This is a genomic window from Sporomusa aerivorans (assembly GCF_041428895.1).
GTDB lineage: Bacteria > Bacillota > Negativicutes > Sporomusales > Sporomusaceae > Sporomusa > Sporomusa aerivorans.
The window spans coordinates 6,033,362-6,148,704 of sequence record NZ_CP156926.1 but is presented as its reverse complement, the minus strand read 5'-3'; the positions used below and the strand labels follow the sequence as shown (position 1 = coordinate 6,148,704).

103 protein-coding genes, 2 tRNA genes, 1 other RNA gene and 2 riboswitches (2 of these 108 running past the window's edge) are annotated in these 115,343 nt (G+C 49.0%); of the genes, 81 read left to right on the top strand and 25 right to left on the bottom strand.

All coding sequences use genetic code 11. The features are described 5' to 3' along the window. The 23 genes from SATMO3_RS29275 to SATMO3_RS29165 form a co-directional block, all read left to right on the top strand. A protein-coding gene (locus SATMO3_RS29275; protein WP_371374808.1) for an FAD-dependent oxidoreductase crosses the window boundary here: on the top strand, positions 1–701 show its 3' portion. Its footprint begins 595 nt before the window's first position; only the last 701 of its 1,296 coding nucleotides appear in the window; its start codon lies off the left edge, out of view; it ends in the stop codon at positions 699–701. Next, on the top strand, positions 698–979 hold the full coding sequence (locus SATMO3_RS29270; protein WP_371374805.1) for a ferredoxin family protein: 282 nt from the start codon (positions 698–700) through the stop codon (positions 977–979). Before SATMO3_RS29275 ends, SATMO3_RS29270 begins: the two co-directional genes overlap by 4 nt. Positions 980–1,006: 27 nt before the next feature. Beyond that, entirely contained in the window at positions 1,007–2,188 is a 1,182-nt protein-coding gene (locus tag SATMO3_RS29265; RefSeq protein ID WP_371374802.1) for an MFS transporter, read from the top strand. Between the two features lie 29 nt (positions 2,189–2,217). After that, positions 2,218–3,069, top strand: a complete 852-nt coding sequence (locus SATMO3_RS29260; RefSeq protein ID WP_371374799.1) for a methyl-accepting chemotaxis protein — start codon at positions 2,218–2,220, stop codon at positions 3,067–3,069. Positions 3,070–3,221: 152 nt separating this feature from the next. Beyond that, positions 3,222–4,610, top strand: a complete 1,389-nt coding sequence (locus SATMO3_RS29255; RefSeq protein ID WP_371374795.1) for an S-layer homology domain-containing protein — start codon at positions 3,222–3,224, stop codon at positions 4,608–4,610. A gap of 63 nt (positions 4,611–4,673) precedes the next feature. Continuing rightward, positions 4,674–5,783 carry a uroporphyrinogen decarboxylase family protein gene (locus SATMO3_RS29250; protein WP_371374792.1) on the top strand — a complete coding sequence of 370 codons (1,110 nt, stop codon included), beginning with the start codon at positions 4,674–4,676 and terminating at the stop codon, positions 5,781–5,783. 458 nt (positions 5,784–6,241) lie between these two features. Further along, positions 6,242–6,349: a Spo0E family sporulation regulatory protein-aspartic acid phosphatase gene (locus SATMO3_RS29245; protein ID WP_371374789.1), complete on the top strand. Its 108-nt coding sequence runs from the start codon at positions 6,242–6,244 to the stop codon at positions 6,347–6,349. Between the two features lie 199 nt (positions 6,350–6,548). Then, the gene (locus SATMO3_RS29240) at positions 6,549–6,728 is read left to right on the top strand and encodes a hypothetical protein (RefSeq protein ID WP_371374786.1); all 180 of its coding nucleotides are present in this window, start codon (positions 6,549–6,551) and stop codon (positions 6,726–6,728) included. 465 nt (positions 6,729–7,193) lie between these two features. After that, positions 7,194–7,616 (top strand): hypothetical protein, encoded by a 423-nt coding sequence (locus SATMO3_RS29235; RefSeq protein ID WP_371374784.1) that lies wholly within the window; start codon positions 7,194–7,196, stop codon positions 7,614–7,616. A 506-nt stretch (positions 7,617–8,122) separates the two neighbouring features. Beyond that, positions 8,123–8,212, top strand: a tRNA-Ser gene (locus SATMO3_RS29230). A 14-nt stretch (positions 8,213–8,226) separates the two neighbouring features. Continuing rightward, positions 8,227–8,409, top strand: an RNA gene (ffs, locus tag SATMO3_RS29225) — signal recognition particle sRNA large type. Between the two features lie 211 nt (positions 8,410–8,620). After that, positions 8,621–11,677 (top strand): EAL domain-containing protein, encoded by a 3,057-nt coding sequence (locus SATMO3_RS29220; RefSeq protein WP_371374781.1) that lies wholly within the window; start codon positions 8,621–8,623, stop codon positions 11,675–11,677. 29 nt (positions 11,678–11,706) lie between these two features. After that, positions 11,707–12,738 (top strand): TRAP transporter substrate-binding protein, encoded by a 1,032-nt coding sequence (locus SATMO3_RS29215; RefSeq protein WP_371374778.1) that lies wholly within the window; start codon positions 11,707–11,709, stop codon positions 12,736–12,738. Positions 12,739–12,934: 196 nt separating this feature from the next. Further along, complete coding sequence (gene dnaX / locus SATMO3_RS29210; RefSeq protein ID WP_371374775.1) at positions 12,935–14,701, top strand: DNA polymerase III subunit gamma/tau; 1,767 nt, start codon at positions 12,935–12,937, stop codon at positions 14,699–14,701. A 23-nt stretch (positions 14,702–14,724) separates the two neighbouring features. Continuing rightward, entirely contained in the window at positions 14,725–15,051 is a 327-nt protein-coding gene (locus SATMO3_RS29205) for a YbaB/EbfC family nucleoid-associated protein (RefSeq protein WP_371374773.1), read from the top strand. Positions 15,052–15,053: 2 nt separating this feature from the next. Continuing rightward, entirely contained in the window at positions 15,054–15,647 is a 594-nt protein-coding gene (gene recR / locus SATMO3_RS29200; protein ID WP_371374770.1) for a recombination mediator RecR, read from the top strand. Positions 15,648–15,700: 53 nt separating this feature from the next. Continuing rightward, positions 15,701–15,940, top strand: a complete 240-nt coding sequence (locus tag SATMO3_RS29195; RefSeq protein WP_371374768.1) for a YaaL family protein — start codon at positions 15,701–15,703, stop codon at positions 15,938–15,940. 119 nt (positions 15,941–16,059) lie between these two features. Then, positions 16,060–16,356 (top strand): DUF2508 family protein, encoded by a 297-nt coding sequence (locus SATMO3_RS29190; RefSeq protein ID WP_371374766.1) that lies wholly within the window; start codon positions 16,060–16,062, stop codon positions 16,354–16,356. Between the two features lie 41 nt (positions 16,357–16,397). Continuing rightward, positions 16,398–16,685, top strand: a complete 288-nt coding sequence (locus tag SATMO3_RS29185; RefSeq protein WP_371374763.1) for a pro-sigmaK processing inhibitor BofA family protein — start codon at positions 16,398–16,400, stop codon at positions 16,683–16,685. 52 nt (positions 16,686–16,737) lie between these two features. Beyond that, positions 16,738–17,427 carry a hypothetical protein gene (locus SATMO3_RS29180; protein ID WP_371374760.1) on the top strand — a complete coding sequence of 230 codons (690 nt, stop codon included), beginning with the start codon at positions 16,738–16,740 and terminating at the stop codon, positions 17,425–17,427. A gap of 122 nt (positions 17,428–17,549) precedes the next feature. Further along, on the top strand, positions 17,550–17,783 hold the full coding sequence (locus SATMO3_RS29175) for a hypothetical protein (protein WP_371374757.1): 234 nt from the start codon (positions 17,550–17,552) through the stop codon (positions 17,781–17,783). Between the two features lie 80 nt (positions 17,784–17,863). Continuing rightward, positions 17,864–18,019, top strand: a complete 156-nt coding sequence (locus SATMO3_RS29170; RefSeq protein ID WP_371374754.1) for a hypothetical protein — start codon at positions 17,864–17,866, stop codon at positions 18,017–18,019. Between the two features lie 174 nt (positions 18,020–18,193). After that, entirely contained in the window at positions 18,194–18,454 is a 261-nt protein-coding gene (locus SATMO3_RS29165; protein ID WP_371374752.1) for a hypothetical protein, read from the top strand. A gap of 26 nt (positions 18,455–18,480) precedes the next feature. Here SATMO3_RS29165 and SATMO3_RS29160 read toward each other — a convergent pair whose 3' ends face one another. The 7 genes from SATMO3_RS29160 to pruA all read right to left on the bottom strand — a co-directional run bounded on the left by SATMO3_RS29160 (position 18,481) and on the right by pruA (position 28,040). Next, a complete protein-coding gene (locus tag SATMO3_RS29160) occupies positions 18,481–19,080 on the bottom strand; it encodes a TetR/AcrR family transcriptional regulator (RefSeq protein WP_371374749.1) in 600 nt (199 codons plus the stop codon). 131 nt (positions 19,081–19,211) lie between these two features. Then, the gene (locus SATMO3_RS29155) at positions 19,212–20,300 is read right to left on the bottom strand and encodes an ABC transporter substrate-binding protein (RefSeq protein ID WP_371374747.1); all 1,089 of its coding nucleotides are present in this window, start codon (positions 20,298–20,300) and stop codon (positions 19,212–19,214) included. Then, positions 20,209–20,985, bottom strand: a complete 777-nt coding sequence (locus SATMO3_RS29150) for an ABC transporter ATP-binding protein (protein WP_371374744.1) — start codon at positions 20,983–20,985, stop codon at positions 20,209–20,211. The genes SATMO3_RS29155 and SATMO3_RS29150 overlap by 92 nt, the downstream gene beginning before the upstream one ends. 11 nt (positions 20,986–20,996) lie before the next feature. Next, positions 20,997–22,094 carry a FecCD family ABC transporter permease gene (locus tag SATMO3_RS29145; protein WP_371374742.1) on the bottom strand — a complete coding sequence of 366 codons (1,098 nt, stop codon included), beginning with the start codon at positions 22,092–22,094 and terminating at the stop codon, positions 20,997–20,999. A gap of 39 nt (positions 22,095–22,133) precedes the next feature. After that, the gene (locus SATMO3_RS29140) at positions 22,134–23,861 is read right to left on the bottom strand and encodes an ABC transporter ATP-binding protein (protein ID WP_371374739.1); all 1,728 of its coding nucleotides are present in this window, start codon (positions 23,859–23,861) and stop codon (positions 22,134–22,136) included. A gap of 160 nt (positions 23,862–24,021) precedes the next feature. After that, positions 24,022–25,944, bottom strand: coding sequence for a TonB-dependent receptor plug domain-containing protein (locus SATMO3_RS29135; RefSeq protein ID WP_371374736.1), 1,923 nt, complete (start codon positions 25,942–25,944; stop codon positions 24,022–24,024). Positions 25,945–26,408: 464 nt separating this feature from the next. Beyond that, complete coding sequence (gene pruA / locus SATMO3_RS29130) at positions 26,409–28,040, bottom strand: L-glutamate gamma-semialdehyde dehydrogenase (protein WP_371374733.1); 1,632 nt, start codon at positions 28,038–28,040, stop codon at positions 26,409–26,411. A 406-nt stretch (positions 28,041–28,446) separates the two neighbouring features. Here pruA and SATMO3_RS29125 point away from each other — a divergent pair, with 406 nt between their 5' ends. From SATMO3_RS29125 to SATMO3_RS29095, 7 genes are all read left to right on the top strand, one after another. Beyond that, positions 28,447–29,877 (top strand): sigma-54 interaction domain-containing protein, encoded by a 1,431-nt coding sequence (locus tag SATMO3_RS29125; RefSeq protein WP_371374730.1) that lies wholly within the window; start codon positions 28,447–28,449, stop codon positions 29,875–29,877. 378 nt (positions 29,878–30,255) lie between these two features. Next, positions 30,256–31,458, top strand: a complete 1,203-nt coding sequence (locus SATMO3_RS29120; protein ID WP_371374727.1) for an amidohydrolase family protein — start codon at positions 30,256–30,258, stop codon at positions 31,456–31,458. 21 nt (positions 31,459–31,479) lie between these two features. Next, positions 31,480–32,544 (top strand): M24 family metallopeptidase, encoded by a 1,065-nt coding sequence (locus tag SATMO3_RS29115; protein WP_371374724.1) that lies wholly within the window; start codon positions 31,480–31,482, stop codon positions 32,542–32,544. A 133-nt stretch (positions 32,545–32,677) separates the two neighbouring features. Then, positions 32,678–34,180: an oligopeptide:H+ symporter gene (locus tag SATMO3_RS29110; protein ID WP_371374722.1), complete on the top strand. Its 1,503-nt coding sequence runs from the start codon at positions 32,678–32,680 to the stop codon at positions 34,178–34,180. 403 nt (positions 34,181–34,583) lie between these two features. Then, positions 34,584–35,486 carry a trans-4-hydroxy-L-proline dehydratase activase gene (locus tag SATMO3_RS29105; protein ID WP_371374719.1) on the top strand — a complete coding sequence of 301 codons (903 nt, stop codon included), beginning with the start codon at positions 34,584–34,586 and terminating at the stop codon, positions 35,484–35,486. Between the two features lie 6 nt (positions 35,487–35,492). Next, complete coding sequence (hypD, locus tag SATMO3_RS29100) at positions 35,493–37,871, top strand: trans-4-hydroxy-L-proline dehydratase (protein ID WP_371374716.1); 2,379 nt, start codon at positions 35,493–35,495, stop codon at positions 37,869–37,871. Between the two features lie 1,060 nt (positions 37,872–38,931). Next, on the top strand, positions 38,932–40,470 hold the full coding sequence (locus SATMO3_RS29095) for an alanine/glycine:cation symporter family protein (RefSeq protein ID WP_371374713.1): 1,539 nt from the start codon (positions 38,932–38,934) through the stop codon (positions 40,468–40,470). A gap of 336 nt (positions 40,471–40,806) precedes the next feature. Here SATMO3_RS29095 and SATMO3_RS29090 read toward each other — a convergent pair whose 3' ends face one another. The 3 genes from SATMO3_RS29090 to SATMO3_RS29080 all read right to left on the bottom strand — a co-directional run bounded on the left by SATMO3_RS29090 (position 40,807) and on the right by SATMO3_RS29080 (position 43,031). Then, the gene (locus SATMO3_RS29090; RefSeq protein WP_371374709.1) at positions 40,807–41,697 is read right to left on the bottom strand and encodes a LysR family transcriptional regulator; all 891 of its coding nucleotides are present in this window, start codon (positions 41,695–41,697) and stop codon (positions 40,807–40,809) included. Positions 41,698–41,835: 138 nt separating this feature from the next. Next, on the bottom strand, positions 41,836–42,510 hold the full coding sequence (locus SATMO3_RS29085; RefSeq protein WP_371374707.1) for a C40 family peptidase: 675 nt from the start codon (positions 42,508–42,510) through the stop codon (positions 41,836–41,838). A 146-nt stretch (positions 42,511–42,656) separates the two neighbouring features. Beyond that, positions 42,657–43,031 (bottom strand): methylglyoxal synthase, encoded by a 375-nt coding sequence (locus tag SATMO3_RS29080; protein WP_371374704.1) that lies wholly within the window; start codon positions 43,029–43,031, stop codon positions 42,657–42,659. Positions 43,032–43,500: 469 nt separating this feature from the next. Here SATMO3_RS29080 and SATMO3_RS29075 point away from each other — a divergent pair, with 469 nt between their 5' ends. The 12 genes from SATMO3_RS29075 (at position 43,501) to SATMO3_RS29020 (ending at position 56,404) form a co-directional block, all read left to right on the top strand. Then, positions 43,501–44,805 carry a phenylacetate--CoA ligase family protein gene (locus SATMO3_RS29075; protein ID WP_371374701.1) on the top strand — a complete coding sequence of 435 codons (1,305 nt, stop codon included), beginning with the start codon at positions 43,501–43,503 and terminating at the stop codon, positions 44,803–44,805. A gap of 11 nt (positions 44,806–44,816) precedes the next feature. Beyond that, positions 44,817–45,266 carry an ACT domain-containing protein gene (locus tag SATMO3_RS29070; RefSeq protein WP_371374698.1) on the top strand — a complete coding sequence of 150 codons (450 nt, stop codon included), beginning with the start codon at positions 44,817–44,819 and terminating at the stop codon, positions 45,264–45,266. Positions 45,267–45,391: 125 nt separating this feature from the next. After that, the gene (locus tag SATMO3_RS29065; protein WP_371374695.1) at positions 45,392–46,342 is read left to right on the top strand and encodes a sugar kinase; all 951 of its coding nucleotides are present in this window, start codon (positions 45,392–45,394) and stop codon (positions 46,340–46,342) included. Between the two features lie 570 nt (positions 46,343–46,912). Then, complete coding sequence (ilvN, locus tag SATMO3_RS29060) at positions 46,913–47,440, top strand: acetolactate synthase small subunit (RefSeq protein WP_371374692.1); 528 nt, start codon at positions 46,913–46,915, stop codon at positions 47,438–47,440. Further along, entirely contained in the window at positions 47,421–48,413 is a 993-nt protein-coding gene (ilvC, locus tag SATMO3_RS29055; RefSeq protein ID WP_371374690.1) for a ketol-acid reductoisomerase, read from the top strand. Before ilvN ends, ilvC begins: the two co-directional genes overlap by 20 nt. Before the next feature lie 38 nt (positions 48,414–48,451). After that, positions 48,452–49,996, top strand: coding sequence for a 2-isopropylmalate synthase (locus SATMO3_RS29050; protein ID WP_371374688.1), 1,545 nt, complete (start codon positions 48,452–48,454; stop codon positions 49,994–49,996). Between the two features lie 6 nt (positions 49,997–50,002). After that, complete coding sequence (gene leuC / locus SATMO3_RS29045) at positions 50,003–51,268, top strand: 3-isopropylmalate dehydratase large subunit (RefSeq protein ID WP_371374686.1); 1,266 nt, start codon at positions 50,003–50,005, stop codon at positions 51,266–51,268. Further along, positions 51,268–51,762: a 3-isopropylmalate dehydratase small subunit gene (locus SATMO3_RS29040; RefSeq protein WP_371374684.1), complete on the top strand. Its 495-nt coding sequence runs from the start codon at positions 51,268–51,270 to the stop codon at positions 51,760–51,762. The genes leuC and SATMO3_RS29040 overlap by 1 nt, the downstream gene beginning before the upstream one ends. Before the next feature lie 109 nt (positions 51,763–51,871). Continuing rightward, the gene (gene leuB, locus SATMO3_RS29035; protein WP_371374681.1) at positions 51,872–52,942 is read left to right on the top strand and encodes a 3-isopropylmalate dehydrogenase; all 1,071 of its coding nucleotides are present in this window, start codon (positions 51,872–51,874) and stop codon (positions 52,940–52,942) included. A 12-nt stretch (positions 52,943–52,954) separates the two neighbouring features. Then, positions 52,955–54,616, top strand: coding sequence for a biosynthetic-type acetolactate synthase large subunit (gene ilvB, locus SATMO3_RS29030; protein ID WP_371381818.1), 1,662 nt, complete (start codon positions 52,955–52,957; stop codon positions 54,614–54,616). Positions 54,617–54,724: 108 nt separating this feature from the next. Next, complete coding sequence (locus tag SATMO3_RS29025; protein ID WP_371374678.1) at positions 54,725–55,654, top strand: ABC transporter ATP-binding protein; 930 nt, start codon at positions 54,725–54,727, stop codon at positions 55,652–55,654. Then, positions 55,655–56,404, top strand: a complete 750-nt coding sequence (locus SATMO3_RS29020; protein WP_371374675.1) for an ABC transporter permease — start codon at positions 55,655–55,657, stop codon at positions 56,402–56,404. Positions 56,405–56,426: 22 nt separating this feature from the next. On the opposite strand, the gene SATMO3_RS29015 is transcribed toward SATMO3_RS29020, so the two are convergent. After that, positions 56,427–56,600: a hypothetical protein gene (locus SATMO3_RS29015; protein WP_371374672.1), complete on the bottom strand. Its 174-nt coding sequence runs from the start codon at positions 56,598–56,600 to the stop codon at positions 56,427–56,429. A 349-nt stretch (positions 56,601–56,949) separates the two neighbouring features. Here SATMO3_RS29015 and SATMO3_RS29010 point away from each other — a divergent pair, with 349 nt between their 5' ends. Continuing rightward, entirely contained in the window at positions 56,950–58,188 is a 1,239-nt protein-coding gene (locus SATMO3_RS29010; protein ID WP_371374670.1) for a DUF445 domain-containing protein, read from the top strand. Then, positions 58,185–59,447 (top strand): DUF445 family protein, encoded by a 1,263-nt coding sequence (locus SATMO3_RS29005; RefSeq protein ID WP_371374667.1) that lies wholly within the window; start codon positions 58,185–58,187, stop codon positions 59,445–59,447. Before SATMO3_RS29010 ends, SATMO3_RS29005 begins: the two co-directional genes overlap by 4 nt. A 47-nt stretch (positions 59,448–59,494) precedes the next feature. Here the strand turns inward: SATMO3_RS29005 and SATMO3_RS29000 are convergent, their stop codons facing one another. Continuing rightward, a complete protein-coding gene (locus SATMO3_RS29000) occupies positions 59,495–60,880 on the bottom strand; it encodes a PhoH family protein (RefSeq protein WP_371374664.1) in 1,386 nt (461 codons plus the stop codon). Between the two features lie 346 nt (positions 60,881–61,226). On the opposite strand from SATMO3_RS29000, the gene SATMO3_RS28995 reads away from it, so the two are divergent. Then, positions 61,227–61,937, top strand: a complete 711-nt coding sequence (locus tag SATMO3_RS28995; protein WP_371374661.1) for an NAD(P)-binding domain-containing protein — start codon at positions 61,227–61,229, stop codon at positions 61,935–61,937. Positions 61,938–62,056: 119 nt separating this feature from the next. Here SATMO3_RS28995 and SATMO3_RS28990 read toward each other — a convergent pair whose 3' ends face one another. Then, positions 62,057–63,421 carry an NAD(P)-dependent oxidoreductase gene (locus SATMO3_RS28990; protein ID WP_371374658.1) on the bottom strand — a complete coding sequence of 455 codons (1,365 nt, stop codon included), beginning with the start codon at positions 63,419–63,421 and terminating at the stop codon, positions 62,057–62,059. Between the two features lie 274 nt (positions 63,422–63,695). Then, a complete protein-coding gene (locus SATMO3_RS28985) occupies positions 63,696–64,631 on the bottom strand; it encodes a DMT family transporter (RefSeq protein WP_371374655.1) in 936 nt (311 codons plus the stop codon). A gap of 330 nt (positions 64,632–64,961) precedes the next feature. Here SATMO3_RS28985 and SATMO3_RS28980 point away from each other — a divergent pair, with 330 nt between their 5' ends. The 10 genes from SATMO3_RS28980 to SATMO3_RS28935 all read left to right on the top strand — a co-directional run bounded on the left by SATMO3_RS28980 (position 64,962) and on the right by SATMO3_RS28935 (position 77,802). Next, positions 64,962–66,443 (top strand): tagaturonate reductase, encoded by a 1,482-nt coding sequence (locus SATMO3_RS28980; protein ID WP_371374652.1) that lies wholly within the window; start codon positions 64,962–64,964, stop codon positions 66,441–66,443. An 11-nt stretch (positions 66,444–66,454) separates the two neighbouring features. Continuing rightward, a complete protein-coding gene (locus tag SATMO3_RS28975; protein WP_371374650.1) occupies positions 66,455–67,900 on the top strand; it encodes a UxaA family hydrolase in 1,446 nt (481 codons plus the stop codon). 121 nt (positions 67,901–68,021) lie between these two features. Next, on the top strand, positions 68,022–68,543 hold the full coding sequence (locus tag SATMO3_RS28970) for a TRAP transporter small permease (protein ID WP_371374646.1): 522 nt from the start codon (positions 68,022–68,024) through the stop codon (positions 68,541–68,543). Then, positions 68,543–69,835: a TRAP transporter large permease gene (locus tag SATMO3_RS28965; RefSeq protein ID WP_371374643.1), complete on the top strand. Its 1,293-nt coding sequence runs from the start codon at positions 68,543–68,545 to the stop codon at positions 69,833–69,835. Before SATMO3_RS28970 ends, SATMO3_RS28965 begins: the two co-directional genes overlap by 1 nt. Positions 69,836–69,891: 56 nt before the next feature. Continuing rightward, positions 69,892–70,911, top strand: coding sequence for a TRAP transporter substrate-binding protein (locus SATMO3_RS28960; RefSeq protein ID WP_371374640.1), 1,020 nt, complete (start codon positions 69,892–69,894; stop codon positions 70,909–70,911). 144 nt (positions 70,912–71,055) lie between these two features. Then, the gene (locus SATMO3_RS28955) at positions 71,056–72,924 is read left to right on the top strand and encodes a histidine kinase (protein WP_371374638.1); all 1,869 of its coding nucleotides are present in this window, start codon (positions 71,056–71,058) and stop codon (positions 72,922–72,924) included. After that, entirely contained in the window at positions 72,899–73,648 is a 750-nt protein-coding gene (locus SATMO3_RS28950) for a response regulator (RefSeq protein ID WP_371374635.1), read from the top strand. The genes SATMO3_RS28955 and SATMO3_RS28950 overlap by 26 nt, the downstream gene beginning before the upstream one ends. A gap of 199 nt (positions 73,649–73,847) precedes the next feature. After that, entirely contained in the window at positions 73,848–75,110 is a 1,263-nt protein-coding gene (locus SATMO3_RS28945; protein WP_371374632.1) for an MFS transporter, read from the top strand. Between the two features lie 106 nt (positions 75,111–75,216). After that, a complete protein-coding gene (locus SATMO3_RS28940; protein WP_371374628.1) occupies positions 75,217–77,181 on the top strand; it encodes a methyl-accepting chemotaxis protein in 1,965 nt (654 codons plus the stop codon). A gap of 357 nt (positions 77,182–77,538) precedes the next feature. Further along, entirely contained in the window at positions 77,539–77,802 is a 264-nt protein-coding gene (locus SATMO3_RS28935; protein ID WP_371374625.1) for a hypothetical protein, read from the top strand. A gap of 136 nt (positions 77,803–77,938) precedes the next feature. Here SATMO3_RS28935 and SATMO3_RS28930 read toward each other — a convergent pair whose 3' ends face one another. Further along, positions 77,939–79,651 (bottom strand): EAL domain-containing protein, encoded by a 1,713-nt coding sequence (locus SATMO3_RS28930; RefSeq protein WP_371374623.1) that lies wholly within the window; start codon positions 79,649–79,651, stop codon positions 77,939–77,941. A 161-nt stretch (positions 79,652–79,812) separates the two neighbouring features. Here SATMO3_RS28930 and SATMO3_RS28925 point away from each other — a divergent pair, with 161 nt between their 5' ends. The 8 genes from SATMO3_RS28925 to SATMO3_RS28890 all read left to right on the top strand — a co-directional run bounded on the left by SATMO3_RS28925 (position 79,813) and on the right by SATMO3_RS28890 (position 87,551). Then, positions 79,813–80,652, top strand: a complete 840-nt coding sequence (locus SATMO3_RS28925) for an ABC transporter ATP-binding protein (RefSeq protein WP_371374620.1) — start codon at positions 79,813–79,815, stop codon at positions 80,650–80,652. 10 nt (positions 80,653–80,662) lie between these two features. Beyond that, positions 80,663–82,087: a CCA tRNA nucleotidyltransferase gene (locus tag SATMO3_RS28920; protein ID WP_371374617.1), complete on the top strand. Its 1,425-nt coding sequence runs from the start codon at positions 80,663–80,665 to the stop codon at positions 82,085–82,087. An 89-nt stretch (positions 82,088–82,176) separates the two neighbouring features. Next, a complete protein-coding gene (locus SATMO3_RS28915; protein WP_371374615.1) occupies positions 82,177–82,458 on the top strand; it encodes a hypothetical protein in 282 nt (93 codons plus the stop codon). A 41-nt stretch (positions 82,459–82,499) separates the two neighbouring features. Beyond that, on the top strand, positions 82,500–83,597 hold the full coding sequence (gene serC, locus SATMO3_RS28910; RefSeq protein WP_371374611.1) for a 3-phosphoserine/phosphohydroxythreonine transaminase: 1,098 nt from the start codon (positions 82,500–82,502) through the stop codon (positions 83,595–83,597). 109 nt (positions 83,598–83,706) lie between these two features. Then, complete coding sequence (locus tag SATMO3_RS28905) at positions 83,707–84,357, top strand: histidine phosphatase family protein (protein WP_371374609.1); 651 nt, start codon at positions 83,707–83,709, stop codon at positions 84,355–84,357. 208 nt (positions 84,358–84,565) lie between these two features. Next, positions 84,566–85,648, top strand: a complete 1,083-nt coding sequence (locus tag SATMO3_RS28900) for a tetratricopeptide repeat protein (protein WP_371374606.1) — start codon at positions 84,566–84,568, stop codon at positions 85,646–85,648. Between the two features lie 14 nt (positions 85,649–85,662). Beyond that, complete coding sequence (locus SATMO3_RS28895; protein WP_371374604.1) at positions 85,663–86,670, top strand: aldo/keto reductase; 1,008 nt, start codon at positions 85,663–85,665, stop codon at positions 86,668–86,670. A gap of 17 nt (positions 86,671–86,687) precedes the next feature. Continuing rightward, complete coding sequence (locus SATMO3_RS28890) at positions 86,688–87,551, top strand: NAD(P)/FAD-dependent oxidoreductase (protein ID WP_371374601.1); 864 nt, start codon at positions 86,688–86,690, stop codon at positions 87,549–87,551. Between the two features lie 263 nt (positions 87,552–87,814). Here the strand turns inward: SATMO3_RS28890 and SATMO3_RS28885 are convergent, their stop codons facing one another. Both SATMO3_RS28885 and SATMO3_RS28880 read right to left on the bottom strand, forming a co-directional pair. Next, complete coding sequence (locus SATMO3_RS28885; protein ID WP_371374598.1) at positions 87,815–89,311, bottom strand: DASS family sodium-coupled anion symporter; 1,497 nt, start codon at positions 89,309–89,311, stop codon at positions 87,815–87,817. A 125-nt stretch (positions 89,312–89,436) separates the two neighbouring features. Then, the gene (locus SATMO3_RS28880; protein WP_371374595.1) at positions 89,437–90,102 is read right to left on the bottom strand and encodes a uracil-DNA glycosylase; all 666 of its coding nucleotides are present in this window, start codon (positions 90,100–90,102) and stop codon (positions 89,437–89,439) included. A 228-nt stretch (positions 90,103–90,330) separates the two neighbouring features. Between SATMO3_RS28880 and SATMO3_RS28875 the strand changes: the two genes are divergently transcribed. The 10 genes from SATMO3_RS28875 (at position 90,331) to lpdA (ending at position 101,291) form a co-directional block, all read left to right on the top strand. Next, a complete protein-coding gene (locus SATMO3_RS28875; RefSeq protein ID WP_371374591.1) occupies positions 90,331–90,897 on the top strand; it encodes an HD-GYP domain-containing protein in 567 nt (188 codons plus the stop codon). A gap of 355 nt (positions 90,898–91,252) precedes the next feature. Further along, positions 91,253–92,521 (top strand): serine--tRNA ligase, encoded by a 1,269-nt coding sequence (gene serS, locus SATMO3_RS28870; RefSeq protein WP_371374588.1) that lies wholly within the window; start codon positions 91,253–91,255, stop codon positions 92,519–92,521. 68 nt (positions 92,522–92,589) lie between these two features. Then, a riboswitch (glycine riboswitch) is annotated at positions 92,590–92,679 on the top strand. A 197-nt stretch (positions 92,680–92,876) separates the two neighbouring features. Then, entirely contained in the window at positions 92,877–93,977 is a 1,101-nt protein-coding gene (gcvT, locus tag SATMO3_RS28865) for a glycine cleavage system aminomethyltransferase GcvT (protein WP_371374585.1), read from the top strand. A gap of 2 nt (positions 93,978–93,979) precedes the next feature. Continuing rightward, positions 93,980–94,369, top strand: a complete 390-nt coding sequence (gene gcvH / locus SATMO3_RS28860; RefSeq protein WP_371374582.1) for a glycine cleavage system protein GcvH — start codon at positions 93,980–93,982, stop codon at positions 94,367–94,369. 1 nt (position 94,370) lies between these two features. After that, positions 94,371–95,717 (top strand): aminomethyl-transferring glycine dehydrogenase subunit GcvPA, encoded by a 1,347-nt coding sequence (gcvPA, locus tag SATMO3_RS28855; RefSeq protein WP_371374580.1) that lies wholly within the window; start codon positions 94,371–94,373, stop codon positions 95,715–95,717. A 2-nt stretch (positions 95,718–95,719) separates the two neighbouring features. Next, positions 95,720–97,171, top strand: a complete 1,452-nt coding sequence (gene gcvPB, locus SATMO3_RS28850; protein WP_371381817.1) for an aminomethyl-transferring glycine dehydrogenase subunit GcvPB — start codon at positions 95,720–95,722, stop codon at positions 97,169–97,171. Further along, positions 97,159–97,992, top strand: a complete 834-nt coding sequence (locus tag SATMO3_RS28845; protein ID WP_371374577.1) for a radical SAM protein — start codon at positions 97,159–97,161, stop codon at positions 97,990–97,992. Before gcvPB ends, SATMO3_RS28845 begins: the two co-directional genes overlap by 13 nt. Then, on the top strand, positions 97,989–98,945 hold the full coding sequence (locus SATMO3_RS28840; protein ID WP_371374575.1) for a radical SAM protein: 957 nt from the start codon (positions 97,989–97,991) through the stop codon (positions 98,943–98,945). The genes SATMO3_RS28845 and SATMO3_RS28840 overlap by 4 nt, the downstream gene beginning before the upstream one ends. Before the next feature lie 31 nt (positions 98,946–98,976). Then, on the top strand, positions 98,977–99,801 hold the full coding sequence (locus SATMO3_RS28835) for a biotin/lipoate A/B protein ligase family protein (protein ID WP_371374573.1): 825 nt from the start codon (positions 98,977–98,979) through the stop codon (positions 99,799–99,801). An 89-nt stretch (positions 99,802–99,890) separates the two neighbouring features. Continuing rightward, positions 99,891–101,291: a dihydrolipoyl dehydrogenase gene (gene lpdA / locus SATMO3_RS28830; protein ID WP_371374570.1), complete on the top strand. Its 1,401-nt coding sequence runs from the start codon at positions 99,891–99,893 to the stop codon at positions 101,289–101,291. A gap of 71 nt (positions 101,292–101,362) precedes the next feature. Here lpdA and SATMO3_RS28825 read toward each other — a convergent pair whose 3' ends face one another. Then, a complete protein-coding gene (locus tag SATMO3_RS28825; protein WP_371374567.1) occupies positions 101,363–102,307 on the bottom strand; it encodes a magnesium transporter CorA family protein in 945 nt (314 codons plus the stop codon). Positions 102,308–102,316: 9 nt separating this feature from the next. Then, positions 102,317–102,619, bottom strand: coding sequence for a EutN/CcmL family microcompartment protein (locus tag SATMO3_RS28820; RefSeq protein ID WP_371374565.1), 303 nt, complete (start codon positions 102,617–102,619; stop codon positions 102,317–102,319). Positions 102,620–102,906: 287 nt separating this feature from the next. Further along, a riboswitch (cobalamin riboswitch) is annotated at positions 102,907–103,091 on the top strand. A gap of 110 nt (positions 103,092–103,201) precedes the next feature. On the opposite strand from SATMO3_RS28820, the gene cobI reads away from it, so the two are divergent. From cobI to feoB, 6 genes are all read left to right on the top strand, one after another. Next, complete coding sequence (gene cobI, locus SATMO3_RS28815) at positions 103,202–103,924, top strand: precorrin-2 C(20)-methyltransferase (RefSeq protein WP_371374563.1); 723 nt, start codon at positions 103,202–103,204, stop codon at positions 103,922–103,924. Further along, on the top strand, positions 103,921–104,976 hold the full coding sequence (locus SATMO3_RS28810) for a FecCD family ABC transporter permease (RefSeq protein ID WP_371374561.1): 1,056 nt from the start codon (positions 103,921–103,923) through the stop codon (positions 104,974–104,976). The genes cobI and SATMO3_RS28810 overlap by 4 nt, the downstream gene beginning before the upstream one ends. A gap of 10 nt (positions 104,977–104,986) precedes the next feature. Continuing rightward, positions 104,987–105,748, top strand: a complete 762-nt coding sequence (locus SATMO3_RS28805; protein ID WP_371374559.1) for an ABC transporter ATP-binding protein — start codon at positions 104,987–104,989, stop codon at positions 105,746–105,748. Between the two features lie 214 nt (positions 105,749–105,962). Next, positions 105,963–106,865, top strand: a complete 903-nt coding sequence (locus SATMO3_RS28800; RefSeq protein ID WP_371374556.1) for an ABC transporter substrate-binding protein — start codon at positions 105,963–105,965, stop codon at positions 106,863–106,865. A 139-nt stretch (positions 106,866–107,004) separates the two neighbouring features. After that, positions 107,005–107,223, top strand: a complete 219-nt coding sequence (locus tag SATMO3_RS28795) for a ferrous iron transport protein A (RefSeq protein ID WP_371374553.1) — start codon at positions 107,005–107,007, stop codon at positions 107,221–107,223. A gap of 69 nt (positions 107,224–107,292) precedes the next feature. Further along, entirely contained in the window at positions 107,293–109,140 is a 1,848-nt protein-coding gene (gene feoB / locus SATMO3_RS28790; protein WP_371374550.1) for a ferrous iron transport protein B, read from the top strand. 210 nt (positions 109,141–109,350) lie between these two features. Here feoB and SATMO3_RS28785 read toward each other — a convergent pair whose 3' ends face one another. The 3 genes from SATMO3_RS28785 to SATMO3_RS28775 all read right to left on the bottom strand — a co-directional run bounded on the left by SATMO3_RS28785 (position 109,351) and on the right by SATMO3_RS28775 (position 111,802). After that, on the bottom strand, positions 109,351–109,722 hold the full coding sequence (locus SATMO3_RS28785) for a P-II family nitrogen regulator (RefSeq protein ID WP_371374548.1): 372 nt from the start codon (positions 109,720–109,722) through the stop codon (positions 109,351–109,353). A gap of 246 nt (positions 109,723–109,968) precedes the next feature. Then, complete coding sequence (locus tag SATMO3_RS28780) at positions 109,969–110,343, bottom strand: P-II family nitrogen regulator (protein WP_371374546.1); 375 nt, start codon at positions 110,341–110,343, stop codon at positions 109,969–109,971. 43 nt (positions 110,344–110,386) lie between these two features. Then, a complete protein-coding gene (locus tag SATMO3_RS28775) occupies positions 110,387–111,802 on the bottom strand; it encodes an ammonium transporter (protein ID WP_371374543.1) in 1,416 nt (471 codons plus the stop codon). Between the two features lie 388 nt (positions 111,803–112,190). Between SATMO3_RS28775 and SATMO3_RS28770 the strand changes: the two genes are divergently transcribed. Continuing rightward, positions 112,191–112,287, top strand: a tRNA-Sec gene (locus SATMO3_RS28770). Positions 112,288–112,403: 116 nt separating this feature from the next. On the opposite strand, the gene xerC is transcribed toward SATMO3_RS28770, so the two are convergent. Genes xerC through SATMO3_RS28755 form a run of 3 tightly spaced genes read right to left on the bottom strand, consistent with a single transcriptional unit; the run spans position 112,404 to position 115,075 of the window. Further along, the gene (gene xerC / locus SATMO3_RS28765) at positions 112,404–113,630 is read right to left on the bottom strand and encodes a tyrosine recombinase XerC (protein WP_371374541.1); all 1,227 of its coding nucleotides are present in this window, start codon (positions 113,628–113,630) and stop codon (positions 112,404–112,406) included. A gap of 18 nt (positions 113,631–113,648) precedes the next feature. Then, positions 113,649–114,710: an ImmA/IrrE family metallo-endopeptidase gene (locus tag SATMO3_RS28760; protein WP_371374538.1), complete on the bottom strand. Its 1,062-nt coding sequence runs from the start codon at positions 114,708–114,710 to the stop codon at positions 113,649–113,651. Positions 114,711–114,712: 2 nt separating this feature from the next. Then, positions 114,713–115,075: a helix-turn-helix domain-containing protein gene (locus SATMO3_RS28755; protein ID WP_371374536.1), complete on the bottom strand. Its 363-nt coding sequence runs from the start codon at positions 115,073–115,075 to the stop codon at positions 114,713–114,715. 163 nt (positions 115,076–115,238) lie between these two features. Between SATMO3_RS28755 and SATMO3_RS28750 the strand changes: the two genes are divergently transcribed. Then, a protein-coding gene (locus SATMO3_RS28750; RefSeq protein ID WP_371374532.1) for a helix-turn-helix domain-containing protein crosses the window boundary here: on the top strand, positions 115,239–115,343 show its 5' end (the start). It continues 150 nt past the right edge of the window; the window shows 105 of its 255 coding nt (coding positions 1–105); it begins with the start codon at positions 115,239–115,241; the stop codon falls past the right edge of the window.

Here is a 115,343-nt window from a genome sequence, read left to right as displayed (position 1 = left end):
GGTTCCGGCTCAAGGGAAAGGAAGGCGCCGCGTATGCCATTGTCGGCGCAGCCAGCCGCGGGGTGGCCGGCGGCGCTTTTCTGTACACCAACCTGGCCAGCATCTCCGTAGGAGTGGTGTTGCGTCTGGACGATTTGGTCAGGCAGGCGGTCCAGCCGGCCGATGTTTTGGATGAACTGCTGGCACATCCGTTGGTTGCGCCGCTGGTTAAAGACGGAAAAATGGTAGAATATGGCGCTCATCTCACCGGGGAAGGCGGCCTGAACATGGTGCCGTCCAGGCTTTATGCCGCTGGCCTGCTGATTGCCGGTGACGCCGCTGGCTTTACAATCAACAACGGTTTGGTTATCCGGGGGATGGATCTGGCCATCGCTTCCGGGTTGGCCGCAGCCGATACCGTAATTCAGGCTAAAGCCGGCAATGACTTTAGTGAGAACGCTTTAAGCGGTTACCTGCAAAATCTTGATCAGCTGGTTATGCGGGATATGAAGCTTTATGCCCGGATGCCGGCGTTTATGGACAACCGGCGCCTGTACACCCAATATGCGCCGCTTATTACAGATGTCCTTGGCAAAGCCTACCGGCATAACCTGGCGCCGAGGGAGCATTTATGCACCATTGCCGGAAAATCACTGCGCGCCAGCGGCATTTCCCTGCTGAATGTAATCAAAGACGGAATAAAGGGGGCGCGGGCTCTATGAACCGGCTGAGTCTGGCAGATAAGCTGGCTTTGGACAAATTTGCGGTAGATGAGGGCAAGCCCCATATCAGTATCAATAATGAGCTTTGTCAAACCTGTACGGACAGGGCCTGTCTGCGGGTTTGTCCGGCAGGCCTTTACAGTGAACAGGATAACGGGATTATTGTCGAGTGGGCCGGGTGTTTGGAATGCGGTACGTGCCGGGTGGTCTGCAGTCCGGGGGCGATTACCTGGCATTATCCCCGGGGCGGCTTTGGCATTGTTTACCGCCAGGGCTAGAATAGCAGCCGGGAGAGGAAAGAGGACATGAAGGAAAGTGAATTAAAAACCAAAGCCGCTGTATTGTCGGTCGCCTTGCTCTTGTATACCGCCAGTCTGACAACACCGGCCATTGGCGCCATTGCCCGGGCTTTTCCCGGCGTGAGCCCGGAACTGGTCAAGCAAATTGCGGCTTTACCGCCGCTAATGACCATTTTAGGGGCGCTGATTACCGGGCAGTTAGAGCGGTTTGTCAGAAAGAAGACTATTCTGTATTTGGCGATTACCATTGAGTTTCTGTTCGGTGGCATCATCCCGGCTTTATACGGCGACATGACTTTCATTCTAATTTGCCGTGCCATTTTTGGCTTGGGTTATGGTCTTATTTTCCCGTTGGCGTCCTCGCTTGTCGCCGATTTGTATGAAGGGCGGGAGCGGGATAGCATGATGGGCCTGAAAAGCGCCGTCGGGGCCGCGGCCGGTATTGTATTTCAGATGATCGGCGGTTATCTGGCGGTGATTTCCTGGCGCTATGCATTTTGGGGATTTTTATTGCTTATACCCATATTTATCGTGATTGCCCTGGTGCTGCCTGAACCGGTCAGGAAACCTAAACCGGCGGCCAGCGACTCGGCTTTCTGCGGACTGACACCGGGCACCTGGTACCTGTCCGGCCTGAATTTGTTATATAACATTATGATTTTCTCGTTTATGACCAATGTGGCTATTGTAATGGCCGAGGGAAAAATCGGCAATGCCGCCCAGGCAGGGCTGGTGCTTACCGCCTTTACAACCGGTGCCTTTGCGGCCGGTTTGTTCTATGGGAGAATAGCCCGGATTGCCGGCCGCTATACTGCGGCGCTGGCAGTCGGGCTGGTTGGCCTGGCCTTTCTGCTGCTTATCCGGGTACATACCTATCCGTTGTTTGTCCTGGCCGGCATTATTTTTGGCCTGGGCTTCGGCATTTACAATCCGGCGCTTACGTTGCTGGTGGTCGGCAGTGCCCATCCCTCGACAGCTACCCTGGCCGTATCCGTATACATTGCTTTTCAGGGCATCGGCCAGTTTTTATCGCCCATTGTGCTGCTCTATATCACCACGGCGCTTGGACTGCACGGCCCGCTGGCGGCCTGGACGGTTGCCGGTCCGGCGCTGCTTGCCGCCAGTATGGTTATTATCCTGCTGACGGCCTTGCTCAAGCCTAAACACAGGCCGGTGATTCCCGGATAGTGCCTCATGCTTAGAAAGAAGGTGAATGTATGAGACAATCCCGGCTGGAATGCCTGCAAACCGTTCTGCCGTTACTGCCGCTGCTGTTTGTGGAGCCGGTCAGCATTTCCTTAATTGACCTGGAAACGTTAGTGGTTATTGACAAGGTGGAGCATCCCAGCCTGCAAAACTTGACAACCCAACTGCCGCCAAGCTTTCGCGAGACGAAATCTTATAAGGCATTAACAGCCGGACGTCAGGTCGTGGTCCGTATTCCCAAAGGTGTTCACGGCAGTCTGGTCGCTAATGTTACCATCGGTGTACCGGTTTTTGATGATGATAACAAACAGGTGGTGGCCTACATCGGTGTGGTCTGTTCCACCGAAAAGTATGATGAGCTTATTAATTCCGGACAGGAGATCCTAGCCGCTGTCGAAGAACTGGCTGCTTCCACCGAGAGCCTGGATCTTAGCGGCCGGCAGCTCGCAGCCATGGCGAAAAAAATGAACGCCGATACAAAGCAGGTAAAGGAAGATGCGCTTGCTGTCGGCAGTATATCCAATGAAATAAAAAAAATCTCTGTTTCGACCAATATTCTGGGGATAAATGCCGCGATTGAGTCGGCGCGGGCGGGAGAACTGGGGCGGGGGTTTAACGTTGTCGCCACAGAGGTGCGGCAATTAGCGGAGAATACCAAGAACTCGGTTATTGATATTGAAGCCAAAATTAAGCATGTACATCAGTCGATTACCGGACTTACCGGCTCCATTAAAGCCATGAGCGATTACTGTGAAACACAGGCTGCAGGGATTGGAGAACTAAAACTGGCATTAGCCCAGATTGCGCGGATGGCGGAAAACCTTGTCAAGCTGGGCACTGTCGATATGGCTGATAAAGGTTGACTACGGGTAGATTTTCTCTGCTTTGCAATCGCTAAGCTCTGGCGGGCTGCCATTGCACCAATACATGCTTATTGACCAGGGAAGGAGGGGCAGCAGACCGATAGCACGGGGGTCCTACAAGCAAATTTATAAATGTAAAGGTGGGGGAGAACATGAAAAAAAGTATCATGGCATTACTTATAGTGGCTATCATTTGTATTGCCGGGGTGGCGCTGGCAGCTGCCAATCCCTTCGATGACGTGCCGGAGAACCACTGGGCGTATGCGGCCGTGAATAAGCTGGCGAAAGACGGGGTGATTGACGGCAGCGGTTACCGCATTTTCGGAGGTGACAGGCCTATGACCCGTTATGAGATGGCGCTGGTGGTTGGCAAAGCAATCTCAAATGCCGCCAAAGCAGACGCCGAGAATAAGGTGCTTATCGACAAGCTGAGCAATGAGTTTCAGACAGAGCTTGAGAATCTTGGTGTACGTGTCAAGGCATTAGAGAAAAAGAGTGAAAAACTAACCGTTTCCGGTTTCCTGCATCTCTCAGAACAGGTATGGCGCAACTCCGGTGTTTATGAGGGCAGTTATTTCGCCGCCGGCAAAAATCCCGGTTACGGGTCGGAAAGCCCCCATGCGGATGACGGGCAATGGCTGGCCCTGGGAGTCGATCTGTTTACCAAATACAAAGTCAATGACAAATGGCAGCTGGTTATTCATGACGATCTTACCCGGGATGCGCAGAGCGGCAGTTTCGCTGTCAATTCAAGCGCCTCCGACGGCCTGCTTTCCGGGCAGCAACGCGGTTGTGAAATATATGCGCTGGGTACTACCGGCGTTACTAATGTCAAGGTTGGTAAATTTGATTATGTACCGGTCTATGGCATGTTTTTATGGCCTGATAACAAAGCCGTTGTCGGAGCCCAGTTCTCGGTGGGTAATCCTCAGGCCCTGAAGGCAACGGCAACCTATGGCTATTTGCGGAAAAGCTGGTCAGGCACCACGGTTAACCCGCGCATTCTGTCCGGCACTACCGATAACCGCTATGCCGCCCTGGAACTCACGGCAGCCATTGCCAAGGACGCCAATATCAAAGCGGCCTATCATATGGTTAGAAACGACGGCAACTATACGAATTCTTTAAGCGGGGCCACTGATGTGGTCAAGCCCTATGCCACTGACATGCGATTCTGGGAATTAGGCGCAGACAAGATGCTTACCCCGAAACTGAAACTATACGGAGAAATTGAACGCTCCAATGCCGACTCCGAGAACAAAGCGTTTATTGTCGGCCTTACTTACGGCAAAGCCGATATTAATACTCCCGGGTCATTCTCCATTACCGGCCGCTATGTTCACTGGGATGTTAACTCCTCTGTAAACCATGGTACCTGGATGGCTGGCCAGGCTCACGGGGCAAAAGGTCCGGAACTCGCCTCGAATTTTATTATTGATAAAAATATTGGAATTATGACCTGGATTAACTACATGTCACCCACCGACGGAACTTCCGGTAAAATCAGAACCATAAAAACTGAACTGGATTTTTATTTTTAACACATAGCGGCTTATAGGCTGCTGACAGCAGTGAGTAAAGAAAAAGAACAGGAGCGAGGAAGAATGAAACCTACGCAAGCTTTGCTTGAAGAGCGTACGGCGCGGGTCAGAAAGGCCATTAACCTGGAAAAGCCTGACCGGACCCCGCTGCTCCTTACAGCCGATGCCTTTTGCGCCAACCATTTGGGTGTTAAAATGTCTGATTTTGTGTTTGATGTAGAACTTTCGTCAGCAACCATTTTTAACTCTCTACAAAGGCTGGGCGATGTGGATGGTACCGGCGGCGCCTTTTGCGGCGCGCGTCTATTTCCCCTGATGGCCTATGCCAAAATGAAATTGCCGGGCGTGGAACTGCCGGACAACGCATTTTGGCAGGTTGACGAACAAGAGATAATGACAGAAGCTGATTATGACACTATTTTGGAAAAGGGCTGGAATGCTTTTAGTCAGGAACTGCTGGTAAACAGGCTGAAACTGCCGGTGGCGGACTTAATTGCCGCAACGGCCAAGCTGCCTAAGCTTCGGCAAAATTTTGTTGACGCCGGCTATGTGGTTTATATCGGGGCCGGTGCATCTATTACGGTTAACGAATATCTCAGCGCGGCCCGTACATTTCCCAAATTCCTGCGGGATTGCTTTAAAATGCCGGATAAAGTAGAGGCGGTACTGGATGTAATATTGGCAGAAACGCTGGAGAAAATCCGGAGCCAGATCCGTAATGCAAACTCGCTGGTGGTATTTGTGTCGCCTTCGCGGGGAGCCAGTCAATTCTACTCGCCTAAATTATGGGAACGATTTATCTGGAAATACCTCAAAGCCACTGTTGACGCTATTATTGCCGAGGGGGCTATCGCCAATATTCATATTGACGGTAACTGGGAACGTGATTTGGCGTATTTCAAAGCCTTCCCTAAAGCCAAGGCGGTATTTGAAACCGACGGCGCCACTGACATATATAAGATCAAAGAGGTATTGGGAGACCGGATGTGCATTAAGGGGGATGTCCCGGCCGCCCTGCTTACGGTCGGCAGCCCGGAGCAAGTCTATGACTACTGTGTGAAACTGATCAGGGATATGGGGCCGGGATTCATTCTGGCCACCGGCTGCACCGTACCGCCGAATGCCAAGGTGGAGAATGTAAAAGCCATGGTGGCGGCCGCCACCGGCAAGTAAAGATATAGAGCTACCGGTGCAGTAGCGCCGGTAGGCAGGTCTTAAAGATAATTGCATACTAGGGCAGTTAGTGAATGTTACAGCCCTCGGTGCATGGCGCCGAGGGCTGTAACATTCATAGTATGAGCAGATATTCCAGCCTACTTTGGTAGAACAAATGCGGGGTGACGACTGCATAACCTTGAACAAAGGCGGCGCACCTAAACCGATATTTCTGGTGCAGGGTATATAATGTAGAAACAGGGGGATGAAATAGAAGACATTTATGGGATATATTGGAGAGTAGTTACAAGTAGATAAGCTACCGGTCAAGTAAGGGCTAAAAAAAAGCTTGGGTAACGGCCTACAGACCTTACGTTACGGGAAGGCTGCCAGTTATGTTATGGATTCCTTTTAGTGAATGAAAGACCTGCGGGTTATTATGTATAGTATCCGGGAACATTATCTAGGGTGATAATATGGATCAAATTGCAGAGATTGAGGCCATAATTGAAAAATTGCGGATTCGTTTGCACGATACGGCCCGAGGTAAGTGTTTTACCGATCCGGAAGTAGTAAGGAGTTGAATAAACTACTCAATGAGTATGAGCGCTTAATCAGCAAGAAGTGTAGATAATTTGACGGTAGATGCCAGTGTACTTTACCCCTGTATGTGTTACAGGTACTAAAGAATATGAATTATAATTACGTATTGACAATTATTATTTTTTACGTTATATTTATTCCAAGGAAACATTTTCATATTGTTTCAGGGAGATGATTACAATGGCAAACGTCTATTGCTATAAAGGATATTGTGATGATAGCCGCGAGGAAGGAAAATTAGCAGCTTCAGATAAATTTTTAATCATAGGCGGATATGTTTTAGTATTGGCGGCGCTTATAGGTATCACATTATATGGAGTATCGCAGGGAATCTACGTAGATCCAGTATTGCTGCCGTAGTTAAAAGCCCCGGTCAAAGGTTTATTTGATCGGGGCTTTGCCTTGTCAAACGTGCAGAAAAAATGGTTCTCTGTAAGCTGCAACCCGGCGGCAAGAGAGCCATTGCCATATTCTGAGTAATTACTTGCCCGGTAGTTGAGGCTTGTCCGGGGTATTTTTCTCTTTTGCGCTTTCGCGATTGGCGTTATACTTTGGATCGCCGAAAGTAACTTTTTTTGATTTATCTTTTATGTCTTGCTTGAATAGAGAAATAACAATCACCTCCTGCTGTTAGTTTGTCCTGAATTACCAAATTTAAACTAGAGTCAAAAATGCATTGTGACGTAAGCTGCTGCAGACAGGTGCATTCTCTCATAAACTATTTTTTTGTCTAAAACAGGGACAAAAGTAGTGCAAATTTAGGACTTTGTTCCTAAAATGTGTTATAGTTTTCGTATAGGAAGTATTTTGGAGGTAAGTATTCTTATGCGAATAGCAGTATTTGACGATTTAATTAATAAGAAAAATGCCGTAGACAGCCCGGAACCTTTACAGGCTGAAGCTGCAAAAGATATGAATTTTAGCAATTGTATAAACTGCCCCGGACTCTGTCTAAAGTGTATAAAGCATCTATTTGACACGATTAATGTTAATTTTAGCGAAAATAGCTGCCGCCTAGTCTATGTTTTGAGCGGTAAGATAAGACTTGTTTTTCCCAATGCACAAATGGAAAAACAGCTTGACGCCAATGGCATAATGTTGATATCTAATGAGACGAAAGTAATAATTGAGAATGAAGATGATGTCCTGGCAAACTTCGTAGTTAAGTGCCTGGATGTAGTAAAGGCAAAAATATCGGAAAACATAGATCCCTTAAACTGTAGTATGGGAAGAATGATATCAACCTGATTGAACAATTTCAAACTATCCTAAACGAGGAGTGAAGTGGCGTGTTTTTAGCTCGCGAATTGGCTAAGCAGCAGTTGCCCCGGCGACGAAATCCCTGGCTTGTGCGAAGCTGCATAGTGGGAATCCTTCTGCTGGCATATACAGTTGTCGTCTTAGGTTTTCGTTAATTTTTAATGCTGGCAGGTTTAACTGCATTCTTCATAATGCGTAGTTTTCTTGGTCTGATGTTATTTACTGGAACGGAGTTTTTTCGGCGTAAACGGCAGAATGAATAATGCAGATTCTACCTGCTAAAATGGAAATAAAATGTCTCTGGACAAGATAGAACGCCTGATATATAATAAAAAACGTTGCTGCTGTACTTTTCCCGGGCCGGCAAGTTGACAACCGCCCTGGTAATAGATATAATAAGACGGTAACTGATAAAAAAACTGTGTAGATTCCAGTTTTTACAGCTTGCAATGTTTGGACAAATAAGATATAATAATATCCTGTTGAGAGCACCTGGAGAGATGTCCGAGTGGTTGAAGGAGCACGCCTGGAAAGCGTGTGTATTCGAAAGGGTACCGAGGGTTCGAATCCCTCTCTCTCCGCCATAAATACCAAACAATCGGGCCGGCATCGGCTTTTTGTTTTCTAGGCCGGGCTATAGTAATGCCGGGTCTTACGCAATAGGAACTCATGAACCGCGTCAGGTCCGGAAGGAAGCAGCGCTAAGTGACCATTCTTATGTGCCGTAAGGGCGCCTGGTGGTTGCTATGGTCCGTCGTGGAAAGCAAGGCCGACGGCCCGGATTTTGAATAATGACTGATGAAAGCAGCCTAAAATAACGGCTGCTTTTTTATTTTTTCAATTCATTTTAGGCAGTTGATTACTATGACAAATTATTTGCTAAATTTTGTTATTTCAACAATGTTCGACATACAGGACAATGATAAAAAGGAAAGAATATTACAATACAGGATTTATATTATCAGTAATGGATTGCCAAGCAGGAGGCCACTATGATTCGCCAAAAAACGACGCTGTTGTTTAGCTGGATTATCGGCTTGAGCTTACTGGCGTTCGCATTCTTTAATATCGGCAACTACTATCTATTATCGAAAGATTATTATGAGCGAATTATAGTAGAAAATCGGATGCACACCGCGACTGTAGCTTTTGGTGTATCTTCTTTTTTTGATACTACCTACCGTGTTGTGGGGGAAATGGCTCAGGCCCTGGAGCTTCGTAATATGGAACCGGCGCAGCAACAGGGATTCATTGAAGAGCGTTTCTCGCAGCACGGTTTTTTTGATAATATTATTGTTCAACGTGTGCCGGACGGTATTCAGACGGCGCGGATCAAAGGCGACCTGATTTTTCAGCCCGAGAACTGGTGGTTTAAAAAAACGGTACAAGAGCAAAAACCTTTTGTCAGTTCTTCCTTTTATTCCTCCGGTTTTGATTTTAATCGGCCTGTCATTACCAATAGCGTCTGTTTTCCGGTTAGGCAAGGCGATACTATGGTTGCGGTTTTGGCCGGTATGCTGCGTACTGATGAACTGCAGGAATACGTTGGCCGCTATTACCGGGGTGATGATCGCTTTACCTATATACTGGATGATGAGGGAAAAGTCATCGTTCATCTGGAAAATGAAAATACCAGGGCGATACATAATTATAAAACGGGTAAAAAAGAACTGGTAGCTTATGATACAAGCGGCGTTCCGGCACTATACGGGAACGACTATCAATTGGAGCAGCAGGATTTTGCTGTTCCTGCCGGTTTTCAGAATGCGGTTTTGCAAGCCCTAAATGGTATTACCGGTGAACTGGAATATCAGGATGCTAAGGGAAACGTATTTATATGCAGTTTTGCGCCGGTGAGGATGCCCGGTTATTCGGCGTCCTGGGCAGCCGTCACTGTTCAGAGTAAAGACCGGGCGCTGGCTGCGCTGCGCGAAGCCGCAATGGCCAATGGTATGCTTTCCTTCGTAATATTTGCCGGGCTAACTTTTTTACTGCTGCGTCAAGGCCGGGAGATCGAGCAGGGGGTTTATAAGCTGGCGGAGAATAACATCGCGCTGGCAGCTGAAGTGATTGATCGCGTTCGGGTCGAAGCCGAGCTAACCGCAGCTAACGAGGAACTAACGGCTATGAATGGTGAACTGACGGTAGTTACCGGGCAGTTACAATATACTAACGAACAAATGATGCGCGAAATCGAAGTCCGGCAGAGTGCAGAGGGACAACTACGCCTTCGTGAGTGTCAATACCGGGCCATGGTGCAATTGTTGACAGACACCAATGCGGAATTAGATACCCAGATGCAAACAATACTGGATAGTGCGCTGCAATTGGCAAGTGCAGCGGATGGCTCAATTGCACTATTTGAGAATGAAGTTGCCATCATACGTTATGTGAGAGGAATACACACTCCGTTATTAGATACAAATCTGCCAATACAGGAAGGACTATTTCCCCGGGTCCTGCGGACCGGCCGCCTGCATTATGTCCGGGAATACCAGCGTTTCCCCGAGCGCAAACAGGGAGAACTGTGGAGAAATCTGCGTACAGCTGTAATGGTGCCATTACGGGATGAACAGAAAGTGACCGGATGTTTAATGCTTAGCTGGTCGGACACAATTCGCGAGATGGAAGCAGATGAACTGGAACTGCTGCAGCAGTATGCCGATTTAGCTTCACTCGCTTTATATGGCGCCCGCTTCCGGGAAAATTTGCGTCAGGAACTGGTGGAACGGAAGCTGTTGCATGAGAAGATAAGCTATATGGCTTTTCACGATACCTTGACCGGCCTACCCAACAGGGCCAGTCTGATGAACCGGCTGGAACTGGAATTGACGGCAAATGAAAAAGTTTTGCCGGCGGGTATGGTGATGTTTATTGATCTGGATGACCTGAAAAGTATTAATGATAACTTCGGTCATTCCGGCGGAGATCAGGTAATTGTAGATACCGGACGACAAATACGGGAATGTTTGGGCCATGATGTGTATATTGCCCGTCTGGGCAGTGACGGGTTTATCGTTTTGTTGCCGGAATATCAGGAGACAGCCGGCATTGCCCGGCTGGCGGAAAGACTTACAAGTCATTTACGCAGGGACTATTCCATCGGTGCTATTACCATACAGTTATCCTCAAGTATCGGTATTGCCAGATATCCGCAGGATGGTACTACTGTGGAAGAATTACTGAAAAAAGCAGATATGGCCATGTATGCTGCAAAAGCAGCCGGCAGAAGCTGCTGGCGCTTTTTTGATCCGGTAATGCTCAAAGATGCTCAGGAAAAACTGCTGTTGACCAACAGTCTGCGCCGGGCGGTGGAAAACCGGGAATTTACCCTTGTATATCAGCCTCAGGTTGAAATTGCCAGCGGCAAAGTGACTGGCTTTGAGGTGCTATTACGCTGGCATAGTCCCGAACATGGGAACGTTTCACCGGCAAAGTTCATTCCGCTTGCTGAAGAAAGCCGGTTGATTTTTTCCATCGGCGAGTGGATTTTGGGCAAAGCTTGTCAATTTATTGCCAAACTTACGCAGCTGGGGTATCCTAAACTGCGAGTGTCGGTCAATCTTTCGACTAAACAATTGGCAGATAAAGAATTGGTCAATATTATCCGCAGGCTGATTGCCCATGCCGGTTTTACGCCGCAGCAACTGGAACTGGAGATTACGGAAAGCGCGTTATTGACATCGCTGGAGGAGGGCGTAAGTACACTGCGGCAATTGGAAGGATTGGGACTCCGGATGGCACTGGATGATTTCGGCACAGGCTACTCTTCCCTTACCCACTTGCGGCTGTTTCCTGTAGAAACATTAAAAATCGATAAATCGTTTATCGATACAATTCCAGGCCCGGATGCCGTCCTGGTAAAGTCACTTGTGAAATTTGCCCAGGAATTAAATATGATTGTAGTGGCCGAAGGCGTGGAGCGTCAGGAACAGCTGGCTTATTTGGCAGACTGCGGCTGTAATATAATTCAGGGATATTTGATGAGCCGGCCGCTGCCGGAAAAAGAAGCATTGGAGTTTTTATTCGCTCGTAACTCAATTCGGTAATTTGTTGAATGAACTTGGGAGGAAGAGCAGTGCATAGGTTGCTTGCGTCTTTTATGATAGTATTGGCGGGAGCCTTCGTTATGGTGAGCGGGGTACTGACCGGTTGCTCACCTGCGGGGGGACGCGGTGATACAGCGTCCGGTTCAAAAGTTATTTTGAAACTTGGTACTGAAACGGCTGTTGGCTCGCCGGAAACCAGAGGAGCGCAGAAGCTAGCCGAATTAGTCAGGAAAAATTCAAACGGAACTTTGGAAATAGAAGTTTACGAGGATGCCAAACTGGGTACAATGAGGGAACGCAATGAGGGTATGCGGAGCGGCGCCATAGACATGGGAACCTCATCGGTAGGATTTCTGGCTAGCTATGAGCCTGTTGCCGGTATATTTGATCTACCTTATCTTTATACCGGCAAGGCGCATGAGATGCGGGTTTTTGACGGGGAGATCGGCAGGGAAATCGACCGCAGACTGCGGGAACACGGCCTCAGGGTTCTGTGCTATTTTGATGCCGGTACTCGCCAGATTACCAATAACATCCGGCCGATAAACACTCTGAATGATCTTAAGGGAATGCGGCTCAGAGTACCGCAGAGCGAGGCTAGTATTGAAGGTTTTAAAATACTTGGTGCAACGCCTACGCCTATGCCGTTTGGCGAAGTATATATGGGCTTGAACAAGAATGTGGTTTCCGGACAGGAGAATCCGGTTTCCTTAATCCTGTCCAATAATTTTTATAAGGTCCAGAAATATTTGTCGTTAACCAATCATCAATTGTTTATGCAGGTTTTACTTGTTAGCGAGAAATCCTGGCGAAAGCTATCAGCGGAACAACAGGCAATATTACTGACAGCGTCATGGGAGGCAGAAGTCTATGAACGGGAAATTGTCGCCCGGGAAGAGGTGGAATTGCTGAGCATACTTAAGGAAAAAGGAATACAGGTTAATGAGGTGGCTAATCAGGGCGAGTTTGCCGCCCGGGCAAAATCATTACAGGAAATATATATTAAACGACTAGGACAGCCTGCCAAAGATTTGTTTGAGAAAATTGATGCTTTACGCTAATAGTAAGCTCGTTTCGGCAAGCTGAAACGAGCTTACGTTACGAAAAAAAGTATGGTCAGCAGTTTCCGGTGAATATTCTATATATCAGGATGAACAAATAGATAAATTATTTTCCCGAAAAAGGGAATTATTTTAGTGGTGTTGAATATAAACCATCTAGCATAGCTGGAGTCTTTTCGGGTGAGGAGGTGGTAGGATGGCCTATGTAGCGTTGTATCGCAAATGGCGCCCCCAGGATTTTGATAATTTGGTTGGTCAGGAGCATATTAGTGTTACACTGAAAAATGCCATTGCTACCGGTAAAATTGCCCATGCCTATTTGTTTTCCGGGCCGCGTGGCACAGGCAAGACCAGTACTGCCAAGATTCTGGCCAAATCATTAAATTGTGAGCAGGGGCCAACATCCACCCCCTGTAATCACTGTGCCAACTGTGAAAAAATTAATGCCGGCTCATCAATGGATGTATTCGAGGTAGACGCTGCCTCCAACCGGGGGATTGACGAGATTCGGGACCTGCGGGAAACGGTTAAGTTTGCGCCGGTGGACGGTCGATATAAGGTATACATAATTGATGAAGTGCATATGCTGACAACCGAGGCCTTCAATGCGCTCTTAAAAACGTTGGAGGAACCGCCAGCCCATGTGGTTTTTGTACTGGCGACAACTGAGCCGCATAAAATCCCGGCGACCATTCACTCACGCTGTCAGCGTTATGACTTTAGACGGATCAGCGTTAGGGAGATTGAACAGCGTTTGGCGGCGGTAGCCGGGCAGAGCGGGATAGAGGCGGATGCCGAGTCGCTCAGACTTATTGCTGCTCAGGCTGACGGCGGTATGCGGGACGCGCTTAGCATTTTGGACCAGTGCGCTACTCTTGAAAAAGCTGCTGTCATAACAGCGGCGCATGTTCGCCAGCTCTTGGGCTTAATCGGGCATGAGTGGGTATGGCAGTTAACCGATGCCGTGGCAGCGCGGGACGCGCACAATGTTCTGGTAAAGCTTGACGAACTTATCAATATGGGCAAGGATGTGCGGCAATTGCTTGTTGAGATGGCGCTGCACGCCCGCAGTCTGATGTTGTATAAAGCAGCTCCGTCGATCGAAAATATTGAGGTATACAGTGATGATAAAGCTGTGCTTGCAGCCCAGAGTGCCAAGTTCAGCCATCAGGAACTTGTGACCATGCTTGATATACTGCACAACGCTGCCAACGAATCGAAATGGGCCAGCGAGCCGCGTATTGCTGTAGAGATGGCGCTGCTTACCCTGTGCCGGCGGTCTGAAGACAGCGACCTTGCCGCGCTGATGGAGCGGGTGGCGGCATTGGAAGCTAGATTAGCCGGCAGTCCGGCAACGGTGACAGAACGAGCCAGTGTTGGTATTGCCAGCCAGCGGCCTGTCGTCCCGCCGCGTGAGCAGCAAGCGCCGATTCCGGTGCAAGCGCCGGATGTTTCCCTTAGACAACAACAACCGCCGCCGCAAGCATCTGTTGCACCTGCTAAGGCGCCGGAGCCTGCGCCGGTGGAACCACCGGCAGGCAGCAATGTTGATAGCGGTAACCTGAAAGAGGTGTGGTCAGCCGTTCTAAAGGATCTTATGACCAGCGGCAAACGGTCGGTTCATGCTTGTGTCATGCAAGGGCAATTAGTTGGACTTAACGATACCCAGGCCATGGTGCGGTTTGCGGCTACATTTCCCAAGGAGCGTACCGAGAAGGACGATTACCGGGCGATTGTAGAGAAAACCCTGACGCAGGTTACCGGGCATCCGGTAAAACTAATCTGCTCGCTGGGGGTTGACATGCCGGCAGCCAAGCCAACCGTACCTGCGCCACAGGCGCCGCCCGGGCAGGCGACTCAGGCCGTTCAGTCAGCCGGTGAACATGATCCGGGTATGGACCACCCGGCCGTCAAGCAGGCGCAAATGATGTTTGGCGGCAAGGTAATTAAAATAGAAGAATAAAATTAGCTTAGGAGGCTGATACCATGTTTGGAAATATGGGAAATATGGCGGGAATGATGAAGAAGGTGCAGAAACTTCAGGCCGATATGGCTAAGCTGCAGGAAGAGCTAAAAGCCAGGACTATTGAGGTTTCTACCGGTGGTGGAGCAGTGAAAGTCACTGTGACCGGTGAAAAAAAGATCCAGGCAATTAAAATAGCCCCTTCTGCCGTTGATCCGGAGGACGTGGAAATGCTGGAAGACTTAGTGGCTGCTGCTGTTAATGAAGCCATGTCTAAAGTCGACGATATGATGTCGCAGGAAATGGGCAAATTAACCGGTGGTCTTAATCTGCCGCCGGGAATGTTTTAATAGTGAGCTATATTGCCCCCATTGCCAGGCTTGTGGAGCACTTTCGCCGCCTGCCCGGCATTGGGCCGAAATCGGCTGCCAGGCTGGCTTATCATGTACTTAAGATGGATAAAGCTCAGGCGACAGCGCTGGCGGAAGCCATACTGACTGCCAAAGAACGGGTAGGGTATTGCTCGGTTTGTTTTGACTTAACCGATACCGATCCTTGCCAGATTTGCCGCGCCGAAGTCCGGGATAAATCCGTTGTCTGTGTGGTCGAGGACCCCAAAGACGTTACTGCCATGGAACGCACCCGTGAGTTTAAGGGTTTGTATCATGTGCTGCATGGTTCACTTTCGCCGTTAGAAGGCATAGGGCCTGAGGATATTAAGATTAAGGAACTGCTGGCCAGGATCGGCGGCGGGGTTCAGGAGGTCATCATGGCTACCAATCCCAATGTTGAGGGTGAAGCAACCGCCATGTATATCGCCAAGCTTTTAAAGCCGCTCGGTGTTAAGGTTACCCGCATTGCTCATGGCTTGCCGGTAGGCGGTGACTTAGAATACGCCGATGAGGTCACCCTGTCTAAGGCGCTGGAAAATCGGCGCGAAATGTAGGCATGTTTATACCTGCCTGTTTATGGGAATACTATAAACAGGGGGAGATGTGCATGAAATCAGTAATCATGAATTTAGTTGGCGGCCTATTACCGCAACCTGCGCCTGTTTGCAAATGCCAACCCTTGGCGGAGCAGCTCGAACAGGCCCGGCAGGAGTGGCTTAGCGCCCTGAACTATTATAATGATGTTTCCGATGCCGACTTGGTGGATTATGCCGCCTATCTCATTCAGGCTGCAGAAAAAAAATATACATATCTGCTCAAACGCGCCCGCCAGGAAGGGATTCATTAACCACCGGCAGATCGTTTATACAAAATACCGGATTTTGTCCGGTATTTTTCATTTTTAAGGACTGGCCAACATATAGTGTGATAAGTAAACATTATAAGAATTATGTTGGAGGGATCAGGATGATGGTATGGCGTAGACTGCTGGGGCTGTGGAATAATGAGCGACCCGACTCGAGGGAGTCGGTTAATATGGCGGCCGTTGTCGATCAGGCCCGGAGAGACTGGCTGTATGCCCAAAATTACTACAAGACAGTTACCGACCCGGACTTGGTGGATTATGCAGCTTTTCTCATCAAGGCTTATGAAAGAAGATATATTTACCTATTAAAGAAAGCGCGTCAGGAAGGTTTTTATTACCCGAACGGCATGGCTTTGTCGGGGATAATGGATGCCGGAACTGTACGCCAGGTGCCCTGACGTGATAAAATATAAGCAAACTTTGCTTGAAAGGGGAACTCATGATGCATTTTTTACCGGCTGGCTTGGAATTTAACGTTATTGTCGCCTATGCATTTGGGATTATATTAATATATCTTATTGGCCGTATGTTTTTAATGCCGTTAAAACTGGTATTTAAGCTCATATACAACGGGTTAGTTGGGGGCGTAATGCTCTGGGCTGTTAACTTTGTCGGCGCCTATATCGGCTTTACGATTGGCATTAATCCGATCACTGCACTTATTGCAGGCTTCTTGGGGTTACCAGGAGTTGTTTTGCTTATTTTGTTTAAAATATTTATTAACTAGCAAGGCGGCAGACCTGGTGTAAGCCTATTGAATGGACAAGGAGTGTTGGCGATTGAATATTGTAAATAACACACAGCAGCCGGAGCCAATCATTGAAGCCTATGTTGGCGAGTATGCCAGCGGCAAAAGTGAAAACGCGGTAAACCGGGCCATTTACCTGAGAAAGCAAGGCTTACCGGTGACCATTGTGGATTTGGATACAGTAGAACCATGTTACACACTCCGGCCTATCAAAAAGGAAATGGAAGAACTGGGTATAGATGTTGTGGCCTGGGAAACCCGGGATACTACCGGTCTGGGTGAAGCGGGCAATGTAATTAAAGGGTCTATGCGCTGGGTGCTCAGGCGTAAAGGCAATATTATTATGGATGTGGGCTATGGTGTTCACGGCGCCAGGATCTTCAACCTGGTCGAAGGGGCCTTGGATAACCCCTATTTAAAAATTATTGCTGTACTTAATATGTCGCGTCCATTTACGTCCACGGTTGATAATATCCTGGATTACGTTGCGACGTTGGGACGAGTGGATGCTGTACTGAATAATACGCACATGGCGGAAGAAACCACTGTTGAAATTGTGCAGCGGGGTGCTGAAGGTGTAACCGAAGCAGCCAGGCTCTTAGGTGTGCCGGTGGTAGCCACCGCGGCGGTTACAGAAATTGCTGAACAGATTGGTCCCGCAGACTGTATGGGCAATCCGGTGTGGCAACTGGAACGTATTATGCCCAGAACATTCTGGTAGGGGAAAGATATACAACTTAAACAGGATTTTGTATGGGTAGTGTATGAATAGGTGCAGAAATCACTGGGCAAAATAGCCATTATCCATTTCTAAGCAAAGGTTAGTGACAGAAGGGGGATACTATGGCCACTATTGCCCAATTAGACGAAAAAATCAATAAAATTTACCGGGATATACAACAGGCGGTTGACCTGACAATTGAGATCAGAGCGCAATCACCTGAGCATAAAAATAATGCTGCTCAGCTTTGGGAAAGATTCCTTGGACAGTTTTTTAGTTATCTCAAACTGAGAAGCAGAGAGTCCAAAGACAATCTGTTAGCCGGAATATCCTGGACTCGCCTTAAACTTTTCTGAAAGTTGGCAGACAGTACATTTGACCATCGGATAGAATTCAGCTCCCTGTGGGCACTATAGGCAATAAGGGGGTGTTAAAAATGTACTGGATGCTCATGCGACCGGTGATCGGCTGGGGTGCTTTCCTGTTAGTCCATGCCATTGGAATTCCTCTTGTTTATAGTCTGGGTAAAGCGGTGGGGAAAGAACAAGCTGAGCCGGCCTATGCCGGTGAGCGCGGCTGCGACGATATGTAGCGGTTATTTGATTTGTCCGGATTGGTTTGACGATTTACAACACAGCGTAGCAGCAGCCTGCACTCTATTTAGAGAGTGCAGGCTGCTTTTTTTACAAAAAGAATTTATTTTATGCTCATTCGCCGATAGTGCTTCATATAATAGGGGTAATAGAATCCGAGGAGGGGTCGTACGGTGCTAAAACCGGATTTCCAGGACCTTTTAGTGAACTTTATTTATATTAATCTGCCCGCTCTCATGAACCCGGAAAGCACGGTTGTAATTGTTGACGTGCCTACGGAGACGGCGCCCAGCACAACCACAATTGAGTTTACACCTGAAGTTTTAGCAGCGCTTAAGACCTATGTCTTCAATAATTTTGATGCTTTGGGGCTGCCTCCTGATATTCAGACAATAGTAAGTCAGTTTTTTGCTATAAACAACTCGATAAGTTAGCAAAATACATCACGTATTTCAGGACTTTAGCAATTTTGCGCTTCTTCCAAGTGAATACAGCCGGGAGGGGCGCCGAATAACGTTTCGATGAGCTTGGCCGCAATAATTCGCTTATTATTTATAACTTCCGGGTTTGATTCGTGACCGAATTCCGTGGGAGAACTTGCCTCCAGCAGGGCGGCCATAATCCCGGCAAAGAATGCGAGTGATTCTTCAATATGCCGGACGTGAAGCACACCCTCCTGATTGCCCTGTTCCAGAATACCGGTAAAGAGCGGTGCGGCTATCAGTTGCATCTGCCGCCAGAGCCTGTTGATTAATTCTCCTTGCTTTTCTTTATATAACATTCTGGCAATCAGGCCTGACTCATCATATTGGCACAACCCGTAAAAATTATTGATGAGCAATTGCAGTCGTTTCAACACCGGGATATCTTTCAGATGAGCAGACTGAGCCCTGCCCAGCATAGTCCTGACATGACGGGCAAAGATGGCTTCCATTACGGCTTCTTTTGATGAAAAATAGTAGTAAAATGTGCCCTGGGCCACATTGACTTTTTTCACAATGTCCTGAATGGTTGTTTTTTCATAGCCGGTAGTCAGAAATAATTCTAAGGCGGTATCCATTAATTCGGCCTGGCGAACTTCAGGATCCTTTGTGATTCTGGGAATAGGAAACACCTCACTTCAGTACTGACTGACGTCAGTTTAAATTGTAAAGTAAAATTATACTACTGTCAATGAGGGTTTGGGCAACGTTAGTTAACCGCTTCCGGATATAACCGGCGGGCAATTTTTTCGACTGCGTCAACTGTACGGACACCGCCATTGTTTACCGTAAAAAAAGGTAAGTTGATTATACTGCCGCTTAAAATGGCGCGCATATTTGTCAGCTCATCCAGTTGCCGCAGGTGGGCTACCGCTTCGGCATCGGTGAGTTCTTCGGTACTGCTTTTGCTAAAAGAGACAAATATTATAAAATCCGGATCATAGGCCAGTACTGTTTCTGCGCCGGCAGCTGAAAGGACGTTATCGGCGATATGTTTTCCGCCGGCAAGTGTAATCATAGTACTGATAAGGTAGCTGTTGTCATAGAGAATAAACTGGCCGTTGCCCTGATCCTGCAGGACCATGACGGTTTTCTTGCCGGCAATGCCCCGAACAGACTGCTCAACCCGGGCAATCCGGGCCTGATAGTCCTTTATCAGCCTGGTAGTTTTGTCTTCTACTGCAAAAATCCTGCCGATATCCGCCAGCAGGGAGTAGACGGTATTATCAAGAGTTGGTTTGGTCTTCACAAGGGAACTGGGCATGATAAATGTTGCAATACCCCGTTCATGCCAGGTTCTTACATCCCCCAGGGAGCCGTCACTAAAATGATGAGCCCAGCCGATAATCATATCAGGCTGCATTTTCAATAGTTCCTCCGGTGTCGGCGCATATCTGGCCGGCATGATGGCAAGCCTGGAATATTTTTCGGCCACTGTCCTGAGGGGAGGTCCATACGGCGCTACGGTTGCCAGCACATGATTCTCAAGCCCGAGTTCCAGCAGCAGTTCGGTTGCACCAGGGTGAGTGATTGTCACCCGCAACGGTGAGCGGTAGTAGGTATAGGTCAGCGGATTTTCTGCCGTGTCATAATTGGTAATGGTTACTGGGAAAGCCGCGGAATGGGCCGCGGTAGCGGCCGGTGGCGGTGCACTTGGCTGGCCGCAGCCGGCCAGAGCCAGGGAAAAAATAAACAGGAAAAGAATGCTAAGCATACCGGCAGGCTGGATAATAAGAAATGGACAGGCAGCCGGTAGCCGCATTTTTCTGTATGGCGCAATCAATCTCATATACTTCATGAATCAGCTCCGGGGTTATAATTTTGTTAGGTTGTCCGCAGGCCACGATTTTTCCGTCTTTCATTACATAGAGCTTGTCGCAGTACATGGCAGCCAGGCTGAGATCATGCAGTGCAGCCAGTACGCCGATACCCAGGGACTTTACGATGGAGAGCAGCTGAAGCTGGTATTTAATATCCAGATGATTTGTCGGCTCATCCAAAATTAGCAACCGCGGCTGCTGGGCCAGCGCCCTGGCCAGAAGAATACGCTGCTTCTCGCCGCCGGAAAGTGTGGTAAAATTGCGATCTGTATAGTTCTCCATCCCTACTTTGCGAATGGCGCTTAGGGCCAGTTCATAATCCTCGGCAGTATCTGCCGCCAGCAGACTTTTATGCGGCGACCGTCCCATCAGGACCAGTTCCAGGACGGTAAGATCAAAATCTAAATGGTTAAACTGGCCAACCACGCCCACTTTTTTGGCAGAATCGGAAAGCCGGATATCTTTTAGATCCTTGCCGTCGAAAAGGATGGCGCCGGTGTTCGGTTTAATGACCCGGTAAATAGTGCGCAGCAGTGTGGACTTACCGCAGCCGTTAGGGCCGATGAGACCGATGAACTCGCCTTTGCCGGACTCCAGGGAGATTTCCCGGATAATATCTTTGTTACCCAGGGTTACCTTGATTTTCTGTACTGACAGGTGCATAACCAACCCTCCTATTTACTGGTAAAGCCGAATGAGCTTTTGCAAAGAATATACAAAAAGAAAGGGGCGCCGCTGAGGGCTGTGATAATACCAATCGGCAACTCCCCGCTTGCTAACACAGACCGGGCCAGAACATCGGCCCAGGTCAGAAACAAAGCGCCGACCAGTATGGAGGCCGGGAGCAAGCGGCGGTGGTCTGAGCCGACAAAACCACGGACAATATGTGGAATAATCAGGCCTACGAACCCGATTACCCCGCAGGCAGCCACAATCAGGCCGGTTATCAGGGCGGTTACTATCAAATTTCTCCGGCGAACTTTAGCTAAATCAATACCTAAGGTGGTGGCGGCCTCTTCGCCGAGCAGCAAGATATTGAGCTGGCGGGAATGAATCAGAAAAAAGAAGCAGCCTAAAACTACGCCAAGCGCCGGCAAGGCAAGGCCGCTCCATTTAGCCGCCGCCAGGGAGCCCATCGTCCAGAATGTAACTGTGCGGATGCCTTCGGCATTACCAGCAAGGTAAATAATGCAGCTGGCGAGAGCGCTAAACAGGGCGCTGGCGATTGTGCCCGCCAAAATCATTTTAACAGTGGACAACCGGCCGCCAATACCTGCCAATGCCAGGACCAGCAAGCAGGCGGCCAGTGCGCCGACAAACGCCCAGAAGGCTGTTCCCAGGCCGGCAAACGCTCCCGCTCCGGTAAGCAGTATGGAAAATGTGGCGCCTAACGAGGCTCCGGCCGCAATACCCAGGATATAAGGATCGGCCAGCGGATTTTGCACAGAGGCCTGCATGACTGTGCCGCAGGCCGCCAGTCCAGCGCCGGCAATAACAGCCAGCAAAACACGCGGCAGGCGAATTTTCCAGATAATATCCGTATGGATGGCTGAGATTGGTCCGAGAATATCATTACCAGTCAGATGAAACAGCTTATATAACAAAATCCGGCAGGCTTCTTCAGGCACAATCTTTACAGTTCCTAAACAAACTGCCATTACAATAGTCAGTGCTAAGCCCATAGTTAAGCCTGTCAGCAGCAGGATAAAGCTTTCCTTTCGGCGCGTAAAGGTATGTTGCGAAAAAACATATTGTCTATTTATATGCATCATGTCCGGTATGAATCTCCTATCGGGAATTTTACTCAAAGATTAGGTTATTTGCGAGGTGCATAAACGGGCATACAGGCCACCGGCGGCCAGCAGTTCGTCGTGATCTCCCTGCTCAACAATGGCGGCATTATCGAGAACGATGATCTTGTCGGCCCGGCGAACGGTAGACAGGCGATGGGCAATAACCACCAAGGTACGGTTACCTGCTAGCTGTTGAATCGCCTGCTGGATTTTGTTTTCCGCCTCCAGATCGACAGCCGCGGTGGCTTCATCCAGAATAAGAACCGGTGAGTTCCTAAGCAGTGCCCTGGCAATGGCCAGACGCTGTTTCTGACCGCCGGATAACAGGACGCCCCGCTCACCAACCAGTGAGTCATAGCCTTGCGGCAGGGAGGAAATAAAATCATGGATGTAAGCTTGTCTGGCCGCCTCAATAATTTCTCCCCTGGTTGCCGTATGTTTTCCATAAGCAATATTTGCGGCAATAGAGTCATTAAATAAGAAGACATCCTGCGGAACGACACTGATTTGGTTGCGCAGCGCCGCGAGCGAAATATCGCGTATATCCGTTCCGTCTAACAATACCTGGCCGGACTGCGGGTCATAAAGACGGGTCATCAGCGCTGCTATGGTTGTTTTGCCGACACCGGTCGGGCCGACGAAGGCCACCATATTTCCGGCTGGTATATCAAAAGTAATATTGTCTAACACCGGTGAATCCTGGTCATAGCGGAAGTCTACTTCTTTGAAGGTCAGATGGCCTTTGCTGGCCGCCAGGTTAATAGCATTCGGCTGGTCTTTAATATCGGGTTCGGCATCCAGCAGGGCAAATACACGTTCTGCGCCGGCTACCGCCTGCAACAGGCTGTCAACTGAGGCAACCAGCGTGGCGATAGGGGCGTAAAATAGACTGAGGTATAGCAGAAACCGGACAATATCCCCGACACTTAAAATGCCGTCCAGAGCCATGACGCCGCCAAAGCCGACAACAATGACAGTTCCCATTGATAAAATGCTTTCCACAGTAGGGTGATAGACGCCGCCTAGCCAAACCACCTTCATGACGGCATCACGCCAACGGTAGGTTTGACTGCTAAACAGCTCGGAAGCAGAGGCTTGCCGGCCAAAAAGCTGAATTTCCTTTAGGCCGGACAGATTATCCTGCAGTGCGGCGGTCATATCGCCCAGACAGGCCTGATGCTGCCTGTAAGCGGGATAAATTCTTCTGGTATAGTATAGGCTGAACATTACCATAAAAGGGACTGGCACAAAGGTAAGCAAGGCCAGCCAGGGATTGATAAACAGCAGCAGGAGCGCAACCCCGGCGACGATCAGGATGCTGCTTAATATATTAGGAATGGCGTGAGCGATGAGTAATTCAAACTGGGCTGTATCATTGACAACCTGGCTCATGATTTGGCCGGTTTGTTTGTCCCTGTAGAATTTGAGTGATAAATTTTGTATATGGTTATAGACCTTAACCCGCATTTCAGCGACAATATTCCAGGCTGCGTAATGAGCCCAGTAGTCACTGGCCAGACGGAATACGGCCCTTAGCAGGTAGGTGCCTAAAAGCAGAAAGGCAAGCTGCTGTACGCGGGGAATATCGGTTTTGCTGAAATTGCCTGTCAGCAGGTCTACCAGCTGACTGATCAGACCGGGCCCAATGAGGTTTATCGCCGTATAGGCGACAATGGCGGCAACGGCGCCGGCCAGTCGCCAATAGTATTTTTTTGCTTCAGAAAGCAACCGGATAATACAGTTCATAAGGTGTTTTCTCCTCTAAATTGTGAGGTTCGCCAGGCATTTCTAATTGGCGGAAGAATACAGGGCAGTGTGGCTTAACGGCGTAGCTGGCCTGCTGCTATTGCCAGCAGGCAGGAGAAAAGGAGATTGTCTTGACGGGCAATCTCCTTTGGCTGCCGGGTTAGAATTTTTGCTCAAGCCCCAGGTAGAAACTTCGGGATGGCATGGGGAATTCACCGGTAGTGGTGCTCCAGGTGCTGCCTGTTGTCTCATAGGCTTCGTTAGTGAGGTTGTAGCATTTCAGGAAGGCGCGGGTATGATCATTCATTTTATAGTTCAGCACCATATCGAGGGCGGTATAGGCCTTGCCGGTGAACTTGGTGAGGTCCCGGCCGGTGGCCCTGCGCAGCGTGAGGATGCTGTTCCATTTATCCTGGTCGTATTCGATATTCAGACGGTAGCTGTTAGGCTGACTGTTGCGGGGATCGTCCGAATACTGGGTTGCGGTATCTGATTTGGATTGAATGTTCACATAGGAGTAACCGCCGGAAACGCTCCACTGCGGTGATAATTGACGGGTAAGGCTGATATCCACGCCCCGGCGCTTTTCGTTGTCGACATTGGTATACTTGGTATACTCGGTGCCGTTGCCTTCCCAGTCCTTCCATGCCCAGTCTATAGCATCCTTAATGTGACTGCGATAGGCGCTGGCTTGCAGCTTGGTTCCATTGCCAAGCTCGGTATTTATGCCAATGGTTATGGTATTGCCGGTTTCCGGACTAAGGTCGGGATTGCCTTTCCAAAAGATAGTATTGCTATACATTTGCGCAAGGGTTGGGTTCTTGACATATTGGCCCCAGGAGGCATAAACATTGGTTGTCGCGTTAATTTCGCGATTGGCGCTTAGACGTGTGGTGAAGTGGCCGCCGGCCTCACTATGGTGGTTATAGCGCGTTCCTAAAGAAAGTGTCCAGTCGCTGGGAAGCTTCCACCGGTCTTCCACAAAAATTGCACCGGTAGTAAAGGCTTTGTCAATGGAAACATGGTCCTCAAGCTTTTCTTGCCGCCATTCAGTGCCGCCTACCAGGGTGTGATTTTCACCTAGTTTCCAGTTTTGCTGCCAGTCTACGCCGGTAGCTGCGAGATCATAGGTAGCGGAGAGGGATTTATAATGTGTAGTTTCAAAACGGTTATGATAAACACGCAGGGAATTGTTGAGGCCGGCATCTTTACCCCATTGATAGGTCAGCGCAATATTGTTATCTTTATTAATCCGGTATCCGCCGGGATATACGCTGGTGCCGTCCTCTTTCAGATAGCCGGCGAAGCCTGATTCATCCTCTGTATGTTCCAACTGCAAAGTGAGCGAACGGCCGCCGGTCAGTTCCTTATCCAGGCGTAAGGTCATAAATTGTTGATCTTGCTGGGTATCGGCATGAGTTTTGGTTTGACCGGTTTTGGGGTCTTTATACTCAAAATTGTCCTGTTTTTTCTTCTCATAGGTGAACAGGTAGCTAATATCATCGGCTTTACCTTGGCTCGTGAGGCCATACCGCTCGAAGCCCCAACTGCCGAATTCGGAAGTAACGGCAGTCTGGCTGGAAGTGGCTTTGCGGGTAATGATATTGATAACCCCGCCCACAGCATCACTCCCGTAGAGCGAGGAGGCCGGGCCATGGACAACCTCGATGCGTTCAATATTGTCCACCGGGATCAGATCCAATGTTTTTCCCGCATGATCACTGCCGCTGACTACCAGGTGGCTCCAGTTCATCCGCCGGCCGTCAACTAAAATCAGCACCCGGTCATCCCCATTAAGGAGTGGCACGGTGGCGCCGCGGTTCTGCTCTAAAGTGACGTTGCTCTTCCTTAAAATTTCCGGTACGCTGGTAAAGCCGCCTTTTTCAATTTCTGCCCGGGTAATTACTTCGACATTGGCTGCTATTTCGGTTCGCTTGACCGGCACCCGGTTAGCTGTAACCACATATTCGTCTAATGCATATTCCTGCACGTCCGCCTCTTCTGCCCAGGATGCCTGCGGAATAGAGAGCAGCACGGCGCTGCTTATCAGGGAACATAAAAGTTGTTTTTTTGTTTTATTCACAAGATCTCCCCACATTTTCTATAGCAGTAAGCTACATATTATTAATATATTGACTGATAACAGTCAGTTTAATGCCAGAATATACCATGACTATGTAAATACATACTCCTTTCTTATATTTTGCCATACCGGTACAAAACCTAATGACTGACACCAGTCAATTCAAAATTGAATCAATACCGAAATTGAAAATCATTATCAATGTGATTATAACTGTACCACTGACTGTAGTCAATACCCTAATTATAATATAATACTTTTTTTATAATTAAGAGTAAAAAATAAAGGAAAATTCCCCCTTTCCGTTATTATGAGGCTGAAGTAGCCGCTTTGGATCAATAAATGTGACCTGTATTTCCGAATCTGTAAACGGTAAATAAGTGTTTAATATATATGGATCGTAAAGAAAAACCCGCTTCCTGCCATATGGCTTGAAGCGGGTTTTTCTTTACGTTAAATTAAGTTTATTTCTCAACCATGTAAGGATAGTTCATAACTGTCCGGGGGACCAAAGTCTCTTTAATAGCGCGTTGGTTCATCCAGCGGTATAGGTTGATAGCGCTACCGGCTTTATCGTTTGTGCCCGAAGCACGGCTGCCGCCGAAAGGCTGCTGTCCGACAACGGCTCCGGTTGGTTTGTCGTTGATATAGAAGTTGCCTGCGGCATGATCCAGAGCCTTGGCTAGTTTAATAATGGCGGCTCTGTCCTGGGCAAACACAGCACCTGTCAGGCCATAAACGGTGGCCGTATCGCATGCCTGCAATGCTTCATCCAGTTTGTTATCCGGATATACATAAACAGTCAGGACTGGTCCGAAAATTTCTTCCACCATGGTTTTAAAATCAGGTGTTTTAGCTAAAATTACGGTAGGTTCCACAAAGTAGCCTACGCTGTCATCGCATTTGCCGCCAATGATGATCTCGGCGTCTTTGGATTCACGGGCGTACTCAATGTAATTTTTAATATTATCGAATGATTTACGGTCAATAACCGCGTTCATCAGATTGGTAAAGTCACAGACATCACCCATTTTAATCTGGCTGATTTCCGCTTCCAGGCGTCCTTTAACTTCTCCCCAGATACTTTCCGGAATATAGGCACGGGAAGCGGCGGAGCATTTTTGCCCCTGGAATTCGAAAGCGCCAAGCACCATTGCGCAAGTGAGGGCTTCGACATCTGCCGACTCGTGTGCAAAGATAAAGTCCTTGCCACCTGTTTCGCCGACAAGGCGAGGATAGGTAACGTACTTAGCGATGTTCTGACCAACCTGATTCCAAATGTCATTGAAGACGCCGGTAGAGCCGGTGAAATGGAAGCCTGCCATCTTGGGATGGCTGACTACGATTTTGCCAAAGTCTACGCCGCGGCATGGTACAAAGTTGATTACACCGGCCGGTAAGCCTGCTTCCAGCAGAATTTCCATGAAATAGTAATTGGAAAGTACGGCTGTTGACGACGGTTTCCACAGGACGGTATTGCCGCACATAGCCGGAGCTGTACACAGGTTGCCACCGATGGATGTAAAGTTAAAGGGGGTAATGGCAGCTACAAAACCGTCAAGGGCGCGGTACTCCACCCGGTTCCAGACCCCGTCGGTGCTGAGCGGCTGCTGCTTGTATATTTCTTGCACGAAATGCGCATTAAAGCGGAGAAAATCCGCCATTTCGCAGATAACATCGATTTCCGACTGGTAAGGGTTTTTGCTTTGTCCCAGCATGCAGGCTGCCGATACTTTAGCCCGGTATTTTCCTGTCAGTAAATCGGCGGCTTTTAAAAAGATGGTGGCGCGATGCTCCCAGGGCATGCTTTCCCATTCGGCTCTGGCGCCTTCGGCGGCTTCAATTGCCATTAGCAGTTCTTTTTCACCGGCTACATAGTATTCACCCAGTACTTTTTGGTGGTCATGCGGGCAGGTGATTTTTGTTTTCTGTTCGGAGAGAACTTTTTTACCGCCAATAATAAGCGGTAGTTCAACCGGATTAGCTAACTGTCTTTCCAGTTCTGCCTTTAAAGCGGCTTTCTCGGGTGAGCCTGGAAGGTAACCCTTTACAGGTTCGTTTACTGGTGGTTTAACTTGAAAAAAACCATTGTTCATATCAATAATCTCCTCTATATGTTTTTTAATACTCATCTTTAATTGTTAGTATAAATAAAAAATAAGCATTAGACAAACAAGGAATACTTTACTTGTACATCAGTAAAATTGATGAAAGATATTCTTCTTAGGCTGGTTCTGAATATGCCGTAAGCGCTGCAGAAAATATTGGCTTATGGTATATTAATATGTAGAGTCAGTTACTCTAAGTCTTCTTATAGCTTCTGACATTCGGTAGAAGCTTCATGATAATCTCTACAATGATAAATATTTTATCCAGTAAAATCAGAATATTTAATGTAAGGCTTCAAAATATTTGATGTTTCAGAATGTGGTATTTCTGCAGGATTTCGCTTTTCGATGGTAAATAGTTATAGGGCATTTATGTATAAGAGAGGTGAAGCTATTGGACTACAAATTCCTTTTAGAATCAATTTTGATGAATTTGGATGAAGGAATTTTAGTGGTAGATAGAAATGCTAATGTTACTTTTTATAATGAACCGGCAACCAATATAGCAGGCATTACTCAGGAAAAGGCTATTGGAAAAAACATACTAGAAATCTTCCCTGATCTAACGCCTGAAAGCAGTACCTTCTACCAGGTATTGCGCAATAAACAGCCGATTGTTGATTATGTTCAAACATATATGAATTATCAGGGTAAGAAAGTATCTACGGTGACGTCGACGATACCGCTCATCGCACAAGGGGAGGTTGTCGGTGCCCTTGAAATCTATCGGGACTTAACGCAGGTGAAAGAGCTATCAGAGAAAGTCTTGAATTTACAATCAGAATTATTTAAGAAAAAGAGTAATGAGAAGTCTTACAGCAGTAATGGTGTTGTATATACTTTTGATGACATTATTGGTGAAAGTATAGCGATAAAGAAAATAAAAGAACAGGCAAAAAAAATAGCTGATAGTATTTCACCGGTATTGGTGTATGGTGAAACCGGGACTGGCAAAGAAGTTTTAGTTCAGGCCATCCATAGTGCAAGCAAGGCCCGGCAGAATAAACCTTTTATAGCTCAAAACTGTGCGGCATTGCCAAATACACTGCTGGATAGTATATTGTTTGGTACGACAGCCGGAAGTTTTACAGGCGCAAAGGATAGACCGGGACTATTTGAACTTGCTGACAGGGGAACCCTCTTTTTAGATGAAGTTAACTCCATGGATATAGAATTGCAGGGGAAGCTGTTGCGTGTTCTGCAGGATGGCATTGTCCGCAGGGTTGGCGGGACCAGCACAGTGCATGTCGATGTTAGAATTATAGCCAGCACCAATGAGCACCCTGCCTACATCGTAGAAAAGAAGATTTTACGTAAGGATTTATATTACCGGTTAAATGTTATATCTTTGAGTATTCCTCCACTTAGGGAAAGAAAAGAGGATATCTCCCCGCTCACCCAATACTTCATTACTATGTATAATAACAAAGTAAACAAGCGTGTTGCGGGGATTGCACCGGATGCCTTGCTGGCATTACAATCCTATCATTGGCCGGGGAATGTCAGAGAGTTGAAATATACCATCGAAAGTATTATGAACTTTGTTGAGGGCTATACTATTGAGATATATGATATCCCGCCTCATATCATTCATTCTGTAGAGGCAGGCGGAGCAAGACCGGAAGAACTGCCGGAAGATATCCCGGTTACTTCACTGGCGGACAGTCTTAAAGAGTATGAAAAGAAGTTAATTCAAAAGGCTATCAAACAAGCCAATGGCAATGGCGCCAAAGCTGCAAGAGCATTAAACGTTCCCCGTCAGACGCTGCATAATAAAATTAAAAAATATAATATTGATTGGGAAATAATAATAAATAATATTTAACAGCAAAAAAAATTAGTGTAAAACGTCTCATAAATAATACAATGTCACAAGATATTGTATTATTTATGGGACGTTTTTAATTTTTCCGTCTAAATTAACATTGCGGTAGTGCCGATATCAGTTTTCCTTCAGGCAGAAAGTATAAAATTCCGCTGGATAAGGGCAACAGCAGCTTGGGCTTTTGCCATAGAAGCTGTAAAGCTCCTGGTTTCTTTAAAATTAAACGAATCTTGGAAAGATTATTGCAATATATAACCGCAGTAAGAGTCACAGTGAGTAAAAAGATAAATAAAGTGGCATTGTTGGCGTGAGCCGTTTCGGCTTAACAGCCCAAGCGGCTTTTTAATAAAAATTCAGGCTGAAAGGGGAATAGTCAATGTGATTATTGCAGCGCAAAATCTGGTTACCGGCGATGGCGCCACTTTGCTGAAGGATGGGGCGATTGTCGTAGACAAGGGGATAATTTGCGAGGTAGGTCTTGGCCGGGAAATCATGTCCCGCTATCCTGATGAAAGCGTAGTTGATTATGGCAAAGCCACAATTCTTCCGGGATTGTTTGATATGCATGTGCACCTGGGCTATTATTACAGCCAACCTGACTTGGATAATTATGATGATTTTCTTATTGCTTATTACGCGGCCAAGCAGGCTGAGACTGCCTTTACGCAGGGGATAACAACCATCCGGGATCTTAGCTCGCCCCACAATCTATGTAAGCAGTTGCGGTTGGCAGGGGAAAAGGGCTATGTCACCATACCACGGCTTATTCATACCGATGCCGGCATTTGTATGACTGGCGGACATGGCCATACTGACGGGATTGAACAAGTAGATGGGGTGGATAATATCCGGGCCGCCATTCGCCGTCAGCATCGGGACGGCGCCGATTGGATTAAGCTTTTGACCAGTCACCGCTCCGATATCCCGGAATTTACGCAGGAAGAACTGAATGCGGCTGTGGATGAATGTCACCGCCGGAACATCAGAACAGCCGTTCACGCCGGCACCCAGCCGTCGATTGAGATGTGCATCAACGCCGGTTTTGACACCATTGAACATGGCACGTTTATGACAGTGGCGCAGGCCGAAAAAATGGTTGAAAATGGTCAGGCGTGGACACCAACCATCACCGCCTATACGTATCTGTATGAATATTGCCGGAAACTGCAGGCAGAAGGCGGCGATCTTTCCAATCCGGTAGCCGCTGCGGCAGCTCGCGATTGTGCTTATTTTGAGCCAGCCGCCCGGGCTTACAGGGACAATTTTAAACGGCTTTATGCTACCGGTGTTACCGTGCTGGCCGGGAGCGATATGGTTCTTTACGGTGCGCCGCCAATGCCCATTAACCGGGAACTGGGCTATATGGTGGAATACGGTATTACGCCGCTGGAGGCAATTCGCACAGCCACCGTAAACCCTGCCCGGGTGCTTGGGTTGGCGGCAGTTACCGGTCAATTGGCTATAGGTTTGACAGCCGATGTTCTGGTTGTCGGGGGGGATGCTGCCACGGACATCGCTGCGCTCAATGACGTCAAATGCGTCTATTTTGGCGGTAAAATGGTTTATCAGAGCCGGCAGTAATACCGAAAAGCAGGAGGAACTATGGAGAAAAAGCTGATTGCATATATGGAAAAAGCAGGACTGGACGGTTTTTTTGTTGCAGCCAAAGAGAATGTTCGCTATATCAGCGGCTTTACGGGAGGTGATTCTTATCTGCTGATTACAAAGGAAAAGTACTATTTTATTACTGATCCCCGCTACACAGAGCAGGCCGGAAACGAGTGTCCGGCATATGAAATTTATGTTTGGCGGACAGCGGGCAAGACCATAGGCGATGCCGTCGGTTGTCTGGCGAAAAAACACAATCTTAAGTATATCGGTTTTGAAGGTAGTGCAATAAGTTACCACCAGCACAAGAATTTCAGCGCGAGCGTTCAGGCTGAACTGGTTTCGACCATTGACGTTATTGAAAAAATGCGCGCCATTAAGACCGGCCGGGAAATTGAATGTCTTCGGGCCTCCTGTGAAATTTCCTGCCGGGCATTTTCCAGAATTATTCAGGATATTCGGGTGGGGGTTACCGAGAAAGAGCTTGCTGCCAAGCTGTCCTTGTATATGGTTTTGGAGGGAGCTGATACTCAGCCCTATGGCAATATTTTGATATCCGGAGCCAGAACCTCCCTGCTGCATGGCATTCCCTCCGGCAAAGCGGTGGAGTATGGTGACCTGGTATTAATGGATTTTGGTTGTCAGTTTAACGGTTACATGTCCGATATGACCAGGACTGTGGTTGTAGGTAAGCCCAGCGCTAAACAGCGGGAAATCTACGCCTTGGAAAAGCGGATGCTTGAAGATGCACTGGACGTCATGAAAGCCGGTGTACTGCTTTGCGACGTCTATCAAGAATCCATCAGGGCCATTGAAGGCACCGGTTTTTATGATTACCATTACACCGGGATCGGGCATGGGATTGGCCTTGCCGTGCATGAAATTCCTTTTATGGGACCGAACAGTGAACAGGTCTTGGAAGCGGGCAATGTCCGCACCATTGAACCGGGTATTTATATTCCCAACTGGGGCGGCATTCGGATTGAAGATCAGATTCTTATTACTGACGACGGGTATGAAAATCTGATCAATACCACTCATGACCTGATTGAACTGTAACTTGTACAGGTTTGGCAATCATTTGCTTGCAACAACAGGCGATTAGAAGTTTCGCGTAAAGGAAAAAGCGCGTTCGGCAGCGGCGTTATTTTTCTGGCAGTACAGCATACTAGGTGAGGGGAGTAGTAATAGTATGAGTGTGGAGAGTAAAAGTTCGGGTCTTTTTAGTCAGCCACGTGCATTTAGTATCATATTTTTTCTGGAGATTTGGGAGCGCTGGGGTTATTACGGTTTGCAGTCCGTACTGGCAGTATTCTTTGTCAAAAGCCTGGGTATGCCTGATGCAGAATCCTTTGTGGTTTTTGGCGCTTTCAGTTCAATGGTGTATGGCTTTGTTGCCATTGGCGGCTATGTCGGCGATAAGGTACTGGGGACCCAGCGCACAGTCATCTTAGGCGCCTTTACTATGATGATCGGGTATATTCTGATGGCTTTGGCCGGTGCAAACAAACAGATTGTTTTTACCGCTCTCGCTTTTGTAGCGGTGGGTTGTGGTCTATTTAAAGCCAATCCGGCTAGTCTGATGTCTAAAATGTATGCGCAGGATGATCCGCGACTTGATGGAGCATTTACTTTATACTATATGGCCGTAAATATCGGTTCATTTTTTTCTATGTTGTTCGTACCGATTGTCGGTGGTAAATATGGCTTGCATATTGGTTTTGCTCTATGTGCCATTGGTCTTGTCCTGGCGATTGCAAACTTTGTTTTTTTCCGGCATTTACTCAAAGGGGTAGATTCACCGGTAGGTTTAGAACCGCTAAATTATAAAAAGTTTGCGGTAGTGATAGCCAGCCTGGTCATATTAATTGCTGTTTCAACCTGGATGCTAAGCAATCTGACAGTAGCGCACTGGATATTATTCATAGTTGTTGTGACGGTTTTTTCAATCATATTCAAGGAAATTGTTAAGAGCCGGGGTATTGAACGCAGTAAAATGATTGTTGCTGTTGTCTTAATGGCGGAAGCTGTTGTTTTTTTCACTCTGTTTCAACAAGTATTCACTTCGTTGAATTTTTTTGGAATTAAGAATGTTGAGCATGTTTTTTTGGGGATAACAATTGATAATCCGGAAGTGTACCAATCCTTGAGTCCGTTTTGGGTCTTGGCGGTGAGTCCGGTGTTAGCCTACTTATACAACTATTATGGTAATCAAGGTCGAGATCTTTCTATGCCGGCTAAATTTGCTACTGGAATGGCCTTTTGTGCCGCGGCTTTTCTGGTTTTATCGGCGGGTGCCAGCTATTTTGCTAATTCTCAGGGTCTTGTTTCTCCCTGGTGGCTGGTAGCCGGCTATTTACTCATAAGTATTGGCGAATTGCTAATCAGTGGTCTGGGACTGTCGATGATTTCTAAACTTATGCCTCAGCGCATGATTGGATTTACTATGGGGGCGTACTTCCTGACTACTGCAATTTCCGGGGTAACAGGCGGTTGGGTGGCTTCTTTGACGGCAGCGCCGCAAGGAGTTACAGACCCCTTACAAACATTGTCTATTTATTCTCATGTATTTTTACAAATTGGCGGCATGAGTGCGGCCGCCGCTTTTCTAATGTTTTTGGTGGTAGGTCCTTTGCGCCGTATGATTAACTATGAAGATCGCAGCAGTAACGCGAAATTATCGAAGAATATGTAGTAGCTGGTTGAGGTAATCGTTCATAGGTACGGCCAGCCAAATCTATATAAGACAAGGTATGAATCCTTATATGCGGACTTTCTAAAATCATATAAATTATTCAGCCCAAAGCGGATTAGCATTCACTGATGAAAAATGGGTAAGCCAGTCCCTTAAATGAGATGTGCCATGTTGGACATTGTCTTGTTTAAGGGACGTTTATTAGTTTTAGAAAATATTAAAATATCCAGAAAACTGGATAATCGACAATGAGACTGACGAGAACTGAATTTGCGGAATTTTTTAAATAAAGCGTAATATTTGGCATGCTTATTGCAATGTAATACTGCAGACAGTTAGAGAATAGAAAGGAGGCAATGATTTCATAGCGGTAAACATCTAATTCGGATTGGTGGGTGATTTTTTGACTGCAGGTACGGTGTTCAATATTCAAAAATACTCAATTCATGACGGACCAGGTATTCGTACCACTATTTTCTTAAAGGGATGTCCTTTAGCCTGCTGGTGGTGTCATAATCCGGAAAGTCTGTCAGCAAAACCGGAAATAGTCTTTTGGCAGCACAAATGTATTGGCTGTGGTGACTGTGTAAAAAACTGCTCCAATATGGCCATAGCACTTTCCAGCCAAGGTATTAAAAGAGACAAGACAAAATGCAGTTTGTGTGAAATGTGTGTAGAGGCATGCCCTACCGGAGCCATGGAAAAGCTTGGACAGAAAAGGACTGTAGCAGAGGTTATGCAGGAAATAGAAAAAGACAGCGTTTTCTATGAAGAATCAGGCGGTGGAGTTACATTTTCCGGCGGAGAAGCTTTACATCAACTGGAATTTCTCGACGCCCTGCTTACAGCCTGTAAAGCCAAAGGGATTCATACCGCTTTGGATACTTCCGGTTATGCCCCATGGGAATCCATTGCCAGGATAGCCGACAAAGTAGATTTATTCTTATATGATATCAAACTTATGGATGAAGAGAAGCACAAAAAGTATACAGGCATATCCAACAAGCTAATCTTGGAGAATCTGAAAAAACTGGCAGCGAATCAACGCAAAATCTGGATTCGTATCCCCGTGATACCGGGAATAAATGACGACGAGAAAAGCATAAAAGACCTAGGTGAATTTTTATCGTCACTGAACTTACGGGATGTTTATCTATTGCCGTATCACAATATTGCCATTGACAAATACGCTAGGCTGGGAAAAACTTATCCACTGTCTGAACTTGCATCACTTTCAGACAAACAAATGGATAACGTTGCACAAATCCTGAAAGCTTTTAGCTTACATATAAACATTGGAGGTTGATGACAAATGACAACAGAAACCAGTGCCAACGACAGAGTGGCAAAATTAAAAGCGCAGAGTCTGAATACCGTACCGCGCTTATCCATTGAAAGAGCCAGGCTGGTAACCGAAGCCTATCAAAAATATGCAGGCAAAGTTTCCATACCGGTGTTGCGGGCGTTAACGTTTAAACATTTGATGGAAAACAAGACGATTTGCATCAATGAAGGCGAACTGATTGTCGGCGAGCGGGGAACCGGTCCGCAGGAGACACCGACATACCCGGAGCTGTGCTGCCATACGGTTGAGGACTTCGACATAATCGATCAGCGGGATAAAATCTTTTTCCGGGTAGATGCAAAAACCAAGCGCATTCAAAAAGAGGAGATCATTCCCTTCTGGCAAGGCAAAGCCATACGTGACCTGATTTTTGAACAAATGACACCGGCCTGGCAGGAGTGCTATGAGGCCGGAATTTACACCGAATTTATGGAGCAAAGATCGCCGGGGCATACGGTTGCTGACGGAAAAATTTATCAACAGGGTTTTCTAGACTTCAAAAACAGGATTGAGAAAAAACTTCAGGAATTGGATTTCCAGCAGGATCCGCAAGCGTATGACAAGCAGGAAGAATTAACAGCCATGGCGATTTGCTGCGAGGCGATTATTGCGTTCGCCCACCGCCATGTTGCAAAGGCCAAAGAGTTGGCTGGCAAAGAGCAAGATCCGGTCAGAAAGCAGGAACTGGAGGAGATTGCAGCCATTTGCAGCCATGTTCCGGCCTACGCGCCAAGAACTTTCCGGGAAGCTTTGCAGGCGTACTGGTTTGTCCACCTGGGTGTCATTACCGAATTAAATACCTGGGATTCCTTCTGCCCAGGCAAGCTGGACATTCATTTGTATCCATTCTATGAAAAAGAAGCCCAGGCAGGCACTCTGACCCGTGAGGCTGCGAAGGAATTGCTGAAATGCTTCTGGGTTAAATTCAATAATCAGCCCGCGCCGCCCAAGGTAGGCATTACACTGCAGGAAAGCGCCACTTATACCGATTTCTGTAACATCAATATTGGCGGTATCAAGCCGGACGGCACTAACGGCGTAAATGACGTATCTTATTTGTTATTGGATATTGTTGAGGAAATGAGAATCCTGCAGCCCAGCACCAATGTGCAGATCAGCAGGAAAAATCCGGATCAGTTTGTTATCAGGGCAGTTGAAGTTATCCGGGAAGGAATGGGTTTTCCTTCGGTGTTTAATACGGATGCAGTCCTGGAAGAGCTGCTGCGGCAGGGCAAAAGCCTGGAAGATGCCCGCGGCGGCGGTACCAGCGGCTGCGTAGAGGTAGGCTGCTTTGGTAAGGAAGCCTATATCTTAACCGGATACTTAAACCTTGTAAAAATATTGGAAATTACCCTGCACAACGGCATTGATCCGAGGACCGGCAAAAAAATCGGTATTGAGACAGGCGATGCAACCCGGTTTGCTTCCCTGGATGAGCTGCTAGGCGCATTTAAAGAGCAGGTCAGGCATTTTGTGGACATTAAGATCAGGGGTAATAACATTATCGAACGGTTGTATGCCCAGTATATGCCGGCTCCCTTTATGTCGGTCATTATTGATGATTGCATTGAAACCGCCAGGGATTATAACGCAGGCGGGGCAAGATACAACTCGCGGTATATCCAGGGTGTGGGTATCGGCAGCATTACCGACTGCCTGTCGGCGATAGAATACCATGTGTATGATCAGAAGAAATTGTCCATGGGTGAACTACTGGATATATTGCAAGTTGATTTCCAAGGGCAGGAAAAGGTACGGCAGCAATTTTTACACAAAACGCCGAAATATGGCAATGATGATGACTATGCCGACAGCATTATGCTTAAAGTCTTCGAGATTTTCCATGATAGTGTCAATGGCCGCAAAACTCCAAATGGCGGAACCTACCGGATTGAAATGCTGCCGACAACCTGCCATGTATACTTCGGCTCAGTCATAGGGGCCACCCCGGATGGCAGAAATGCCGGACGCCCTTTGTCGGAAGGGATTTCTCCCGTCCAGGGAGCCGATAAAAACGGGCCAACGGCAGTTATCAAATCGGCGGCCAAAATGGATCAGTTAAGAACCGGTGGGGCGTTACTGAATCAAAAATTTACACCCCAAGTGGTTCAGGGAGAAGACGGCCTTAGAAAGCTTAAAGATCTGATTCGTGCCTATTTCAAAATGGACGGACACCATATTCAGTTTAATATTGTGGATGCCGCTACCTTACGGGATGCCCAAAAAAATCCGGAAAAGTATAACAGCCTTATTGTACGGGTGGCCGGTTACAGCGATTACTTCAATAATCTCACCAAATCCTTGCAGGATGAGATTATTGAAAGAACAGAACACGCTAGTTTTTAAACAATTCCTGCGTCTACCCGGAAAAATTCCGGCTTACTGTGTCGTCTCCAAGAGTCATGCAGTCAAGAGCGAGTACATATTTGCCAATCTTGACTGCATGACATCAGGAGATTAATTTGCGAAGGAGAGGTGTAGTCCAGGGCTTAGCAAAAGCCGCACGAGGAAAATATTAGAATATTTAGTAATTCCATAATGCAGTGCTTTAGCCTGCGGTAATCTGGACCGCTTCATAGAACATATTGCCGAGCAAATATAATGGATGACTATCGATGCACCAACTCGCAATGTCCCTTTAATGGTACAATGTCTGAAAAAAATGTTCCATCAGAGGGACGATTGACATTTTTTAAAATTAAGATAGCGCGACAGTATCGGAAAAAGCTTAATTTTATTGACTTTTTTAAAGATTAATAAAATTGGCACGATGGTTGCTTTAGTACAAAGATGGACAATATCAATACTGTGATTAAAATACGGTGTAACTGCGGATTGATGTTTATCCGAACAAGCCTGCGTTGGCCGGGAATAAATTTGCGCTTGAGTGAGGTGAAGTCAAACCGGAAGAAATACGCATTGATTTACACGGGTTTATGCAAGCTTAAGATTGGAGGTTTTTTATGCCGCTAAAGGATTGAAACTGCCTTGTCTAGCAGGAAAAAACTGCTATTTAAAAAAGGCTGGATAAACGTGTTTCGTACTTGTCTCTCAGCTCTCCAGGCTACCCAGGGATGGCTGCACTCCGCTTAGGCCTTAAGCAAAGTGAAAGGAATGAATGGAAAAATCAAGAGAGTATTGATCTATATTCCGGTTTTTGCAGTTGCCAGGAGCATGACCGGCGTTGAGGTATTATTGACAACTATGATGATAACGCTGTTGCCCGCGATAAGAACGCATTGACTCACTATACGATGGCAATGACGGTTTCCAAGTTTAAAACCACTAATGGGTTCTGTTTGGAATATTTGTAAAATAGAAAGCGAAGAATCAAAATGAGTACAGCTTTAAAAGGAATCATTGTACCATTAATCATTCTATTCAATGATAAGGGGGAATCTTTAATATGGAATATATCGGTAATATAATTGGTCTCTTAAATGGCTATGTTTGGTCACCAGCTATGTTGGTATTTGTTGTTGTATCAGGTGTATATTTTTCCATCAGACTCCGCCTTACCCAAGTCCGTAATTTAAAGGATATGGTGAGAAATCTGGTAAGTAACCAAAGCTCGGAAAGCGGCATCTCCACCTTCAATTCATTTTGGACTACCATGGCTGCCCGTGTTGGTGTCGGTAATATCGCCGGTGTGGCAGTCGCTGTTTATCTGGGAGGTCCGGGTACAATCTTCTGGATGTGGGTTACATCTATTTTGCTTGCCGCCATATCATTTACAGAATGCTCACTGGGACAGTTATACAAAATTCGGGTTGACGGTGAGTACCGCGGCGGTGCATACTATTGTGCAGAAATAGGCTTGGGCTGGAAATGGTTTGGCAAGCTGTTTGCTATAGTCACTGTTGTGGGAATGTTGTTCGGTATGCCTGGCATTCAGGCCAATATGATCGGCGAAGGCTTAAATCATAGCTTGGGGGTTTCCCCGTTGATGACCGGCGTGGTGGGTGCAATATTTCTGGGCATCATCATTCTCGGTGGTATCAAACGTATCAGCACCTTTGCTGCGGTTCTTGTTCCTATAAAGGTAGGTCTTTTTCTGGTGTTGACGGCAGTTGTACTAATTGCTAATTATGATAGAATCCCGACCATGTTTAGTTGGATTTTTTTATCTGCATTTGATCAAGGCTCGGTATTCGGCGGTATGATGGGCAGTGCGGTTGCTATGGGTATTAGACGCGCCACCTTCGCATCCGGTGCCGGTATGGGTGAAGAAACTCCGGCTGCGGCTGCGGCTGAGACGGCACATCCTGTCGGTCAGGGTTTGGCTAATTCCTTCGGTATCTATATGGACATCGTAATATGTACCTGTTCAGGACTCATGATTCTGGTTACTGACTGCTTCAATACTGCTTCCGGTTATATCGGTTCCGGTTCTGCCAAAATGGCGGAATTGGCTGCTGCCGGTAAGAACGGTATCGTATTTCCCCAGGAGGCTGTTGGTACACTCATGCCCGGTCTGGGCGAATTCGTTATGGGTGTGGTGGTAATATTGTTCGCTTTTACGACAATACTCAGCTATTATTATCAAGCTGAAACCGGTATGGCTTATATCTTAGGCAATGCCAGCGAGAGTACACGTAAAAATGTTTATTTGGTTATGAAGGTTATGGTACTAATGGTGTATATTTATTTCTCCACCACCACTTCGACCGTTGCCTGGGCGGCAGCTGATCTGGCATGCGGTATGATGGTATGGCTGAATGTGTTAATGCTGTGGTTTTTGTTCCCGAAGGTCGTTGCTATACTGAATGACTATGAGGAACAAAGTAAGGCAGATCAGGTACCCTTCTTTGATCCTGACAAAGTCGGTATTGCGAATGTAGATCTCTGGAAAGAGATTAACAAGGACAAAATCACTGCTGCAAGAGAGAGCGACAAAGCAAAAATCACCGTTGCCAGATCGGAAAACCTTCAGCTAAATATCTGATACCTTTTGCTGATTATGTCTTAGATCCGGATGATCCAATAAAAGAAGGATTTTTATTGGGTGTTAAAGTGGCTTGAAGGAGTTGTCTATATTAGGTGTTTTATATCGGGAATTGCCGGTCAAACTAATTTTCTGCCTTGAACGCGGCAATTGAGGCGGCAAGAGCCGGCGAGCGACTAGCCCCACGGAGGAGATTGTCTTAACAAGTCAGGTGCTTGCCCAAATGACCAATGACTTGCAAGCGGGCGTCAGTAAATTTAAGGTATAATAGCAAAAAACGTCAGAAAGGGTTAGCTAAGCTACACTTCCTGACGTTTTTTTTAAGAAAAATGTTTATCATTCAAAATCAAGACAGTTATTATCCCGCAGCCAGGAACGGATGCAGGTAAGAAACTTTTTGGCTGCAGGCGACACATTTTTGAAAGACAGGGCCGCTATTCCCAAAATGCGGTATTCTGGAACCTGCAAATCAACAATATGAATATTATCCGGAATATGATCCAGAATTAGCTCAGGTAAAATGCTAATGCCCAACCCTTTTTGCACCATAGTCAGTATAGTGCGTTCTTCCATCAACTCGTATTTAATCTGTAAGTTGAGCTTGTGTTCATTTAAGAGACGTCTGATATTGTCATCGCTGCCCCACTGTGGCATAATAAAAGACTCGTCTCTAATCTGTTCATAGGAAATTGCGCTTTCATGCTGCAGCGGGTGATTGGGCGGCAGGATGACCATAAGCTTGTCTTTTTTTAAGGCAATTATGTCAAAGGGCTTGGAAGTGGGGAGCGAGATAAAACCAAAATCCACGGTTCCATTAGATATCCATTCATTCATCTCATCATAGCAGCCCAAATAGGTTTTGACCTCAATGTGCGGGTACATTTCGTTAAATTGAGTTAAAATTCCGGGCAGCCATTGCATAGAAACGCTGGACAGTGTTCCGAGGCGCACTGTTCCGGTAACGAAGCCTTTTATAGCCGCTATTTCCTGGCGCAGCCGCTCTTCTTCGCACAAAATGCGTTTAATGTGGCTAAGAACACGCTCACCGTTAGTGGTTAAGCTGATGCCGGACCGGTCGCGGTTAAGCAAGGGAAGCCCTAATTCCGATTCCAGAGAGGAAATGGCATAGCTTACACCTGACTGCGTCAAATTAAGCTTTTCGGCGGCTTTGGTTAGACTGCCAGCTTCAACAACGGTGTTAAATATTTCGTATTTTGAAAGTGACAAATAACCAACTCCTTCACATTAAATAACTTGCTTGTTTATAACTATACTATATATAAGTCCAGAATGTCACATCAATTTTTCTTATATAACAATAAAACAAAGGCTGCGAATAGAAAGTTCTTCGCAGCCCAGACTGTTTTACTTGATATAGCGGCGGGCGCCGATATATTTTTCGGTGTAGTAGGATTCAGATAAAGAGTTAATAGTTACCTCTTTAGCAGCTGAACTGGCATGGATAAACTTGCCGTCGCCCATATAGAACCCAACATGGGAAGCGCCTGGTTTATAGGTGGTGAAGAATACCAGGTCGCCTGCTTTTAGGTTGGCCTTGTCCACCGGTGTGCCGGTGCTAAACTGCTCGGCAGCCGTCCGGGGAATGGTAATGCCGCTTTCGCGCATTACATACTGGGTGTAGCCGGAGCAATCCCAACCGCTTGGGGTATCGCCACCCCAAACGTAAGGAACGCCCATATATTTTTGAGCAGTCTTCACGATTTCAGTGCCTTTGGCGCTGGCGCTGCCTGCATTAGTTGTTGCTTTGGAGCCGATGGCTGCGCCCAGTACGGAAGACATGCCTCCCGCATTACTGTTGTCACTGCTGTTGTCGGCAGAGCCAAGGAATTTTCCCAACAGCAGGGCCAGTAAAATATTCATTATGCTGTTGCTGGACCCGGAGCTGCTGCTTTGCTGCTGGGTGGAAGAGCCGGTAAGATCGGCAAGTGAAAATGCCTGCGCAGACGCCGCCGGAATAAGCAGCGTAGTAAAAAAGGCTAAAAGTAATATTATCGTTATTTGACGGGTATAGCGTTTCATGTACACCCCTCCTATCATATGTTATTATTGCGAATGATACCTATCTATAATATCACAGTAAAGTATTTATGTAAACTAAAATATTTTGCCAAAAACAAGACCTCACTGCCGACAGGTTTGTCTGGAGTGAGGTCCTGGTTTTGCCTTTAGTCGCAGAGTAAGCTCTGTAAAACAAGGTTAGCGGTTGCGGTATTTGTAGCGACAGGAATATTATGCACATCGCAAATCCTAAGCAGTGCGGTGATATCAGGTTCGTGAGGCTGGGCCGTTAGGGGATCGCGCAAGAAGACGACTATATCGACTTCCTGACAGGCAATTCGTGAACCAATCTGCTGGTCGCCGCCCAGGGGGCCGGATAAATAAGTAGTAACCGGAAGGCCGGCATTCTCCTTAATAATTCTGCCGGTAGTGGCAGTGGCAATTAAATTATACTGGGACAGTTGCTCTTTGTGGGTAAGGACAAACTGCAGCATTTCCTCTTTTTTGCGATCATGCGCGATAAGGGCAACAGTCTTTTTCACAAGCAATCACCTCATTTAATTCAATACATAACTTACTATACCATAAAACCTGTTAAGTCCGCTACGTATCCTCAGGTCTACCGCAGTGTCGTTCAATTAAGATTTATCAGACAAATATTTCTTGACTTTGTCCGTGTCAGCTGGTATCATATTCCACGAATACAGTATACATGGTTTACAATCAGTTGTAATTTTAGCATGGGAAGTGTGTCTAGGGTTCCGGCGGCATCCGCTGTGTCTGGTCCGAGCGGCACAGGGCCCGGAGGGTCACACCGTGGGTAAAAAAAACCCTAGCGGAAAGTTCCTGCCAAGGACTTTTTGCGGGGTTTTTCTTTTATACGTATTTAAGATTTTTGCAGGCGGGTGCGTGTTGACAAAACGGAAGTTAAGCGCCAGTGGAGGTGTCAATTCATGCCTGCCTGTGCTGCGTAATTTTAATACGGAGATATTTTCGTCAGGGGGGTTAATTATGAATACATATTGGAATAAGCCGGCGGAAACAATGGAACGGGAGGAAATGGCGAATCTTCAGGGCGGCCGGCTGAAGGAGATTGTCACCCGCTTGTACCGTCAGCAGCCGTTCTATCGCTCCAAGATGCAGGAACAGGGATTGCTGCCGGAGGATGTCAACAGTCTCGCGGATATAGAAAAACTGCCGTTTACGACCAAGCAGGATATGCGGGATAACTATCCTTACGGCCTGTTTGCCGTGCCTATGTCGGAAATTGTCCGTATTCATGCCTCCAGCGGCACGACCGGCAGACCCACTGTCGTGGGCTATACCAAGCGGGATATCGGTATCTGGTCTGAGGTCGCAGCCCGCTCACTGGTATCGGCCGGCTTGAGCAAGCAATCCTGCATTCAGGTGGCGTACGGCTACGGCCTGTTTACCGGCGGCTTAGGCGTACACTATGGCGCCGAACTTTTAGGCGCTTCGGTTATTCCCATATCCAGCGGCAATACCGCCAGACAGATTATGCTGATGAAGGATTTCGGCACAACGGCGCTGGCCTGTACTCCCTCCTATGCGTTGTATATTGCCGAAGCCATGCATGATATGGGGATTGATCCCCGGGAAACCTCGCTTAAAGTTGGAATATTCGGCGCTGAACCCTGGTCGGAACGCATGCGTCAGGAAATTGAAGCCCGGCTGGGGATTAAAGCCATCGACATTTACGGGCTGAGTGAGATCATCGGACCGGGTGTTGCCATTGAATGCAGCCAGCAGGATGGCCTGCATATTTTTGAAGATCATTTTTATCCGGAAATTATCAACCCGGTGACAGGGGAAGTATTGGCTGACGGCGAAAAGGGTGAATTAGTCATTACTACCCTGACCAAGGAAGGGATGCCGATGATTAGGTACCGTACGCGCGATCTAACGGTTTTATACCGGGAAAAGTGCGACTGTGGCCGCACTTTGGTCAGAATGAGCAAAGTACTAGGGCGCAGTGACGATATGCTTATTATCCGCGGGGTAAACGTGTTCCCGTCACAGGTAGAGACAGTATTATTAAGCATTGGGGAAACATCACCCCACTATCAGTTGATCGTTGACCGCAAGGACAATCTGGATCATTTAACTGTGCTTGTGGAGGTAACAGAAGATATGTTCTCAGATGAGGTGCGTGGTCTGGAGAGGCTGGAAACCAAAATAAAGTCAGAACTGGCCAGTGTGCTTAATGTGTCGGCGGCAGTTCGCCTTGTCGGGCCCAAAACAATTGAGCGGAGCGAGGGCAAGGCCAAACGGGTTGTTGATAATAGAAAAATATAGGGGGGTACAGCATGATTATTCATCAATTGTCGGTGTTTGTGGAAAACCAGCCTGGCAAGCTGGCCGAAGTATTAGGCGTACTTCATACGCATGAGATTAATCTCAGGGCCATGGCTGTGGCCGATACTGCCGATTTTGGCATTCTGAGGATTATTGTCAATGAACCGGAAAAAGTGCAGCATATTTTACGCGGCGCGGGATTTACCGTTAAAATCACGCCAGTGTTAAGCATTGTGATTACCGATCAGCCCGGCTGTTTGTTTGAACAGGTCAGCAAGTTAAGCTCGGCCGGTGTTAATGTTGAATATGTGTACGCTTTTGCCGCTACCTCGTCTGATACGGCGCGGGTAGTGTTGAAAGTGGATAATCTACCCCTGGCTGAGCGTCTGATTAACGGCGAAGAGAAAAGTAAGGCCTGCTACCGGGATGAGACAGGCACAACGCCTAATTTCTACTGGTAGTGGTATTTTGTTTCATATGGTGAAATATTCTGTAACAATGTGTAGACCTGCGGTCATGGCCGCAGGTCTTTTGTTAATTACAGCGAAGTTTCAATACTATATGGAAGCTGTAAGGAGGAGTAGACTTGCCACAAATAATAACACTTGGAGAAAGCATGGTCATGATGGTGGCCGACCAGAGCGACTCACTACAATTCGTTACAAGTTATTCCCGTAAAATTGCCGGAGCCGAATCCAATGTGGCTATCGGTCTGGCCCGCTTAGGCCATGATGTCGGCTGGATCAGCGCTATTGGCGACGATCCTTTTGGCACCTATATCCGCAATACCATTCGCGGCGAAGGGGTGGACACCTCCCGGGTGAGAATCATGCCTGAGCATCCCACCGGTATGCTGGTCAAAGAACGCAATGAAATTGGCGATCCCAAAGTATTTTACTACCGGCGCGGTTCGGCGGCCAGCCATATTACGCCTGATATACTGGACGACAATTATTTTGCCGAAACTAAAATCTTGCATATTACCGGTATTTTTCCGGCGCTTAGCCCAACCTGCCTGGAAACACTGCTGGCAGCTATCCGCATTGCCCGTAAGCAGGGCGCACTGGTTACTTTTGACCCTAATATCAGGCTTAAATTATGGAATAAGGAGCAGGCCAAAGAGACCTTATTAAAGCTGGCAGCCTTGTCTGACCTGATTATGCCTGGACGCAAGGAAGCCGAGATTTTACTGGGGACCGGCGAGTGGGAGGCTGTTAAGGAGTGCTTTCACAAGGCCGGCAACCGTTATATTGTCATGAAAGATGGTCCTGACGGCTCTTACTACTCGCACCAGGAGGACGATCAGGTTGTTGAGGAAGGCTATGCCAAAGGGTTTCCGGTGCGCCGCGTAGTGGACACTGTGGGCGCCGGTGATGGTTTCGCCGTTGGTGTCCTGTCGGCCCTGCTGGAAGGACATAGTTTGCAACAGGCCGTTGTGCGTGGCAACGCCATCGGTTCCCTGGCGGTAACTGTTCAGGGCGATGTGGAAGGATATCCGACCAGACGGCAGCTGGAGGAATATCTTGACGAGGCCTAAAAAAGGATAAAAAAAGTCCTTGACAAAGAACAAGGGTGCTGGCATAATGTATACAAAGTTACATATCGCGTAAGGAAGTGCATCTAGGGTTCCGCTGGTTGACAGGTCTGGGCCGAGCGATGCAGAACGCGGTCATTACCGTGTTACACCGTGAGTATAAAAGGCTCTGCGGAAAGTTTCTTACTTTTAAATGAGTAGAAATTTTTTTGCAGAGTATTTTTGTATGTTTGTACAGTAAAATATTGGTAAGAGTTATGACTGGGAGCAAAGCTTGTACTCCTGCCCAGAGAGCCGGTGGTTGCTGCAAACCGGTGCAGTGGTTAAGCCCTACTCGCCCACGAACTCTTTGCTGAAATGCATATTGTATGTTGTACACAGTATGCATTAGGCAACAGCGGTGTCGGCCGTTATCCGATAGTCATGAACAAACATGGCGAAATGAGCCCAAAGTAGGGTGGTACCGCGCATTGAGCGCCCCTATGGATAGATATATGTCTGTCCTAGGGGCGTTTTATTATTTCCAGGCGGTCATACTAAGACATTGCTTAAAAAAATTGGGAGGTGGAATTTGTGCAGTCTAACATTCTTTCGATTTTAGTACACAATCAGCCGGGGGTGCTGGTCAGAGTGGCCGGCATGTTCTCGCGGCGGGGGTTTAATATCGACAGCCTGACGGTAGGTGTAACCCAGGATCCGGAGTTTTCCCGGATAACGGTGGCCGTCTGTGGCAACCAGGCCTTTATCGACCAGGTTAAAAAACAAATTGAGAAACTGGTTGAAGTAGTGAGTGTGCAGATTTTACCGCCAAACCATTCAGTAGTGCGAGGGATGGCCCTGATTAAAGTTCAGGCCGGCGAAAACCGCTCCGAGATATTAAAGCTGGCCGAGGTGTTCCGGGCCAATGTTGTAGATATTTCCGGCAGTGCCGTTACGCTTGAGGTTACCGGTGAGGACAGCAAGATGAATGCCCTGATCGAGGTGTTGACCCCCTATGGACTTTTGGAAACCATCCAGACCGGCCTTGTAGCGCTGGAACGGGGTGAAAATACAATTTATAAACACGAGGAGAGAGATAACTATGAGCAAAATGTACTATGAACAAGATGCCCGCTGGGAACTGATCCAAGGTAAAACAGTAGCCATTATCGGTTACGGCAGCCAGGGCCACGCCCATGCCCTTAACCTGAAAGACAGTGGCGTAAAAGTGGTTGTCGGTCTCCATGAAGGCAGCAAATCGGCAGCCAAGGCGCGTGAAGACGGTCTGACTGTTACCGATGTCGCCCAGGCTGTAGCCAGCGCCGACATTACTATGATACTGATTCCTGATGAGAAACAAGCCAAAGTATATGCCGAACAAATTGCTCCCAATCTCAAACCGGGCTCGGCATTGGCATTTGCCCATGGCTTTAATATTCATTTTAACCAAATCGTGCCGCCTGCCAATGTTGACGTATTCATGGTTGCTCCCAAAGGACCCGGACATCTGGTCCGCCGCGTATTCACCGAAGGCAAAGGCGTACCCTGTCTCATGGCCGTACACCAAGACTATAACGGCAGCACACAGGATCTGGCACTGGCTTATGCCAAAGGCATTGGCGGCGCCCGGGCCGGTGTAATTGTTACCACCTTCCGCGATGAAACCGAGTCTGACCTCTTCGGCGAACAGGCTGTATTGTGCGGTGGCGTAACCGAACTCATCAAAGCCGGTTTCGATACGCTGGTGGAAGCCGGCTATGAGCCTGAGATCGCCTATTTTGAATGCCTGCATGAAATGAAACTCATTGTCGACCTGATGTATGAGGGCGGCATGGCCCGCATGCGCTACTCCATCAGCGACACAGCCGAATATGGTGATTATGTAACTGGTCCGCGCATAGTTACCGAAGAGACCCGTAAAGAAATGAAGCGGGTATTAGCAGAAATCCAAAATGGTACCTTTGCCCGCAACTGGATCCTGGAAAATCAGGCCAACCGTCCTATGTTCCTTGCGAAACGCCGGCAGGAAGCCAATCATAAAATTGAGATTGTGGGCAAAGAGCTGCGCGATATGATGTCCTGGCTGCAAAAGTAAAATATAAGTAAAATAACCGATGAAAGCGAGGTAATGGCATGGAAACTCGAACAATTCAGATATTCGACACTACCCTCCGTGATGGCGAGCAGACGCCGGGAGTAAGCCTGCAAACAGAAGAAAAGGTGGAAATTGCGCTAGCCCTGGCCAAACTAAAAGTTGATGTCATTGAAGCCGGGTTTCCGGTTGCCTCGCCTGGTGATTTCGAGGCCGTGAGTCAAATTGCCGCCCGGGTCAAGGGCCCGAGCATTGCCGGACTGGCCCGCGCTAATGAAAAAGATATTGAAACTGCCTACAAAGCAGTAAAAAAGGCCGACAGGCCGCGGATTCATACTTTTATCGCTACAAGCGACATTCATCTTGAGCATAAGCTCAAGATGACCCGTCCCCAACTGCTGGAAAGGGCCGAGCAGGCCGTGCGGTATGCCAAAAGCCTGGTTAATGATGTGGAGTTCTCGGCTGAAGATGCATCCCGCTCTGACTGGAAGTTTCTTTGTCAGGTGTATGAGCGGGCCATTGCCGCCGGGGCTACCGTCATTAACGTCCCCGACACCGTCGGCTATACAACGCCGGCTGAGTTCGGCGCGCTGATTACCCATATTCGCACCCATGTCCCCAATATTGATAAGGCCATTATCAGTGTCCATTGTCATGATGATCTGGGAATGGCAGTGGCCAACTCGCTGGCTGCGGTCACAGCCGGAGCCGGACAGGTGGAATGCACTATAAACGGACTTGGTGAACGGGCCGGCAACGCATCGCTGGAAGAGGTGGTTATGGCCCTTAATACCCGCCATGAGTATTACCGGGCCATAACAAATGTCAACAGCCAGCAGATTTACCGCACGTCCCGCCTTGTCAGCACGCTGACAGGTATTGCCGTGCCGCCGAATAAGGCAGTAGTCGGTGACAATGCTTTTGCCCATGAGTCTGGCATCCATCAGCATGGCGTACTTAATAACCCGCTGACGTATGAAATTATGAGTCCTGAATCGGTGGGTATCAGCCGCAATGCCATTGTGCTTGGCAAACACTCCGGCCGCCACGCTTTTGAAGAACGGCTTAAACATTTGGGTTATGAGATTGATACGGAAACCGTCAACACCCTGTTTGCTAAATTCAAAGATTTGGCTGACCGGAAGAAGATGGTTTTTGATAAAGATATTGAAGCGCTTATGGTGGAAAAAGCCGCTGTTCGGCCCGAATGGTATACCCTGGTTTATCACCATGTGGCCAGCGGCAACCAGATGGTGGCCACCGCCTCGGTACAACTCAGGACAAGTGCCGGTGTCTCGGAAGCCGCCAGCTGTGGCGACGGACCGGTTGACGCCGCCTTTAAGGCCATTGAGCAGGCCGTGGGCTTTCCTGTCGGCCTTAAAGATTATCAGCTTAAAGCCGTAACCGCCGGGGAAGATGCCCTGGGGGAAGCAACCGTCTGGATTGAGCAGGATGGCCGGACGTTTAGCGGCCGAGGCCTTTCCACCGACGTGATCGAAGCAAGTGCAAAAGCATATGTAAACGCAATAAACAAGATGCTGGCCGTTTGTGGTTTTCCCGCTGTCCAGCAGGCTCAAGGGAGGTAACTCAGTATGGCTAGACCTATGACAATGACGGAAAAAATCTTCGCCGCCCACGCCGGTTTACAAGAAGTGCAGCCCGGCCAGCTCATCAAAGCCAAGCTGGATCTGGTATTAGGCAATGATATCACAGCGCCGCCGGCCATCAAGGAATTTGAGCAAATTAGCGACAAGGTTTTTGACAAGGAAAAAATCGTCCTGGTGCCTGACCACTTTGCGCCCAATAAGGATATTAAATCAGCCGAAATGGCTAAGACCATGCGGGAGTTTGCCAGAAAACATCAGATTACGCATTACTTTGAGGTCGGGCGGATGGGTATTGAACATGTCCTGTTGCCTGAACAGGGGCTGGTGGCTCCCGGAGAGGTAATTATCGGCGCCGATTCTCATACCTGTACGTATGGTGCGGTTGGCGCGTTCGCCACCGGTGTGGGTTCGACCGACATGGCTTGTGCTATGGCAACCGGCGAGACCTGGTTTAAAGTTCCGGCCAGTATTAGGGTCGAACTAACAGGCAAGCTTGCCAAATGGGTATCCGGCAAGGATGTCATTTTAAAACTAATCGGCATGATTGGCGTCGACGGCGCCCGTTATCAGTCACTTGAGTTTGCCGGTGTGGGAGTTGCCGCGCTCACTATGACCGACAGGCTGACAATTGCCAATATGGCCATTGAAGCCGGTGCGAAAAATGGTATTTTTCCGTTTGACGAGGTTACCAAAGCCTATCTTGCCGGGCGGGTCCAAAAATCGTATACACCGGTGGCAGCCGATCCGGATGCCGAATATGCCCGGACAGTTACTATCGATTTGGATAAACTCACACCGGTTGTGGCTTTGCCGCATCTGCCGGAAAACGTCAGGCCGGTCAACGCTATCCAGCCGACGCCTATCAATCAGGTGGTCATTGGTTCCTGTACCAATGGCCGGATAGAGGATTTGGAGCAGGCGGCTGCCATCTTTCACGGCCATCAGGTTCATGAAGATGTCCGGGCCATCATCATTCCCGGCAGCCAGGACGTATATCTCGAAGCAGTCAAAAAAGGATATGTCGAAATCTTTATCAAGGCCGGCGCTGTTGTCAGCACACCGACCTGCGGGCCGTGCCTGGGCGGCCATATGGGTATTCTGGCCAAAGGCGAGCGGGCGGTTGCGACAACTAACCGCAACTTCCGCGGGCGGATGGGCCATGTTGACAGTGAAGTATATCTGGCCAGTCCGGCTGTAGCGGCGGCAAGCGCCGTGCTAGGGCGGATCGCCGGTCCTGAGGAGGTAGCATAATGAAATTCTCCGGAAAAGTTTGGCGCTATGGCGATAATGTTGACACTGACGTAATTATACCAGCCAGGTATTTAAATACCGCCAACATGAAAGAATTGGCCGCTCATGCTATGGAAGACATTGATCCTACGTTTGCCGGCAAGGTTGAACAGGGAGACATCATTGTCGCCGGTAAGAATTTCGGCTGTGGTTCTTCGCGTGAACACGCGCCCGGCGCCCTTAAGGCTGCCGGTGTGGCTTGCGTGGTGGCGGAAAGCTTTGCCCGCATCTTTTACCGCAATGCCATTAATATTGGTCTGCCGCTTATCGAACTCGGCGAAGGCGATATTAATATTAACGCCGGCGACACTTTAGTTGTTGATTTGGATGGCGGTGTTGCCGAAAATACAAGTACCGGTGAAAAATTCACCGTTCCGCCGCTGCCGGGATTTATTCAGGATATTGCTAAGGTTGGCGGGCTGGTTGAGTATACTAAGCAGCAATTAGCTAAGTAAAAAAGAAAGAGATTGCTTTGTCTGCGCCTGCTTGCAATGACCGGCTTTATGTCATTGTCAGCGCCAGCGGGGCAATCTCTCTTACCAAGCAGGGTTAGGGAGGGGCAAAATGAGTAAGCATATCGTAGTTATCCCCGGTGACGGTATTGGCGCGGAAATTACCGCTGCTGCGCTCCGGGTGACGCAAGCGGCTGCTGATAAAGTTGATTTTAGCTTTACCCATGAAAATAAACAAGCCGGTGGTGCGGCTATTGATCAGTTTGGTGTGCCGCTGCCTGAAGAAACGGTCGAGGCCTGCCGCAAGGCCGACGGTGTACTGCTAGGCGCCGTCGGCGGTCCTAAATGGGATCACGTTTCCCCGGAGCTTCGAGCAGAGAAGGCCATCCTGGGGTTGCGCAAGGCACTGGGGCTGTATGCCAACCTGCGACCGGTCAAGGCGTTTTCCGCGCTGGCTAACCAATCCCCGTTAAAGCCGGAGATTGTCAACAGCGTAGACATTGTCATTGTGCGCGAACTGACCGGCGGCATTTATTTTGGCGCCCGGCAGGAAGCCGCGGTGATTAACGGCGTAGAACAAGCCTGTGATAATGAAATGTACAGCCGGCCGGAAATTGAACGTATTGTTCGCCTGGCCTGCCGGGCGGCCATAAGCCGTAAAGGCAAGGTCATGTCTGTGGATAAGGCCAATGTTTTGGCGACCTCCCGCCTGTGGCGCAAGGTTGCGGGTGAGGTTGCGGCGGGTTTTACTCAGGTGGAACTTAACCATATGTATGTTGACAACTGTGCCATGCAGTTGGTGCTTAACCCCGGCAGTTTTGATGTTATTGTTACCAGCAATCTGTTTGGCGATATTTTAAGTGATGAAGCTGCTGTACTGACAGGTTCGATTGGCCTCCTGCCTTCGGCCAGTCTGGGTGACGGCACCGGCTTATACGAGCCCATTCATGGTTCGGCCCCCGATATTGCCGGCCAGGGAATTGCCAATCCGCTCGGGACTATTTTGTCGGCAGCCATGATGTTCAGGTATTCGCTGGGCAGCGAACAAGCGGCAGCCATGATTGAGAAAGCGGTTGAACAGGTCCTGGCGGACGGTTACCGTACTGCTGATATTTATCAACAAGGTTTTACCAAGGTTACTACTGACGAGATGACAGAAGAAGTAATTGCAAGGCTGGGGTGATAATCTATGCTCATGACAGGGGCGCAGGCTATTGTGAAATGCCTGATAAAAGAAGGGGTGGACACGGTATTCGGGTATCCCGGCGGGACTATTTTGCCGCTGTATGATGCGCTGTATGGCTCGCCTGTCCGTCATGTGTTGACTGTACATGAGCAGGGGGCCGCCCATGCTGCGGACGGATATGCCAGAGCCAGTGGCCAGGCAGGTGTATGCATTGCCACCTCAGGGCCGGGAGCCACCAATCTGGTAACCGGTCTGGCAGCCGCTTTCATGGATTCGGTACCGGTGGTAGCCATCACCGGTCAGGTGCAGACCAGTTTAATCGGCCGGGATGCTTTTCAGGAAATTGATATTACCGGGATTACCATGCCTATTACCAAACACAACTTTCTGGTTAAAGATATCAGCAAGCTGACCGACACCCTGCGGCGCGCCTTCTCCATCGCCCGCTCAGGCCGTCCCGGGCCGGTGCTTGTTGACATTCCGCGGGATATTCAAGCCAATACGCATGATTTTAGCGATTTGGAGACCGAGTATTCCCGCCAGTCGTTAGTCCGCCAGTCGCCGGATTTGCCGGCGCTTATCAGCAAAGCAGCCGCTGCTGTCAGCGCCGCCGAAAGACCGGTTATTATCGCCGGGGGCGGCTGTATCAATGCCAGCGCCGGCCAGGCGCTGGCCAAGTTTTCGGAACAATGCGCCCTGCCGGTCGTCACTACACTGATGGGTATTGGCGCCCTGCCGGGGCGGCACCCTAATTTGCTGGGAATGACCGGACTGCACGGACTTAAGCAGGCCAATCATGCCGTGCATGCGGCCGATGTGCTGATAGTGACAGGCAGCCGGTTCAATGACCGGGTAACCGGTGACCGGGCCCGGTATGCTGCCGGTAAAACCATTATTCACATCGATATTGACCCGGCTGAAGTGCACAAGAATGTTGATGCCGCTGTGCCGCTGGTCGGTGAGATGAATGGTATTCTAACTGCGCTTACCAGGGAAGTCGTGCCCGGCGATCTGTCCGCCTGGTGGGCAACTATCCGGGACTGGCAAGCTGCCTGTCAGTTGCCTGTAAGTGAGGATGAGCTGTCGGCAGCCGGCGTTATGGCAGCTTTGAATACACAACTGGCCGGGGAAGATGTTATTTACGTTACTGATGTTGGCCAGCACCAGATGTGGGCGGCGCAAGATCTCAAGGTAAACAGCCAGCGGGGGTTTCTGACGTCAGGCGGTCTCGGCGCCATGGGTTTTGGCTTGCCGGCGGCGTTAGGGGCGCAAATGGCCAGGCCGGATAAGCGGGTTATTCACATTGTTGGTGACGGTTCACTGAAAATGACCGGCTGTGAGCTTTATACCGTAGCGGCGGAACGGCTGCCCATTATATCAATTGTGATCAACAACCAAAGTTTAGGTATGGTCAGGCAGCTGCAGCATTGTTTTTTTGAAAAACGTTACTCGGCATCTTTGCTGCCTGCGCCTATGGATTTTACAGCCTTTGCCGGTGCTTTTGGCATTCCGGCGGCAGTAGCCAATACCCCGGACGAGTTCAGCCAGATTCTAAAAACTGCCTGGGAACGGCAAGGGCCGTCCCTGCTTGTTGCCAATATCGCCACACAGGATTTGGTTATACCCATGATTGCTCCGGGCGGGGCCATGGATTCGTATGTGGATATTTAAAGGATATAAGAAGAGTATTGGCAAATTCCAGATTCCGGTGGATTTTTAAAAGAGCAGTTGGTATCATATAGATACAACTGCTTTTTTGTTTTGGGAGGATGGGTATTTATGACGGCAACTGTTGTCAGGGCTGAAAACCTGGGCAAGACATATAACGGCTTCCAGGCGCTGAAAGGAATTTCTTTTGCCATTAAAGCCGGAGAATGCTACGGCTTTTTAGGCCATAATGGCGCAGGTAAGACCACAACAATGCGGATGATGTACGGCATGTCTACCGTAGAGGAAGGAAAGCTGTGGCTTTTTAACGAGGCTGTCAGGCTCACGGCGCCGGCCCTGAAAGCCAGATTGGGCGTCGTGCCCCAGGAAGACAATCTGGATGATGATTTGACAGTGCTTGAGAATCTGGCAGTGTATGGTTTGATTTTTGGCCTCAGCCGGTCGGAAGCCCAGGTCAGAGGTCGGGATTTACTAGCATTTATGGGGCTTGAGGGTAAAGAAAACAGTTCTGTCGACAGTTTGTCGGGCGGCCTGAAACGGCGTCTGGTCATTGCCCGGGCACTCCTTAACAGACCGGAGATCATTATACTGGACGAACCGACTACCGGCCTTGACCCGCAGGCCAGACACCTGGTGTGGCAGAAGCTGAGAAGTCTTAAAGACAGCGGTGTAACACTTATTCTGACCACCCATTATATGGAGGAGGCCGTACAATTATGCGACAGGCTTGTCATCATGCATGAAGGCGTTATTCTGGCTGAAGGCAGTCCGCAGGAACTTATTGCCGAGCAGGTTTTGCCATATGCCATAGAAGTCCATTTACCGCTGTCACGCTTGCCGGCTGGACTGGAGGACAAGGTAGCCGAACTGGGAGGACAGGTTGTCCGGGTTGTGGACGGGGTGTTTCTTTATGCGGTGCAAGGGGAGACCTTATGCCACAGTCTGGAAGAATGGGGTTTGCCAAAGCATGTTTGTTTAGTACGGCCTGCCAATCTTGAGGATGTATTTTTGAAGCTTACCGGTATGGGGGGAGAAGGATAAATGGCTACTTTGCGTGTATTCGCCCGCCATATGGCAGTATTTAAGAAAATATGGTTTACCAATATTATGTTTAACTTTATTGAGCCGCTGCTTTATCTCTCGGCTATGGGGTATGGCCTGGGGAGTTTTGTGCAGGATATTGACGGCTTGGCGTATATTCAGTATATTGCACCGGGGATGGTGGCTTCCTCGGCCATGTTTGCCGCTTCCTTTGAGTGTACATACGGCAGTTTTATCAGATTGCATTACCAAAAAACGTTTCAGGCTATGCTGGCAGGGCCGGTTACTGTCCGTGATATTGTTGCCGGCGATATTCTGTATGCCACGTTTAAGAGTATGCTGTTTGGCATGGTTATTCTTACGGTAATTAGTGTACTGGGGCAGGTCCGGTCCGGGTGGGCACTGCTGATTCCCGTGTTTTTGGCCCTCCCGGGTCTGACGTTTTCGTTGCTGGCGATGTGCTACACCGGGATAACGACCAATATTGACAATTTCAATTATTATGTTACGCTATTTTTGACCCCGGCGTACCTTTTTTCCGGGGTCTTTTTTCCCATCAACTCTATGCCTGGCTGGGCGCAGACGGCGGCTTGGGTAAATCCTATTTATCACAGTGTAGAAGTATGCCGGGCTTTAGCCCTGGGAAATACCAACCCCGGCCTGCTGGTGCATGCCGGGGTACTTATGGTTATTGCGATTGTATTGATGCCGCTGGCCGTAAGGCTTATGACCAAACGACTGATTCTGTAGAGCCCCCGAGGTTCGGGGTCAATTAACGGTAGCCAAAGCGGGTGGGTATCTTGAACCGCGTGATTTTGGGAAGGGTGTCGGAGATAAAGCTAACCCGGCCGCAACTGCGACAATGGGTTATACCGTACATAGTATGATCCAGACTGGTTTTTGGGCAGCCGGTGATTGCGTGTACCAGCCATTGTATAATAGACATTGCCTCTTCTCCTTGCAATAAGTTTACCCTATTATACAGTATCCGGCGACTGACTGGCAAAGGCGGGCTGCCGCCCTGGGTCCTAACGGGTACGGATAATAGACGATGTACATTGGTTATGTATCATAAATGCACAAATCGGCACTCTAAGGCATACCTTTCAATAGTTGGATATGAAGTAATCGTATTTCTATGTTGGGACATACCCTCTCTAAATGCTTACGTCTTACTCCGGGACTTATCTGTTCTAAGAATGCCGTTTTAAGAAGGAGGCCTTAGAATCTTTTGGAAAGAGGATAAACTGGGGGCCAGACTGGACCAGAAAGACACTGGCGGGAAGGTGATAACAGTGCATATTGATAACAGCAATAAAGCAGGACTGACCTTGTTTGCCGCTGCTGCCGGCTTTTGCCTGAGCTATCCCTGGCATTATAATTTTTGGGGTGGCTTGATTAACAGTGGTTTTGGGGCCGCAATGATTGGCGGACTGGCCGACTGGTACGCTGTGACCGCTTTATTTCGCAAGCCGCTTAATATTTCCTACCGAACCGCTATCATACCCCGCAACCGTGAGCGAATTTTTCAGGCCATCGTCAAAATGGTAGAGGAAGAAATTGTTACGGCTGCAACGATTAAGGAGACATTGGCTGAGGCCGGCTTAGCCCGTATGCTGTTAAACCATGCTGCTCAGCCTGATGCCAGACAGCGTTTGTATGTATTGGCTGAGGGCGTTATGCGCGACGCCATGTGCGGCCTAGGGCCCGACAGGGTTGCGGCGGCTCTGGATTTGCTGCTCAAGGAGCATCGGGATAAGGTGCGGATTGCCCCCCTTGCCGGTCAAGCCCTGGAGTGGTCGGTAGCGCATGGCTTTATTGATAAGCTGGTAGATGGCATTCTTGATGAAATCAAATACCTGGTTAAAGAGCCCTATATGGAAAAGCTGATTAGTGATATTTACGAGAGTGCACTAAAAGCATATGCCGCCAAACAGAACCAGCGCAAGCTGGTAGGCTGGCTGCTGGAAAGTTTGCTGAATCTTGATCCGGTTACCGTGGCAGGTATTATCCAGGAGAAGATTGTAATTTTCCTGACAGAAATACAGGAATCAGATCATCCTGTACGATTGCGTTTGCTTGACTTGGTGAGCGAGGGCGCCGCCAGTCTGCAGGGTGACACAGCCCTGGCGGAAAAAGCTGAGAGTGAGTTTAAGCCGCTTATGGCCAAACTGGTTGAAAGTTTGGCTGAGTTGCCGGCCGATCATCCTGAATTTGTCGCCGGCGGAGCAAAGTGGACTGTCAAGCAAGCAGTCAGGTTTGTGGGAGAAGTAACGGAAGATGCCGCCAGAAGGGAGCGGCTGGATACGTATCTTGCCGCCTGGCTGGCCGACTGGGTAAACAAGAATCAGGGTGAAATTGGCCAGATTGTTACCACCTATCTGGAGGGTTTTAGCAATGAGGAGCTGGTGGCCTATATCGAGGGGAAAGTCATGAATGATTTGCAGATGATTCGGATCAATGGCTCTATTGTCGGCGGACTTGTTGGCATGGTGTTGTTTGTTCTGGCACAGGCAGCCGGAGTTTCGCCATGAGAGCAGGGAAACGCAGGGCCAATATGGTTTTGACCTGCGCTGCCGGCATGTTTGCCGCGGCGCTGACGTTGAAATTTTATTATCCGGGCAGTTGGCTGGCAAGCATATTTCTTACCGTAACAGAAGCCAGTCTGGCCGGTGGTGTGGCCGATTGGTTTGCAGTCACGGCATTTTTCCGTAAGCCACTGGGTTTTTCTTACCACACTGCTCTTGTTCCCCGCAACCGCAAACGTATTATTGACGCCTTATCCGCGGCTGTTGAACGGGATTTCTTAAGTAAACAGGCTATCAAAGGGCGGCTTAGTCAGGCCAATTTGCTGGAAAAAATAATGACATACGCGCAAAGAAATGATGTTCGCGCCGGCGTCAGGTCAGCTATAGACAAACTACTGGCGGAAGTGGCGGAAACACTGGACCCCAGTGCTGCTGCCAGATATGGCGAGCGTGTGCTTAAACTAGCGCTAAGACGTCAGTCGGTAGTGCCGCATTTGGCGGCTATCATCGGCTGGGCATTGGCTGAGGGCAAAGGCAGTGATGTGTACAAGGCCATTATGGATGAGTTGGCTGAAGTGGTGCGGCGGGATAAAACCCGTGACACTATTTACGATTATCTAAAGGATCTTAAACAAAACACCGCCCGGAAAAACTGGCTGTCTGCCGTTGTTACCGGTTTCCTGGAAAGTATAGACGGGATCAACCTGAAAGATGCGGCGATTGTTCTGCAGAAAGAATTAATTGATATTATCGATGAGCTTATGGAGGAAGAACACCCGGTACGGCTCTGGTTTCAGAGTGAGCTTAAGCATATATTGGAGAAACTGACTACCGATGAGTGGGAGGAGGCCGTCAACGACTGGAAGAACGGGCAATTGACAAGAATGAACCTGGCAGTACCCTTAACTGTTTTAGCCGAAAGCGTACTGGCTGCGCTGAAGCAGCCTTCCGGTTACCGGCTGGCTTTGGCCGACTGGCTGACAGAACAAACACTGCACTGCTGGCAGCAGTTTCAAACTAATGGCTCACTCCAGCTCCAAGCCGAGGAATATTTAAAAACGCTGCTCTTTACTATTTCCGAGCAGGAACATTATCTTGTCGGCCTGATGGCTCGCCGCGCACTGCAAAAACTTTCCGATGAAGATCTAAATGCGTTTATTGAGGATAAGGCCGGCGATGACCTGGACTGGGTCAGGATTAACGGAGTAGTTGTCGGCGGGGTGGCCGGGCTGGGGCTGGCGCTCATTAAGCTCTTCATACAGTAATTGCAGTAACAGCAAACCCGCCCCGGAAGGGGCGGGTTTGCAATTTCCTACAGACGCAGCGAAGCTTCTGCCGCCAGCGGCGAACGTTCGCATTCATCATGTTCTAAAGTTACCTGGAAGCATAATTTGCTGCCTTTCATCTTCTCGGCGGCATAGACCAGGCCATTAGTGCGGCTGTCCAGGAAGGGGTGATCGATTTGCTCAGGATCACCCAGCAGAATGATTTTAGTGCCCAGGCCGGGGCGCGTTATGACACCTTTAGCCTGACGCGGGGTTGAATTCTGCATTTCATCAAGAATTATCCAGTATTTCTGCAATGAGCGGCCTCGCTGGTAAGCCAGTGCTTCAGTCTGAATAATGTGTTTGTCAAATAGCATCTGCACGGTATCTTCAGCCTGTTCGATTTCTTTAGGCTCTGTCATGTTATGGCCGGACATGAGGGTGAACAGGTTGTCGCGGATGGCGCGCATGTAGGGATCTATCTTGTCTTGCTCTGAACCGGGCAGGTAGCCAAGGTCTTCATCCATAGGCACATTTGGCCGGCATATCAATAGATGGTGGTAGGCTCGCGGGCGGCAGTCCAGATGGTTGTAGAGGCCGACCGCCAGTGAATAGAAGGTTTTGGCTGTGCCGGCCGGACCTTTGATAATAACAAGCGGCGCTTCTTCCGCACTTAGCATCAGGCATTCCTGCATAAACACCTGCCCAACATTGCGGGGAGAAACGCCGAAGGGATTACGGCTGCGATATCTTAGATGCACAACTTTTTGACCGTCAAAACGCCCGAGAGCGGTATGGCGGTCTTTCTCAGAAGAACGGATTAACAGGAACTGGTTTGTTACCAGTTGAATGGGAACCATAGTGTGGCTGGCTTCGTCAAACACCCTGAGAACATCAGGATCAATATAATTGCCATCATCCTGATGGAAGGCATTGATTATGTCGGAAGAGGTATATACGATAGCCCGTCCGGTATATTGTTCCTCGACGCTGGCTACTTTTTCGTTGCGGAAGTCTTCCGCCTGAATACCAAGAATAGCCGCTTTGACCCGCATGTTGGTATCACGGCTGACTAGGATGGTGGAAAGATTGTCTTCGGCAAGGCCCTTGCATACTTGCAGGATGCGGTTGTCAGGCTTGGTTTTGTCCCAATAGGCAGGTATCTGGGTATCAAGATGATTGGCCTCAATGCGCACAAGTCCGCCGTGGTCATTTAAGGATACACCGGCTAACAGGTTGCCTTGTGCCCTGAGATTGTCGATCATTCGGCTGACCAGCCGGCTGTTGGCTCCGCGCTCACTGGTTTCGGATTTAAACCGGTCCAGTTCCTCTAATACGACTTCGGGAAGGATCACCGTGTGCTCGTTAAAGGCAGTGATCGCGTAGGGAGAGTGTAATAACACATTAGTATCTAACACGTAATACTTAATCAAAGATTCATCCCCCTTTTTTACATTATCAGAAAGTATCCCCTTCTGATAATAAGTAAGAACGACTAAGGCTTCTGCCGGCGTCCTGAAGGACTTGGCACAAGCCAAGTCTTTTCTTATCTCGCCATCTGAAAAAGCTGCGGCAAATGGTTCGGGGCTATTGCCTATATATTAAATTGTACTTGCGGTCTTGCGTTAGTATGTTAGCAATTTATTAATTCCCGGTTAATTTCTTGAACAGGCCAGTTGGCACCACTTGCCGGACTTGGGCATATATTACAGAGAACTTACTGTATTGTATGAAGGCTGGGCAGGGAACGTAACCTATAGACGAGGTGACTTAAGGCAAATGAAACAAGTGGGTTTGATTGGTGTCGGGCGAATGGGCAGAGTATTGGCCGGTAAATTAGCCGGGCATGTTGCATTAAAGCTATATGACCGTAATGAAGGCCGCTCGCAGGCAGCCGCCGGCGAGCTGGGTGTCTCTGCCGCCGGCAGTATTGAGGAACTGGCTGAATGGGGTGCAATTATTCTGGTTGTGCCTGACCGGGAAGTAATTAGTTTAATAAAAGACTTTAACCAGATGGAGCGCCCGCTGAACATTATCAACGTGGCCACAAATGTAGCCCAGCACGTATTAACAATGACAGCCCGGCCGCAAGTAAAGTGTATTGGGGCCAAGTTTGTCGCCCAGGCGCGGGAAATGGCGCTGGGAGCTGAGCCGGTGATCATTGTCGATGAGCACCCGGCGGAACTTGCCGCCTTGGCCCGGGAGATATTAGCCCCGGCTGGCAGAATAATTCTCGGTCATGCTGACAGTGTTACATATATAAATACACAGGCAGCCGAGAAAGCATTGACAGCAGCCGTGCTGATTGAAGAAACACTCCGGTCACAGCCGTACGCCAATTCCGAGGTCATCAAAAGCGCTATCAGACAGGTTGCAGCCGGGATATTAAAGGCTTACGCCGACAATGACTTGGGCCCGTTTGCCCGTGAGATTGTAAGGGCTATCAGGGCTAAGCTTGGAAATAGCAATATGCATGAAAAAAGAAACTAAAAACAGCCGCCGGGCCCGCAAGCGGGTCTCGGCGGCTGTTTTATGCTGCAAAAAAGTATAAGTCCTTTATAGTATAAGGCGCTTGCGCTTTCGCTAAGCAGGTAGCCAGATGTGCACTCTTATACACCGCATTCTTCCAGAAGCTTTTTGGCTTCGATATACATGGCGATTCCCTGGGCCACCCGTTTGGCTTCTTTCATGGCCAGAACCACCGTGGCCGGTTCGTGAACAACGTCACCGCCGGCAAAAACACCGCGCCGGGTAGTCATGCCATATGGACGGTCTTTAGTCTTTACATAACCTTGTTCGTTGACCTCAATACCTGTTGTCGTGGAAACAATACGGGCTGCCGGACGCTGGCCAATGGCCAAAATCACTTTGTCGGCGCTAAGGGTTTCTATCCGCCCTGTTCCATGGATATGCTTATCACTTTCTATCTCCATGACCTCATATTCAAGTCCGGTAAGCTTATCCTCGCCTAAAAATTTCTTGGTGCTGGCCAGCCAAATGAACTCCACGCCCTCTTCGCAGGCTTGCTGATATTCCGAAGGCAGGGCTGTGATTTCTTTCACGGTGCGGTGATAGACAACACTGGCTCTCGCCCCCAGACGAATGGCGGTCCGGGCAGCGTCCATGCCTACGTTGCCGGCGCCGATTACAACAACTTTGTCTCCCAGTTTTACCGGAATCTCTTTGTGATCAACCTTGCCAGCCCTCGCCAGAGCCACCATTTGCAAAAAGTAGCTGGCCTGAAGTACGCCGGACAATGTGTTGCCGGGAACTTCAAGAATGCGGGGCAGGGCTGTGCCTGTGCCGATGAAAATAGCGTCATAGCCGTCGATGAACAGTTCATCAATCGTAATGTCCGGCCCAACCAGAACCTCGGTATTGAACTTGACTCCCAGCCGTTCAATGCGTTTGATTTCCCGCCTGACAACATCTTTATTCAAACGAAAATCAGGTATTCCATACATTAAGACACCGCCCGGCTCGGTCTGTCCCTCGAAGATAGTGACCTGATAGCCAAGTTTGGCCAGGTCGCCGGCCACGGTCAGTCCGGCGGGTCCGGAACCGATAACTGCAACTTTGCCGATATAGGAAGCTGGCGGAGTGTGAGTGGTTAGCTCCATTTCAGCGTCAAAATCGGCAATAAATTGTTCCAACTTCCCGATTTGGATACCTTTCCCCTTTTTCGACAGGACGCAGGCCCCCTCACATTGTTTTTCGTGGGGGCAGACTCGGCCGCATACGGCAGGGAGGTTGCTGCGACGGGCGATTATTTGGCTGGCTTCGCCAACATTGCCCTTAGCCAGAGCTGCGATAAACAGAGGTATTTCATTCTCAATGGGACAGCCTGTACGGCAAAGGGGATTTTTACAGTTTAAACACCGCTTGGCCTCGGCAATAGCTTCGCGGGGGCTGAGGGCGCCTTCTGTTTCATCGAAAGACAGCGGGTAGTTGTCTCTGGTAGTTTCATCAGCCATGGGTGTGTACCTCCTTATGTTGTCTATTGTTAATAATACTGCAGCAATTATGCAATAAAATAAGCGCATGTGATGATACATGGCGGGGGTATTTGCCTGGTTTATCGGAAAAAGCCGGCAAAAGCCAGGATTGGATAGTAGGTTTGGATGGCGTAGATTTTGTCGCAATGCAAGGCGGAGGAGCCTCGTATACCGGAAATATGTAAGGCGGCGACAGCACCGCAATGCGGAAAAAGACGCGTCAGCCAAACCAAGAATTAATCTGGTCAAGGTACTAGGATGCTTCCTGGTTTTTTTCTCCCCTTGGCTTTTGCCGGCGGGTGAAGGCGCCTGTTCCCAGACTGACAGCCACAAGCACCAGAATAAGCGCCACATAGTGCTGCCATACCATCTTTTCTCCTAAAAAGATGGCTGAGGCTAAAAGGCCGACAACCGGCTGACCATTTAAAAACAGGGAGGCCATTGAGGCTCCGATATGATGGATGCCGGTATTCCATAATACTGCACCAAGGGCGGTACTGATCCAACTGGAGAACAGTAAAACGGCTATCGGCCAGAACTCGAAGGCGCCGCTAAACATCCACACCGGGTTTACGGCCAGACCTAGCAGCACCAGCGCCGGGGCTGCAATTAGATGACTATATACGGCAATAATGAGCGGTCTGGTATGCTGGGCGCCCTTTTTAACACAGAGTGAGCCGGCTACATATACCAGCATGGCTATGAGCATAACGCCGTCCCCTAAAAGCGTTGCCTGACCGGCATCGGTTTTATTGGTGACAATAAGCAGCACGCCGCCAAGCCCTAAGAAGATACCGATGGTTTTGTTCCAATTCAATGGTTCGTTGACAGCCCAACTGGCAGCCAGTGTCGTAAACAGCGGGTTAAGCGCCAGTATCAGTGAGGCGTGAGTGGCGCTGGTGGCGTTAATACCCCAGGATAGGGTTATCTGATGTAATACGATATTAAACAGCGCCACGCCGCCTATTGGCAGCCAGGCCGCACGTGGCACCGGCTGCCAGCCGCCAGGGTAAAAAGCGGCCGGCAGTAAAAACAGGGCGGCCAGTACCATCCGGATTGCGGCCAGCGCCAGCGGCGGGTAGTAATTTGTCAGATATTTAAGCATAACAACATTAATACCCCAGAGAAAAACAACTGCGACCATCATGGCCGTAATACGGGGCAGCCGGGGAGATGTACACGGGTTCATGGGATACTCCTTGTTCATAGAAAAAAGTGTATATCAGGATAGTACCATGACTGGTGCTTCAAGGCAACCCTTAACAGGCTGAGGGTTGCAAGCTAAAAAAAACACAAAATATTATAAAAAAAGTTTCTATCGCAAAACCTGTCCGGACTATAAAATTAGATTTGGATAGTTTTAAGAATAGTTTTACTATATGAAATTCAATAAAGATTCTTTCATCTGGTAATTAGTAACGTTTTGCCGCTGGCGCTGTACTGCGTTACTTACCGCCTGCCTGTAAATCATTATTGGATACTATATAAAAATTATCAATAAAACACAGGAGGTTTGGATATGAACAAAATTAGCCGCCAAATCCATCCGGTAGCCAACCTGCCCGAACGCGTGATTCAGTTTGGCGAGGGAAATTTTTTGCGGGCCTTTGCCGATTGGATGCTTCATGAAATGAATAAACAGGGCTTGTTCAACGGCCGGGCTGTACTGGTTCAACCCATTGCCGAGGGACTGAGCAGGCAGATTAACGACCAGGACGGGTTGTATACCCTGCTGTTGCGCGGCTTGAGTAACGGCCAGCCTTACGAGGAGAAGGATATAATCACCTCGGTAAGCCGCTGCCTTAATCCCTATAGCCAGTGGCGGGAATTTATCGAGTGTGCGGAAAATCCATCGATTGAATTTGTCATCAGCAATACAACCGAGGCTGGTATTGCCTATGATCCAACCGACAAACCGGACAATACGCCGCCGGTTTCCTTTCCGGGCAAACTAACAGTTTATCTGTATCACCGCTATCGGCATTTTAGGGGTGATGCCGCCCGGGGAATGGTTATTTTGCCGTGTGAGCTGATTGACAGAAATGGCGATAACCTGAAAAAGGTGGTCTTGCAACTGGCAGGCGACTGGCAACTGCCAGCCGGGTTCAGGGACTGGGTTCAGAAGCACAACTATTTCCTCAATACATTGGTGGACAGGGTAGTGACCGGTTACCCCCGGGATGAAGTCAAGGAGCTGGAGGCCAAACTTGGTTACCAGGACAGTCTTCTGGACGCCGGCGAGTTATTCCACCTCTGGGTCATCGAAGGGCCCAAACATCTGGCGGAGCGTCTGCCGTTCACCAAAGCCGGACTCAACGTTATCTGGACTGAAGATATGACTCCGTACCGGACCCGCAAAGTCCGGATCTTAAACGGAGCCCACACATCGTCAGTACCGGCGGCTTTTTTGTACGGCCTGGATACTGTGGGCGAAATGATGGAGCATGGAGTTATGGGCCAATATGTAAGGCAAGTTATCTTCGATGAAATTGTGCCGTCGATCGATCTTGATAAAGCCATGCTTACAGACTTTGCCGCCAGTGTTATGGACAGGTTCCGCAACCCGTTCATCAAACATTACCTTCTCAGTATTCTCCTCAATTCTTCTTCCAAGTTTAAAGCCAGAGTGCTGCCTTCCATTCTGGAATACCACACAAAACATGGCAAATTACCGGATAAACTGACTTTCTCACTGGCTGCGCTCATTGCAGTTTATAAAGACGGCAGGGTCGAGGGCAGCGGCATGCAGGCCCGGCGTGAACAGGGCGGGTTTATCATGAAAGACGATATGCCGGTTTTGGAGTTCTTTGCAGATGTATGGCGCGGTTTTGACGGCTCGCCGGCAGCCGCCCGCAGCGTGGCTCAGGCTGTGCTGGGCAATACTGCCTTATGGGGGCAGGATTTAACACAAATCGCCGGACTGGTGGAAAAGACCGGCGAATATCTCTACAGCATAGCGGCCAATGGCATGCAGGCAACCGTTAACAAGCTTGTATATTAGGAGGTGCTGACTTGTCACAGCTGAAAATTCACGACAAAGATAATGTTGCTGTTGTTCTTGCGCCGGCGGAAAGCTCTAAGGCCGGCCGCGGGCACAAGATTGCCCTGGTCGATATCCGCGCGGGCGAGCATATTATTAAATACGGCTTTCCCATCGGTCATGCCACCGCTGACATCAAAGCCGGCGAATGGATCCACACCCATAATATTAAAACCAACCTGGGGGACATCTTAGAGTATGAGTACCGGCCGGAGACTCAGGCGGCAGTCCACACCGGCGACTGCCCTGTATTTCAGGGGTATCGCCGTGCCGGCGGACGGTTTGGGGTGCGCAACGAAGTATGGATTATTCCGACAGTAAGCTGTGTTAACCAAAATATCCGGCTGATTGCAGAGCAGGCCGCCGCGCAGTTTGCCGACAGGTCCAATATTGACGGCATTTTTGCGATTACCCATCCTTACGGTTGCTCCCAGTTAGGGGATGATCATAAGAATACTCAGCGCATTCTGGCTGATTTGGTACAGCATCCAAACGCCGGCGCCGTACTGGTAGTAGGCTTGGGATGTGAAAACAATTATATTGCCGAGTTCCAAAAAGTATTGGGTGACTATGATCCCGGCCGGGTTAAATTTCTTGTGGCTCAGGAGGTGACTGATGAAATCGCCGCCGGTGTTGAACTGGTGGGTGAGCTTGTACAATACGCCTCAGGCTTTGTACGGGAAACCTGTCCTGTATCCGAGTTGGTTATTGGCCTTAAGTGCGGCGGGTCTGACGGATTTTCCGGCATTACGGCCAACCCGCTGGTAGGGTCATTTTCCGACCGGCTGCTGGCTTGTGGCGGCAGCACCGTTCTGACCGAGGTGCCGGAAATGTTTGGGGCTGAAACCATTTTAATGAACCGGGCCGTGGATGAAACGGTATTTAACAAAACCGTAAATCTGATCAATGACTTTAAAGACTATTTTGTGAGTCATAACCAGCCCATTTATGAAAATCCTTCTCCCGGCAATAAGGAAGGCGGTATCAGCACATTGGAGGAAAAATCCCTGGGTTGTACCCAAAAAGGCGGTACCGGTCAGGTAACCGATGTTATCGGATATGCCGGCCGGGTAACGAAAAAAGGGCTGACTTTGTTAAGCTCGCCTGGTAATGATATGGTGGCGGCGACGGCGCTGGCAGCGGCGGGGTGTCAGATTATTCTCTTCACCACAGGCCGGGGAACGCCGCTGGGCACAGTTGTGCCGACAGTTAAGATCGCCACCAACAGCGAATTATTTGCCCGCAAGGCCAACTGGATGGATTTTGACGCCGGCCGGCTGCTGGACGGCCTGAGTATGGCTAAGATGACGACTGAATTTCTTAACCATATCATTGGCGTAGCCTCCGGCCGGCCGACCAAAGCCGAACACATGGGCTTTCGCGAAATTGCCATATTTAAAAATGGCGTAACTTTGTAGCAGCTAAAAAAAACACAAATTATCCTAAAAAAAACATTATACAAAATATTTTGAAAGAACAGTAAAATGTACAAGAAAGCAATGCGCATTATTAGCAACTTATTTTTTAAGGAGGGATGACGTGGAGGCGCTTAAAAAAATTGTTCTGGCTATAGACACTCTATTTGAAAGTGTTGCGCTCATAGGTCTGGCAAGTATGATTATTATTGTAATCACGCAGGTTATGACCCGGAAGCTCCTGAATTTCGTGTTCTTCTGGTCAGAGGAAATGACACTGCTCTTATTAGTTTGGTTCGCCTTTATGGGGATGGCTATCGGTTTTCGTGAACATTTGCATTTAGGAGTAGACTCCTTCACAGAGTTTTTGCCAGCTAAGGTTAATCTTGTTTTGGATAAAATCATCGGCATTAGTATTTTTGGATTTGGGGTATATTTGATTTATTATGGCTGGGATTTTACCGTTATGATGCACGAATCCACGCTGGCGGCCACCAAACTGCCCAACAGTACACTTTATGTGGTGATGCCGGTTACCGGTATTATGACCTGCGCTTACTCGGCCCTGCAGGTTGCCGGCTTTGATACCAGACGCCACAAAGGCAACGAAGTGGAAATGGGCGGCGCTATGGGAGGTGGGGAATAATGGACCAGCAAGCAATAGCAGTCACACTTCTTGTTGTCAGCTTTATCGTGCTCATGGTTTTTCGTTTCCCCGTTGCCCTGGTTTTAGGTTTTTCCACTATGCTTACCATGATGTACATGGATATCCCGCTGGCGGTGTTAGGCCAGCAAATGATCCAGGGAATCAGCAGCTTCTCGCTGCTTGCCATACCATTCTTTATTCTTACCGGACAAATCATGGGCGAGGGCGGCCTGGCCGTCAGAATGGTTAATCTGGCCTACCTGATCGTGGGGCGTATCCGCGGCGGACTGGCATTGGTTAACTGTGTCGCCTGTATGTTTTTCGGTAATATTTCCGGTTCGGCTGTTGCTGACGCTTCTTCCGTAGGTTCGGTTATGATCCCGATGATGAAGAAGAAGGGTTATGACGCCGACTATTCGGTTGGTCTTACCATCTCATCGGCCATCCAGGGGGTTGTTGTTCCTCCCAGTCACAATCTGGTGCTGTATTCTATTGTTGCCGGCGGCATTTCAATTAAAAGCCTGTTTTTAGCCGGTATTGTTCCTGGATTTATTTTACTTGGTACACTAATGACCGTAGGTTATCTTATTGCCCGCAAACGCGGCTACCAAAAGGGCGATCCGGTGGATAAAGCCAAAGTTCCCGGAATTTTATTTCACGGACTGTTATCGCTATCGCCGGCGGTTATCATTCTCGGCGGCATTATTTCCGGCTGGTTTACCGCAACCGAGTCAGGTGCTATGGCCGCACTGTACTCCTTTATTCTGGCGTTCGGTGTATACCGGGAAGCGCCGCTGTCCTCCATGGTACCTGTTCTGAAGCGTACCTTCCGGACGGTATTGATGGTGTATTTCCTGATAGCAGCCTCCGCGGCGTTTGGCTGGGTGCTTGCATATCTTAAGATTCCAATGCTGGTTACTGATTTCTTTTTGAGTGTTTCGGATAGTCCGCTTGTCATTATGATGCTGATCAATATCCTACTCCTGATATTGGGCGGACCGATGGATATGGCGCCCATGATTCTGATCATGACGCCGATCTTGCTGCCGGTATGTACGGCTATCGGCATTGATCCTGTACACTTTGGCCTGATTCTCATCTTTAACGCCGGTATGGGCCTTTTGACGCCGCCTGTCGGCACGGTATTGTTCGTGGGCTGCGCTATCGGCGGTGTCACACTGTCGCAGGGTACCAAAGCCATGATGCCTTTCTTTTATGCCATGATTCTCGTGCTGCTTCTGATCACTTATGTTCCTCAGACTGTTATGTGGCTGCCAAACATGTTTAAATAGCACGCTTCATTACTAACGGGGATTCATCCCAACATTATTTAAGGGGGATATTAATAATGAACAAAAAGAAACTGATTGCCGGCGCTTTGTCCTTGATGCTGGCCGGTTCGCTTCTGGCCGGTTGCGGTGGTTCCAAGGACGGCGGAGCGGCCGACAAGAAAGCCGAAGGCGCGAAGTACACCTTCCGTCTGGCAGAAACGCATCCGGCCGATTATCCGACCACCCTGGGCGACAAGAAGTTCGCCGAGCTGGTTAATGAACGGACCAAAGGACGTATCAAAATTGAAGTATTCCCGTCCTCTCAGCTTGGTGAAGAAAAAGCCGTTATTGAGCAAGTTCAGCTTGGCGCCATTGAATTTACCCGGGTAAGCTCATCCCCGCTGGCTGAATTTAATAAGGCCTTCGGCGTATTCTCGCTGCCATATATTTTTGATAATGACGCCCATGTGTGGAAATTCCTGAACAGTGAAGCCGGCACTAAGATGCTTGATGGTTTGGAAAAATCCAAAATGAAGGGCTTGGCTTACTATAGCTCAGGTTCCCGCAACTTCTACACCAAGAAGCCTGTTACCAGCGTGGAAGATCTGAAAGGTCTCAAAATCCGCGTACAGCAAAATAAAATCAACATGGACCTGATTAGCGCTCTTGGCGCCAGCGCTACGCCGATGCCTTACGGCGAAGTCTTCAGCGGCCTGCAAACCGGCGTAATCGACGGCGCTGAAAATAACTCCCCCAGTTACCTGACCGCCAATCACTATCAAGCAGTTAAGAACTTCATTCTTGACGGTCACCAGCGTGTGCCGGAAGTTCTCCTAATCAGCAAAGTTACCTGGGATAAGCTTTCAGAAGAAGACCGCAAAATCATTAAGCAAGCCGCTATTGACTCTGTGGCAACCCAACGGGAAATCTGGGATAAGTTTGAAAAGGAATCTCTGGATAAACTTAAAGCCAGTGGCGTAGTAGTTACCGAAGTGAAAGACGTTAAGCCCTGGCAGGATGCCGTAAAACCTGTTATTGAAAAGTATGGCGCGGACTATAAAGAGGAACTGACAGCAATCGATCAAGCACGTAAATAAAACGATTATACAGGGAGAGGCCGCCGGCTTCTCCCTGTTTTGCACTGAAATTCTTTTAGCAGCAGGGCGATACCGGCTTATACTTTCGCCAAAGGCGCGGCGCAAGCCGTGCCTTCTATATCTGATGGGCAGGATAAAAAAAAAATGACGCGAAACATTATGGTTATGAAGAAGTCGCTACTTAACTTTGTCAGTGAAATCATATGGTTTAAAGATCAATCATTAACCTCCAAGCTCTTCACCTTTTCGGCTGTACTGGTAATTATTCCGATGATTGTGGTAGGGGTTATTTCCTATTATCGCTCATCCACTATTGTTGAAGGGGAGGCCAAAAACTACACCTGGCAGATTAATGAGCAGGTTAAAACCCAGATCGAGTATTATTTGCGCGATGTTGAAATAAACTCTTTGAAAATTCTGAATCACGTTGACATGATCAGCCTCTTAAAAGCCGGCAATGTCAGTGATGCCGAGCGTCAGGAACTGGTTAATGCCGTACGGGAATTATTGGAGAGCACCGCTTATTCCCGCCCGGATATTTCCAGTGTTGCCGTGCTGCTGGACGGATATGGCGTAATTGACAGTCTGTCTTATCGGGGTTCCTATCCGGTCAGTGAACTGGAAAAAGAATATTGGTATTCCTCTGTTCCCGGCAGTGGCAACTCCATGCTTGTCAGCAGGATTGTTAACTGGGGGAACTATCAGGAGCCGGTTATTACCATTGCCAGACGTATTTACAGCCCTAAAACACTGGAACCTATCGGTATGCTGCTTATTGACGTTAATTTTCGCCGCCTTCAGGACATCGCCGACAAAGTGAATGCTTTTGGCGAAAGCTCTTTTTATATTCTGGATGCCGAAGGCCATTACGTTTACCATCCTGACAGCTCCAGGCTTGGCCGCCGGGCGGAATTTATTAACCTGGAAAGTATTTTATCGCTAGAGGATAACTCCTTTCTGTCTGAGCATGACCAGGTGGTTATTTTGAATCACTCGTCAGCCTTAGGCTGGCGGTTTGTTACCGCCATTCCGCGGGCAGAGCTGTTTAAAGGCTCGGCCCACATTGGACAAACTATTTTCTGGACAGTGGTTATTACCCTCTTAATTGCCTACGGATTGGGCGTAAGTTTTGCCAGTACCATTATCAGGCCCATCCGCCGTCTGCAGCGGTTTATGAAAAACGTCCAGGTTGGCGATTTTAGCCGGCGCGTGCCGGTGGAATCCAGTGATGAGATCGGTCAGCTGACACATGGCTTTAATAATATGGTGGAAAAGCTTTCCGCCCTTATGGAGGAAGTTTATTTTTCCAAGCTGCGGGAGACTGAAATGTCGCTGGCGCAAAAGGAGATGGAACTGAAGGTATTGCAATCGCAGATTAATCCTCATTTTCTCTGTAATTCACTGGAAACCATCCGGGGGATGGCGCTGGAACAGGATATGGGAGATATTGCGGCTATGTCGGCTTCTCTGGGCACGTTGCTGCGGTATAACTTAAAGACTGTGTCGCCTACGGTAACGCTGCGTGAAGAGATTAATTTCTGTACCGTTTATCTCAGAATTCAACAATTCCGTTTTGAAAAAAATGTTAAGTATTGTTTTGCTATCCCGGAGTGGGCAATGAATGCCATGATTGTTAAATTCTCCCTGCAGCCATTGGTGGAAAACTGCTTTGTCCATAGTGTCGGGAGCGGTCCTGAGCCAACCCGCATCACTATATCGGCCTCAAGGGAAGACGATAATCTTGTTATCCGCGTGGCTGATACCGGAATCGGTATGGCAGAGACTATGTTAGACAAGATCAAGAATGATCTGGCGACAAAAGATATTACCGCAGGCGGTTCTCATATCGGTATTGTGAATGTTCACCGGCGAATCATCAATCTGTTCGGTGAAGGTTATGGCGTAAGCGTTGACAGCCGTTCGGGCGCAGGCACTACCGTTCTGGTCAGAATGCCGCTTATACAGAATACAGAGGGAGCAGGTCAGCATGAAGACTATATTAATCGTGGATGATGAAAAATGGGTACGTTCTGCTTTGAAATGGACAGTCGAGCAGACCGGCCTGCCGGTAAGGGTAATCGGTCAATGCAGCAACGGCCTTGAGGCGCTTGACTGGCTTAAATCAAATAAGGTTGACTTGGTGTTGGCGGATATAACCATGCCGGTTATGAACGGACTGGTATTTCTTGAGCAACTACGGTTGGGAGGCAATGACCAGGACGTTATCTTTATTACGGTTAATGAGGATTTCGGCTGTGTGCAGCAGGCTTTGCGCGCCGGCGCCATTGACTATTTATTGAAGCCGGTCGAGAAAGAGCAGCTTACTGTCTGCCTGAATAAATGGTTTACCCGCAAAGAGAAGGCAGTCAAGTCCCGGGTGGTTCCGAGCGAGCCAACCGGACAACTGTCGCCGGTTGAACAGGTGATACACTTTATTGAATCACTGCCGCCCGGACAGGTAACACTGGCTGAAGCCGCCAAGCATGTACACATGAATCCCAGTTACTTAAGCCAGCTTTTTAAGCAGCAGACCGGAACGAACTTTATTGAATATATAACCAGGCTTCGCCTGAGAGAAGCCAAACGGCTGCTGCAGTCGACAACCTTACGGATTTCAGAAATCGCCGAACGCCTGGGATACTCCGATTTGGCCTACTTCACCAATATCTTCAAGAAGCTTTGCCGGGTTACTCCATCGGAATATCGCAAGTTGCACAAAGGCGACGATGCTTTATAATGGCTTTGACAAAATAATGAAAAAATCTGGTGGGATTGTTTATGCCGTTCCGACCCGCACTGAACTGCTGATAGGGTCCAACAGGCGATAAACAATCTTTTTGTATGCCTGTTTATTAACTGTTTACGTCAGTAAAGGTTGACGTGAGGTGCCTTTAAGGAATAAACTAGTAACTATCTATAACCAAGGGGGGGGTGGCGTGTTGGCAGGGATAAAGCTGAGTGAAACATTCCGGGCGCTTAAACACCGCAATTACCGGTTGTTCTATTTTGGGCAGGGAATGTCGCTGGTTGGCACCTGGATGCAGCGGACAGCCACCGTTTGGCTGGTTTACCGCCTGACCGAGTCGCCGGAAGTGTTAGGTAATGTAGATTTCGCCGGCCAGATCGCAGGGGTTGTGCTAATTCCCCTGGCCGGAGTGCTGTTAGACCGGTGGAATCGATACCGGACTATTCTCTGGACGCAATTATTAAGCATGATTCAGGCGATATTCTTAGCCGGCCTGGTATTCAGCGGGACGGTGGCGGTTTGGCACATTGTTATCCTGAATATGGCTCTGGGGATTATCAATTCGTTTGATATGCCTGCCAGGCAGGCATTTATCACGCAGATCGTCACCGATAAGGAAGACCTGGCCAATGCCATTGCTCTCAATTCAGCCATGTTTAACAGTGCGCGGATTATTGGGCCGTCAGTGGCCGGTCTGGCGATTGCAGTCTTTGGCGAAGGACTATGCTATCTGTTTAATGGCATAAGTTATATCGCGGTACTGGCGGCGCTGCTGGCCATGAAATTTCACAACACCCAGCCAGCTGCTAGTACCCGGAGTAATATTCTCTGCGGTTTAAAAGAAGGCTGTAGCTATGCCTATAATAGCCTGCCAATTAGAATGGTCTTATTGCTGCTGGCGCTCGTGAGTCTGGCGGGGTTTCCAGTGCTGCCGCTTATGCCTCTCTTTGCCGGTCAGGTTCTGGGAGGTGGTCCTGATACATTAGGGTGGCTGATGGCAGCCTTTGGGGCCGGTGCACTTATTGGTACAATTTTTCTGGCTTCCCGGACCACTGTCCTGGGTATTGAAAAGATCATTGCGGTTACTTCGGCTATTTTTTCACTGGGCTTAATGGCCTTTTCGCTATCAACGTCAATCACACTTTCGCTGGTGATCGCCTTTATTATGGGGTTTGGTATTATTGCGCAGATGGCTTCCACCAATACCATTATCCAAACGCTGGTAGATGAAGATAAACGCGGCCGGGTAATGAGTCTTTATGTTCTATCTTTTGGCGGGCTAACACCGATAGGCAGTCTGCTTGCCGGCCATGTCGCCGGACTGATCGGCGTTTCTTATACTTTTTTGCTGGGAGGGCTGCTCGGTTTGGGGGGAGCAGTGCTTTTCTCGCTAAATTTGTCAGCCTGGCGGTCTGTAGCGCACCAGGTATTTGCCGACAAAGGAATTATTTGAGTATAATTACCAGTATTTTGCAAAGGAATATTGGGGCTTTGGTGGAATGGTTTACTATATTAGTCGATGATTTTTTTGTGAAAAAAATAACAAGGAGGATCCAAATATGCTGCAAAGCATTCAGTTTAAGCAGTCATTAGCTACCGGACTTATTATTTTGCTTGTTACCGTATTGCTCTCGAGTGGTAGCGGTTATTTTTTTAGCCGCTATGCGGATGAAGGTAACCGGCAGGCTGCTGTTCAAGGGGTTGCCGGCTTGCAACTGGAACTTGACGGCTGCCGGGAGCAGGCCCGGGTTGCAGCGGTTATGGCGGCCAACCGGCCGGATATTGTTCAGGCCATTGCTGCCAGAGATCCGCTGGCAGCGGCGCAGGCGGTCAGGAGACTTAATGCGCAGGAAACCGTCGCCGCTATTCAGATTATGGATAGTCAGGGACGTGTTCTGACCGGCGAGGGAAAACCGATCAGCAGCCAGGCGGCGAAAGGGTTTATCGAACAGGGGAAGGTAGCAACCTATTATGATGCTGTACCTGGCGAAGCCGTCATGGTCATGGCCATTGCCCCGGTAAAGGATGGTTCAGGCATTGCTGTCGGGGCCGTTGTAGCCGGAAATGTATTCAGTCAGGACGCTTTTGTAGACAAAATCAAAACTCTGCATAAAGTGGATGCCACTGTTTTTGCTGGCGATACCCGGGTGGCCACAACCATTATGCAGGATGGCATTCGGGTACTGGGCACAAAGCTTGATAGCAGGATCGCAGACATTGTCTTGGGGAACGGGCAACCATACGCCGGCGACGCCAAAATTCTGGGTATGCCTTATGTTACTTACTATCAGCCATTATTAGATAACAATCAAAAACCAATCGGCCTCTTATTTGCCGGTAAATCGGAAGCTGAGGCGCTGGCGGCACGCAATCAGATTCTGGTTACCTTAGGATTGGCGGGAGTTGCCGTTCTCTTTGTCGGGATTTTATTCTCAATCTGGGCGGCGCGCAAAGTGACTAAACCTATCCAGGTAATTGAACAGCTTATGCGGCAGGCCGGCGAAGGCGACCTGACTGTCAGGGCCGAGGTTGCTTCCGCGGATGAGATTGGTCGTCTGACTCAGTCTTTTAATACCATGCTTACCAATCAGGCGGAGCTTGTTGGCGCCGTCAGCCGGGCCAGCCAGGAAATTGCCGCTGCCTCTGAACATCTGGCGGCATCCAGTGAAGAAATGAGTTCAACAGTGGCTGAAGTAGCCGGCAGTATCGGACGGGTGGCCGATAATGCCAAATCCGGGGAAACCGCTGCTGAAACGTCAGCACAAGTACTGGCCGGTCTGGCCGAACTAATCGGCGTTGCCAAAGAAAGGGCTGTTTCCGCGCAGGGCGCTTCGGGTATCACTTCCGAGGCTGCTATTTCCGGCCAGTCCAAAGTGGCCGGTACAGTTGCCTGTATTGCCGAGATGCGGGCTAAAATCTCTGAGACCGAGAATCTTATCGGTAAGCTGAATGAATATTCCAGCCAGATTAGTGTTATTACCGAAACCATTACCGGTATTGCCAACCAGACTAACCTGCTGGCCCTGAATGCGGCAATTGAAGCGGCCAGAGCCGGTGAAGCAGGCCGCGGTTTTGCCGTTGTGGCCGAGGAGGTGCGCAAGCTGGCGGAGCAGTCCAGCCAGGGGGCGCAGGAAGTAGCCGCTTTGCTGAGTAAAATCACGGACAGCACGATGTCGGCCGTGGAGGCCGCCCGGCTGAGCCGGGCCGGCATGGAGCAGGTAGTTCAGTCAACCGATGCAGCCAGTTCCGCCCTTGACAGCATACTGGCCGCAGCAAGCGGTACAGTCGCCGATATTGATCAGATTATGCAAGTGGCTGATGATGAGGTGAAAACCTCCAGTCAGATTGTCGAACTTATCGGCCAACTGGCGCTGGGCTTGCAGGACACGGCAGGTCTAAGTAAAGACGTAGCCAATGTTGCGGAACAAACATCAGGTGTCGTTGAAACCGTGGCTGCCAGTGCCCAGCAGTTAACAAGCATGGCTGCTGAGCTTAAGGATATGGTTACTAAATTTAAGGTGTAAAGAGAAGCAGGCGAACATTTTGCTAGTGTCCGCCTGCTTCTCCTCATAATAATACAGAGGCGCATTCTTTTTTCAAGAACCGGATCGGCTTTTTCTTCCCGCAGGTAGGAACAAGCCGATTTTCTTTATGATTTATAGTAAGATAATCTCTATATACGCCAAGAGGCTTGTACAGATACGAAAAGTTTTACCCGCACGGCAAGATTAGTTACCAATTCTGAGCGGTAAGATACCATACGCTCACTTCTTCGCACGGCTATAGTATCAGATATTTGCGATGGCCGTTAGTTTAACGGTAGCAATAATAGAAATGTCAGCATATTATGTAGCAAAGGCGGAGATAAAGGAGGGACTTACATGGCGTACCTAAGGCGTCCTTATTGGGAATATCCTGAAATTGATGACTGGGACGACGATGATGACGATGACGACGATGACTGGGACGAAGAGTCAGAGACAGGAGAAAACAGGCAGTTACTGCCTCTTGTTGCCGGCTTGGGTTTAGGCTTAGCGCTTAGCTGTAATCCACGCTGGTATTGTAATCCGCGGCGGTTCTGCTACCCACGACGATTCTGCCGTCCGCGCCAGGGCTGCTATCCGTGGATGTGTTTCCCATTCTAAAAAACATGATATATAAATGGCTTTCCTCCGGGGAGGCCACTTTTACTTTGATAGCAGAAATAGTACATACAAGCCATAGCTTTAGGGACTGCAGAAAACCCCGCCAAACCATGGCGGGGTTTTCTGTTTTATTATATTATGAGTTCAGTGGCCAAGGGCCGGGTTTCGCGATATAAAAGCCTTGTGAAAAGTCGATGTTATAATTCTTAACGGCACTGAATACTGATTCGGAATGAACAAATTCGGCAATGGTTTTAATGCCCATATCCTGGGTAAAAGTGACGATGCTTTTGACAATGGCCTGAGAACTGGCATCCTGATCGATATTTTTTATCAGGGAAGCATCAATCTTCAGATAATCGAAATCGAGCGACAGTACATAAGCAAAGTTAGAGTAACCTGAGCCAAAGTCGTCGACCGCCAATTTGCAGCCGGCGGCTTTTAAGGTCTTTAAAAACTGAGCGGCTGCGGAATTTCCTTCCAAACGGTGATTTTCCAAAACTTCGAAAACCACCCGGTTGGCTATGTTATATTTAGCCAGTTGTTCTTGAATTAGTGTGGCTGTCGCAGCATCTTCCATATCCTCCACGTCCAGGTTTATGGAAATCTCATCAGGCAGATTACGGAAAAGAAAAAATGATTTTTCGATAATTGCTTTGGTAATAGCCGGATATTGTTTGGTTGCTTTGGCAATATTGATAAATTGAAAAGGGGAGATTATATTGCCTCTATTGTCAATAAGGCGGGCCAAGACTTCATAATGCCGGTTTTGGGGCTCTTTATGGTTATGGATTGGCTGAAAATAGGGTACGATACGGTCATGCTTTATGGCGTCCTGCAGTAAGGCTGCCCATTTGATATTATCCTGGTAGCGGGCATCTATGCCTGCAGATTCCTGAAAAAACAGGTGTGATTTACGGTGAAGACGGGCTTCGCGCAGGGCGATATCGGCCTTGATGACCAACTTTTCGGGATCGGCGCTGGTTGTGAACGCAATGCCCATGGTTACCCGTAACAGTACCTGCTGTTGATTATTGGTGAACTTGGTAGCCGGGATAACAGAGGTGATATGTTTGGCCAGAAGTTCAAATTTGTCCAGGACGCCGGGCAGGTCAGCCACTTGCCGTGCATCCATAAAGATAGCGTATTCGTCGGCATGCACCCTGTAAAGCCGGTAACCGTTGCCGGGTAAAGCTGCAGACAACAATTTAGCCAGGCTGACAAGGATAAAATCTCCTTCGGCGTAACCGTAAAAATTATTTATCTGTTCGAAGCCGTCAATATTGATAAGAGCGACTACCGGCACTTGCGAGCCTTCCACATCACGAAGTAAGCGGAGACGGTTAGGCAGGCCGGTGAGGTTGTCGGTATAAATCATGCGGATAAGTTGCTTTTCCCGTTCTTTAAGCGCTTGCGTCCGCTCTGTGACCCGTCTTTCCAAGGTTTGGTTGGCGCTAATCAGTTGTTGCTCCAACCGTTTACGTTCTGTAATATCTTTTAAATTCTTGACAATGCCGATTACTTCACCGCAGGCGGACAGCAGCGGCGTGGCAGTTAAAATATATGACCGTTCTCTGGCAGTGTCCTTGTGCAGGGTGATGTCGGTATCGAAGCCCTGGCCTGTTTCAAGGATACGGCGCAAGGTACAAGCCGCGGAGGCATGGTAACACGGTTCAAAGATATCGTAGCACTTTCGGCCAATAATCTGTTCGCGTGAGGTGCCAGTCATAACAGCAAAAGCATCGTTGGCCCTCATAATGGTAAAATCACGGGCGATAACGCACATGCCATCTCCTGCGGCATCGAATATTTGTTGCAATTCATCAAATTCTGGTGTAATGTGAATCACGCCCGGAGTAACCCCCTAAAATAGGATATACATTGCTATCATACCATTTAAGCTGACAAATTCCATATAGGACTTTCGGCCTATAGACAGACAGCGCCGGGAAGGACTTTGCCAGTGTTTGTGGAAAAATATACTTATTACGAATTTGTGCGAGGTTAGTTATGATTGATATAGCAGGTCTATACAAAAAATTTGGCGAGCGTACGGCGGTAGATAATCTCACTCTGACAATTGAGCAGGGAGAGACCTTCGGGCTGCTTGGCCCGAATGGAGCCGGCAAGACCACAACGATACGGGTTCTGACGATGCTTACCAGGCCAACAGCCGGTACCATCCGCATTAATGGCTGGCGCCTTCCTGAGGATGAACTTAATATCAAGTCAGTAATTGGTGTGGTGCCCCAGCATTTTAATTTGGATGCTGACCTTACTGCCAGGGAAAATCTGGATTTGCACGGCCGGCTGCACCATATGCCCCGGCAACTGAGGCAGGAGCGAATGGCCGAACTGCTGGACTTTGTCGAGCTTAGTGACCGGGGCGATGATATGGTGAATACCTTTTCAGGCGGAATGAAACGCCGGCTGATGATTGCCCGGGCGCTATTACATAGACCGAGGGTGTTGTTCCTGGATGAGCCGACAGTAGGCCTTGATCCCCAGGTCAGACGGCGCTTATGGGACCTTATCAGGCGGCTGAATGCTGACGGTCTTACCGTACTGTTGACTACCCATTATATTGAGGAAGCGCAGAGTCTCTGCCAGCGGGTTGCAATTATGGAAAAGGGCCGGCTGATAGCGCTTAACAGTCCTACGGCGCTTTGCGAACGACTGGGAAATTATGTTGTTGAATGGGTGGAAAGCGAAGGGACCCAGTACCGGTTTTTCGGCAACCGCGCCGAAGCAGCTGCTTTTGCGGGGACGCTGTCGGTCAATACAACGCTCAGGCACAGTAACCTGGAAGATGTTTTTGTGGAATTAACCGGCCGACGGGTAAGCGGTTAAGGAGTTAGTTATGAATACAGCCAGAAAAATTATGCAGGCATTAGCTACAGCCGGATATACCGCTTATATCGTAGGCGGTGCTGTCCGCGATTTGCTGCGCGGTGTTCAGCCTGAAGATATTGACATTGCCACAAATGCCGTACCTGAGGAAATTCTTGCGGTGGCTGACGCCGAGGGGTGGAAAGCCGTCACGGTAGGGGCTGCTTTTGGGGTGGTGGCAGTTGTAGCCGGCGGCAGAGCCTATGAGGTTGCCACCTTTCGCAGTGAATGCTATGGCGCTGACAGCCACCGGCCAGAGGCCGTTACCCTGGGGGTGGGCCTGGAGCAGGATCTTTCAAGGCGGGATTTCACCATTAATGCCATGGCCATGAGTACGGAAGGCGTTATTATTGATCTGTTCAAGGGCCAGGCGGATTTGGCCGCCGGCATTATTCGTGCGGTCGGCCGGCCGGCGGCGCGTTTTGCGGAAGACGGACTTAGGATGTTCCGGGCGGCGCGTTTTGCCGCCAGGTTTGGCTTTAGTCTGGACAAGGAAACCTTTAATGCGATTCCGGTCAATATTGGCCGGGTGGAAGGGTTATCTGTCGAACGGGTTCGCGCCGAGATTGAGAAAACATTACTTGCCGGCTTTGCCGCACAAGGACTGACGATTATGATGCAGACCGGGCTCTTTGCGGCAAGGTGTCAAGTCAGGGAGCAAGGCCGGGTATTTGCCGTACCTGTGCTCGAAGAGCTTTGCCACCTTGTCGGTCTTATACAAAATCCCCGGTATCATTGTCATAACGCCTGGCAGCATACGCTTGCCGTTGTTGATCTGGCTCCGCGTAAAACTGTGCTCCGCTGGGCGGCTCTATTGCACGATGTGGCCAAAGGCTGGCCGGGAGTAAGAACGGTCAACCGGGAAGGCCGGCCTTCCGACCCGGGGCATGATAAAGCCGGTGCGGCGGCGGCGGCCATTATTCTTAACCGGCTCAGGGTGGAGCGGCAGGTTGCCGAGCGGGTAGTGTGGCTTATCAGCCACCATTTGATATTCCCGGCCGCTGAGCCGCCGGCTGTGCTCAAATGGCTCAAAAGGCTGGCAGTCAGTTTCAAGATGGAAAATCAGTTCCGGGAAGCAGTGGCCCAGCTATTTGTGCTGCACCAGGCAGACCGGCTGGGGGGGCATACTCAGCCTGATATCCATGGCCTGAACGCTGTCAAAGAAATTGCAGAAAATCTGCTGAATGAGGTACCGTTCTTTGTCTCTCAGCTTGGTATCAGCGGACGGGAAATTGCTGCAAAACTGGGAAGCGGTCCTGACGTGGGACAGTTTCAGCAAAATCTGCTGACAAGAGTTCAGTCCGGTCAGCTTGACAATGATTATGACGCTCTGGCGGCTGCACTGAGCGCGCGCGCAAAGCGCCTGCAACAAAAAAAATCGCTATCATCACAGTAAGAATGTTTCCTCGAGTTTTTGCAAAGAATACACTTGACTATCGACGGCGCATAATATATAATCAAAAACAAGTTAAAAGCGAGTACGTGATGAGCAGGAAGTTAATTGTTTACAAGTTGCAGAGAGCCGGCGGCTGGTGCGAGCCGGTGCGAGTAACAGTTGATTCCACCTGGGAGCGGCTAATGACGAATTTGACGGGTTCCGCCCGGTATAGCGGCAAAAGTTGGCCGGAAGGCAACATGGGTGGCAACGCGGGAAAAACTCTCGTCCCTGAAGGGGATGAGAGTTTTTTTATTATCCGCACAGGTGCGACCATGTTTTGCCGGGCGAACTGGGTGGCACCGTGGGATATTTGTCCCGCCCCAGTATAGGATATGGGGCGGGCTTTCTATTTTGATTATGAGGTGATTTAATGGAAACCAGTTTTAAAAGAGCGTATAATTTTAATGCCGGACCGGCTGCCCTGCCACTGACGGTACTGCAAAAAGCCCAAGCCGAACTACTTGATTTTAGTGATACAGGTATGTCCATTATGGAGCATAGCCACCGTGGCAAGGATTATGAAGCCGTACACAATCAGGCTATTGAACTCTTGAAGGAACTGCTGGCTATGCCGTCAGGCTATGATGTGCTCTTTCTGCAGGGAGGAGCCAGTCTCCAGTTCGCTATGCTGCCCATGAACTTTTTGCCTGCAGGCAAAAAGGCAGGTTATGTCATGACTGGTGTCTGGTCTGAAAAAGCTTATAAAGAAGCCGAGAGGCTAGGGCAGGTTTTTGTTGCGGCCTCGGCTCAGGAAGGCAATTACCGCCGGATTCCGGCCGCCCAGGAGCTGCAGTATGATGCATCGACCGCCTACCTGCACATAACATCTAATAATACCATTTATGGCACCGAATGGCAGGAGTTCCCCGATACAGGTGCGGTACCGCTTGTTGCCGATATGTCCAGTGATATTTTATCCCGGCCGTTTGATGTGAGTAAATTTGCGCTCATTTACGCCGGGGCGCAGAAAAATCTCGGTCCGTCCGGGGTTACGGTTGTGATAATTCGCCGAGACTTTTTGGAACAGGCTGATAAGAACCTGCCGACCATGCTAAAATACGGCACATTTGCCAAAGATAACTCTATGTATAATACACCGCCAACTTTCAGCATCTATATGGTAAAACTCATGCTGGAGTGGGTAAAAGACCAGGGTGGCCTTACTGCTCTTTACAGACGCAATCAGGATAAGGCCGCGCTTTTGTATGATGCCATTGATGCCAGTCATGGCTTTTATACCGGGCATGCGCAGCCTGAGGCCAGGTCGCTGATGAATGTAACCTTCCGCCTGCCGAGTCCTGAACTGGAGAAAAAGTTTTTGGACCAGGCGAAAAAAGAGGGTTTTGTTGGCTTGAGCGGCCACCGTTCTGTCGGCGGCTGCCGGGCTTCAACCTATAATGCGGTTCCCATTGAGTCTTGCCAGGCTTTACAGGCTATGATGCTGGCCTTTCAGCAGGCAAATGCCTGATTCATATAACCCGTGTGCTTGTAATTACGGCGGTAGATGCGGCCAATACGCCACAGTGTAGTATATTGAGCCTGTGCATCATAATCGCCTCTAATTTAAAGGAGGAAATATGGCATTAACCCGGTTTATTTTAGTTCGTCACGGAGAAACTACCTGGAATAAGGAAGGGCGTTATCAGGGACAGATTGATACACCGCTAACCCCGTTTGGACGGGAACAGGGCCAACAGGCGGCCAAGGCGCTAAAGGATGTTCCCATTGATGTTTGTTATGCCAGCCCTTTAAGCCGGGCTGTTGATACGGCCATGATGTGCGTGGCTCATCACGGCCTGCCTGTCAGCACCGACGACCGTTTGCTGGAGATTAATCACGGTGAATGGGAAGGCATGCTCAGTGATGAGGTAGGTAAAACCTATCCGGAGCTGCTTAAATTATGGAAAACCACAGTTGTCGGCGTGACTATGCCGGGAAAGGGAGGGGAAGATATTACGGCTGTCCGTGAGCGTTCCATGGCGGTTTTTCGTGAATTGGCCGATAAACATCAGGGGCAGACGGTATTGGTAGTCGCCCATGATGCCGTTAATAAGGCGGTGTTATGCGATATCCTGGATATTGATCTGTCGCATTTCTGGCAGATTAAACAGGATAATACCTGCATTAACGTCTTTGAATACCAGGATGGAAAATGGCGTCTGGTACTCATGAACTCGACAGCTCATCTGGGTTTTCTGTTCAGCGGTATTGAGCAAAGAGGACTATAGTAAAGAACGTGGGATTGCTGATCTTTTCGTCTGTAATGATAAAAGCGGGTGCTGCCCGTGCTCCTATCATTAGCCGGCAGACAGGCAATCTCTTTTCTTTTGCGATGGCTCTGTGATAATTTTGGCAATACTAGCAGGTATTAGTACAATATACATCGAACCTATCGTAATTAATAATGATTACAATATGTGCGAAGGAGCTGTTAGGATGGATAAGGATAAAGGCTGTCAGGAACCGGCTTGTGGCGAGACTTGTGACTGTGGCTGCGCAGGCTGCGGTACCGGCGTTAGCAACGAAGAAAGCCAGTTCAGTAAGGAAATGCGGGCGTTTTATGAAACTGGCCGGACGGCCGAGATATTGTCCGCCTGCACCAAGGAACTGACCGGAAATCCGGAGAATAGCGATGCCTATTTCTGGCGCGGCGTGGTTGCAGCCGTCGACTGTAATTACCAAGAGGCGCTTGCCGATTATGACAAGGCGATCGAGTTGACAGCGAATAAGGCTTCTTATTATTCGCACCGTGGCAGTGCGTATGCCATGCTGGATGACATCAAAAATGCAGTGCTTGATTATTCCAAGGCTATTTTTTATGATCCTCAGGACTGGATCAGCTATGCCAACAGAGGTGTGTTGTATCTTAATAATAACATGCTTGAACATGCTATTGATGATTTGAGCAAGGCGATTGAGCTTGAGCCGGACGATATGGGTTCCTACCTGAACCGGGGCGACGCTTTTGCTGCCCGTAACTTATTCTCGGTAGCCATTGCCGACTATGGCAAAGTAATTGAACGGTTCCCGGAAGAAACCGGGGCTTTGTTAAAAAGAGGACAGGCTTATTATGAGTTAGGTATGAACGACGAAGCAATGGCCGATTATAACAAAATACTTGAACTTGAGCCCGATAATGTCCAGGCCATTGCTATCCGGGCTTCAGCCTATCTGGGGCAAGGCCTGCCGGATGAGGCGGTGGCCGATTTTACCAGGGTGATAGAAATGGACCCGGAGGACTCCCGGCCGTATTTTTTCCGGGGAATCGCCCAGGCGGCACGTAAAGCCTATGATGAGGCTATTGGCGACTTTACGCGCTCGGCCCGGCTTGATCCCAGTAATGCGCTGGCTTTCCATAATAAAGCGCTTTGCTGTGAAATTCAGCAGCGTACTGATGAGGCCATTGAGGCTTATAGAAACTTTTTAGCAGAGGCCAATCCTGAATCGCCGGAAGCGCGGCATGCCCGTGAAAGGCTGGAAGCTTTGGACAAAGGCTTAGACGGCTCACAACTGCAATAGGGGGAATATCTTTAATGGAAAAAAGACGTTTGGGCCGCACCGGCCTTTTGGTAACACCGATAAGTTTTGGCGCATTGCCCATGCAGCGCTGTACCATGGAAGAGGCTGGCAAGGTTTTACTCGCTGCCCTGGATGCCGGGATCAACTTTATTGATACGGCGAGAGCATACACAGACAGTGAGGAAAAGATCGGCCGGTATGCAGCCGGACGCCGCAATGAATACTATCTGGCTACTAAGAGCATGGCCAGAACCAAAGACGCTATGGCTCAGGATATTAATACCAGCTTGGCGAACATGAAAACCGGGTATATTGATATATACCAAATGCATAATGTGAAAACCGACCAGGAGTGGGACGCTGTAATGGCGCCGGACGGTGCACTGGCCGCGCTGAAAGAAGCCCAGGCCGCCGGTAAAATTGGCCATATCGGTATAACCAGCCATAATGTCGACATGCTGGTGCGCGCTGTTAAAGCCGGGGAGTTTAGTACCGTTCAGGTTCCTTTCAACTGTGTTGAGCAGGGGGCCATGAAGGAGTTATTTCCGCTGGCCCAGGCAGCTGATGTCGGTATTATTGGCATGAAACCGTTGGGAGGCGGCCTCTTATCGCATGTGGACCTGGCACTGCGGTTTGTCTTGCAGCAGCCGGGCGTAGTGGCGATTCCAGGCATGGACCGGGTGGAGCATGTGGCCCAAAACCTGGCTCCGGCTATCGATTTTACCCCGTTAACTGACGAGGAACTGGCCCAGCTTAAGGCTGAGGCCGAGAAGCTGGGCGCCAATTTCTGCCGCCGCTGCGGTTACTGTATGCCTTGTGTGGCAGGGATTGATATTCCCCAGATGTTTATTTTTCACTTGCAATATACAAGATATGATTTAAAGACCGCAATCCCGCAGCGGTACCAAGGGTCTAAGGTCAAAGCCTCCAGTTGCATTGAGTGTGGCGAGTGCGAGGCCCGCTGTCCTTACAATCTGCCGATTCGCGAGCGTATGAAACAGGTGGCCCGGGACCTTGGTTGAAACAAGGAGGAATAGGCATGGCTGAAGAAACCAACAAATTTGATATTGCCATTATCGGCGGTGGTCCGGCAGGATTGTCGGCGGCGTTGACAGGACGTATCCGCAACAAGCATATTGCTGTGTTTGAACATCTCGATTTTAGCCAGAAACTGCAAAAAGCCCATCTTGTTGATAACTATCTGGGTTTGCCTGAAGTTACCGGTAAAGGCCTGATGCAGCACTTTGCCGGGCATGCGCTGGCCCACGGCCCCAAGCTGATCAAGGAGAAAGTGCTCAATATATTTCCCGGTGACATGTTTACCTTGCTGACACCCGCCAACACATATGAAGCCAAGGCTGTCATTTTTGCCACCGGGGTGGTCAGCACCCTGCTGTTTGAGGGAGAGCGCGAACTATTGGGCCGGGGGGTTAGTTACTGCGCCACCTGTGATGGCCGCATGTTTGACGACCGGGATGTGGCTGTCATATCTTATACGCAGGAAGGGGAGCATGAGACAGCCTTCCTGGGAGAAATTTGCCGCAATGTGTATTATCTGCCTCAGTATAAAGGGGATTTTAGCAGTATGCGCGCCCCGGTAAAAGTATTATCCGCCAAGCCTAAAGCCATTACGGGCGACGGACAGGTGGAAAAGCTGGTTACTGACAAGGAAGAACTTAAGGTGCACGGTGTATTCATCCTGCGGCAGTCGGACCCGGTGGAAAACCTGCTGCCAGGACTGGAACTCGACGGTGAGGTTATCAAGGTGAACCGCGATATGTCGACAAATATTCCCGGCGTATTCGCCGCCGGCGACTGCACCGGAAAACCATGGCAGATTGCCAAGGCAACCGGTGAGGGACTTGTTGCCGTACTGAGCGCCATTAATTATATTGATAAGTAAAGCAAAATAAAACGAGATTGTTTCGTTATGGCTTGCCAGGACCGCAGGGGTAAATTTCCCTTCGTCGTTGCGTGCGCACACATAGAAGCAATCTCGTTTTTCTGTTAGTAAGTATAACTTTTTTCTGGGTGAAGGCAAGCAAGCGCGACTATTATACAACGCTGCGCCGCTGGCGCTTAACCTCCCCGTGTGTATAACGGCCGCCGGCGCTTCAATGACGTTTACGACTGCAGGGTTTGTCAGCAGTCATTCTTATTCATGCCTTATACCAGCCCCAGCCATTTCCAGTACGTGGCCCCCAGCAGCAGAATGAGCAGGTAGGCGATAATTGTAAGGGGAATGCCGGTTTTAATGAAGTCCCGTACCTCAAACGTCTCGGTCCCATAGGCGACCATATTCTGCGGCGCGTTAACCGGCAGGATAAAACCGAAACTTACAACATACTGCAGGATCATGGTCAGCCCGACAACGTTGATGCCTGGAGTCTTTACGCTCTGCAGGATAGAGATGATAATGGGGATCATGGCGGCAGCCAGAGCGGTGGCGCTGGCAAAGCCTAAGTGGATAATAATCAGAAAAGCGGCGATAACGGCCAGGATGATAAGGGCCGGCATAGTCTGCAAGCCAAACCAGCTGACAATGATTTTGGCCAGCCAGGCGGCGGCCTTGGTGCTCAAAATGGCAGAACCCAGGCTAATGCCGACCCCGAAAAGAATGAGGGTGCCCCAGGGGATTTTTTCCTGCGCCTGTTTCCAGGTCATGATACCAATCCCCGGTAATAGCATGAAGGCGATAGCGGCAATTGTTGTGGAGGAAGTATCGAAAGGATGAACAATTTTCTCGGTTGACCAGAAGAAGAGCAGGATTACCGAAGTGAGCATGAGCTTTTTCTCGGACAGGGACATTGGACCCAACTCTTTCAGGGCGCGGGCGATGGCTTCTTTGCCGCCGGCAATTTCCTCAGTCTCCGGCGGCATTAGTTTGAGGAGCACATAATAAAGAACAAGCGACATTACAATGGCAAACGGTGCGGCGGCAATAAACCAATCCAGCCAGGTAATATATTTGCCCAGCTGTTTTTCGATAAAGCCCATAGCAATCATATTTTGCGCTGCCGCTGTTTTTATGCCGACATTCCAGATGCTATCAGCCTGGGCGGTGGCAATCATCATAACGGCGGCAAACCGACTCTTTTTATCTACGCCGAAGGCCAGGATGATGCCCATGACAATGGGGACCATGCAGGAAACCCGGGCCGTGGTACTGGGAACAAAGAAGCTGAGAATAAAGCCGACCAGGATAACCCCGGCAAGAACACGGCTGGTTTTGGCGCCGATTTTCGACAACACCACCAGCGCAATACGTTTGTCAAGTCCTGTTTGCATCATAGCGGCCGCGATGAAGAGAGCGCCGCCGACCAGCGCCAGAGCCGTATTGCTAAAACCGCCCAGCGCCAGGGTCAGCGCCTGCGAGGTTCCCAGTAATTGCTGGGGTTTGGCCACATCCGGCGACATTCCCAGTAGGAAGGCCATCAATGTCATGATTACGGCGGCGCTTACCGGATAGGAGATCGCATCACTCATCCAGACGATAATGGAAAATAATAAGATACCGAGCATGCGCTGGCCTGCGACTGGCAGGCCTTCCGGCGTAGGCAACGCGATGACAGCCAGCAAGGCAAGCAGGGCGATAGCCAGGCCAAACCGTTTCATAAACGATTCAGGCGTTGGCAGCGCCTGAGGGCAGGCGGATGACTGCATATAAATCCCTCCTTTTGTATTTATATACATGGTACATTATCCGCTAAAGAAAATCATGCTGTTTTCGCTGTGTATATAGAATTATTCTAAAAGTAGTAAAAAAACGGTATACAGCCTGTGACTGTCTACCGCTCTTTTTTTCTTTGCTCGCGCCGTTCACTGTACAATGCCAGTAAATCAGGCGGTTCAGGTGATTTTAAATTATATTCAGGAGCCAATTCCTGGCATTTTTCCACGACGGCCTTCAGATCGTAAAAGACCTCCCATTTAGCCTTGATCAAATCTTTGCCGGTAAGACGGAGCAGATAAGCCGGATGATAGGTAGCCAGGGCGGGAATGTCATATTTAGTGGTGAACCATTTGCCGCGGTCCTTGGTGATGCGGGCATTGGGCGACAGCAGGTATTTTAGGGCGACGCTGCCCAGCGCGATAATAACTTTGGGATGGACGAACGCTAACTCCTGATCCAGCCAGGCTTCGGCACAAAATTGGCCTTCTTCCACAGTTGGTGTACGGTTGTTCTTGGGCCGGCATTTAATTACATTAGTTGTATAAATTCTATCACGGGTAATACCGACGCTGGCCAGGGCTTTGTCCAGTAATTGCCCGGACGGGCCAACAAGGGGAACGCCATATTCATCCTCGACGCCGCCCGGACCCTCGCCGACAATAGCCAGCGGGCTTAAGGGCGAGCCATTGTAGGACGTCGGACCGACAGCATCCTGGCGGAGAGGACAGGCGGTACAGACCAGGAGGGCCTGCTCCAATTGTTCGTGAGTGGTGTATGTCATTGGTTTCACCTCACTACTCTAGTTCGCTTAGCAGGGCTGAACTCCTTTTTATCCTGTCAGAAAGTATAACTTTCGGCTGGATAAGGGCAATCTCAACTTATTATATATTAATAAAATTCATGGAAAATGTAAGAAAAATTCTTCTTGACGCTCCTTACTTATGACAATTAGAATGAAAGTGACATTGGTAGTAAATCGCACCTATAATGGGAGAAAGGACGCCGATGTATGAGCGTAATTCAAACGTTTTGCCGCGTAATCGGCGAGCGCGACTGCTATACAATTGAGCATAGCAAAAATGTGGCCCGGTTGATGGCCAGTTTTGCCGAGTATGTCGAATTGCCAGTCGAAGACGTTACAATGGCTTACGTTGTCGGGATTGTCCATGATGTCGGCAAGATCGGCGTGCCTGACCATATTCTTAATAAAGTCGGCCGCCTGACAGAAGAAGAGTTTGCTGTTATCAGGCAGCATCCGGATATTGGTGCAAGTATTTTAGCTGAAGTTGGCGGGTTGGAAAAGGTGGCGGAAATCGTACGCCATCACCATGAGCGCTACGACGGACAGGGGTATGGAACAGGGCTTGCCGGTGAGCAAATCCCGTTTTTTAGCCGGATGCTGGCGATATGCGATAGTTTTGACGCTATGACGACAGTTCGGTGCTATCGCCGGGAACCGCTCAGCATAGCGGCGGCGCTGACAGAAATAGCCGATTGCGCCGGCAGCCAGTTTGATCCGGCAATAAGCCGGTGGTTTATTGACTTTATTGGCCGCTGTGCGGATTATGGAGCTTAAAACTGGCCAGTGTATGATAATTAAAAGTGACAAGTTGCCAGTACTTTACAAATAATGTTGAATAATGTATAATTTTATACTGCATAATATAGTGTATCTTTATATTGATATCTGCAATGACAGGGCAAGACATAATTAAGGTTCTCAGAGAGCTGGCGGCAGGTGTGAGCCGGCAACATAATTATGTTATCCACCCGGGGAGCATGCGGCGAGGAGCCGCACGGACCACGCCCGTTACGCGTGCCGAGCGGACTTATAAGAGTCAATCAGGGTGGCAACGCGGGAGAAGAAAAGACAGCTCCCGTCCCTAAATCAGGGACGGGGCTTTTTTACGTTAAGGAGGTATATCTATACCATGTTAGACATTAAATTTGTACGAGATAACCCCGACAAGGTCGAACAGGCCCTGAAAAGCCGGGGAGCAGCCATGAGCCTGGCCGAGTTTATCAGCCGGGAGAAAGAACGGCGTGAGCTGCTGGCAGAAGTAGAAGTCTTAAAAAACAAGCGGAACACGGTTTCCCAGGAAATCAGCAAGAAGAAGAAAGCCGGCGAGAATGCCGACGATATGATTGTCGAAATGAGGGAAGTAGGCGACCGCATTGGCGGTATTGACGCAAAGATCAAGGACGTTGAGGCTGCACTTACCGCTATTATTATGAGTATTCCCAATGTGCCCAGTGATACTGTGCCGGTAGGCAAAGATGAGCATGACAACCAGGAAGTTCGCCGCTGGGGCGCGCCGCGGGAGTTTGCCTTTGAGCCCAAGGCGCACTGGGAGATTGGTGAAAAACTGGGGATTCTTGATTTCGAGCGGGGTGGCAAGGTAACCGGCGCCCGGTTTACCTTCTACAAAGGATTGGGCTCCCGGCTGGAACGCTCGCTGATAAACTTTATGCTTGACCTGCATACCAGGGAACATGGCTATACTGAATTTTTTCCGCCTTTTATCGTTAATGAGGCCAGCATGACCGGCACCGGCCAGTTGCCCAAATTCGCCCAGGATATGTTTAAACTGGAGGGGCTTGAGTACTACCTCATTCCGACTGCCGAGGTGCCGATTACCAATCTGCATCGGCAGGAGATTCTGGATGCCAAAGACCTGCCGCTTTATTACACGGCCTACAGCGCCTGTTTCCGGGCTGAAGCCGGGGCGGCCGGCAGGGATACCCGCGGCCTGATCCGCCAGCATCAGTTTAACAAGGTGGAAATGGTTAAATTCAGCCTGCCCGAGGAGTCGTATAACGAACTGGAAAAACTCACGCTCAATGCCGAGAAGGTGTTGCAGTTGTTAGGCTTGCCGCACCGGACGGTACTCTTATGCACCGGTGATATGGGCTTCTCCTCAGCCAAAACGTATGATCTGGAGGTTTGGCTGCCCAGCTTTAATACGTACCGTGAGATTTCGTCCTGTTCCAACTTTGAAGATTTCCAGGCCCGACGGGCTGAAATCAAATTCCGTCGTGAACCCAAAGCCAAGCCGGAGTTTGTTCATACTCTGAACGGTTCCGGGGTTGCTATCGGCCGGACAGTGGCCGCGATTTTAGAAAACTACCAGCAAGAAGACGGATCTGTTATTGTGCCTGAATTGTTACGGCCTTACATGGGTGTCGATGTAATCAAGTAATATAGTTTTGTATTGACAGGTATTCTTTTCCTTTGTTAGAATTGAGCTAACAACCAAATATTATCAGGATGATGGTTATAGGAGAGACTGCCTTGAAGGCGGCGCCGAAGGAGTAAGCACTTTGTCAAACTCTCAGGCAAAAGGACTGTAGCCGGACTATACTCTGGAGAGCACACCCGTTTATAGGGTGTCACCGATGGGGAGCCCTGACAGGGGCAAATCTCTCAGGTACAACGGACAGAGGCAAAGGGAATTAATCCACTTTGCCTCTGTTTTATTTTGTCCATTTTTAGGCTTTCGGCAGGTGGATGATTTCGTACGTTGGTTATCCTATAAAGAAAAGGAGATGATTTGCATGACAGCAAAGCAGACGCCGCTTTATGAAACCCATATAAAGTATGGGGGAAAGATTGTTGAGTTCGGCGGCTGGCTGCTCCCCATCCAGTATGCGGGCATTCTGGAAGAACATAAGGCGGTCAGGGAGAAGGCGGGCTTATTCGACGTTTCCCATATGGGCGAGGTGCTTGTTGAGGGCCCTGAGGCCCTGGAATTTTTGCAGAAGCTGGTAACCAATGACGTTGCCAGGTTAGCCGAGACCCAGGTCCAGTATACGCCGATGTGTTATCCTGATGGCGGAACGGTGGATGACCTTCTGATTTATAAGTACAGCCAGGAAAAATATCTGCTGGTTATTAATGCGGCCAATATTGACAAGGATTGGAACTGGCTTAAGGAAAACAGTGCAGGATACAAGGTAGAGCTTGCCAACTTATCGGCGGATACCGCAGAACTGGCCCTGCAGGGTCCGTCGGCTTATGCCATCCTGGCGAAGCTTACTGATGTGCCGCTGACTAATCTCAAATATTACTGGTTTCTGCCGGAGGTACAGGTTGCCGGTAAAACCGTCATGCTTTCCCGCACCGGCTATACCGGCGAAGACGGTTTTGAACTGTATTGCCGGCCGGACGAGGCGGCCGGGCTGTGGGAGGCATTGATGGCGGCAGGCAAGGAATATAACCTGACGCCGGCCGGCCTTGGCTGCCGGGACACGCTGCGGTTTGAGGCGGCACTGCCGCTGTACGGACATGAACTGTCGGCGGAAATTACGCCGCTGGAAGCAGGTCTTGGTAAATTTGTTTCTCTGACCAAGGGCGATTTTAACGGCGGGGAGGTCTTGGCTGAACAGCGGCAGAACGGCGTTAGACGTAAATCAATCGGCTTTGTCCTGACAGGGCGGGGAATTCCCCGGGCGGAGTATCCGGTGATGCTTGACGGACGCCGGATTGGAACAGTGACTACCGGCTCGTATGCGCCGACCCTGGGAGAAAATATTGGCCTGGCACTGGTTGAGGCCGACTACGCCATAGCGGGTCAGAGCTTTGCCATTGAAATCCGCGGGAAACAGGTTCCCGCCGAAGTGATAAAGAAACCATTTTATCATCGAAAGGGGCAATAACAATGAATATTCCGCAAGAACTCAAGTATTCCAAAGACCATGAGTGGGTCAGGATAGAAGGCAATACGGTCACGATTGGTATAACTGACTATGCCCAGTCGCAACTGGGGGATGTGGTTTTTGTCGAACTGCCGGAGGAAGGCGCTGAAATTGCCGCCCAGCAGGGTTTGTCGGTAGTAGAATCGGTGAAAGCGGTATCTGATATCTATGCTCCGGTTGGCGGCAAGGTTATTGCCGCCAATGAAAGCTTGGCCGACGCCCCGGAAACGGTTAATCAGGACCCGTACGGTGGAGGTTGGATTGCCAAACTGGAATTGACCGATGAGTCCGAGCTTGCCGGACTCCTGGACAGTGAAGCCTATGAAAAGCTGATCGCCGAAGGAGGACATTAAGATGCGGCGGAGTTATCTGCCCCATACCTGTGAAGACCGGGAGAGTATGCTGCAGGCTATCGGGGTGAAAGAGACCGGCGATCTGTTTGTTGATATCCCGGCCGCTTTGCGTCTGGACCGTCCGCTCGCGCTGCCGGCCGCCTTGTCGGAACCGGAATTGGCCGGTCATTTGACTAAACTGGCCGAAAAAAATGCCAGTACGGCTGATTATGCCTGTTTTCTCGGCGCAGGCGCCTATGATCACTACATACCCAGCGTCGTAGACCATGTGCTCAGGCAATCGGCGTTTTATACAGCATATACCCAGTATCAGCCGGAGATAGCTCAGGGCTATTTGCAGGCTTTATGGGAATACCAGAGTCTGATCGCAGAAATAACTGGCATGGCGGTAGCCAACGCGTCCCTGTATGATGGCGGCACAGGCCTGGCCGAAGCGGCTATGATGGCAGCCGGGGCAACCGGACGCAGCGAGTTTTTAGTGGCTAAGACCGTTCACCCCCATTACCGTACCGTTCTCAATACCTATGCCATTGATCGCGGCTATACGTTGAACGAGCTTGGCTATACCGACGGTCAGATTGACAGCAACGAAGCAGCGGCTAAATTGAGTAAAGCGGTAGCGGCGGTTATTATCCAGACGCCCAACTTTTTTGGCTGTCTGGAAGATATCAAAGCCATGGCCGCATTAGCCCACGCCCAGGGGGCGCTTCTGATTACAGCCGTTGATCCTGTTTCCCTGGCTTTGCTTGAGGCACCTGGCAAACTGGGCGCCGATATTGTGGTCGGAGAAGGACAGGGTTTAGGCATTCCCCTGTCGTTTGGCGGTCCCTACCTTGGCTTCTTTGCCACTACCGAGAAGCTAATGCGCAAAATGCCCGGACGAATTGTCGGCCAGACAACCGATCAGGCCGGCAACCGCGGCTTTGTTCTGACGCTCCAGGCCCGCGAGCAGCATATCCGCCGGGAAAAAGCCACTTCGAATATTTGCTCAAATGAAGCGCTGTGCGCCCTGGCTGCGGCTGTGTACTTAAATACCGTAGGTAAAGAAGGCTTTCGGCAAGTCGCGCTGCAGTCTCTGCAAAAAGCCCATTATGCCTACCGTGAACTGACTGCTGTCCAAGGTTGTGAAGCAATATTTACCGCTCCGTTTTTTAAAGAGTTCGCCCTGCGGGTTAATAAGCCGGTTAGCGAAATCAATCAGCGGCTGCTGAACGAGAAAATTATCGGCGGACTCGACCTGGGCACTTACTATCCTGAACTGGCCGGCTGTATGCTCCTGGCAGTTACGGAGAAACGGTCGCGGCAGGAAATTGACAGGCTGACAGCCGGACTGGGGGCGATGCTATGAGTATGGGACAGAAAAAGGCCTTAATTTTTGAGTTAAGCAAACCGGGCCGGTGCGCCATTGACCTGCCGGTCTCAGACGTGCCGGCAGTGGAGGCGGATACCTTGATTCCCGCCGGTTTTTTACGGCAGGAGCCGGCTAAATTGCCTGAAGTCAGTCAGCCGGACCTGATGCGCCATTACACCGGTTTGGCCGGGCGGAATTTCGGCGTGGACTCCGGTTTTTACCCGCTGGGGTCCTGTACTATGAAATATAATCCTAAAATTAACGAAGACGTCAGCCGGCTGCCCGGCCTGGCTCAGATTCATCCTCTGCAGGACAGTGAAACTGTGCAGGGGGCTTTGGAAATGCTCTACAACATGGAACAGTATCTGGCCGAAATCGCCGGCATGGATGCCGTGACCATGCAGCCGGTGGCCGGCGCCCACGGCGAACTGACAGGTCTTAAGCTCATTCGCGCCTTTCACCGGCACCGGGGGCAAAACCGGACCAAGGTAATTGTGCCGGACTCGGCCCACGGCACCAATCCGGCTACTGCAACGGTCTGCGGCCTCGATATTGTGGAAATCAAATCCCACGCCGACGGCGCTGTTGATCTGGAAGCCTTACGTGCGGCGGTCGGCGCGGATACAGCGGCGCTGATGCTGACCAATCCCAGTACGCTCGGACTGTTTGAAAAAAATATCGAAGAAATCGCTAAAATTGTGCATGATGCCGGCGGTCTTCTTTATTATGACGGCGCCAATGCCAACGCCATTATGGGTATAACCCGCCCCGGAGATATGGGCTTTGACGTAGTGCACTTTAACCTGCACAAAACCTTTAGTACGCCGCATGGCGGCGGCGGGCCGGGTTCAGGACCGATTGGCGTAAAAAAAGAACTCATTCCTTTCCTGCCGGTACCGGTTATTGTTAAGGAACACGATGCTTACCGCTGGGAGGAAGACCGGCCGCTCAGTATTGGCAAGGTGCATTCTTTTTACGGTAACTTCGGTGTTATTGTCAGAGCCTACGCCTATATCCGGGCCATGGGGCCGGACGGTTTGCAAGCCGCCAGCCAGGATGCAGTACTCAATGCCAACTATTGCCTCCATCGGCTTAAAGACGCTTTTCATGCGCCGTTTGACCGCTTTTGCATGCATGAATGCATCCTTACTTCCAAGCTGCAAAAGGACCAGGGTGTCCGCACGCTGGACATTGCCAAGCGTTTGCTGGATTATGGCTATCACCCGCCTACCATTTACTTCCCGCTGATTGTCGAAGAAGCCATGATGATCGAACCAACTGAGACGGAAAGCAAAGAAACACTTGACGGGTTTATCGCCGCGATGCGCCTGATTGCCGCCGAAGCAGCCCAGGATGCGGCGCTGGTCACAGGCGCGCCGCGCACAACAGTCGTCGGCCGTTTGGATGAGGCCACTGCTGCCCGTAAACCGGTGGTAAAATGGCAAGGGTAGAGCGCCTGCCGCTGCCGGACACCATCTGTTTTGCGTATCCGTCAAATACCAAGCCGGTGAGCGTGACAGGCGCTGAGTGCGAGCTTAATTGCGCCCACTGCGGCGGACACTATCTGCGGCATATGCAGCCACTTAATGATATAGCTTCAGCTAGCGCTGACAACAGTGCCAGCTGGCTGGTCAGCGGCGGCTGCCAGGCCAATGGGGCAGTGCCCGTCGGTGATCATCTCGATAAACTGGCAGAGCTGAAACAGACAAGACGGTTTAATATGCATGTCGGCCTGGTGAGTGAAAGTGTGATTGAACAGTTAGCGCCGTTGGCCGATTGTGTATCGTTCGATTTTGTGGCCGATGACGCCACCATTCAGGAGGTATTCGGCAACCAGCGCACGTCTGAAGATTATGTGGTTTGCTACCAGGCGCTTAAGAAAAGCGTGCGGGTATTGCCGCATATCTGTATTGGTCTTAAAGGCGGTGAGATCAGCGGTGAGTATCGGGCTTTGGAACTCCTGCGGGAATTGGGGGCTGAGGCGTTGACCTTTATCGTCTTTATGCCGACCCGCGGCACGCGCTACGCCGACAGGCAGCCGCCGGCGCTTAAAGAGACAGCCCGCCTGCTAAGCCATGCCCGCCTGCTGTTTGCCGATATTCCGCTGAGTCTGGGCTGTATGCGGCCTGGCGGGCGATACCGGGAAGAACTGGACAAATGGGCTGTCCGCACGGGCTTTGACAGCCTGGTCAATCCGGCGCCGGCCGCTGTTAGACTGGCTGAAGCGCTGGGGCTTACCGTAATCCGCAAAGAGGAGTGCTGCGCCTTATGAGTCTCTGGAAACTGTCGGCCGGTACGGCGGCTGCTGTTGGCAAAAAACAGCTCAAAACCGATGTCCTGCCAACAACGGCTTATGTTATGCTGGGGGAAAAATGCCAGAACAACTGCCGGTTTTGCGCCCAGTCCCGGGACAGCTCGGCCCGGTCCGATATGCTGTCCAGAGTTACCTGGCCGGAGTTTCCGGCAGCCGATGCGACCGGGGCAATTGGCGCCGCCTACCGGAGCGGGCGGATAAAAAGGGCCTGTTTACAGATTGTCAAGGGCAGGGAAAGCTGGCAGGAAAGTATAGCGGCACTGGCTGCTTTGACCGGCAAAAGTGATATTCCTGTCTGTATTTCCACCGATGTGGCGACAGTTGCACAGGCTAAAGAGTTAATTGAGCGGGGAGCCGACCGCGTATCGATAGCCCTGGATGCGGCTACGGCCGATATCTACGGAGAGGTCAAGGGCGGTCAATGGGATAAACGCTGGCAGCTATTACTGAGCTGCGCTGCGGAACTGCCCGGACGGGTCAGCACTCACTTGATCGCCGGTCTAGGGGAAACAGAAAAAGAAATGGTTGGCACAATGGCTGCCTGCCGGGAGAAGGGAATTCATGTGGGCTTGTTTGCCTTCACGCCGGTGCGGGGCACCGCGTGGGAAGAAAAGCAGCCGCCGGCCATTGGCCACTACCGGCGGTTGCAGATTGCCCACTATCTGTTAAGACAAGGTTACTCAGGAGGTATTTTTCAATTTGCGGACGGAAGGCTGACAGGCATCAAGTTGCCGGCCAGAGAGCTGGCGGCTTTGCTGGCTGACGGCAAAGCCTTCGAAACCAGTGGCTGCAGCGGCTGTAACCGTCCTTATTATAATGAACGGCCCGGCGGGGTTATGTATAATTATCCGCGTCCGCTGACCCCTGCGGAAATAACCCAGGCCCTTAAGGAGGCGGGACCGTTATGGTAGCGGTTGGCTGGAGGAAACGGAGGCTTACTGTATGAAATGGCGGGTTGTTACCAGCGGTATCGGTTCTGCGGCTTATAATATGGCCGTGGATGAAGCCATCCTGAAAGCGCATGCCGCCGGCAAGGTTCCGCCGACAATTCGTTTCTATGGCTGGAATCCGCCGGCAGTCAGTCTGGGTTACTTCCAAAAGGCACAGGCCGAGGTCGATATCAGCGCCTGCCAGCGCCGGGGCATTGCGGTTGTCAGGCGGCTGACAGGCGGGCGGGCGGTGCTGCATGATCATGAATTTACCTATAGTATTGTAGTCAGTGAGAAGCAGCCGCTGATACCGCCTACCATTACGGCCTCGTACCGCTTTTTCTGCCAGGGTTTGCTGGCCGGACTAGAGACTTTGGGGATAGCGGCTGAGATGAGCGTCCCTGTGGCTGCCTATGGGCAAAGTAAACGACGGCCTGCTTCTGCTGCCTGCTTTGATGCACCGTCGCATTACGAAATTACTCATCATGGCCGCAAACTGATTGGCAGCGCCCAGGTGCGTAAAGACGGGGTTATTCTGCAGCACGGTTCACTGCTCTTGCGCTTTGTGCCCGGGCAGGTGGCGTCCCTGCTCAATCTGCCGTCTGACGAGGCCCGGGACCTGGTGGCCGGCATGCTGGCCAGACGGGCAACCTCTCTATATGACGCCGCCCGGCGGGAAGTAAGCTGGCAGGAAGCCTGTAAGGCCATGCAGGCTGCTTTCGGGCCGGCATTAGGAGTGGAACTTGAACCTGACGGGCTTTGCGCGGAAGAACAAGCGAGTGTCAGGGAACTAGCGGCGGCTAAATATAGTCAGGACAGCTGGAATTTACTGCGCTAGGGAATCAGGCATAAATCTGTTTGCTAGCCGGCCGGAGTGAGCGTAATATAGGGCCAAAGCAAGCCTTTGGGCTATGTAGGAGGATCAACATGAGCTATGATGTAGCCGTTATTGGCGGCGGTCCAGGCGGATATGTGGCTGCTATCCGTGCTGCGCAACTGGGTGGCAAAGTATTATTAGTGGAAAAAGAAAGCCTGGGCGGGGTATGCCTGAACAGGGGCTGTATTCCTACCAAGACATTGCTGAAAAGTGCGGAAAAATGGGAAGATTTGCAGCGCTGCGCTGAATTTGGCCTTCAGGCCGGTGAGGTCGGCTTTGATTTTAGCTCAATTGTGGCGCGGAAAGATAAGGTAGTCGCCGGTCTGCGGGCCGGTATTGAGCAACTGGTGAAAAGCAATGCTATTACCGTACTCCACGGTACAGCCGTACTGACAGGCGCCGGCAGCCTTGCAGTGAGTACGGCGTCCGGTACGGAAACTTATGAGACCGGTAAAGTAATCGTTGCCACCGGTTCGGCGCCCAGCTCGATACCGGTACCGGGACGGGAGTTGGCCGCTGTTCTTACCAGTGATAATTTGCTGGAACTTACGGAGGTACCTAAAAGCCTGCTGGTAATTGGCGCCGGGGTGGTCGGCCTTGAATTTGCTTTTATTATGAAAGCGTTTGGCTGTGAAGTCACCATCGTGGAAATGCTGCCAACCATTTTGCCGATGGTGGACAGCGACATAGTGAAACGCATCGGGCCTGTACTGCGCAAGCAGGGAATAAAAACGGTGGCCGGGGCCAAAGTGACGGCGATTGAGGAGGCCGCTGGCGGCGTGACGGTAAAAGTGTCTACTGCCAAGGGCGATCAGGAATTTGCAGTGGAAAAGGTACTTGTAGCGGCAGGACGCCGGCCGGTAACCGAGGAGCTGGGGCTGGCTGAGGCTGGCGTTTTCTATGACCGGACAGGTATTAACGTCAATGAGCGTATGGAAACAAATATTCCGGGCATCTACGCCATCGGCGATGTAACCGGCCAAAGCATGCTGGCCCATGCCGCCTCGGCAGCCGGGATTGTTGCTGCAGAGAATGCCATGGGGTTAAACTCGGTTATGGATTATCGCGCAATTCCCAGTTGTATCTTTACTACCCCCGAAATCGCCATGGTAGGGCTTACGGAGGCGGAAGCCTCAAACCAAGGGCTGAGCTATACCATCGGCCGGTTTAATTTTGCCGCCAACGGCAAAGCTGTGACCATGGGGGAACCCGACGGCTTGGTAAAAATAATCGCCGCTGCTGAAACCGGCAAAGTACTGGGTATGCATATTCTGGGGCCGCATGCCAGTGATTTGATTATGGAAGGGGCTCTGGCCATTCAGAATGGCTTAACCGCCCGGGATATTGCCCATACCGTCCACCCCCACCCAACTTTGTCGGAGACCGTAATGGAGAGTGCCCATGGCACTTTCGGCGAAATCATCCATCAGGTTAAGATGAAGCCCAGATAGAGAAAGTGCGCCTAAGTGAGAACAAGGAAACCCGTGACAGGATGTGCAATCCCGGTCGCGGGTTTGGTCTTTTATAACATGCCTTTTTTCCGTAATACCAGGCCGGCCACGCTGCTGGCAGAGATGCACAGCAGAACCACTGTCCAGAAGCCTGTTTCCGTGCCCTGAAGCGGCACGATGAGGCTCATGCTCCAGAAGCTGGAGATCATGGTTGGAATAGATAACAGGATAGTTACCGCCGCCAAAAATTTCATAATATAGTTTAAGTTGTTGGAAATGACCGAAGAAAATGCATCCATCATACTGCTTAAAATATCGCTGTAGGTTTGTACTAGCTCGAGTGCCCGGCGGTTTTCAATAATGACGTTTTCAACAATATCCTCATCGGCTTCGTCCATTGGCAGGAGATGACGCATCTGCGGATTGGAGCGCAGCCGGAGAATGCTTTCCAGCACGATAACGTTAGCCCGTAAAGCTGCTGTAAAATAAGTCAGGCCTTTCTCCAGATTGAGCAACTGGAAGACTTCTCTGTTGGTGGTGGATTTGCGTAAATGCACTTCAATTTCATCAGTGCGCTGCCGAATGGAGTGAATATGCCGCAAAAAAGCATTGCCTGCCTGATAAAGTATCTGGAAAAAGAACCGGGAACACTTGCGGGTGTCGAATTCGGGGCCGACATTGTCAGGAATAAGCGTGGAAGGTTCCAGGCTTATTGTGATGGTTAATTCCGGTGCTAAAATGATGCTGAGTGGAATTGTATCGTACTGATCGGCACTGCGAGCTAACGGTATGTTAATGATAATAAGCACACACCGGTCATGGAGTAAAACACGCGGACAGCTGTCTTCTTCAAAAGCATAGCGCAATAGCTTATCCGGGATCGCCGTGGTCGATGAGATCAAAGCAAATTCCCCGTTCGAAGGCTGGGCGGCTTTCAGCCAGGCGCCCTTTAAGACTGAAGGGTCAAAGGGAACTTCCTCTAAGCCTGTAGCGCTGCTGCGGTAGGTTGTCAGCATAGCGGCGGCCTATACCTTATTGACCCAGTATTGTGATTTGGAAATACCCTCCAGTTCGATGTGTTCAACAATACCGACTATGGCAGCATCCACGGCGCTGTCTTCGTTTTGCATAATTCTGCGGGCCGAGCTGCCTGTCAGTACCAGCACGGTTTCGCCGTTGCCCGCTCCTACAGTATCAACGGCCACTTGTAAACTAATTGTATTCATGCCATCCAGATTCAAGGGCTGTACGATGAGCAGCTTGCTGCCGATAAGGGTATCATTTTTCGTTGGAGCGACAACCGTGCCGACGACTTTACCAAGCCACATAATAATCCTCTCCTAAAAGTAAGCTTAGTCTTCCAAAAAGGGATTACCCTCATCGGAAAGTTATAAAAGGATATATGATACTATATTTTTGACTAAGGGCCCTGTTTCCTATGTGGTTTTTTGTGCTATCATAGTGGATTATTGCGGCTGAGAATAAGCTGGGCGGAACTGCACTATAACTATGCCAGGAAAGCGTCGGAAAAACCTGGAAAAGCAGCGGCTTCCAGGGGTATTAGCGGTAAACTATAATTTTCTTGACTTTTCGTAAAGTTAATCATACAATCTAAGTAACTAAACATGGAACAGGTGCCCGATTGGGCTTAATAGGGAAGCCGGTTTAAATCCGGCACGGTCCCGCCGCTGTGATGGGGAGCCAACTGCAACAAGCCACTGAAATAGTGTACTATTTTGGGAAGGCGCAGTTTGGCTATGAACCTAAGTCAGAAGATCTGCCTGTTTGACAATCACCGTTTTTCACCCACGAGCGATGGGGAGGGGGTTTGCGCGTTAGCTTGGGCAAAATTCTCTGTCATACCGTTACGGTGACAGGGATTTATTTATTTTAAGGAGTTGTTTTAGATTATGGCAGGGATTTTTTACGGCGTTGGTGTAGGGCCTGGCGACCCCGAATTACTCACTTTGAAAGCTATTAATGCAATAAAGTCGGCAGATGTGGTTATTGCTCCCCGTACCGAAAAAAAGGACGAGAGTACAGCTTTGTCCATTGCCAGGCCGTATCTGCAGGAAGGCACCGAGATTTTGGAACTGGTATTCCCGATGAACTATAACGCGCAGGCATTGTCAGATGCCTGGGTCAATAATAAAACCACTATCCTGAAGTTATTGGACAGTGGTAAAAAAGTGGCTTTTCTTACACTGGGTGATCCCATGCTGTACAGTACCTACATGTATGTTTACCGGCTGCTTGAGGCTTCCGGTCATCAAATTGTTAACATTCCCGGCGTTAATTCTTTTTCGGCAATCGGCAACCGCCTAGGTGTGCCGTTGGCAGAAGGCGGCGACATCTTAAGCATTGTTCCGGCCACTATTGATGATGAACGGTTGGAAAAGGTGCTGGAAGTTTCCGATAATGTTGTGCTTATGAAGGTATATAAGAACTATACAGACATTGTTGAAAAACTGCATAAACACGGCATGGTGGAAAATGCCGTGATGGTTTCCAAATGCGGTCTGGAAGGCGAGGAAATTGTCCATGACCTGGCAGCCGCCGGCACACAAAAGGTGAATTATCTGTCAACCATTCTGACAAAACGCTCCAAAGTGAGTAAACACGCATTGGCATGAGTAGTACATTAACGGCGCTCCTTAGCCGTCAGCGCTCCAAAACCCGCCTGGCGGGGGGGATACTGCTGGCGGCTATGGCGCTGTTTACTTTGGCCGCTGTTGGTTTTGGACGTGCTGATATCAGTATGATTGATGTGGCCTCTGTTATTTACGGTAAAATATCGGGCAGCTCTGACGCCTACAGCCATATTGGCGCAGCCAAGACGGCTATTATCTGGGATATTCGGCTGCCGCGCATTTTAGCGGCCGTTGCCGTCGGCGGCGGTCTGGCTGTGGCCGGTGTGGTGTTTCAGGCGCTGTTAATGAATCCGCTGGCTGATTCCTACACCATGGGAGTATCTACCGGTGCGGCTTTTGGCGCCAGTGTGGCTATCTATTTGAATATTTTTACGCAGGGAGGCCTGCCGGTTACGGTGTTTGCTTTTGGCGGCGCGGTAGCTACTCTTCTTGTCGTCATGTCCATGGCCCGGGTAGGCGGCTATGTTTCTTCGGCCAATCTGGTGATTGCCGGGATTATTGTCAGCAGTATTTTATCGGCCGCTATCAGTATGGTCAAAAGTCTGGCCGGTGAACAGGTCTCAGCCATTGTATCCTGGCTCATTGGCAGTCTGGCCGCTAAAAGCTGGGAGCATGTCCTCTACGGCTGGCCGCTGATTTTATTTGCCTGTTGTCTGTGCTATTATTATGCCGAAGACCTTAATATTGTTTCTCTGGGTGACCGGGAGGCCCGCAGCCTGGGGATTAACGCTTCCCGCCTACGGACAATTCTTTTGGCGGCTGGGGCGCTGATTACGGCGGTATGTGTGGCCATTGGCGGCATTATTGGTTTTGTCGGTCTTATTGTACCTCATATGGTCAGGATGCTGACCGGATCGGATAATAAGGCGCTTATCCCCCTCTCAGGGCTTACCGGCGGCATTCTTTTACTTACCGCCGATACCTTTGGCCGTTCAGTCGGCAATATCGAAATTCCGGTCGGTGTATTGACAACCCTTTTGGGCGGTCCCTTTTTTGTTTATATATTCAGGATGCGCAACAAGACGCTGCAATAGGAGCGTTACTATGATAAAAATTGAAAATGTTAGTTTTAATTATGCGGCCAAAGAGGTTCTCAGAGATATCAATCTCGAGATCAGGCAAGGCAGTTTCAGTGGCATCGTCGGACCAAACGGTTCAGGCAAAACAACACTGCTAAATATTATCACCGGACAGTTACCGGCTGCAGCCGGAACAATAATGCTAAAAGGGCGGGATATCGGTTCTTATCGGATTGAAGAACTGGCCCGCCATATTGCTATTGTACCGCAAAATATGGATATACGCTTTCCCTATACCTGCCTGGAGATAGTAAGTATGGGACGGACACCGTTTAAATCAAGGCTCTCTGGCCTTACCGACGAGGACCTGACCATCATTGAAAATGCCATGCGTCTTACAGACACACTGGATTTTGCCGGCCGGCTGGTTACCGAACTCAGCGGCGGCGAGCGCCAGCGGGTGCTTTTTGCCAAAGCGCTGGCGCAAAAACCCGAGATTTTATTCTTGGACGAGTCGTTTTCCAATATGGATATTTATTACAGCATTAAGTGTCTCAACCTTTTAAGGGAACTTTGCGCCAGTCAGGGATTGACGGTTGTGGCCATTATCCATGACCTGAACCTGGTAAGCGCCTTTTGTTCCGACGCTGCGGTTTTAAAAGCAGGGCGGCTGGTACAGTACGGCAAGGCGCCTGCTGTGCTCGCGCCGGAGCTTATCCGGGAAATTTTCAACATTCGGGTTGTCCGGGCCGGTGAGACAGGACTTGCTGTGCTTGCCGACATATAAGAACAAGAGTTGCTCCTGCCTCGATAGAAAATCCAATAAAGGATTATTGTCCAGACAGGGAGTTGGTAACGCTTCGCCGCTGGTGCTTAATCTACGCTGTTACCAGCACCCTGTTTGAAAATCTTTATTGGCTGTCATATATATTTAATGGGGGATTAGTCAATGAAAAGCAAACTATGGATGGTTGTGATTTTTGTTCTATTGGCGTTAGTCTTTGCCGCTGAGTGCGGCGCCAGCAAACCGAGTCGCTGGCACTGGTGACGGGACGATAAGAATAACCGATGACTTAAATCAGACCATTGTCCTTAAAGCACCTGCCAAGCGTATCATTTCGCTGTATTCAGCTCATACCGAAAATCTTTTGGCATTGGGGCTGGAGGCTGAAATCATCGGTGTCAGTACCACGGAAACCGAGCCGGCAGCTAAGAATAAACCCGCTTTCGACTATCGCGCCGACCCGGAAAAGGTCCTGGCGGCCCAGCCTGATCTAGTTGTCATCAGGCCCTTTGTCAAACAAAGCAATCCTGATTTCGTCAAAACACTTGAGCAGGCCAATATCAAGGTTGTCTGTCTCTATCCCGAGAAATTTGAGGAATTTGACAGTTATATTCAGAAGCTGGCGGTACTGACCGGCCGGGAACAGCAGGCTGCCGACAAGTTAGCGGCTTTCCATAATAAGCTCAAGACGGTGGCTGAACATATTGCCAAGGTACAGGCTAAGAAACGAGTGTATTTTGAAGCAACGGCTACCGAATACCGGACCATTACTGTCGACAGTATGCCGGGTACGGTGCTTAAGCTGGCCGGCGGCAGCAATATAGCGGCCGATGCTCAGCCGTTAAAAGCGGCCAGCAGCATTGCCGCCTACGGCAGCGAACGCTTGCTGATGAAAGCGGAGGACATCGATGTTTTTCTGGCGCAGCGCGGTCCTATGAACCCGGGGATAACGCCGGATATTATCAGGCAGCGTCCGGGCTTTGACAAGATCAAGGCTGTGCGGGAAGGAAAAATTTATATTGTGGATGAAAAGCAGGTATCCAGCCCGACTTTCCGGTTGGCCGACAGTGTGGAACAGTTGGCTAAAATGCTATACCCGGAAGTATTTGCCGGCTCGTAAAAATCAAATCCTACTTGACAACTTATGATTAAAACCATATAATGAAATTGATAATAATTGTCAGTTATATAACAATATTGTTGGCAATTATTTTTTACATAACTATTGATAATGATTATCACTATTGGAGGAAACAGTTATGACACTGGCTCAAGCAAAACGAGGTCAACGGCTGTTGATCGCTGCTATTCCCAACCCGACTGTCCGGGCACAAGCAATCCGTTTTGGCATTTCCGAAGGCGCTGAAGTAGAGTGTTATGAGAAGCTGCCGGCAGGTCCTGTGGTTGTTGGCAGAGGCAAGCAGGAGATCGCTATCGGCCGGCGTTTGGCTGAGAGTATTGAAGTAAAGCCGGCCTGAGTGATTAAAAACTATATATAGTAAGGTTTGCAGTCCGGGTGGGACTGCCGTAAGTCATTGGAGGAGAAAATGAGTCACTGTCATGATAATTTAAGTCATATAGACATTCCTGAAGGTGCGAAAAAAATCGTTCTCGTAGGCAACCCGAATGTCGGCAAGTCTGTTTTTTTTAATGCATTAACCGGTATGTATGTGGATGTGTCTAATTTTCCGGGTACAACCGTAGATATATCACACGGACGCTTTAATAAGGATGTAGTAATAGATACTCCCGGCGTATATGGAATTTCCTCATTTAATGATGAAGAAAAGGTAGCCAGGGATGTCATCCTCTCGGCTGATTTAATACTGAACGTAGTGGATGCTGTTCATCTGGAACGCGATTTATTTTTGACCTTGCAGGTCATTGATACAGGTATTCCTACCATTGTTGCCGTTAATATGATGGACGAAGCCGCCGATCAGGGGCTTAAGATCGATATTGATTTACTGGAGCATCTCTTAGGTGTATCGGTGATATCTACGGTGGCAGTAAAGAGCCAGGGAGTTGACGAGGTAAAAAAACGCTTGTACGAAGCCCGTACAGGTATTATTCCTGTAGACCTTAAGAGTCACTTGCAGGGCATGCTTAACCGGATTGGTTCCTGGGGGGAAGCCCTGCTGGTACTGGAAGGTGATCCGCATATCGCTGAACGTCACGGCGTACCTGCCGGCGACATGCGGGAAGAAATCTATTATGCCCGGCGGCACCGGGTAAATGACATTGTTAATCATGTAGTAAGCCAGACTGAGGAAGGCGCCAGTTTTGGCACCAAACTGGGACGATATATGCTCAGACCCTGGACAGGTATTCCGATTTTTGCTGCAGTGCTGTATGCCATGTACTATCTAATCGGGGTAGTTGTCGCCCAGGATATTGTTGGTTTTACCGAAGAAACCGTGATGCAGGGCCTCTATGAGCCGGCAGTGCGGGGGTTGATCGGACAATATATTAGTGAAGAATCTGTGCTTGGGACCATCCTGATCGGGGAATTCGGCCTTTTAACTATGACGGTCACCTATATTCTCGGGCTATTGCTGCCGCTGGTGGTAGGTTTCTACCTGGCGCTGTCCATTATGGAAGACTCCGGTTACCTGCCGCGGCTGGCTACCCTAGTTGACAGAATTATGACCAGTATAGGCCTGAACGGACGGGCGATTATTCCGCTGATCCTGGGATTTGGCTGTGTTACTATGGCCACCATTACTACCCGGATTTTAGGGACGAAGCGTGAACGGACAATAGCCACTGCTGTGCTAGGACTGGCCGTGCCCTGTTCGGCGCAGCTGGGGGTTATCGCCGGTATGCTGGCCGGAATTGGCACCACCTATATTGCAATTTATCTTGTCGTGATCCTGCTGGTGCTGGGCGTAACCGGCAAGCTTTTACACAAAGTATTGCCAGGTGAGTCTTCCGATCTGCTGATCGACTTACCGCCTATCCGCTTACCGCGCGGCGAAAATGTACTAAAGAAAACGATTACCAAGTCCTATGCTTTTTTGCTGGAAGCTACTCCGCTGTTCATGCTGGGAGCGTTGATTATTTCCATATTACAGATCAGCGGCCTCCTGGATGGCATTCAGGCAGCCCTGGCGCCAGTAACGGAAGGTATGCTGAAATTGCCTAAGGAAACGGCTACCGCCTTTATTATGGGGCTTATCCGCCGCGACTTTGGTGCGGCAGGGTTAACGGATATGGATCTTACCCCGGCTCAAACCTTAGTGTCTTTAGTAACGATTACTCTGTTTGTGCCTTGTGTTGCATCAGTTATCGTAATGTTTAAAGAACGCGGCAATAAGGAAGGCGCCCTGATCTGGGTCAGCTCCTGGGTATTTGCTTTTGTTATCGGTGCGATTGTAGCTGCTTTTGTTATTTAGTCTTTTCGTGAGGTGATTGGTATGGAGCGGCAAATTTGTCCCCAGTGCAAAATGACTTGTGAAGAGGGGGAAATACGTTGTCCCCGTTGCCACAAACTGCTCTTAACCGGTTGTAACGGAAATTGCAGTAACTGTAAAGCAAAAAATAAATGTTCGGAATAAAAATGGCCACAGAGTCAGTATGCTGACTCTGTGGCCATTATAAATCTGCTACTTAGGCATATCGGCCGGATCAATGATGGCGATATCGCCTTCTTCGCCGGTGCGGATGCGGACTGCGTTAGTGATCGGGTAGACGAAGATTTTTCCGTCACCGATTTTGCCGGTATGGCAGGCTTTCTTGGCGGCCTCAAGCACTTGCTCCACAGGAACTTCGCAGACAACGATTTCGATTTTAACTTTGGGGACCAGATTGACGCTATATTCCTGACCCCGGTACACTTCGGTGTGTCCTTTGGTCAGGCCGCAGCCATAAACTTGTGTTACGGTCATACCGGTCACGCCGATTTTGTTCATAGCTGTTTTCAGGTCTTCCAGTTTCTCCGGCCGGGTAATGATATCAATTTTAGTAATTGGTCGCATGTGGTTTCCTCCTCAATGAGAGTAACAATTATTTATAGTGTAAGTCATCAGGGGACTTTTGGCAACAATTTCATAAGGTGAATGAAGTCTGGCAAAAACCCCCGAAGGCCGCCTATTGAGGAGATACATAAAAGCGAAGGTGGAAGCCGATGTTGCTCTAATCCGGACGAAAGCTATACTTTCTATAGGACAACAAAGAACCCCAGAGTTAGTTTGTATGCTAACTCTGGGGTCGCACCAGCTTATTTAGTCCTTAGGCATATCGGCCGGATCGGCAATGGCGATATCGCCTTCTTCGCCAGTGCGGATACGAACCGCATTGGCAATTGGATAAACGAAGATTTTACCATCGCCAATTTTACCGGTACGGCAGGCTTGTTTGGCAGCTTCCAATACCCGTTCAACAGGAACTTCGCAAACAACAATCTCGATTTTTACTTTGGGAACCAGATTGATGCTGTATTCCTGGCCCCGGTATACCTCGGTATGACCTTTGGTTAAGCCGCAGCCATATACTTGGGTTACCGTCATGCCGGTAACATTGATTTTTTTCATAGCCTCTTTGAGTTCTTCGAGTTTTTCCGGACGGGTGATAATATCAATTTTAGTAATTGGTCTCATGGCAATTCCCCCTTATTTTCAGCACAGATTGAAGGATTACTGTTTATGCCAGGGTAGTCTTTTTGGCAAGCGACTCATTGGCCGTAGGGCTTACTGCACCGCTGATATTGATGGGTGAGCCGGACATAAAGTCTTGATAAGCATAACCGCGTTCACCATGTTCGTTGACATCAAGACCTTGCACCTCTTCTTCTGCATTTGCACGGACTTGCATGAAGATGCCGATTACTTTAATGATAACAAAAGTCATTACAGCAGCAAATACCCAGCTGACACCAATACCGATAAACTGAGTAGTGAGCTGACTGGCGTTTCCGTAAAAGAGACCGTCAGCACCGGCAGGGTTAACTGCTTTGGAGGCAAAGAGGCCGGTAGCAATAGCACCCCAGGTACCGCCAATACCATGGACGCCAAAAGCGTCAAGTGAGTCGTCATAACCAAGTTTAGGTTTGATTACAGCAACGGCGAGGAAGCAGATAATGCCGGCTGCTAAACCAATGATTATTGAGGGAATAAGGCTGACAAAACCAGCTGCCGGGGTAATAGCGACAAGACCGGCAACACAACCGGAAGCAGCACCTAAAATAGTTGGTTTGCCATGATACATCCATTCGGTTAATACCCAGGATACAGTAGCAGCAGCGGCGGCTACCTGAGTAACAACAAACGCACTTGCGGCAAGGCCGTTAGCGCCAAGGGCACTGCCGGCATTAAAACCGAACCAGCCGAACCAGAGAAGAGAAGCGCCGATTACAGTCATCGGCAAGTGATGAGGCATTATAACGTCAGAGCCGTAACCTTTGCGTTTGCCAATCATAATGGCAACAACCAAGCCGGAAACACCGGAAATAATATGAACAACAGTACCGCCGGCAAAGTCAAGTACACCCAATTCGCGAATCCAGCCACCCACGCCCCATACCCAGTGTGCCATCGGGTCATATACAAAGGTAGTCCAGAGTAAAATAAACACTGCGAATGCGCCAAATTTCATACGTTCAGCAAAAGCTCCGGTGATTAAACCTGCAGTAATAATAGCGAACATTGCCTGGAATATCATGAAGGCCATATGAGGAATTGTTGCTGCATAGTCGGCATTGGCTTCCTGGCCAACCCCGTTTAAAGCAACCCAGTCCAGTGAACCGATGAGGTGATTGATATCAGGGCCGAAAGCCAGAGAATAACCGAATAATACCCATTGGACTGTTACGAGACCGAGACAGAAGAAACTTTGCATAATTGTGGTCAGCGCATTTTTAGTTCTGACCATACCGCCATAGAAGAGTGCGAGTCCAGGAGTCATAAGCATAACAAGTGCAGCGCTCAATAGAACGAAGGTAGTGTCACCGGTATCCAGCTTGGCTGCCTCAGCCGGTGTGTCGCCGTCAGCAAATGCTGCTGGCACGAAGATAGCCATTAAAAGCAGGCATAAGGTAAAAATAGTCCACAGCTTTTTCATTTTAAATCCCTTCCTTTACATTTTAATAGTTTTAGGCTAGCGGCGGATCTCCTAATAAATACACACCTCCTCGACTGTAGTCTGGAAAATAGAAAACGCCCTAAAGGTAAGAAGCCTTTAGGACGTCATTGTCCAGAGCCGATAGGACAGAAAAAGCCTTCGCATTAGTTGCGAAGGCTTCATTGCCTAAATGATTAAGTTGATGTACTTAATATAACAAACAGGGCAGGACGCTGTCAAGCGCAAAAAGAAAAAAAGTAAAAAATGTTTTTAGAAATAAAGAATATAAGTTAAGTGTATGCCCGCAGGAGAGGTTTTGCTTGAAAATTGCTGAAACAACTTGTATAAAAGCTTACGTGCATGATATATTATAAAGGAAACATAACCTGGGAGTGGATGGGGCCTGGTGGCTCCTGCGGTCTTCAAAACCGTTCGTTCGGCACTAACCTGCCGTTGGTGGGTTCGATTCCTACACACTCCCGCCATAGGAAATACGCGACTCTTGGGGTTTTTGCCCCAAGAGTTTTTTGCGTTCCCATGGGCTTTTAAAGTGTGTTGGGAACGGTTTTGGGAACAGCAGGATATAAAAAATAAATCACATTTACTTCTTTTTAGCCTTTTTTGGTGATTCTTTAAATAGGATACTATTCATTTTTTCTGCCATGTTTTTGCTTGCTTCGTCGAAAGAGTGAACATAGATATTCATGGTGGTACCGATAGTTGAATGGCCTAATAGCTTTGATACCTCTGCAGCTGACGCATTATATTTAATTAACAAACTGGCTGCGGTGTGTCTCAGTCCGTGGAAGGTAACACGAGGTAGGCCCATTTTTTCGACCCAGTTGGGAAACGCAGTGCTCACTGTGTTCGGCTTAAGACGGGTACCAAGGTATGTGGTAAATACGGCATTGTCTTCATCAATCCATTTGTCTCCTAAGAAAAGTCTATATTCAGCTTGCTCTACTTTCCACTTTTCTAAGAGCTTAATGACTGGTTTTGGCAGTGTTACTTTTCGTATAGAGGTTTCATTTTTCGGTAGTTTTTCAAAATTATTAAGTTTGGGAACGTATTGATATGTTTTCTGTATATCGACTTCTCCAGTCTTCAGGTCTACCCTGGGCCAAGTTAAGCCCAGTACTTCACCTAGACGAGCTCCGGTGGAGAGGGTTAAAAGAATTAGTACCTGGTCGCGTGTAGAGCGCTTTAGGAGTTCGGTATGTAGGATAGTAGCCTCATCTTCGGAAAAGCCCTTCTTAGTCTTCTTTTTAATTTGGGGCGCTTCTACAGATGATACTGGGTTTACGACTATATATTGCCAGTCCTTAGCTTTTTCTAGGATAGAGTGCAATAACCGGTAGTGATGAAGGATAGTCTGGTCGGAAAGAGGTTTTTGTTTCTTTTCTTCATCCTTGGTTTTGGTTTTTCTCATGCCTTCTTCACTCAGGTTTTTCAAAAACTCTATAATCTGTTTCGGTCGAATATTCTTCAGTCTAAGGTTCCCCAGGGAAAAGATTATTCGTTCGAGCAGCTGATCGTAGCGCCATACAGTTTTTGGTGCTAATTTTTTTCTTTCGACATGGAGCGGCTTCCAGGCCTTATCAATAAAATCTTTTAGTTTGATATTTTCTAGATCGGTTACGGTTCCTTTTTCTACTTCGGCCGTGAATAATGCAACCTGTTTTTCAAGCTCTTTCTTATGCTTCTCACTGTTCGGATCGCCGGGTACTTTGATGGTGCGGCGATACATGACACGCTTACCGCTGGTATCGGTGCCGCCTGAGATAGTTACACGGTATGAGTTTTTACCGCGTGGGGTGATGTTGGCCATACAAAATCTCCTCCTATGTTAAAATGGTGGGTCATTTGGATCATAGTTCCAACCCTTTAAAAATCCACGCCGATAAAATGTTGATTCCTTACCGCAAAAGGGGCAATAGCGCGAAGATCCATCTAAAGTTGTTTGACAACCTTCAACCCAATATTCTTCATTATGTTCATCTCTATCCCAATATCCTGCACAAAAATTAATTAAATTAGTTCCACATATTTTGCAAAAGCTACCCTCGGGATGTATATCTTCATTATTACACCTTGGACATACAACAGCTTTAGATTTTGCGTCCAGTATAATCTCGTCATATATCATAAACCCCACTCCCTTTAATATTGTATATGACCAACCATCTGGAGAAATTTCCATAAGGTCATTACCGCAAATATGACAGAATCGTTGTTTCTCATTAACAATTCCTAAACAATTCGTACAATAGCTATAATGAGCTATATAATTATCAAGCTCATATTCCCTAGCCTTTTTCTTAGACACTATGTGTATTTCGGTTACCGGCTTGCCACACATGTATTGATATATCTCATATTCTAAATTATTAATGCGGTTTTGAATAACTTTTGATGTAACATTAAACATCGTAGCTAGAGTTGAGGAGATACTATAAAGACTCCACAAATCACGAGCGTACTTTCTTGATAAAGATACATATTCAGGTATAAAAAGTTGGTAGGGAACTAAGGCCTGAGCTGCACCCTCGTTTGCTTGCCACTCCTGAATTTTGTCCTGATTAATACTAGCCTTCTCCGAACAAATGCAATGAAATGCTGATCCCTTGTGAAATGAATAATGAATTAGTTCATGCATGCAATCAAAGTTTTGCATAAATTGGTCTCGTTGAGCATTAAGAGCAATAGAAGTTCCTTTTATTCCCTTGCTCAAAATACCGCATATTTGCATGGTTTTAAAATCAATTACTTCGAGGGTGAGGTTTTGGCAATGAGTATAGGCAATATCGATAGAACTTAACGGGTAATTTGCATGAGTTATGTTTAAATCTCTTAACAATTTATCAACATTACTATACAAAATAGCCTTTGTCCAAAATCTATCTGCCATATTTAGTTGTCTCGCTTCCGTGCTCTTTCAAGAAAATCTAATGCCAAACGAATATCGTCAGCATCATAACCTTTATTTTTTGCATCTTGCATAACTCTAAAGAAAGATTGATCTAATTGCTGGTCACTATCTGAGTCTAAGTATCCAGCTTTTATTAGTAATTCCTTCTCGGTAACCATTAAATGCGGAGCTAATTTCTTTAAAGTTGCAGGTGAAGGCTTTTGATCAGCTGATTCAATTCTAGACAATGTAGCTTCGCTTACACCAGATAATCTGGATAGTTCAGCCTTTGTCAATCTTCTACCCTCATAAAGTTTTGTAAAATATTTGGCAAACTCTACTAGTGAATTTTGATTATTACCCATAATGTACACTCCTTTCTCTAACTTTATTGTACTTATGTTTTTGCGCCAGCGCAAGAAAATATACTCTTGCGCAAATGAAAATATTCTTGCGTCGATGTAATTGTTGTGCTATTATTTACTTGCGGGCACGAAAGAATACACGCGCCCGGGGAGGAGGGGTGCAATGCATAAGAACAAACCCATTATTCAATTAGATATTGAAGCATTTCTTTCTTACCAAAAAGAAAAAGGATGGAATGAGTCTGAAACTGCGGTGAATTTAAATGTA

Coding starts and splice junctions, on each gene's coding strand:
- SATMO3_RS29270 (WP_371374805.1), top strand. CDS start 698: ATGAACCGGCTGAGTCTGGCAGATAAGCTGGCTTTGGACAAATTTGCG.
- SATMO3_RS29265 (WP_371374802.1), top strand. CDS start 1,007: ATGAAGGAAAGTGAATTAAAAACCAAAGCCGCTGTATTGTCGGTCGCC.
- SATMO3_RS29260 (WP_371374799.1), top strand. CDS start 2,218: ATGAGACAATCCCGGCTGGAATGCCTGCAAACCGTTCTGCCGTTACTG.
- SATMO3_RS29255 (WP_371374795.1), top strand. CDS start 3,222: ATGAAAAAAAGTATCATGGCATTACTTATAGTGGCTATCATTTGTATT.
- SATMO3_RS29250 (WP_371374792.1), top strand. CDS start 4,674: ATGAAACCTACGCAAGCTTTGCTTGAAGAGCGTACGGCGCGGGTCAGA.
- SATMO3_RS29245 (WP_371374789.1), top strand. CDS start 6,242: ATGGATCAAATTGCAGAGATTGAGGCCATAATTGAAAAATTGCGGATT.
- SATMO3_RS29240 (WP_371374786.1), top strand. CDS start 6,549: ATGGCAAACGTCTATTGCTATAAAGGATATTGTGATGATAGCCGCGAG.
- SATMO3_RS29235 (WP_371374784.1), top strand. CDS start 7,194: ATGCGAATAGCAGTATTTGACGATTTAATTAATAAGAAAAATGCCGTA.
- SATMO3_RS29220 (WP_371374781.1), top strand. CDS start 8,621: ATGATTCGCCAAAAAACGACGCTGTTGTTTAGCTGGATTATCGGCTTG.
- dnaX (WP_371374775.1), top strand. CDS start 12,935: ATGGCCTATGTAGCGTTGTATCGCAAATGGCGCCCCCAGGATTTTGAT.
- SATMO3_RS29205 (WP_371374773.1), top strand. CDS start 14,725: ATGTTTGGAAATATGGGAAATATGGCGGGAATGATGAAGAAGGTGCAG.
- SATMO3_RS29195 (WP_371374768.1), top strand. CDS start 15,701: ATGAAATCAGTAATCATGAATTTAGTTGGCGGCCTATTACCGCAACCT.
- SATMO3_RS29190 (WP_371374766.1), top strand. CDS start 16,060: ATGATGGTATGGCGTAGACTGCTGGGGCTGTGGAATAATGAGCGACCC.
- SATMO3_RS29185 (WP_371374763.1), top strand. CDS start 16,398: ATGATGCATTTTTTACCGGCTGGCTTGGAATTTAACGTTATTGTCGCC.
- SATMO3_RS29175 (WP_371374757.1), top strand. CDS start 17,550: ATGGCCACTATTGCCCAATTAGACGAAAAAATCAATAAAATTTACCGG.
- SATMO3_RS29170 (WP_371374754.1), top strand. CDS start 17,864: ATGTACTGGATGCTCATGCGACCGGTGATCGGCTGGGGTGCTTTCCTG.
- SATMO3_RS29160 (WP_371374749.1), bottom strand. CDS start 19,080: ATGGATACCGCCTTAGAATTATTTCTGACTACCGGCTATGAAAAAACA.
- SATMO3_RS29155 (WP_371374747.1), bottom strand. CDS start 20,300: ATGAAGTATATGAGATTGATTGCGCCATACAGAAAAATGCGGCTACCG.
- SATMO3_RS29150 (WP_371374744.1), bottom strand. CDS start 20,985: ATGCACCTGTCAGTACAGAAAATCAAGGTAACCCTGGGTAACAAAGAT.
- SATMO3_RS29145 (WP_371374742.1), bottom strand. CDS start 22,094: ATGATGCATATAAATAGACAATATGTTTTTTCGCAACATACCTTTACG.
- SATMO3_RS29140 (WP_371374739.1), bottom strand. CDS start 23,861: ATGAACTGTATTATCCGGTTGCTTTCTGAAGCAAAAAAATACTATTGG.
- pruA (WP_371374733.1), bottom strand. CDS start 28,040: ATGAACAATGGTTTTTTTCAAGTTAAACCACCAGTAAACGAACCTGTA.
- SATMO3_RS29115 (WP_371374724.1), top strand. CDS start 31,480: ATGGAGAAAAAGCTGATTGCATATATGGAAAAAGCAGGACTGGACGGT.
- SATMO3_RS29110 (WP_371374722.1), top strand. CDS start 32,678: ATGAGTGTGGAGAGTAAAAGTTCGGGTCTTTTTAGTCAGCCACGTGCA.
- hypD (WP_371374716.1), top strand. CDS start 35,493: ATGACAACAGAAACCAGTGCCAACGACAGAGTGGCAAAATTAAAAGCG.
- SATMO3_RS29095 (WP_371374713.1), top strand. CDS start 38,932: ATGGAATATATCGGTAATATAATTGGTCTCTTAAATGGCTATGTTTGG.
- SATMO3_RS29085 (WP_371374707.1), bottom strand. CDS start 42,510: ATGAAACGCTATACCCGTCAAATAACGATAATATTACTTTTAGCCTTT.
- SATMO3_RS29075 (WP_371374701.1), top strand. CDS start 43,501: ATGAATACATATTGGAATAAGCCGGCGGAAACAATGGAACGGGAGGAA.
- SATMO3_RS29070 (WP_371374698.1), top strand. CDS start 44,817: ATGATTATTCATCAATTGTCGGTGTTTGTGGAAAACCAGCCTGGCAAG.
- ilvC (WP_371374690.1), top strand. CDS start 47,421: ATGAGCAAAATGTACTATGAACAAGATGCCCGCTGGGAACTGATCCAA.
- SATMO3_RS29050 (WP_371374688.1), top strand. CDS start 48,452: ATGGAAACTCGAACAATTCAGATATTCGACACTACCCTCCGTGATGGC.
- leuC (WP_371374686.1), top strand. CDS start 50,003: ATGGCTAGACCTATGACAATGACGGAAAAAATCTTCGCCGCCCACGCC.
- SATMO3_RS29040 (WP_371374684.1), top strand. CDS start 51,268: ATGAAATTCTCCGGAAAAGTTTGGCGCTATGGCGATAATGTTGACACT.
- leuB (WP_371374681.1), top strand. CDS start 51,872: ATGAGTAAGCATATCGTAGTTATCCCCGGTGACGGTATTGGCGCGGAA.
- ilvB (WP_371381818.1), top strand. CDS start 52,955: ATGACAGGGGCGCAGGCTATTGTGAAATGCCTGATAAAAGAAGGGGTG.
- SATMO3_RS29025 (WP_371374678.1), top strand. CDS start 54,725: ATGACGGCAACTGTTGTCAGGGCTGAAAACCTGGGCAAGACATATAAC.
- SATMO3_RS29020 (WP_371374675.1), top strand. CDS start 55,655: ATGGCTACTTTGCGTGTATTCGCCCGCCATATGGCAGTATTTAAGAAA.
- SATMO3_RS29015 (WP_371374672.1), bottom strand. CDS start 56,600: ATGTCTATTATACAATGGCTGGTACACGCAATCACCGGCTGCCCAAAA.
- SATMO3_RS29005 (WP_371374667.1), top strand. CDS start 58,185: ATGAGAGCAGGGAAACGCAGGGCCAATATGGTTTTGACCTGCGCTGCC.
- SATMO3_RS28995 (WP_371374661.1), top strand. CDS start 61,227: ATGAAACAAGTGGGTTTGATTGGTGTCGGGCGAATGGGCAGAGTATTG.
- SATMO3_RS28990 (WP_371374658.1), bottom strand. CDS start 63,421: ATGGCTGATGAAACTACCAGAGACAACTACCCGCTGTCTTTCGATGAA.
- SATMO3_RS28985 (WP_371374655.1), bottom strand. CDS start 64,631: ATGAACCCGTGTACATCTCCCCGGCTGCCCCGTATTACGGCCATGATG.
- SATMO3_RS28980 (WP_371374652.1), top strand. CDS start 64,962: ATGAACAAAATTAGCCGCCAAATCCATCCGGTAGCCAACCTGCCCGAA.
- SATMO3_RS28965 (WP_371374643.1), top strand. CDS start 68,543: ATGGACCAGCAAGCAATAGCAGTCACACTTCTTGTTGTCAGCTTTATC.
- SATMO3_RS28960 (WP_371374640.1), top strand. CDS start 69,892: ATGAACAAAAAGAAACTGATTGCCGGCGCTTTGTCCTTGATGCTGGCC.
- SATMO3_RS28955 (WP_371374638.1), top strand. CDS start 71,056: ATGACGCGAAACATTATGGTTATGAAGAAGTCGCTACTTAACTTTGTC.
- SATMO3_RS28950 (WP_371374635.1), top strand. CDS start 72,899: ATGAAGACTATATTAATCGTGGATGATGAAAAATGGGTACGTTCTGCT.
- SATMO3_RS28940 (WP_371374628.1), top strand. CDS start 75,217: ATGCTGCAAAGCATTCAGTTTAAGCAGTCATTAGCTACCGGACTTATT.
- SATMO3_RS28935 (WP_371374625.1), top strand. CDS start 77,539: ATGGCGTACCTAAGGCGTCCTTATTGGGAATATCCTGAAATTGATGAC.
- SATMO3_RS28925 (WP_371374620.1), top strand. CDS start 79,813: ATGATTGATATAGCAGGTCTATACAAAAAATTTGGCGAGCGTACGGCG.
- SATMO3_RS28920 (WP_371374617.1), top strand. CDS start 80,663: ATGAATACAGCCAGAAAAATTATGCAGGCATTAGCTACAGCCGGATAT.
- SATMO3_RS28915 (WP_371374615.1), top strand. CDS start 82,177: ATGAGCAGGAAGTTAATTGTTTACAAGTTGCAGAGAGCCGGCGGCTGG.
- serC (WP_371374611.1), top strand. CDS start 82,500: ATGGAAACCAGTTTTAAAAGAGCGTATAATTTTAATGCCGGACCGGCT.
- SATMO3_RS28905 (WP_371374609.1), top strand. CDS start 83,707: ATGGCATTAACCCGGTTTATTTTAGTTCGTCACGGAGAAACTACCTGG.
- SATMO3_RS28900 (WP_371374606.1), top strand. CDS start 84,566: ATGGATAAGGATAAAGGCTGTCAGGAACCGGCTTGTGGCGAGACTTGT.
- SATMO3_RS28895 (WP_371374604.1), top strand. CDS start 85,663: ATGGAAAAAAGACGTTTGGGCCGCACCGGCCTTTTGGTAACACCGATA.
- SATMO3_RS28890 (WP_371374601.1), top strand. CDS start 86,688: ATGGCTGAAGAAACCAACAAATTTGATATTGCCATTATCGGCGGTGGT.
- SATMO3_RS28885 (WP_371374598.1), bottom strand. CDS start 89,311: ATGCAGTCATCCGCCTGCCCTCAGGCGCTGCCAACGCCTGAATCGTTT.
- SATMO3_RS28880 (WP_371374595.1), bottom strand. CDS start 90,102: ATGACATACACCACTCACGAACAATTGGAGCAGGCCCTCCTGGTCTGT.
- SATMO3_RS28875 (WP_371374591.1), top strand. CDS start 90,331: ATGAGCGTAATTCAAACGTTTTGCCGCGTAATCGGCGAGCGCGACTGC.
- serS (WP_371374588.1), top strand. CDS start 91,253: ATGTTAGACATTAAATTTGTACGAGATAACCCCGACAAGGTCGAACAG.
- gcvT (WP_371374585.1), top strand. CDS start 92,877: ATGACAGCAAAGCAGACGCCGCTTTATGAAACCCATATAAAGTATGGG.
- gcvH (WP_371374582.1), top strand. CDS start 93,980: ATGAATATTCCGCAAGAACTCAAGTATTCCAAAGACCATGAGTGGGTC.
- gcvPA (WP_371374580.1), top strand. CDS start 94,371: ATGCGGCGGAGTTATCTGCCCCATACCTGTGAAGACCGGGAGAGTATG.
- gcvPB (WP_371381817.1), top strand. CDS start 95,720: ATGGGACAGAAAAAGGCCTTAATTTTTGAGTTAAGCAAACCGGGCCGG.
- SATMO3_RS28845 (WP_371374577.1), top strand. CDS start 97,159: ATGGCAAGGGTAGAGCGCCTGCCGCTGCCGGACACCATCTGTTTTGCG.
- SATMO3_RS28840 (WP_371374575.1), top strand. CDS start 97,989: ATGAGTCTCTGGAAACTGTCGGCCGGTACGGCGGCTGCTGTTGGCAAA.
- SATMO3_RS28835 (WP_371374573.1), top strand. CDS start 98,977: ATGAAATGGCGGGTTGTTACCAGCGGTATCGGTTCTGCGGCTTATAAT.
- lpdA (WP_371374570.1), top strand. CDS start 99,891: ATGAGCTATGATGTAGCCGTTATTGGCGGCGGTCCAGGCGGATATGTG.
- SATMO3_RS28825 (WP_371374567.1), bottom strand. CDS start 102,307: ATGCTGACAACCTACCGCAGCAGCGCTACAGGCTTAGAGGAAGTTCCC.
- SATMO3_RS28820 (WP_371374565.1), bottom strand. CDS start 102,619: ATGTGGCTTGGTAAAGTCGTCGGCACGGTTGTCGCTCCAACGAAAAAT.
- cobI (WP_371374563.1), top strand. CDS start 103,202: ATGGCAGGGATTTTTTACGGCGTTGGTGTAGGGCCTGGCGACCCCGAA.
- SATMO3_RS28810 (WP_371374561.1), top strand. CDS start 103,921: ATGAGTAGTACATTAACGGCGCTCCTTAGCCGTCAGCGCTCCAAAACC.
- SATMO3_RS28805 (WP_371374559.1), top strand. CDS start 104,987: ATGATAAAAATTGAAAATGTTAGTTTTAATTATGCGGCCAAAGAGGTT.
- SATMO3_RS28795 (WP_371374553.1), top strand. CDS start 107,005: ATGACACTGGCTCAAGCAAAACGAGGTCAACGGCTGTTGATCGCTGCT.
- feoB (WP_371374550.1), top strand. CDS start 107,293: ATGAGTCACTGTCATGATAATTTAAGTCATATAGACATTCCTGAAGGT.
- SATMO3_RS28785 (WP_371374548.1), bottom strand. CDS start 109,722: ATGCGACCAATTACTAAAATTGATATCATTACCCGGCCGGAGAAACTG.
- SATMO3_RS28780 (WP_371374546.1), bottom strand. CDS start 110,343: ATGAGACCAATTACTAAAATTGATATTATCACCCGTCCGGAAAAACTC.
- SATMO3_RS28775 (WP_371374543.1), bottom strand. CDS start 111,802: ATGAAAAAGCTGTGGACTATTTTTACCTTATGCCTGCTTTTAATGGCT.
- xerC (WP_371374541.1), bottom strand. CDS start 113,630: ATGGCCAACATCACCCCACGCGGTAAAAACTCATACCGTGTAACTATC.
- SATMO3_RS28760 (WP_371374538.1), bottom strand. CDS start 114,710: ATGGCAGATAGATTTTGGACAAAGGCTATTTTGTATAGTAATGTTGAT.
- SATMO3_RS28755 (WP_371374536.1), bottom strand. CDS start 115,075: ATGGGTAATAATCAAAATTCACTAGTAGAGTTTGCCAAATATTTTACA.